Genomic DNA, 112,590 nt, shown 5'->3' with positions numbered 1-112,590 from the left:
TGTTCTGGCAGCTATTCATCTGCTCCTGCCGCTTGATGCAACGCTCGCCTTGAGTGTGGTTGTGCTGCTCGGCATCTGTGTTTTTTCACTTCAGTTCGGACATGATCGTTCTGGTCTGAAAGGATCGCCAGCCTCATCGCCTAACCCGCAATTAACCACTCGGCAGTAAGAGCGACACATGGCCATGACTGTATCTGCCGATCTCCCTGCATCAGGCGCGCGGACGCCTATCGATTCCGATGTGATCGAGCGTCTTTTGTGTGACGATCTTTTTCATGCCGATCAGGTGATGCTCCACATGGGGCCAATCTTGCGCCATCTTTTGCAGAATGATGATCGCTCGATTTTCAGTGACGAGATCATCGCCCGCGTGCGAGGGATGCTCGCCGATCTTGCTCGCCAACTCGTGCAGGCGCTGGGCGAGGCGGCGGGCCACGCCGATGCTGCGGCGTGGGCGCGTGATGCTGGACCCGGCCTTGCCGAAATGCTCGCGGCCAGCCAACCGCTGCTTTATCACCTGCATATGCTGGCGGTGGAATGGCAACTTTCAGAAAAGCTTCAGGGCAGACTTGGCATCGATCCTGTGCTTACCCCGATGCTGCAAGATATTATCTCCTCACCCGGTCCTGATCTGGCGGCGCGGGGCATGAACTTACTGGCGGCACAAGCCCGGTTCGGTCAGGCTGTCCGGCGCATGCAGATTCCCCTCACAGAATTGCCCTTGGATTTGCACGATGCAACTCTTGCCGTCATGCAGCGCTATGTCGTGGATGATCCGACGGGAGAGGCGGCTGCGGCCCAGGCTGAAGTGACATTGCGGCAACGCCGCACGGTAACTGCATCAAGGATCGACCTGCTCGATCACGTGATGACCGTTCTCGGATCCGAACGTGTCGCGGCTCTACAACTCGAGCATGCGGGCGTGGCCCTATTTCTAAGTGCATTGCGCATGGTTGCCGGCATTTCGCGCGAAACTGCAATCATGTGCACCACGGAAAGCCAAATGCCCCGCCTTGCACTATCGCTGGTTGCAGCCAACGCTGGCCGCGAGGGTGTGGTGGCGACATTCGCTGCACTCCATCCTGATATCGCCGTCCCCGCCGGCATCGAACATCTTGATCCCGCACGTGCTATCGCCCTGCTGGGTAGCAATTTCGCCGGAGCGCGTTCCTGAAATGACCGCCGCCGGGCCCATCCGCGCCCTAACCGACGAGGCCGACCGCCTTGTCGAGGCGGACGAGATACTTGCTGCGCTGCAGGTCCGGTTGGGCGGTGCCTTTCCCGGCACCATTGCCGTGCCAGGTTTGCTGGCGCTGGTCCGCAAGGCCCGCCGGGCCAGCACTGCGCTACATGCGGTGCTTTGCGCCGAAGACGGCCTTCAGCCTTTATCCTTTTACGCTGCAGTCTTTCCAAAAGAAGGCGGCGCGTCAATCGAGATTACCGAATGGCGCCTATCCCAATCGGCGTGGTTCGCCGAAAACGGCGGTGCCGATAAGCTGGCGTTGCAGTGGCAACTCGCTCAGGCGCACCTTGTGCTCGATACCGAGCAGCGGATCATCTCAGGCTGCGTCGATGCCCCGGATCTGAAGACGTTTGAGGCCGCTTTGCAGCAGGCTTTTGGCCGCTACTGGACCGATATCGTATCCGTCGAAGGCAGTAACCATCACCAGCCGCTCCATTGGCGTTTGCTTGATGATGCGACCGTCACCATCGAGGGTTCGGACCGGCGCTGGAAGACCCGCTTCCTGCCTCTGCGCAACGGCGGCTTCGAACTCTTTATGATAGCTGAAACCGTTCTGGCCAAACCTTCTGCAGACTTGGAAGTACCGCTACACGCTGCAGTGCTGGCATCGAATAGTGTTGATTCTCAACGTCCTGAATTAAACGGCCTGTTAGGCAATACGCTCGCACCGGCGCTGCGAGTGCCGGTTAACCGTATCGTCGCCAATGCCGAAACCATTCGAACCCGGCTCGCTGGCCCGATAGCCGATTCTTATGTCGGTTACGCAGGCGACATTGCTGAAGCTGGGCGACATCTGCTTTCGCTGGTAGAGGATCTGGCCGATCTGGAAACAGTGGAAGATGCCAGCTTTGCGCCAACGCCGGATCATGTCGATCTGGCAGACTGCGCTCGGCGCGCGGCGGGCATTCTGGGCGTTCGGGCAAAGGAGCGCGCCATCACACTCGAACTGCCCCACGCAGATGTTACGGCTCCTGCAATTGGCGAATTCAGGCGCGTTTTGCAGATCATGCTGAACCTGATCGGCAATGCCATCCGCTACACCCGGGCGGAAACGTCCGTCCGCGTCGAAAGCGGAGTGTCCGGTGCGCTGGCGTGGATCACTGTTGAAGATGACGGCGAAGGTATCGGCTCTGAACAGGCCGAACGCGTTTTCGAGAAATTCGAGCGTCTGGGGCGCAGCGGCGATGGTGGCAGTGGCCTTGGCCTGTATATCTCGCGCAAGCTGGCCCGTGCCATGGGCGGTGATTTGGCGGTAGAGCAAGGAACAAACGGGGGCGCACGCTTCGTCCTGACGTTGCAGGCCGATGGGCAGGCTGATCGCGCAGAAGCGACCAGCGCTTACGGCTAACGCCGCTTGCTCGCGCGCCACAACGCAAAGGCGCCCAATAGCATCAGTCCAATACCGATATAGGCCCATTGGGCCTTTGCCAACATGAAGCTCGATGCGGGCCAGATGATGAGGCCCAAGCCCTGTCCGGCCCAAAAAACGCCAACAACCAATGCGGCAATGCCAACAATTTTCTGAATTGCCGTCATCGCCGCACTCTTGGTTTGATCAGCGCTCGCCTACAGGCAAGTACAGTTTGATCAGCGTTCACTCACCGGCACGTAATCGCGCTGCGCCGGGCCGGTGTAGAGCTGGCGCGGACGCCCGATCTTCTGGCCTGGATCGCTGATCATTTCGTTCCACTGCGCCACCCAGCCCACGGTGCGCGCCAGCGCGAACAGCGCGGTGAACATCGTGGTCGGGAAGCCGATCGCCGAAAGGATGATGCCCGAATAGAAGTCCACGTTCGGGAAAAGCTTCTTCTCCGCAAAATACGGATCGCTCAGTGCGATTTCCTCAAGCCGAAGCGCGGTTTCAAACAGCGGGTCCTGCACGTTGAGCGCCGCGAACACTTCCCGCACGGTCTTCTGCATCACCGTCGCGCGCGGATCGTAGTTCTTGTACACGCGGTGGCCAAAGCCCATCAGGCGGAACGGATCGTTCTTGTCCTTGGCCCGGTCGATGTAGTGCTGAATCCGATCGGGCGTGCCGATTTCCTTCAGCATGTTGAGTGCGGCTTCATTCGCGCCGCCATGCGCCGGGCCCCACAGGCAGGCAATGCCAGCGGCGATGCAGGCAAACGGATTCGCGCCCGAAGATCCTGCCAGGCGCACGGTCGATGTCGAAGCGTTCTGTTCGTGATCGGCATGGAGGATGAAGATGCGGTCCATCGCGCGTTCCACCGCCGGGATCACTTCATATTCCTCGGCCGGCACGGCAAAGGTCATCTTCAGGAAGTTGCCGGTATAGGACAGCTTGTTGTCAGGATAGACGAAGGGCTGGCCGACCGAATACTTGTAAGCCATAGCCGCAATCGTCGGCATCTTGGCAATCAGGCGATGCGAACTGATCGTGCGGTGCGTCGGGTCGGCAATGTCGGTGCTGTCATGATAGAAAGCCGACAGGGCACCCACCACGCCGCACATGATCGCCATCGGATGCGCATCGCGGCGGAAGCCGCGATAGAACGTGGCCAGCTGTTCATGCAGCATCGTGTGCCGCGTGATCGTGCGGGTGAAATCAGCCAGCTCCTGCCCGTTCGGCAGTTCGCCGTTGAGCAGCAGATAGCTGACTTCCATGAAGCTGGAATGTTCGGCCAGCTGGCCAATCGGATAACCACGGTGCAACAGAACGCCTTCGTCGCCATCGATATAAGTTATCGCGCTGTCGCAGCTTGCGGTCGAGGTAAAGCCCGGGTCGTAAGTGAACATCCCCGTCTGGGCATAGAGCTTGCGGATATCGACCACGTCCGGGCCAATCGTGCCGCTGTTGATCGGCATATCGATGGTCTTGCCATCTGCCATCAAAGAAGCCTGGTTATCGCTCACGCCTTAACCCTCCTATTTATCTTTGCTTTGCAACCAATTGCGAGATTCAAGCCACTGCATCACGAATTCGCGAAAGCGACTCGTTCTTACCGAGCAGTGCCAATACGTCGAAAATTCCCGGCGAGGTAGTCTGTCCCGTCAAGCTTGCGCGCAACGGTTGGGCAATCTTGCCCAAACCTATCCCTAGCTCCTCGGCCATTTGTTTTACCGTGGCTTCGAGGCTGTCCATTGTCCAGTCGTTTTCAGCTTCGAACCGTTTGGCCACCTGACCAAGAATGGTCCGCGCATCATCAGTCAGGAGCGCTGAGGCCTTTTCCGTCATAGGCAAGGGACGCTGGGCAAACAGGAACACCGCGCCTGCCGCCAATTCGTTCAAATCCGCCGCGCGCACTTTCAGCACCGGCATCGCGCGGGTCAGCAAATCGGTGCCAGGACCAGCGTCAAAGCCCGGTTCCAACGCGGCCAGTTTCGGGGCCACCAGCGCCGCCAATCGCGCATCGTCAGCTTCGCGAATATAGTGCCCGTTAAGGTTCAGCAGCTTTTTCAGGTCGAACCGCGATGCGCCCTTGTTCACATCGCCGATATCAAACCATTCCACCGCCTGATCGCGGCTGATGATTTCCTCGTCACCATGGCCCCAGCCAAGCCGGAGCAGGTAATTGAACACCGCCTCGGGCAGCAGGCCCAGTTCGTCGCGATATGCATCAACACCCAACGCGCCATGGCGTTTCGATAGTTTCGCTCCGTCGGCACCATGAATCAGCGGAATATGGCCGTAGACCGGATCGGGCCAATTGCCCTCGATCGCCTGCATCGCGCGGATCACCACCAGTTGGCGGAACGCATTGTTGATGTGGTCGTCGCCCCGAATCACGTGGGTGACGCCCATGTCATGATCGTCCACCACCACGGCCAGCATATAGGTCGGTGTGCCGTCAGACCGCAGGATCACGAAGTCATCCAGTTCGCTGTTCTGAACGGTAATCGCGCCCTGAACCTTGTCCTCGATGGTCGTCTCACCCTCACGCGGGGACTTCATCCGCACGACATAAGGCTTGCCTTCGGGCCACTGATCGGCGGTGGCATCGCGCCATTCACTGTCGATGCGGAAGGGGCGGCGTTCAGCCTGCGCCTGCTCGCGCCGCGCTGCCAGTTCTTCCTGTGTCAGATAGCAGCGATAGGCATGGCCTGCGTCCAGCATCTGCCGCGCCACTTGGGCGTGGCGTTCAGACCGGGCAAACTGGAACACCGGCTCGGCATCGCCACCCAGACCCAGCCAGTTCAGCCCGTCAAAAATCGCCTCAATCGCCGGTTCGGTCGACCGTGCGCGGTCGGTATCCTCGATCCGCAGAAGGTACGTTCCGCCGTGATGGCGCGCGTAAAGCCAGTTGAACAGCGCGGTGCGCGCGCCGCCAATATGCAGAAAACCCGTGGGCGAGGGCGCAAATCGTGTGACCACGCGGCCTTTTTCGGGCGATCCTGCAGAAACGGTGTCAGTGGCGCTTGCCATTGGCCGCGCTTTCCTTTGCTTTGAATGTCATGGCGTCCCCGGCAGCAGATGGACCTGCGGCGGATTATCCCGCCGCCGATCCGGGCACCGCCCCGGCCGGACAGGCGCGGCCTTGGGACATCCGCGCGCGATTGTCCAGCATGCTTGCCAAGATGCTGGACAAGATGCTGGCGCATGCCGATCACTTCCTCGAAGCGCACCCCTTTGATCGCGGGTTGTGGCTGGTCGTAGCCTTTGCCGCTGGCATCGTGGCATGGGTGTCTTTGCCCGGCTTGGCAGACTGGATTGCGCTGCTGCTTGCCAGCCTTGCCATAGCGCTCTTCGCACTGATTCTTTTCGATGAAAGCCGCTTTCCCTACGTGCGTCTCGCGCTATTCGGCTGCGCTGCCATGCTTGCCGCCGGTATGGCCACGATCTGGACAAAATCCGAACTGGTCGGACAGCCCGGGATTACACGGCCTGCGGTCCTGACCTTGCAGGGCAAGGTGCTGGAGCGCCGGGAAGAGCCTGCCAAAGCGCGGGTTCGGCTCTTGCTGCTTGCCCGTATTCCCGATTTCGCCGATCCCGTGCGCGTCCGCGTCAATCTGCCGATTGCCAAGGACGTTGCCGCCATTACCGAGGGCGCAGAGATCGGCCTGCGCGCACGGTTGATGCCTCCGGCCGCGCCGATGTTGCCCGGGGCCTATGATTTCGCCCGCACGGCGTGGTTCAATGGGCTGGCCGCTACGGGCAGCGCGCTTGGCGATCCCATCGTGATCCGCGCTTCGGATCAAGGTGCCACGCTGCGCGCGGTGCAGCGGTCGCTGGCCGATCATGTCCGCTCTCAACTGGGCGGATCAACCGGTTCGATTGCCGCCGCGCTGGCTAGCGGAGATCGCGGAGCCATTGCACCCGCCGATGACGATGCAATGCGCGATGCAGGGCTAACGCATCTGCTCTCGATCAGTGGCCTGCATGTCAGCGCATTGGTTGGCGCGGTCTATTTTCTCGTGGCACGCCTGCTTGCCGCCATCCCGTGGATCGCCCTGCGCATTCGTGTGCCAATTGCGGCCGCCCTGATGGGGGCGCTGGCAGGTATCGCCTACACCCTGCTGACCGGCGCTGAAGTGCCGACGATCCGCTCCTGCATCGGCGCGCTGCTGGTGCTGATCGCTTTGGCACTGGGGCGTGATCCGTTGTCCTTGCGCATGGTGGCGGTGGGCGCACTGGTGGTTATGCTGTTCTGGCCTGAAGCCGTGCTTGGCCCCAGCTTCCAGATGAGCTTTTCCGCTGTCATCGCCATTATCGCCTTCCACTCAGCCGCCCCGGTGAAGGGGTTTCTGACAGCTGAGCACCACGGGGCGCTGGTGCGGATGGCGCGCAATCTGATCCTGCTGCTGGTCACTGGTGTGGTTATCGAACTGGCGCTGATGCCCATCGGCCTGTTCCACTTCCATCGTGCAGGCGTCTATGGCGCGCTGGCCAATGTGATCGCCATCCCGCTCACCACTTTCGTCACGATGCCGCTGATCGGCCTTGCCTTGCTGCTGGACAGTGTGGGGTTCGGCGCACCGGCATGGTGGCTGGCAGGCAAAAGCCTCGAGCTGCTGCTCGCGCTGGCCCATTTCGTGGCGGCAAGGCCCGGTGCGGTGACGATGCTCCCGGCCATCGCGCCTTGGACGTTCGCGCTGTTCATTGCCGGAATGTTGTGGCTCGCATTGTGGACAGGAAAAGTGCGGTTGTGGGGAGCGGTCCCCGCAGCGCTGGCGGTCCTAGCCATGGTGCTCACGCCGACCCCGGACATTCTCGTCACTGGCGATGGGCATCACGTCGGCCTGACCGGGGCGGGTGATGATCTGATCGTGCTGCGCATGGGCAGGGGGGAATACATGCGCGACAACTTGCTCGAACTGGCTGGTATGGAAGGCACACTGCGCCCGATTGACCGCTGGTCTGGTGCCCGCTGCAACGATGACTTCTGTGTCGCACGGTTGCAGCGTGGCGGTCGGCAGTTCATCTTGCTGGTGGCGCGGAGCCGCAACTACATCGATGACATGGCGCTCGCCGCAGCCTGCGAGCGCGCCGATATCGTGGTTGCGGATCGTCGCTTGCCCTATTCTTGCCGGGCAAAAATGCTCAAGGCCGACCGTGTCATGCTGGCAAATACGGGAGGCCTGTCGATCAATCTGACAACGGGCCGCGTGCGGACAGTGGCCGAAACGCAAGGCGAGCATGGATGGTATCGCAAACCACCGCCGCCAACATTCAGAAAGCCCGTCAAACCAGCCACCTCGGCTTCCGACAGCGCGTCTGGAGCTTTACTGTCTGCCAAATAATTCGTAGGTTCCAAGTGGCCGGGCACCGGCATCGATTGATGTGCAAGTGCCCGACCGGATAGTTACGGCAGCACCCAGCGGATCGAGCCGCTGTAGCTCCCGCTCATCGGCAGGCCATCGCCACCCATCGCGGGGATGAAGCGGGCGCGGCTGCTGACTTTCGCGCAGGTAGCGGCATCAAGATCGGCCGATCCGCTCGAACCGGTAACCTCGCACCCGGTCACCCGGCCGTCAGTGCCGATGGTCAGGCGGAACCGGGTCAACCCCTCGCGCTCTTCGCGGATCGCGGCGCTCGGATAGTCGCGGTCCGAGACCCACGATCCCGGCGAACCTTTGGGAGAGGCACCACGCGCGGCGAAGCTGGCAGAAGGCGAGGGCTTCACTTCGGGCGGGACGAATGGCCCCACTTCAACCGGCACGATCGGAATGATCTCGACCGGTTTCAACCCGATGCCCGGATCGACGGGGCCGAGTATGATGTCAGGCTTGGGAGCGACCAGCGGGGTATCTTGCGGTTTCTGTGCCGGTTTGATGTCCGGCGGTGGGGCGATGGGAGTGATCTTTACCTCATCGTCCTTCCACTGTTGCGCAATAAAGGGGTCCTTCACGATCTTGACGATCCCGCTGGCAAAGCCAGACGTGATGGCCCAGATCGCCACGCCGTGAAGCAACGCTACGGCGATGAAGGTTTGCGTTTGTCGCTGCCGGGAATTTTCTGCTGAATAAGCCATTGGCAACACCTCTTCCGTTGCCGACGCCCCAGGTTCTGGCGGGCCGTCCCGGAAGGGGGCGCCCCGTGTGGGGCATTCGGTAACGATAGAAACTATATCAAAGCCGAACGCCTTGCTAGAAGAATCTCAACCAAATAGATTGATATTTAGCATAACGAATCCCGGATAAACACAAATGCCGCCCGCCGATTGTCTCGGCGAACGGCATCTGAAGATTTATAACCAGCAGGCAACAGCGCTTTGTCGCCGCCAAACCCCTTAGTGGTAGCGCCGCAGCAGGCCCGCCAGTTTGCCCTGCACGGCCACTTCATCGGGCCGGTAGAACTGCGGATCATAGGCCGCGTTGGCCGGATCGAGGCGGATCATGCCCTTTTCGCGGTGGAGGTACTTGAGTGTGGCTTCTTCACCACGCACCAGCGCAACCACGATTTCGCCATCGCGGGCAACATCGGTCTTGCGGACAAGGGCATAGTCGCCATCAAAAATTCCGGCCTCAACCATCGAATCCCCGGACACTTCAAGCGCGTAATGCTCTCCAGCGCCGAGCAGGGCCGCGGGCACCGGCAGCGTTGCCGCGGTTTCGAACGCTTCGATTGGCATACCGGCGGCGATCTTCCCGTGCAGCGGCAATTCGATCACATCGTTGGCGGGAGCGGGAGCGGCCTTGGGTGCGGTGCGCAGCGGGGTGAGCGTGGTGTTGGCATTTGCGGCAGTACGCACTGGCGCTGTGCTACTCGGCTTGGTCACCGAGCTATCAGGCTGGCGCAGGACTTCGAGCGCGCGCGCGCGGTTGGGCAGGCGGCGGATGAAGCCGCGTTCTTCCAGTGCGGAGATCAGGCGATGGACACCGGACTTCGATTTGAGATCGAGCGCTTCCTTCATTTCTTCGAACGAAGGGGAAATGCCCGATTCCTCCAACCGGATTTGGATGAAGGTGAGCAGTTCATGCTGCTTGCGCGTCAACATTGGCGGTTCCTCCGCGGGTGAACGAATACGGAACGGATAAGCAACCTATTTCACGACGTCAAGCAATTCCGCCATTTTCGAGCAGGTAAACCGGAACATCCGTTCCTGCCGCTTTGGCTTCGGCCCAGGCTTCGCGCACAACCAGCGCATTGGCGCGGGCAAGCGGTGACAGTGCGCCTGAATCCTGCAGCGGATCGAGCGCCACGTTGGCCCCATCCCAGACGGCGCGAAGGAATTCCATGCGACTGCCACCTTTGCCCAACGGTGCGGCCAATCGCGCCGGAATTGTCCATGGCAGCGGGGCCGCTGCACCGGCGCTGGCGCGCAGCAGGGGTAGCAGGAAAAGGAACGCGGTGACAAAGGCCGAGGCGGGATTGCCCGGCAGTCCAAGGATCACTTGCGCTCCACGGCGCGCCACGAGCAACGGCTTGCCCGGCTTGATCCCGACGCGCCAGAAATCCAGCTTGGCCCCAACGGCTTCAAGCGCGGGCCGGACGAGATCGTGATCGCCGACCGAAGCGCCACCGCTGGTCACGATGATGTCGGCATCGCTGGCGCTGTCGAAAGCTGTCGCCAGCGCCTGCAGTTGATCAGGGATCGGGCCAAGTGCTCGAATTTCAACCGGCAAGGCTGCGGCCATCGCGCACAGCATGGGGCCATTGCTGGCGGGCAACTGGTGGAGCCCAGCGTCTTGTCCAGGCGGCACCAGTTCATCCCCGCTGTCGATCACGGCGAGCTTGAGCCGCCGCCGCACCGGCAGATGGCTATGCCCGCCCGCAATGGCCAGTGCAATCTGCGCCGGGCTTATGCGCGTGCCTGCCGGGATCAATTCAGCAGCGGCAGCGAAATCCATGCCGGCCGGACGGATATGGCGCTCCAGCGGCTCAGGCAGTGTGCCGGTGAAGCGCAGAGTTGCGCCATCGCGCGCCGTATCTTCTTGGATCAGGACCATGTCAGCGCCGTTCGGGACAATAGCGCCGGTGCTGATGCGCACCGCTTCGCCTGTGCCGACCACGCCCTCAAACGGATGGCCAGCTGCACTTTCGCCGGTCACCTGCCACGGGCCGGGCAGATCGGCGCTGCGCAGGGCATAGCCATCCATCGCAGATAGCGGCGCTGCGGGCTGCGTGCGGCGGGCGGCAAGCGGCTGCACGAGGTAGTGGCCGAGGCATTCAGCCACCGCACGTTGCTCTACCGGCAAGGTCGGGGCGAGTGCGAGCAAACGCGCTTGGGCTTCGGCAAGGGGAAGGGGAGGCGTCTTCACGCGTCGTCAGCGCGCCAGATGCCGGATTTGCCGCCGCGCTTTTCGATCAGGCGCACGCCTTCGATGACCATGCCCTTGTCCAGCGCCTTGGCCATGTCATAGACCGTCAGCAGCGCGACCGAGACAGCGGTCAGGGCTTCCATCTCCACACCGGTGCGGCCCGTCAGCGTGGCCGTGGCGGTGCATTCGACGCCAGCTTCAACGAAGGTGAAATCAACATTTACCGCATCGAGCGCGAGCGGGTGGCACAGCGGGATTAATTCGGCGGTCTTCTTTGCGGCCATGATCCCGGCAAGCCGCGCGGTGCCTAGCACGTCACCTTTGGGAGCATCGCCTGCGCGGATGGCCTCAAGTGTGGCTGCGGACATGCGAATCAGGCCGCGCGCAATGGCCACGCGCTGGGTTTCAGCCTTGCCTCCAACGTCGACCATGCGGGCGGTTCCCGCCGAATCGATATGGGTCAATTCGTTCATTCAGCAGAGCCTTTCCCTGAACAGGTTTACACAGTTTACACAGTCCATGGAGAAAACTGTCCGGTCTCCATCGGTGTCTATTTAGTGCGCGCAAATGGCCGGAACTGCGGCGGTTTTCAAGCAAGCGAGAGCGGGGTCGGACATCGTGCGATGCTGGCACCGTCGTGCGATGTAGGACAGCCCTATTTGCCGCTTTCGGTAGCCTGTTTGAGCGCATTTGCCACTTTCGCCTGCGTGGCCGCAACGATCCGGTTCACGCCCGCGGCATTGGGGTGGACATTGTCGTCCAGCATCAGCGTGCGGTTGCCCAGAACGGGTTCGAGGAAGAACGGCACCAGCCCGGCCTTGTGCTTCTTGGCCATGTCTGGCCAGATCGGGTTGAAGCGGTTTGTGTAATCCGCCCCTAGATTGGGTGCGGCGAGCATGCCGGTAAGGACGACCGGAATCTGGCGATTGTCGAACTCGGTCAGGATCGCGTCGAGGTTGGCGCGGGTTTCCTCGGGCGGCAGGCCGCGCAGCATATCGTTGCCGCCAAGGCCGACCAGCGCCAGCGTGGGCTTTACCGGCTGATTGTCGAGCGTGAACTTTAAGCGTTGCAGCGCGGCGGCGGTGGTATCCCCCGAAACGCCAGCGTTGATCACGCGCGCCGGGGTGCCGCCAGCGTTAAGTGCTGCTTCTAGACGCGGCGGATAGCCTTCGCCCGGTTGCAGGTTGTATCCTGCATAGAGGCTGTCCCCAAATGCGAGAATGACAGGTGCGTCAGCGGGAATGGGAGCTGCGGCAATGCTTGCTTCGGCAGAGCCGCTTGCTTTTGATTCGGGTGCATTTTCTGCAGAGCATGCGGCCAAAAATAGCGTGGCGAGGAGCAGGGGTGTTCTCATGCATGCGGTGATAACCGTTAGGTTTGCGCTTGTCGAAGGGTGCTTGTGGTCTGTGCTGGCTGTTGTGCTTCGACAAGCTCAGCACGAGCGGGGTTTGGGTTTGGTCTTGAGTAACCACGCCTCATGCTGAGCCTGTCGAAGCATCATCAAGAGCCGGTCAAAGCCTGCTCAGGCTGGCCCGTCAAAGGCTGTTTCAACCCAAACGCGCCAACCAACGCATTGAAACTTCGCTGCAGCGCACCCAAGTGCCGGTTGCACATTGCAATCAATCCATGCCAATCGAGGCCCGTGATTAGGCCGTAAACTCATAGACCACACCGCCGAGGTTTGAGGCAAAACGGCCAGGTGCAAGGAAAGAGGGCGCAGGAATATGTTGATACTTCAAGCCCGATTGACGCAGCAGATGGCCGTTTTGGTCAAATCCGCAGGACGTCGAAATGACTTCCATCTCGAACCAAGCCGCCCTTGGAAGGGCAACCAGCCCTCCCAGCGAGCGCCTTGGCCCGATATGTTCGTCATTTCGACGCCTCGGCGGCGTGGTCTATGAGTTTACGGCCTAACACCCCCACCCCGGTTATCGCCGCTTCCGCCCTGACCTTGTCGCTCGGTTCCGGGGAGGCGCGGGTGGAGATCCTGCGGGGCATCGACCTGACGATTCTGCCGGGGGAGAAGGTAGCTCTGCTGGGGCCTTCAGGATCGGGAAAATCATCGCTGCTGGCGATTCTTTCCGGTTTGGAGCAGGCAAGCGGCGGCGCGCTGAACGTGGCAGGTGCGGATTTTACCACGCTGGATGAAGATGGGCTGGCCGCCGCACGGCGCGGGCGGATTGGGATTGTGTTGCAGGCATTCCATCTGCTGCCAACGATGACCGCGCTGGAAAACGTGGCGACGCCGCTGGAACTGGCAGGCATGGCCGATGCGATGGCGCGGGCCGAGGCGGAACTGGTCGCGGTTGGCCTTGGCCACCGGTTGCACCACTACCCGGCGCAGCTTTCGGGTGGGGAACAACAGCGCGTGGCGATTGCCCGTGCGCTGGCGCCCAAACCGGCGATCCTGTTTGCAGATGAGCCGACCGGCAATCTTGATCATGCCAATGGCGATGCCGTGGCCGACCTGCTGTTTGCCCGCGCGGGCGAGGTGGGCGCGACATTCATCATGGTGACGCACGACGAGGCGCTGGCCGCGCGGTGCGGACGGATCGTGCGTCTGGCGGATGGGCGCATCGTGTCAGACAGCGGTTTGGGCGGCGTTGCGGGCGAAGCAGCATGAATCTTTCTTGGAGCGCTGCGTGGGCTATGGCGCGGCGCGGGCTGGACTGGCGGTTCAAGGGCCTGCGGCTGTTGCTGGTGTGCCTTGTGCTGGGCACGGCGGCGCTTTCGGCGATTGGCACGCTGACCGGCGCGATCGAGCGGGAACTGGCCTCGCGCGGTCGCGATATGCTGGGTGCGGATCTGGAGTTCACGCTGGCGGCGCGCGCTCCGGCGGCGGAGGAGCGGGCGGCAATTGCGTCATTGGGCGAGCTTTCCGAAGGCGCGCGGATGCAGGCGATGGCAAGCGTGCCCGGCGCCCAAACACGCACGACGCCTGTTGAATTGAAAGCAGTCGACGCGAAGTGGCCACTTTATGGCACGTTTACGCTGGCTGATGGCAAGACAGCGCGCGCTCCTGAAGGCATGACGGCGTGGATTGCGCCGGGGGTGGCGGACCGGCTTGGCGTGAAGGTGGGCGATACGCTGAAAGTCGGCGAAGCCTCGCTGACGGTGGGCGGGGTGATTGGCACGGAGCCGGACCGACTGGCGGAAGGGTTCTCGCTCGGGCCGACAGTGATTATCGGTCAAGCCGCGCTGGAAGTGTCGAAGCTGGTGCAGCCGGGATCGATGGTTCGGTCAAAGCTGCGGGTGAAATTGCCGTCTGCTGCTGATCCGGTGACCTTGGGCGAGAGCATCAAAGAGCGCTTTCCGCTGGCCGGATATGAAGTGCGCACGCGCGAAAAGGCCTCGCCCAGTCTGGACCGGTTCGTTTCGCGCATGGGGCAGTTTCTGGTACTGGTGGCGTTGGCGGCCTTGGCTATTGCCGGGATCGGCATTGGTAACGGGGTCAATTCCTATCTGGAAGCGCGGCGCAGCAGCATTGCGACGCTCAAGATTTTGGGAGCATCGAGCGGCGATATTGCGCGGATTTTCCTGCTACAATTGGCGGCGGCGTCATCGCTGGCGATTGTTGCCGGACTGATAATTGGGGTGAGCGTGACGCCGCTGCTGGGGCAGGCCCTGCAAGGCCTGCTGCCGATCAAGGCCGGTTTCGTGATCGATTACGGCGCGCTGGCGATTGCAGCGGCTTATGGGGCGCTGATCGCGCTGACGTTTGCCGCGCCGCCACTGGTGCGGGCGCGCAGTTTTCCGGCAATGGCGCTGATGCGCGCGCGGGTCAGCCCCTTGGCGGGGGGATGGCGCGGGGCGGTGCTGCCGGTGGCGTTGGGGCTGAGCGGGATCGTGGCGCTGGCTGTGTTGACTGCGCCGCAAAAGCTCTTGGCGGCAGGGTTTCTGGGTGGAGCGGCGGCACTGTTCGTGCTGCTTTCGGCGCTGGGTTGGGGCATTCAGCGCTTGGCGGCGCGGGTGCCAAAGCCCAAGGGCGCAATTGCGCGCATGGCATTGGCCAATCTGCACCGGCCCGGCGCGCAGACATCGGCATTGGTGGTCGCGCTGGGCTTCGGACTTTCCGCATTTGTGCTGCTGGCGGGCGTGCAGACCAGCCTTGATGGGAACATTGCATCACGAGTGCCGAACCAGGCGCCCGATTACTTCGTGCTCGATCTGCCGCTGACCAAAGTGGGCGATTTCGATGCTATTGTGAAGGCGGCGGCTCCGGGGGCCGACATCCGCAAAGTGCCCGCGTTGCGTGGCAGCATCGTGGCTTATGGCCCGGACGGGGCGATGACGCGGGTGGCAGACCTCAAGGAATTGCCTGATAACGCATGGCCTTTGCGCGGGGACCGGGGGCTGACTTATGCTGACGAACTGCCGCAAGGCAATGTCCTGACGCAAGGCCAATGGTGGGCGACGGATTATGCAGGCGAGCCGCTGGTGTCGGTCGACGATGATCTGGGCAAGGCGCTGAACCTAAAGCTGGGGGACAGGATTGCCGTTTCGATCCTGGGGGTTGAGCGCAACGCGAAGATCGCCTCATTCCGGCAGATCGACTGGGAGAACATGGGCTTCAACTATGTGTTGGTGTTTAGCCCCAACGCGATTGCCGATGCGCCGCACAATCTGGCCGCAACCGTCAGCCTGCCCGCGCAGGAAAAGACTGACGCGGTGCGCCGTGCTATTTTGGGCGGGCTGGTGAAGGCGTTGCCATCGAGTTCGGTGATCGAGATTGGGCCGGTGCTGGGGCAAGCGCGCGAAATTCTGGGCCAGATGGGCACAGCGATTTTGGCGGCGGCGAGTGTGGCGCTGCTTTCGGGCATGGCGGTGCTGGCGGGCGCGATAGCAGCGGCGCGCGAACGCAAAACTTATGACAATGTGATCCTGCGCGTGCTGGGGGCGAGCCGGAGGCAACTGTTGGTGCTGCTTATGGCCGAGTATGTGCTGCTAGGTGCACTTCTGTGCGCCTTGGCCTTGGCGCTGGGGAGCGGGGTGGCCTGGGCCGTGGTCGTGCTGCTGTTCGAGTTTGACTGGCTGCCCGATTGGCCGCGCATTCTGGGCGTGTTGGGCGCGGGCGTGGGACTGGTGATGGTAGTGGCGGTGGGTGGTTCGCTGGGCTTGCTGCGCAGCCGCCCGGCGCAAGTGCTGCGGGAGCTTTAGTAAATTGGGATTTTTCTAATAACTGACAGATTTACTGTTTAAATATTGTCTTTTTTTGAAATCTTTAATTATCTATTTTCAAGAAATTCAATTTTATTAGTATTGAAATTTTTGTTCAATATTCCGACGATTACATAATATTCTGGCGTCAATAACCGAGACAAAATTCTTATCTTGACAGCTACTAATCTTTGTCCTGAGAAAGCAAAGATATCCCTAAGATGTAAAGAGAAAAAATTATCCTCTGGACGGACTGGCTCACTTGGCACATCACTACCTATAAAATGTGTGATTTTTTTTGATTTTCCTAAAATTATATCTAATAAAAAAGGTTTAAATGAGCCTTGCCCAAGTGTTGCAACGGAAAAGCCGTGAGCTATCTTTGCAAGAAGGCGCCCAAAGGACTGTTCATTCATTGGAATTTTAATAGCCGCTGACTTCCCTTTCCCTAATCGAACAATATTTTCAGCTTCAGAAACCGGAAGAAAGCCCACTAATCCTAAGCTCGTGCAAGCCTCCCAAAGCGGTCGGCCCGTTAGTATGCCTGGTACGCCGTAGACCGGTAACGCCCATCCAACAGATAACGGAAATTTATCAAATGGAAAAGACTCTAATGCTCTCCAATCATGGTGATTGTTTTTATCCTCTCCGATTTCATAAATATCAAAGCTATTTTTTTCCGATCTATTTTTACGCTTACGAGATTGAAACCCATTTTCTTTTCTTAAATGCAACAACATTCCTCTCAATACATCTCGTTCAAACTTAGAAGTAATTTTAGCACATTTTTGGCAGCTCGCTTTCGGTAGAAGAATGTTGCCATTCAATCCGTACGGAACGACATGCTCATCTGATAAAAAATCCGTGCAGTTTCCGCAATAAATGCAGATTCCAACTGCCGGAAAGACGCGTGTGGTGGACATATCTCGCTAGACTAGACCAGCCAACAAATCCCGGGTGGCTACTTCAACATCGGGCTGACGCATGAGCGCTTCGCCGACGAGGAACGTGCGTGCGCCGGACTGTTCCAGGCGGAGTAGGTCGGCGTGGGTGTTGATGCCGCTTTCGGCCACCAATAGGGTGCCTTCGGGCGCGAGGGCGGCAAGGCGTTCGGTTGTGCCAAGGTCGGTGACGAAGCGCTTGAGATCACGGTTGTTCACGCCGATCAGGCGGGACTTCAGACGCGCGGCACGTTCCATTTCGGCTTCGTCATGGACTTCGACCAGCGCGTCCATGCCCTGTTCGAGCGCGGCGGCTTCGATTTCGGCCATTTGCGCGTCTGACAGGCAGGCGGCGATGATCAGGATGGCGTCTGCGCCCATCGCGCGGGCTTCGGCGCACTGCCAGGGATCGACCATGAAATCCTTGCGGATGACCGGCAGCGTGCAGGCGGCGCGGGCTGCGATCAGGTAATCTTCATGGCCTTGAAAATAGGGTTCGTCGGTGAGGACCGAGAGGCAGGTGGCACCGCCAGCCTGATAGGCGCGTGCGTGGTCTGCGGGGCTAAAATCGGCGCGGATCAGGCCCTTGGATGGGCTGGCTTTCTTGATTTCGGCGATCAGCGCGTAGCCGGTAGCGGCTTTGGCGCGCAGGGCAGCTTCGAAGCCGCGCGGGGCGGTTTGTTCGCTGGCGCGGGCGGCGAGGTCGGCCAGAGAGAACCGGGCCTTGCGGGCGGCGACTTCGCTGCGCGTTGTGTCGCAGATTTCGGTGAGCATATCGGTCATTGTGCGAGTGCCTTAGCGAGGTTGCACGCGGTGGGGCAAGAGTGTCCTTTGATCCTTCGACAAGCTCAGGATGAGCGGGGACGGGTGTGGAGCAACATACAACGACCGCTCATCCTGAGCCTGTCGAAGGATGTCGAGGCACGACCTAATTCAAAGCCGCGATCCAGCAGTTGAGCAAGGCGTTGGCGAGTCCTTTGTCGATGGCTTCGGCTGCTTCCTCAACGCCCTCGTTCCAATCGCGCGCCTCGCCTGCGACGATCAGTGCGGCGGCGGCGTTGAGGAGGACGGCATTGCGGTAGGGGCCTTCTTCGCCCTGCAGCAGCGCGCGCAAGGCCGCGGCGTTGTAGGTTGCGTCGCCGCCGCGCAGGGCTTCGACTGGAGCTGTGGGCAGGCCAGCATCTTGTGGCGTGAGGCGGCGCATCAGCACTTCAATGCCGCGCACTTGCGCCAGTTCATTGCCACCGGCGAGGCTCAACTCGTCAAGGCCCTCGTCGCCCGAGATGACCATGCTGTGGTCCGTGCCGAGGCGGCTCAGGGCGTCGGCATAGATTGGCACATAGGCGGGGCGGGCGATGCCGACGAGCTGGCGGCGGACGCCTGCGGGATTGGCGAGGGGACCCATCAGGTTGAAGATGGTGCGGCGGCCAAGTGCCTTGCGGATGGGCATGATCCGGCCCATTGATGGGTGGTGCTTGGCCGCGAAGAGGAAGCAGATGCCGAGGTCGGCCAGCGTTTCCTCGGCGGTTTCGGCCGCGCGATCAAGGTTTAGGCCGAGCGCTTCCAAAGTATCGGCCGCGCCTGCCTTGGAACTGGCAGCGCGGTTGCCATGCTTAGCCACGGGCACGCCGCAGGCCGCGACGACGAGGCTGACAGCAGTCGAGACGTTGAGCGTGTGGTGACCATCGCCGCCAGTGCCGCAGACGTCGATGGCGTTGGCGGGGGCTTTCACCGGGATCATGCGGGCGCGCATGGCGCGTGCGGCCCCGGCGATTTCAGATGCGGTTTCGCCCCGGTCCGACAGCGCGACGAGGAACTGCGCGATGGCTTCATCCGGTACGGTGCCGTCGAGTATTGCGGCAAATGCCGCTTCGGCTTCGGCTTCCTCCAGCGGATGGGTTACGTCGGGCAGGCTCATGCGGGCAGCGGGTTGGTCTTGATGCCGCAGAGCTTGAGGAAATTCGCGACCATCGCGTGGCCGTGCTCGGTGGCGATGCTTTCCGGGTGGAACTGCACGCCGTGGATCGGCAGCGACGTGTGGCGGAAGCCCATGACATGCGTGTCATCGGACCGCGCGTTGACTTCCAGGCAATCGGGAATGTCAGTCACGATCAGCGAGTGATAGCGTGTGGCGATGAACGGTGAGGGCAGACCTTCGAACACGCCGGTGCCGTCATGCGTGACCGGCGAAGTCTTCCCATGCATCAACCCGCCGCGCACGACCTTGCCGCCGAAATACTGCCCGATGGACTGGTGGCCGAGGCATACGCCGAGCAGCGGCAGCTTGGCATCCGCCGCCGCGCCGACAAGATCGAGGCTCACGCCTGCCTCATTGGGTGTGCAGGGGCCGGGCGAGAGCAGGAAGCCTTGTGCGCCGGTCTTTATGGCCTGTTCGGCGGTGAGCGCATCGTTGCGCACGACTTCAACTTCTGCGCCCATTTCCATCAGGTAATGCACGAGGTTCCAGGTGAAACTGTCGTAGTTGTCGATGACGAGGATCATTGGCCAAACTTCGGTTCTGTGGCGACGCGGACGGCTTCACGGGCGGCGGCGAAGAGCGCGCCACTTTTCAATTCGCATTCGCGCTGTTCGTATTCGGGATTGCTGTCGGCGACGATGCCTGCGCCTGCTTGGGCGTGGAGGACGCCGTCTTTAACGACGCCGGTGCGCAGGACGATGCAGCTGTCGACCGAGCCGTCGGGGGCGAAATAGCCGACGCCGCCGGCATAGGCGCCGCGCGTCTCGGGTTCGAGTTCGGCGATGATTTCGCAGGCGCGCACTTTGGGCGCGCCGCTGACGGTGCCTGCGGGGAAGCCGGCGAAGAGGGCGTCTACGCTGTCGGCCCGAGTGGTGTCGAGCTGGCCGACTACGTTCGAGACGATGTGCATGACGTGGCTGTAGCGTTCGACCGTGTAGCTTTCGGTGACTTTCACCGTGCCCGCCTTGGCCACGCGGCCGACATCGTTGCGGCCGAGATCGAGCAGCATCAGGTGTTCGGCGCGTTCCTTGGGATCGTCGAGCAGGCTGAGTTCGTTGGCGCGGTCTTCCTCGGGCGTTTTTCCGCGTGGGCGGGTTCCGGCGATGGGGCGGATGGTGACTTCGCCATCGCGGATGCGGACGAGGATTTCCGGGCTTGAGCCGGTGAGCGCGAAGCCCGGCATGTCGAGGAAATAGAGGAAGGGCGAGGGGTTGATGCGGCGCAAGGACCGGTAGAGTGCGATGGGCGGCAGCGGGAAGGGCGCGGTGAAGCGCTGGGCGAGGACGACCTGGAAGATGTCGCCAGCGTCGATGTAGTCCTTGGCCCGCATGACCATGTTTGCATAATTGGCCGCTGGCATGACCGGCTGCGGGGTTACGTCGACGCTTTGCGCAAGGCGCGTATCGGCAGGGACAGGATCGGCAAGCTTGCGCAGAGCGCTGTCGATGCGTTCTGCTGCGGCTTCGAGCAGGTATTCCGGTGCGCCGCCTTCGGCCCAGACCGGAGCGATGGCGAACAATTCATCGGACAGCCGATCAAAGACCAGCACCACAGTGGGGCGGGTGAACAGCATGTCGGGCAGCACGAGATCGCTTTGCGCGGCGCGCGGCAGCTTTTCGACGAGGCCGATGGTTTCATAGCCGAAATAGCCCACGAGGCAGGCGAGTGCCGGGGGCAGGGCCGCGGGTACATCGATCCGGCAGGCCGCAACGAGCGCGCGCAGTTCGGCCAGCGAATTGCCGGGGAGCGGGGCGAAGGCGGCCTTGTCATGCCGCCAGATGCGGTTGATTTCAGCGCTGGTGCCAGTGGCGCGGAAGACGAGGTCAGGATCAATGCCGAGCAGGCTGTAACGCCCGCGCACTTCGCCGCCTTGCACCGATTCGAGCAGGAAATCGCCGCGTCCGCTCTCCATCAGCTTCAATGCTGCGCCGACCGGCGTTTCGGTATCGACGATCAGCTTGCGCCACACCAGCGCGGGCTTTCCGGCGGAAAGCTGCGCAAGCGCGGGGCCGTGGTTTTCAAGGTTCGCGGTGACAGGTGCGGCGGTGAGCGTCGTCATGGCTTGTGCTTATCGGCTCACTGGGCGCTGGCGCCGGTCAACTGGTCGCGGACAGCCTTGATCCCGGCTTCGTTGCGCTCAACGCCGACTTCCTTGCGGATGGCAAGGCGCAGCTGCTGTGCATATTCGTCACCGGCATCGGCCGAGAACGAACGGGCCGCTTGCGTGAAGACCTGATCGCCGCGCTTAACATCGCCCAGCACGATGTCTTTTACCGAAACGACGAACCAGCCTGCCTTGTTCGGGCCTTCGAGGCGCTTGTGCGTGCCCTTGGCCATGGCGAAGAGCAGCGCGAGCGGTGCAGGAACTTGGCCCTGCATCTGGTTGAGGGCGGCGCGTGGCAGATCGATCGCCTGCGGCGCAGGAAGTGGCGCTCCGGCGGCCTTCATGGCTTCGGCCATCGGCGTGCCCTTGTTCAGCGCGGCGAGGATATTGTCTGCTGCAGCCTTGGCTTTGGCAGAGCCCTGTTCGACAGCCCAATCACGCGAGACAAGCGGTTTGATCTGGTCGAGCGGCGCAGCGGTGGCGGCAGTAAGCTGGCCGACATCGAAGATCGCGAACTTTAGGCCTGCGGTCAATTCTGCGAGCTGGGCTTCGCCTTCGCGTTCCATCGCAAACGCGGCCTGCACCAGCGGGGCAAGGTCTGGCGAAACCTTTTCACCTTGCGTGCCGAAAACACTGCCATCGGCGGTAAGCGGAGCGGTGGTGCTGACGGTCATGTTCAGCTTTTTGGCGATATCGGCAAGGCCGGTGCCGCCATCAATTTCCTGCTCTGCCTGAGCGGCAAGATCGGTCAGCGCAGCGCGGCGCTTTTGCAGGGTCAGAGCCTTGATAATGTCGGGGCGGGCCTGATCGAGCGTCTTGCCGGGGTTGCGATTGATCGCATCGACCTTCACCACGTGCCAGCCAATGCTGGACTTTGCCGGGGCGGCGATGGCGCCTTGGGCAGCTGCAAACGCCGTATCGGCCACGGACTTTGCGGTCTGGTTGCCGAGCGTGTCGCGGGTTTGGTTTTCGAGCTTGCTGGGCACGAGGCCCTTAGCCCGGGCCGCGCTTTCAAGCGCGCCGCTGCTGGCAACTTCTGCGGCCAGAGCCTTTGCTGCCGCCTCGGTGGGCACGATGACCTGCGTGATCGAGCGCTGTTCTGACGGCGCGTAGATTGCCGTGTTCGATTTGTAATTGTTGGCAATTTCGACTTCGGTCGGCGCGGGTACGTTTTTCAGAGCGGTTTCATCGACCACAAGGTAGCGGATCGTGCGCCGCTCAGGCTGCATGTAGCGCGCCTTGTTGGTGTTATAGAAGGCCAACAGCGTATTGGCATCGGGTGGCGATTGGGGTGCGAAGGCCAACGAGGGGATCTGGAGAACCGTGCCGGTGCGCTTTTCCGTTAGGAGAGCGGCGTAACGCTGGACCGCTTCATCGGCCATTTGCGCGCCAAACGCGGCGGGCAGCAGCAACTGGCGGGCGATCAGGCCCTGGCCAAAGTCTTTGCGCACTTCCTTGTCGGTCAGGCCACGCTGGGTCAGTAGTTGCTCATAGGTGGTCTGGCTGAACTTGCCATCGACGCCCTGAAAGGCCTGCACCTTGACGATTTCGCTGTCGATCAAACGGTTGCTGGGGGTGAGGCCATGGCGCTGGCCCCATTCGGCAATGGCGAGACGATCGGTCAGGCCATTCAGCACCGTTTCCATGCCGCCGGCGGCGAGGAACTGTTCCATCGTAAGGCCAGGCTGGCGCTGCCGTTCCTGTTCGAACGCGGCGGTCAGAGCCTTGCCGAGTTCGGCAGTGCCGAGGCGGCTTGACCCGACCTTTGCGGCGCGATCACCTCCGGCAATCCCGCCAAAACCGCTGCCGGTTACATCGGCGCTGGCAAAGGCAAGCGCGATGAGGCCAAGGAACACGAGCGCAATGGCAACGCCAACGCGAGACTTTAGGAACGAGCGGAAGAAGCCGAGCATTGGCGGTTTTTCGTCTCTTGAACTGAGGTGCCAGCAAGCACCTGTTGATAATTTGCCGAACCCTTAGGAGCCAAACGCAAATCCCGCAATGGGGCGCGCAAGGCCGACGGTAGTGGCGGAAATGTGACAAGGCTCTGCCAAGTTGGCAATTTTATGCGATCATGCGTTTTGCAGAATCATTCGAGGTTTGATAGCCGCCCGCCGACTTGAACGGAAACGCGCCCGATCTGGATGCGTTTTTGCAGGGAACAACAGGGAACCAACCGATCATGCCGCATCGTCCGTACATTGTTGGCAACTGGAAGATGAACGGCAGCCGCGCCATGCTGGCCGAAGCGCGCGCGATTGATCGGGCAGCTGCCCGCTATCCAGATGTGCAAGTAGCTCTGGCTCCGCCGTTTACCCTCATCGGCGCGCTGCGCGAGGCAGTGACTGCGATGGGTGTGGGCGGGCAGGATTGCCACGTAATGGCCAAGGGTGCGCATACCGGCGATGTTTCGGCGGCGATGCTGGTGGATACCGGCGCAGACTTTGTAATCACGGGCCATAGCGAACGGCGCAAGGATCACGCAGAAAATGATGCGATGATCAAAGCCAAGGCAGAAGGGGCGCTGGCTGCCGGGCTGGGCATTATTGTTTGCGTGGGCGAGACTCTTGAGGAGCGGGATGCTGGGTCGGCCGAGGCGGTGGTAGCGGCGCAGATTGACGGATCCATGCCTGCTGCCGATGTGGCGGCCGACCCTCTGGCCATGGGCAAGATTGCGGTGGCCTATGAGCCGGTCTGGGCCATCGGCACGGGCCGGGTTGCCGCCGTTTCGGATGTTGTCACGATGCATGGCGGCATCCGCGAACGGCTGTTGGCGCTTTATGGTGAGGCTGGCGCGAAGGTACGCATCCTTTATGGTGGGTCGGTAAATGCTGGCAATGCGCAGGAATTGCTTACGGCAGAGGGCGTTGACGGCGCCCTTGTGGGCGGGGCAAGTCTGACGGCCGAAGCCTTTCTGCCGATCGTGGCGGCTGCAGGTTCTGTCGAGGCCTGAGCGGACACATAAACCCACCGCTTGCGCCCAGACGTTCGCGCGCCTACATGGCCGGAAATTCCTGCGCTTTGATGCGCGAAGGGTAAGAGATTCATGTCGCTGTTCATTTTCCTCACCGTCGTCCAGGCAATCGTTGCCGCTCTGCTTGTGATCGTGATCCTGATGCAGAAGTCCGAAGGCGGCGGTTTGGGCGTGGGTGGCAGCCCGGCGGGCTTCATGTCGGCCCGCGGTGCGGCTGATTTCATGACCCGTATGACAACGGTTCTGGCTGTGGCTTTTGTCGTTCTCAGCATCACGCTGGCGACACTCGCGGTCGGCACCACATCAAGCCGCAAGATCGACACTTCGCTGGAACGCGTGGCACCGGTTGAGAATGCGCCTGCAGCCGATCCGCTTGCTCCGGCACAGGGCGGAGCGCCTGCGGCAGCACAGCCTTCAGGCGCTGCACCGGCCGCCGATCCACTGGGTGGTGCAGCCGCACAATAAAGGTTTTTGCGACCGCAAGGCAGCCGACCCGGTTCTTCATGATACCGGGGGCGGCAGTCTTTTTGCGTTCGCCCGAAGCTCGTTTAACCAAGCTTGTGGATTGCGGCAAAGATTACAGCCGTAACCGCTTGCGCAATTGCAACCTCTGACGTTAAGGCCCAATTCCCATGGCGCGGTACATTTTCATCACCGGCGGCGTGGTCTCCTCGCTCGGCAAAGGTCTTATGGCAGCAAGTCTTGCGGCATTGCTGCAGGCTCGCGGGTTTCGCGTCCGAATCCGCAAGTTCGACCCCTATTTGAACGTCGACCCGGGTACGATGAGCCCCTATCAACACGGCGAAGTCTATGTGACCGACGACGGGGCCGAAACAGACCTCGATCTTGGGCATTACGAGCGGTTTACCGGCGTTTCGGCGCGGCAGGCTGACAACATCACTTCCGGCCGCATTTACCGCGACGTGATCGCCAAAGAACGGCGCGGGGATTACCTTGGCGCGACCGTGCAGGTAATCCCGCACGTTACCGATGCGATCAAGGACTTTGCGCAGGCTGAAACCGAGGATCTCGATTTCGTGCTGTGCGAAATCGGTGGAACCGTGGGTGACATCGAAGGTCTGCCTTTCATCGAAGCGCTGCGCCAATTGCACAACGAGCGGCGCGATGAGACTTGTTTCGTGCACGTTACGCTGGTGCCCTATATCGCCGCCGCCGGTGAGCTGAAGACCAAGCCGACGCAGCATTCGGTGCGCGAATTGACCGGTCTTGGCATTCAGCCGGATATTCTGCTGTGCCGCTGCGAAAAGCCGCTGCCGGATGGCGAGCGCGCCAAGATTGCGCAGTTCTGCAACGTGCGTAAATCGGCTGTTATCCCGGCGCTTGACGCATCAAGCATCTATTCCGTGCCGTTGCAGTATCACGCCGAAGGGCTGGACAGCGAAGTGTTGCGCCATTTCGGCCTTACCGCGCCTGAGCCCGATCTTTCGCGCTGGGACGATATTGTTGACCGGTATCACAACCCCGAAGGCGAAGTGACCATCGGCGTGGTCGGCAAGTATGTTGGCCTGCAAGACGCTTACAAATCCTTGAACGAAGCCCTGGTCCATGGTGGCATGGCCAATCGCGTTAAAGTGCACATCCAGTGGCTTGATGCCGAATTGTTCGAAAAGGACGATGACGAAATCGCCGCGGTTCTGGAGCCGATGCACGGTATTCTGGTGCCGGGCGGATTTGGTGAGCGCGGGACCGAGGGCAAGATCGCGTCAGTCCGCTTTGCGCGTGAACGCAAGGTTCCGTTCTTCGGCATTTGCCTGGGCATGCAGATGGCCTGCATCGAAGCCGCGCGCAACACGGCGGGAATTGTCGGTGCTTCTTCAACCGAGTTCGGCCCGACCGACGAGCCGGTGGTGGGTATCATCACCGAATGGATGACCGCCGAAGGACTTGAGAAGCGCTCTGAAGGTGGTGATCTGGGCGGAACAATGCGCCTTGGGGCCTATGTCGCGAAGCTGGCCGGCAACAGCCATGTCGCCAACCTTTATGACGCGACGGAAATCAGCGAACGCCATCGCCATCGCTATGAAGTGAACGTAGCCTACAAGGAGCGGCTTGAGGACGGTGGGCTGGTCTTTTCCGGCATGTCACCTGATGGACTGCTGCCCGAGATTGTCGAACGGCCCGATCATCCGTGGTTTATCGGTGTGCAATTCCATCCTGAACTGAAGAGCCGTCCGTTTGAACCGCATCCGCTGTTTGCCGGTTTCATCGCTGCTGCTGTCAAACAGGCGCGTTTGGTCTGATCAAGCGCGGCCCGTTGCACTTAAGGTGCGCAAAATCACTGGTCATTGACGGCGTTCCCTGATTACTTGCGGCAGCAGACAATCAGGGGATGTCGTTATGGATGCTGCACGGTTGGCCGAGGCACTGACGGCGCAAAGTCTCTTTGCCGATTGCGAAGAGGCCGAACTTTCCGACATCATTGCGCGTGGGCAGGTTCGCGCGTTCAAACCCGGGCAAGTGCTGATGAGCCAGGGCGATCTGGGTTCCACACTGTTCATCGTGCTGAAGGGCTTGGCCCGTGTCAGCATGGTGGCCGCCAACGGGCGCGAGATCATCCTCGATTACGCCGAACCGGGCCACGTTCTGGGCGAAATCGCGTTTCTTGACGGGGGCGAGCGCACGGCGACCGTCGAAGTGATTGATCCAGTCGAAGCGCTGGTGCTGACGCGCGGTGCTTTTTCCGACATCATCGAAAAGCACAAGGGGCTGGCGCTGCGCCTGCTTAAAGCCATGGCGCGGCGCCTGCGTCAGAACAACGCGGTGATCGAAGCTGACCGAGCCTATACCTCGGGGCCAAGACTGGCACGCTTCCTTCTGCGGCTGATGATGGCAGAGGGGGTTGGGCACGACAATCAACTCAAGATCGCGCTGAGCCAAGGTGAATTGGGCAACTTTGCCGGCATGTCACGTGAACAGATCAACCGTCAGCTTTCAGCCTGGGCTGACAACGGCATGGTCGCGCTGAAGGGTGGACGAGTGACGATCCTTGATCGTGATGCACTAATTGATGTTGCCGAAGCTTGGTGACGCCAGAGGCCGTGCTAAACCGGCCATGAGAGCAGAGCGGACCTTATGGCCCGCCCTGCTTTTATCCTGCCACCCCGTCAGGCAGCAGCAGTTGCATCGCCATCGATGACCTTAAGCGCATGTTGCGCTCCGATCAGCACCTTCTTCGGCTTCATGGCCTCGGGCACTTCGCGCACGAGGTCGATCGTCAGCAGGCCATCGGCAAGGTCAGCCGCTTCGACGCGGACGAAATCGGCCAACTCGAAGCGCCGTTCGAACCCGCGATTGGCGATGCCCACGTGCAGGTATTCGCGATCGCTTGGTTCGGGCCGCTGGCCCTTGATCACCAGCAGGTTCTGCTGCGCCGTGATATCGATATCCTCAGCCTTGAACCCGGCAACGGCCAGCGTGATGCGATAGGCATCTTCGCTGCTACGCTCGATGTTGAAGGGGGGATAGTTGTCACCAGCATTGGCACGAGCCTGCCGCTCGAGCAAGTCGAACAGGCGGTCAAAACCCACCGTGGTGCGGCGATAGGGGGTAAAATCAAAACGGTTCATGGCAATATCCTCAAGCTTGAGCAATCTGCACTTTGCCAAAGTAGGCCCGGAACCCGGCACCTGCCTTGGCGGTTTTGTGACCATGCCCGACTTGCGGCGCATGACACGTGGACACATGTGTGTTAGCCAAAACCGCTTTTCAAGACCCCATTCCGAGGTGCCCATGTCGAATACACCCAAGGTTGAAATCTATACCAAGTGGGGTTGCCCATACTGCTCGCGCGCCAAGCAACTGTTGGATGGTAAGGGCGTGACCTATGAAGAATTCGACGTAACCATGGGCGGGCCGAAAAGGGCCGAGATGCTTGAACGGGCACCCAACCACCTGACCGTTCCTTCAATCTTCATCGATGGGATTCACGTGGGCGGGTCCGATCAGCTGGCAGCGCTCAACGCGCAGGGCAAACTGGACATGATGCTCGGCAAGTGAGCGAGAGCCTGTTTCAGGACGCTGTGAAAATTGCGTTGTTCCAGATGACCAGCGGGATTGACCCGCAAGCCAATGCAGCCGCGATTGTCGATGCGGCAGCGGCGTCAGCTGCCGAAGGCGCAGTGATGCTGTTCACGCCCGAAATGTGCGGGCTGCTTGATCGGGACCGTGCGCGGGCGACGCCAAACATCGTGGCCGAGGCAGATAATCCGGTGCTGAGCGCCGCGCTGTGGGCGGCGCGCGAACATGGTTTGTGGATCGATCTTGGCTCGCTTGCCGTGCTGCGCGAGGATGGCAGGTGGGCAAACCGGGGATTTGTTATCAACGCGCACGGGCAGATTGCCGCGCGCTATGACAAGATCCACATGTTTGATGTTGATCTGGCCTCGGGCGAAACGTGGCGGGAATCGGCGGCCTATACACCCGGCGAGCAAGTTGTGACGGTGGATGCGCCCGTCGGCAGGCTTGGCCTTGCCATCTGTTATGACGTGCGTTTTCCGGCCTTGTTCGAAGAACTTGGGCGGCGAAAATGCGATGCAATCCGTATTCCTGCCGCATTCACGGTGCCAACCGGCAAAGCGCACTGGCATTTGATGCAGCGTGCCCGCGCGGTTGAGGCGAGTGCATGGGTGATTTCAGCCGCGCAAGGCGGGCAGCATGCTGATGGACGTGCAACTTATGGCCATTCGCTGGTGATCGATCCTTGGGGCGAGGTTGTCTACGACGGGGGCGAGGGGACCTCGTTGGGCTTTGCCGTGATCGACCCTGTCCGAACGGGCGAGGTGCGCGGGCAGTTGCCGAGCCTTGTCAACAAGCGCGAAATCCCTAGATCAGATCCATGATTGTCTTTGATCTGCAATGTGAGCCCCAAGGGCATCGCTTCGAGGGGTGGTTCGGCTCCTCCGCCGATTTTGAGGACCAGCATGGGCGCGGTCTCGTATCATGCCCTGCCTGCGGATCAGCCAGCGTCGGGAAGGCCGTGATGGCGCCCAATGTGGGGCGAAAGGGTAATCAGATGACAGTGCCGACTGTTCGGACCGAAACAGCCCCCAAAAGCGTCGCCAATTTGCCATTGCCACCTGAAGCAATCGCCATGTTCAAGGCGGTGGCGGCGATGCAGGCCGAGGCGATCAAGTCGTCCACATGGGTAGGCGAAACCTTCGCTGACGACGCGCGGGCCATGCATTATGGCGAGAAGGATGTGGCTGCCATTCACGGACGCGCCACCATCAAGGAAGCGCACGAACTGATCGAAGAGGGGATTGCCATCACCCCGCTGCTCGTGCCCGTAGTGCCGCCCGAGGAAGCGAACTGAAGCGTTGCCAGCATCGAGATGCCTGCTTAAAGACTGCGACGGGCGCCCGTAGCTCAGCAGGATAGAGCACCAGATTCCTAATCTGGGGGCCATGGGTTCGAATCCCGTCGGGCGCACCATTTCCGAACAAAAGAGGGAACTCCGTCAGCTGAGTCGTCGGATGCGGCGCTAACCGTTCTCGCCAACACGGACTTTGAGCCGCAAATCTGATTTTGGCTGTCGTTCACGACAACTTCCTCCAGCAAGAGCCTTGCATAAGCTTGGCGTAGCTCGGGCTCCCCTCTGTGCAATTGCTTGCTCAACAACAGGCCAAGCTTTCTGACCTTGTCTGGAGTGATAGTCGGGTCGGCGCTCGAAAGGCGCTGTGACAGCGTGGTGATCTCTGCCGCCAATTCATCGCGGCAGAAGCGAAGCGCGATCATGCGCTCCCTAAGAGCCGGATCACTAACGTCCATCAAGCCCCGCTCTACCAGGTCCATCAAACGGGTTAGGCCCGCCTCGGCATCGCTATGGGCGCTTCACAAAGATTTCAGCTGGTCCCGCTGCTTGTCGTCGCGTGATTGAGCCGTCTTCAGGGATTCGTGCAGCAGTGCCTCAAGACGCTCAGGCTCCAATATTGGCATTCATCTCGATCTGCTGCGCAATCAGATGCACGATGTTTTGTTGACCTCCATTAGCCGTGACCCAGACGGCTTATCTCATTTCGAAGAGTTCACGGTGGAACCGGTTTTCGGGCAGGCCGTTCGCGATCATGGCTTGATGCAGGCTGTCGCCGAACTTTGCCGGACCGCAAAACCAGACGTCTGTAGCGCGCCAATCCGGGATCCATTGGGCCAGCTTTGCCAGATCCACAAATCCATCTCTGCCAGTGTCAACAATGTGAAGGCGTACTCCGGCAGCATCGGCAGCGCTACGAACCTCGTCAATAAAGCCGTCATCATACGCGCTGGTCGAGTAGATCAGGTCCACATTGTGCCGCTGGCCGTCAAGGACAAGCGCTTCCATCCGGGCGATAAAAGGGGTGATACCAACCCCTCCGGCAATCCAGAGCTGCGCACCTCCTGACGATCGAAAGTTGAAGCGGCCATATGGGCCCTCGACCGTAACTGTCTCGCCGACCTTGATTATGGACGGCAGATGCCGGGTATAATCCCCGAGCCCCTTGATGCTGAATCCAAGTCGGCCCGTATTGGCCCAGCCTGAAGAGATGGTGAAAGGATGTGCATGTTCTGCGTCTGCGAAGCTTAGAAAAGCAAACTGTCCGGCGGCATGACCGGGCCAAGCCGTTGTCATCTCCACCCCGACATCAAGAACAGAGTTACCCTTGTGGAAATGGAAGTCAGTTACTGCACCGGTGAAGCGGTGCGATTTAAGGATCATGCCCTCTAGCAGAACGCGCTGGGCGTTGAGCGCATGAAAAACGGCATTCAGGATCGTATGGGTAAGCTTCGCGCAATGATCGATGCTGTGCGCGCCTGCCATCAACAGTTCGGGTTCGATGACCGGTACAAGCCCGGCTTCCTGACAAAGTGCTGCATAGCGCGCCAACGCGTGTGCATTTGCTGCGACACATGCGGCGCTGGGCATGTAGCCCCATGCTCCGAACACTGCGCGCCATTTGGCAAAGTGTGCGCCCATGCCAGCATAATCCTTCAACCGCTGACGCAAGCCATCTAGCCCCTCGGTGATGCTCTCGCCCGCAAATCCGGCCAGCGGTTTGGCGCCGATATCGACTTTGATCCCGACAAGGATGCCTGCTTCGGTCAGCACTTGGGCGAATGGCACGCCGCCATCTGTCGCCTGATGGATCGTCTCGTCGTAGAAGATCATCCCGCTGATCGCCTCACCGATGTTCGGCGTGGTCACAATGAGTTGGCGCCAGCGGCGGCGGCTCTCTTCGGTCTGTTCGATGCCCAAAGCGGCAAACCGGCGGTTGCAGGTGCCATTGCTTTCGTCGATCGCCAGCACACCCTTGTCGTCCGCCACAAGCCGCGCAGCAATCCCGGCCAAGGCCGAGGCCGAGGCATTCACGAAGGAGCGCCCCACGTCCAATCGCGGATTTCTGGCATGTCCTGACCATGCTCGTCGATATAGACCTTATGCGCCACAAGCTTATCGCGCATCGCCTGCTTGAGATAAGCGCCCTTGCTCGCAGTTTGGGGAAGCTGGTCCACGACGTCGATGACAAGGTTGAACCGGTCAATCTTGTTCTGCACCCGGATATCGAAGGCCGTCGTGATCGTGCCCTCTTCCTGATATCCGCGCACATGCATCTGCCGATTGCTGCGACGATAGGTCAGCCGGTGGACCAGACCGGGATAGCCATGGAAGGCAAAGACAATCGGTTTGTCGGAGGTGAAGAGCGAGTCATAGTCGGTATCGCTCATCGGGTGTGACGTTGCGGACAAGCGCGCCGGGCGCTTCGCCTGCAAAAGTCATAATCGTTTCAACCTCCGAATTCTCAGGAAAGGCTTTGGTTGCTGGCAGATGGAACGTGCTGCGCGCCAGGTCGAGCTTGTACGCGCCCTGATTTGCGCGCTTCAGAATCGCTTCGACGCCTGCGGCATCGCGCATGAACAGCGCGCTGGCATCGACTACGACCCTGCCGCCGGAAGTGGATTCCACCGGCAGGCTGGCCAGCACCGAGGTTGGAAAGGAATCGGCAACGCCATTGGCGGTCTGGGCGGTGCCGGTGGTCGCCCGATATCCGGTGTTGATCTTTACCACGAGCACGCGTGGACCAGCGCGCTGAAAGCGGATGACCGAGGTGTCCATGATTCCGCGGTCAAGCGGCAGTTCCACCGATCCGCCACCGCTGGCGGCAGAAACGTAATACAAAATGTCCGTGTCGAATGCGGGCACTTCGATCAGCACGCGGGCTTTGGCCGAATCCCAAAGGATGGGCACGAAACCGTCCATTCGCATGGGGGCAGTGGCTGCGGCTGCCGTTTTCTGCGTTTGTGCGTGAGCCGGTGCAGCCGCAATGGCGCACAGGGCGAGTGCGGTCATGCAGTGCAGCCATGCAAGGCGGCGGGTGTAGAGGGTGTGGGGTGCTCTCATGGCGCGTTCTGCTCCGCTGGTGTCATCGCGTGCGCCGGGATTTTCCGGCTCGGCTGCGTTCAAAGATGACGGGAATGTTCGATCGGTGGGCAACTTCCCTGAGGACGAAGCTGCTGCGGATCTTGGCGACGTGGGGAAGGTTGGACAGTTCCTTGCGATAGATCGTGTCGTACTCGTCAAGTGAACTCACGTGGACGATCAGCATGAAGTCCGTGTCGCCTGAGATGAAACCGCAAAAGGACATCGAAGGGCACTTGATCACTTCGCGTTCGAATTCGTTCAAGTGATGCTCCGCTTGCGAGCGCAGTTCGATCATCACCAGCACGACGCCGGAGAAGCCGAGCGCGTCCATCGAGAGTTGCGCGCGGTAGCCGGTGATAACTCCCGCATCCTCCATGATTCGCCGCCGCCGTGCCACCGCCGTACTCGAAAGCCCCAGTTGCTCACCAAGCGCGACATCGGTGCTACGCCCGTCTGCCACCAGCAGCTCGAGGATTCTGAAATCCAAATCATCTGTCTCAAAGTTTGGAGAATTCATCGCGAAATCCCAATAGAAGTTGAAAATCCATCTATTCCTGATCTGCTTTCTCAGATTCCATTCAAAAACAAATATCACGATACAAAATATCATCGTCCTTCAATATGTGATGAGGCCAGCAGTGTAGGCCCTCTGTCAATGCCTGAATCCACCTTTGTTGAAAAAGGGTTTTGCTAAGTGCTCTATTTCAAAATAGTCCATTTCAAACGGGTGAACGGTGCAAACTTCAGCGATGATGGAATACTATCCACAGCTGAAACTGAAGAGGAAGAGCTTTTATTGTGAATTGGGGGCAAGAATGCAGGATTTACTGATCAGCGTCAAAAGCCATAAATTATCATACTTGAACATGCTTTTGAGCAGCGCCTCGCTTGCTTGTATTGCCCTGCCATCGCTTGCGCTGGCACAGTCGGTAGATACCGCACCACAAGCGGCAGACGAGCAGGCCATCGACGGTGAACCCGCAGCCCAGATCACTGTAACCGGATCGCGCATCGTGCGCGATGGATACGATGCGCCAACCCCTGTTAGTGTCATCAGCACCAAAGAGCTGAAATCCGAAGCCCCGGCCAATATTTCCGACTTTGTCAACACTCTACCTGCTGTGCGCGGTTCCACCACGGCAGCAAGCACAAATGGTTCGCTTTCCAACGGTGCTGCGGGCGTGAACAGCGTAAATCTGCGCGCCCTTGGGCCTGCGCGCACGCTGGTGCTGCTGGATGGCCAGCGCTCAGTCGCCTCGACCACAACCGGCACGGTCGACGTCAACACGTTTCCCCAGGCATTGATTCAGCGGGTGGAGGTCGTGACTGGCGGCGCATCGTCGGCCTATGGTTCGGACGCAGTTTCGGGCGTGGTCAACTTCATCCTCAACAAGGAATTCACCGGGTTTGCCGGTGAATACGAATATGGCGTCACGACATATGGTGATGGTCCGAACCACAAGTTTTCCGGCACTGTGGGCAAGGAGTTTGCCGAAGGGCGCGGTCATGTCATCGCCTCGGTCGAACACTTCACGCAGACCGGCATCCAGACTATCGACCGTGACTGGAACGATTCCGGGTACTTTCTTGCCAACAATCCGGCCTACAGTGCCGCTGCCTGTCGCGATACGCTAACCTCGACGCCGTGCGCCAATGAATTCCTGATCGGGTCGAACATCGGCACTGGCCAGTTCACGCCCGGTGGATTGATCAGCACCGGCCCATTGCGTGGCACCTATTTTGGTGAAATCAACCCTGCGACCGGTAAGGCGACTGTCAACCAACTGACATTCGGCACGACCAGCGGCCAATGGATGGTCGGTGGCGATCTGGGCATCACCACCGCAGGACATCGCGGCAGTGCCACGCTGCTGCCCTCTGAAAAGCGCACGTCAGCATTCGGACGCCTCAGCTATGAATTTTCACCGGCGTTCGAATTGTACGGCCAGTTCGCCTACAGCAGGTATAGTGGGCAGAGCTTTTATCAGCAGACGCCCACCACCGGGGTCACCATCCAGCGCGACAACGCCTTCCTGCCAGATTCGGTGCGCCAGGCGATGGTCACCAACAATCTGAATTCCATCCAGATTGGCACGAGCAATATCGTCTTGCCACCTCAGGGCAGCGACAACACTCGTGAAGTCTACCGCTATGTCGCCGGAGCAAACGGTGAGTTCGACGGGTTTGGCAGGGACTGGAAATGGGACGCCTATTACCAGTTGGGCAAGACCAAGACCAACGAGTTGTTGACAAACGCCTGGAACAACGCGCGCCTGAATGCGGCGTCCGACGCGGTGGTGGCGCAAGCTGGCAACGTTGGTGGTTATGCTGCAGGCACCATTGTTTGCCGGATCAACGTCGATGCCAGTTTGACCAACAACGATAGCGCTTGCGTCCCGCTCAATCGCATCGGAACCAATGGTGCATCGCAGGCAGCGATCGATTATGTCCTGTACAATGGCCTGCAGCCCCTGCGGAGACAGGAAATCAAGCAGGAAGTTGCCGCATTTACTCTCTCGACCAACAACCTGTTCAGCACCTGGGCAGGGCCGGTCTCTATCGCGTTGGGTGGTGAATATCGCAAGGAATCGGTCACTGGCTCGGTTGATGACCTGTTCCGCCCGATCGTGGCCAATGGGGTTACCACCGGCACCTGGATTTATGGGAATTACCTGCCCACGGTAGGCGCCTTTGATGTGAAGGAAGCCTTTGTCGAGACCATCATTCCGATCATGTCGGGCATGGATTTCAACGGTGCAGTGCGTGTGACCGACTATTCCACATCTGGCACGGTTACCACCTGGAAAGCCGGGCTGACCTGGCAAGCCAGTGACGATATCAAGTTCCGTGGCACGCTCTCACGCGATATTCGCGCTCCCAACCTTTCGGAGCTGTTTGCGCCCGGAACAGGTCGCACAAACACCGTCAACGTCCCTCAGCCTAACGGCACTATTGCCGCAAACCAGTTCAATGAATCTACCGTAGGCAATCCGGCACTTAAGCCGGAAGTTGCCGAAACGCTCGGCCTTGGCGTTGTGCTGACGCCGCAGTTCATACCGGGCTTTGCCATGTCGGTCGACTACTACAACATCGACCTGTCGGGTTCCATCGACTCGCTTACTGCGCAAACGCTGACCGACCAATGCTACCTTCAGCAGATTGCCGCAGCCTGTAGCGCAATTTCGACCACAGGCGGGCGCGGGGTAACAACGCCCGGGCTTGCAGTCACCAGCATCGAGATCAAGCCGACAAACTTTGTCAGCCTTGAAAGCAGCGGGGTCGATTTCGAAGCGAGTTATCGTCGCGAGATCGGTGCGGGCAATCTGACACTGCGCGCGCTGGCCAGCCATGCGATCGAATTGAACACCGACAATGGCGTGACGCTGCAAACCAATGCTGCCGGGCAAAACACTGGCGGCCTGCCAAGCTGGACCTATCGCTTTACTGCGGCATACGACTTCAATTCTGGCTTCAGCATCCAAGGCGTGGCGCGCGGGGTTTCCGGCGGGGTTTACAACAACAACTACATCGTCTGCAAAACCGATTGCCCTCTGTCCACGGCAGACAGGCGCACCGTCAACCTCAACTCGATCCCGGGTGCCTTCTACTTTGACATGAATGCCAGCTACAATTTCGAAGTGGCAGGTGTGAAGACGCAGGCGTTCCTGTCGGTCCGCAATTTGACCAACAAGGCCCCAGTGCTGGTTGGCAATGGTCCTACCGGCAACAACACACCGGCCTATCCGCAGACCAATCGCGCACTTTATGATGTGCTGGGCCGCGTGTTTCGCATGGGCGTGCGCATCAAGATGTGAGGCGCTCTAGTTTTCAGATTAGGCCCCGAAGTGTCATGCTTTGTGCTTCGCGGCGCTGAACAGTTCAACAATTCCAAGGAAGCGAATCCCCATGATGAACAAGGTGGCACTTTCCACACTGGCCCTTTTGCTTGCCAGCACTCCGCTGTCAGTTCAGGCAAAAGCCCCGACTGCACTCAAGACTGAAGCGTCGGCTTTGATTGATGGCAATGCCAAGCTGGTGCAGGAAATGGTGGATTCGGTCTTCAGTTTTCAGGAGCCGGGCTTTCAAGAGTTCCAGACCGCTGAATACCTGACGGGCATTCTTGAGAAGAATGGTTTCACCATCACCAAGGGTGTGGCGGGCATTCCCACGGCATGGACCGCAACCTGGAGCAACGGCGATGGCCCGGTCGTGGCGCTCGGTTCGGACGTTGATGGCTTGCTCGGTCTTTCGCAGGTTCCGGGTGTGCCGCAGATCAAGCCGCTCATTCCCGGTGCTCCGGGGCACGGTGAAGGTCATAACTCGGGCATGCCGCTGATCGTGGCGGCTGCGCTTGCCACCAAGGAAGTAATGGCCAAGCACGGCATCAAGGGCAAGCTGATGCTGTGGCCCGGCGTTGCCGAGGAATTGCTGGCGACCAAGGCCTATTATGTGCGGGCAGGGCTGTTCAAGGACGTCGATGTTTCGATTTTCACGCACGTTGCATCCAGCTTTGGCACCAGCTACGGCGATTCCGGCAACAATGGCATGGTCTCGGTCGAGTATACCTTCAAAGGTGTCACGAGCCATGCCGCAGGTGCGCCTTGGGCCGGACGCAGTGCGCTGGACGGCGTTGAACTGATGAACATCGCGTGGAACATGCGGCGCGAGCATTTGCCGCTGACGCAGCGTTCGCATTACGTGATCACCAACGGTGGCGGGCAGCCCAATATCGTGCCGGGTGAAGCGACCGTCTGGTACTATTTCCGCGAACAGACCTTTGATTCCATTCGCAAGCTTTATGAAACCGGGAACGGCATTGCAGAGGCTGCTGCCATGGCTACCGGCACCACGGTCAAGAAGCGGGTTCTGGGCTATGCCGCGCCCAACTATGGCAACAAGCCATTGGCCGAAGCTGCGTATGAAAACATCAAACTGGTGGGCATGCCCAAATGGTCGGCCGACGATCAGGCCTTCACCAAGGCCGTGCAGGAAGCGTTGAAGTTCAAGATTGCACCTTTGAAGACCACGATCGAACCGCTGTCCAGCCCGGATACGCGCACGCCATCGATGGGGGGTGGGTCGGATGACATCGGTGATATCATGTGGACCGTGCCGACGATCACGATCCGGTTCCCGTCCAATATCCCCAGCATGATCGGGCACAACGTGACATCAGCCATCGCAATGGCAACGCCCGTTGCGCACAAGGGCGCCATTGCCGGGGCCAAGGCGGTGGCACTGACGGTGCTTGATGTGATGACTACGCCCAAACTGGTCAGCGATGCCAAGACCTATTTCCAGACCGTGCAGTTGAAAGACCAGAAGTACGATCCGGTGCTGACGCCGGAAGATCAGCCGGCGATCCACCTGAACAAGGATCTGATGGACCGCATCCGTCCTGAGTTGAAGAAGTACAATTACGATCCTTCGAAGTACCCGACTTATCTGGAGCAACTTGGCATTAAGTATCCGCAAATCACGCCCGATACATAACGCAAAAGAGTGAAACGCGCGGGTTGGTATCAGTTTGCAGATGCGCCAATCCGCGCGTAGCCCTTGTCTCGGATAATGCTGTCTCGGATAATGCGCATACCAGTAAAGCTTTTGGATTTTTTCAGGCGTTGAGTACAGCCAGATCAAACAACTTCTGCGCGACCAGCACTGCCGCAGGAGCATTTGGAGCAGTGGAATCAGCGCCTACTTCGTGGACTAGCGCGGGGTTGTTCGTGAACATCGGGCCGCCCACCATTATTCCGATTGACGGGTTGCAGGACTGCTTACGGACGAGCGTGATCGTCTCTCTCAATGCCTCGAGAACATGTTCGGATCCCGCAGTCAGTCCTGCAACCGAAAACCACTCTTTTCGGGCTAGATTAGCAATCATTGCGGCATCGCCATCAAATTCAGACTGGACCGTCCAACCCGCTGCCAGCAGAAAACGCTCTACCATAGTCGCGCCGAAGTAATGCTGATCACCCGGTGTGACCGCCATCAAGACATTTCTGCGTTTGTCCAACCCGGGGAGCATGTGGGAATTGTTGAAGGTTGCCAGAAGTTTTTGCAATCTGGCAACGCCCAAAGTGACGTCGATGAAGTCACATTCGTCTTCATCCCACAAATGGCCAAGGTAGCGCGCCGTCGGCTCAAGCAGTTCCACGAACAGCGTATCCATCGACATGCCCTTGTCGCGCAGAACGATGATGTATGCCATCGCAGCCTCAAGATCGTTGCCGAGCACGATGTCGGCAAGGCCGCTAATATCAGAACTTGTGGGGGCAAGTGTTTCGATGACGGCTTCTATGGGCGGTGCATCAGGCACAACTTCGGTGTGCAGTCGCAGCAATTGCGGGATGATCTTGCTGGAAACAGCCCGCGCCAATCGGATCTGTCGTTCAGCCAGATCGTCCCGCCTGTAAACTTCATGCGATATGAAGTGTGTCTCAAGCCTTTCCAAGCCTTGACGGTCAACCACTGACCTTGCAACCCGCGCCGCCTGTCCCATGTCCATTCCCATCCCGAAGGGCCGATGTTTCCTCAGCGCAAACAAACCACCACATCAACGCCGACATGTCGAGGGCAGAGTGCCCGGATTTCACTAATGTGCATCAGGCCGGTCGCTGCTTTATCAGAAGATAATGTGCAACCCTGCCAGATGCGGTTTGCTGCTTTATTGCGGTTGCACGTTCAATCGTGTCGTTCGTTGCTGGCGATCACGTGTATCGCACCGGCTAGGGTAAGGTGATGCGAGTCAAAATATGCTGGCTTTCCTCCTACGAGAAGACTTGAATTTTCACCGTCCGTCAGGGCCTTGAGCGGGTCGATGATGGTGACACCCTGATCTGTCCAGCGTGCATATTGTGCTGTTATCCAATCCGTTTCACGACGGTAGTCGGCAAGGGAAGCGCCTCTGACTTGGTCCAGAGCATTTCGAGCAGCGGCATGGGCAAGACGGCGCGGCACCTCGAACGGCTGTGGGGGGACAGGGCCGACAAGCACAACTTTCTTTCCGGCTTCCTGAAGGCGTCGGATCGTGTCGTCGAGCAGCGGTAATGCACCAGGCTTGCGATAGGCAGGGCTGGCCCAGAAGGCTGCTAGATAGACGGTTTGAATCTGCGGCGATGCGATGACATGCTCGAACGTTCGCCGGTTGTGCTGCGAGCATTCCGCGTCGGTTGCCGTTGCATATCCCAACAGCGGCGGGCAACTGGCGCGGGTGCGCTGGGCAATTGAACGGTTCTGGGGTGCAAGGGTCTGGCCCAGAGCCCAAGCAAGCTCAACGCCGTGACTGTCACCCCACAGCAGCGATGAAGGAGCGATCGCAGCGCCAAGGATGCATGCCTGATCGTCTTGGCCATTCTGCGCCACGATGCACTTTCCACGTGCCGGGCTGACGTCATTTACCGCCTCTGCCATACGAGTCACGGCTTCAGGAAAGCGCGACGGCCAGCCCCCCAGCGGCAGAAGGCCGAGTGAAACCGCTCCAACAGCACTCATGCCGGCAGCTGACAGGATAAAGATTCGGCGTTGGTCGAAAGTGACCGAACTGCGGAACGGGCGCTCAATATAACGCCAGCTGGCCCAGGCGACAGCAAAGCTAGCCATCATTACGGCGACCTGTCTCCACCCGGCAAGCGGTGCATCAATGGCATATTCGGAAAAAACGATGAGTGGCCAGTGCCAAAGATATAGCGAATAGGAGATCAAGCCGACGAAAACGAGCGGCCGAGTAGAGAGCAATTTGCCAACAAGCGTCCGTGGTGCAAACCGGATGAGCAATGCCGAGCCAAGCACCGGAATTAAGGCGTTGGCTCCGGGGAAAACCGTCGTTCGATCAAATGTGACTATGGCCCATACGATGAGCGCAAGGCCTGCAAAGGCTGATGGCCCGGCAAGCCTAGAATTCTTTGCGCCCGGCACATTGGGCAACATGGCCAGCAACGATCCCGCCATCAGTTCCCAGGCCCGGGCAGGCAGCAGGTAAAAGGTAAAACCATCGGTATCGGCTTGCTTCCACACGGCAATCGCGAAGCTGGCTAAGGCGATAGCGCCAACCGCTGCCACGCGCTTGTTTGCCGGTGTTTTTGCCAAAAGCCAAAGCATGGCTGGAAATACGACGTAGAACTGTTCTTCGACTGCCAGCGACCAGCAGTGGAGAAGTGGCATCGTGTCCGCCGGGCCGCCAAAGTATCCCGTCTGCGTGAAGAACCAAACGTTGGCCATAAAGGCGAGCGTCATCAGGGCAGAGCGCGGCACGGGGGCAAAATCTGCAGGCAGATAAAGCCAGGCGGCAAAACCCAGAGACGCCGCCATCATCACGATCAAGGCTGGCAAAATCCGCCGTGCGCGCCGCTCGTAAAAGCGGCGAAGCGAAAATGTTTTGTCGTCAATCTCGCGTGTGATGATACCAGTGATCAGGAAGCCCGAGATGACAAAGAAGATATCGACGCCAACAAAGCCGCCGGAAAAGCCGGGTACGCCAGCATGGAACGCCAGCACCGGCAGAATGGCAAGTGCGCGAAGACCGTCAATGTCACGGCGGTAAAGGGCAGAACTTGTCATAACGGCGCACGTTATAGCCTATCAAAGTTAACTGTGCGTTTTGGAAGCGGCTCATGCGCAGGGGATAAGGGACTTTGCAGCTTGATCGACTTCGGTTTTTATGATTCAAAGATTTCATGAACATGCGTCGTGCCCCTATCCTGCCCAAAGACAGTTTGACCCAATCAGTCGCGCTTATTGCGCTGCTGCTGCTTGGCGCAGTCGGAATTGCCGGGCCGAGCGGAATTTTGGCATGGGGCGAGAATGCCCGCATGCTCGACCAACGCCAAAAGGAAATCGCTGAACTCACGGCCGAGCGAGATCGGGTCAAGAACCGTGTCGAACTGCTCGATCCGCGTCACGCCGATCCCGACCTCGTGGGTGAATTGCTTCACAGCAATCTGAATTTTGCCCATCCCGATGAAGTGGTCATCCCCGTCAAACCTTGAAGGTCGTGATCGAGAGGAAGGGCGGCGCGGGTCTGATTCCGTCCCGGAACCGAAATGCCGTTTTCGCTTTCAGAGAGCGTCGGCACGTTCTTTCAGGCAGCGTCGGCACGCAAGGTTCATTCCGATAAGAGAGGGTTCGTTCTGACCAGAAGCAGCCCTACGGCAGCCCATGACGGGCAGGCGAAGGTCGATCCTGCGGCGCCAGAGGTCGAGCAGCATTCCCGTTCAGTCTGGCGCTATGCGCGGGCAAGCCGGGCGCATGCCGTCATCGATGCTGCGGATTATTTCGAACTGATGCGCGAGGCTATGATGCATGCCCGCCAACGGATATTCCTGATTGGGTGGGATTTTGACACACGGATAATTGTCGGCGGAGGCAGGCGCTGGTGGAACTTGCCGCGCAAGCGGATCTCGCCAGCCCGCCTCGGGCCATTTATCATTTGGCTTGCCAACCGGCGCAAGCACCTCGACATTCGCGTGCTGAAATGGAATTTTGGCGCCCTCAAGGCGGTGTTCCGCGGGGTCATGATGCTTGATTTGCTGCGCTGGTGGCGCCACCCGCGCATCGTGTTCAAGCTCGACAGCGCGCACCCGCTGGGATGCAGCCATCACCAGAAAATTGCCGTGATCGACGATCGCTTCGCCGTGTGTGGTGGCATCGATATGGCCAGCGACCGTTGGGACACGCGCGAGCATCTGGACGATGACCCCCGTCGCAAGCGTCCGGGCAGTCAGAAAATTTATGGTCCGTGGCACGATTGCACGATGTTGCTAGAGGGCGAGGCTGCCAGAGTGCTTGGCGATTTTGGACGTCAGCGGTGGGAGCAAGCCGGTGGCAAGCCTTTTGACGCGTGCAAACCTCAGGAGACCTCGCCTTGGCCTGCCAAGGTCGAAGCAGAGTTCCGGGACGTGGAAATCGGCATTGCTCGAACCCGGTCCCAATTTCGCGATGAACATGAAGTGCGCGAGATCGAAGCCTTGTTCGAAGAACAAATCGCCCGAGCGCGGCATTTCATCTATTTTGAAAACCAGTATTTTTCATCGCGCCGGGTGGCAGAAGCGATTGCCGAACGGATGGCTGAGCCCGATCCGCCCGAAATTGTGCTGATCAACCCACAAAGTTCTGACGGGTGGTTGGAGCAAACCGCCATGGATGGTGCGCGTGTCCGCCTTGTGCGCGCCATCGAGCAAGTCGACCACAAGCGCAGGTTCAGCGTCTGGCATCCGCTGACGGCAAAGGGCCGTCCTATCTATGTCCATTCGAAACTGACGATCGTGGATGACGAAATACTTCGCATCGGCTCGGCCAATCTGAACAATCGGTCGATGGGGCTGGATAGCGAATGCGATGTCTTCATCGATTGCGCTCGGCCCGGCAACGAACATTGCCAAGAGGCTATCAAACGGCTGCGCATCTCGTTGCTGGCAGAGCATTGCGGTATTCGGGATGAACAGGTAGCGACGCTGCTGGAACAGCATGGTTCGATGGCGGCAATGATTGCAGCGGCTCCGCAAGGCGGCAAACGGCTTACCGCGTTTGTGCCGCATGAATTGACCGAAGCCGAGCAGGCGCTGGCCGATAACGAAGTGCTCGATCCAGAGCGGCCGGAAGAGATGTTGTCCTTCTACCGCAAGGGATTGTTCAGAAGCCGGTTTCTGCGAAGACCGGTGCATTGAGGGATTGAAGGATGACGATTTTGCCAGGCCCTGCCGATGATGATGATTTGGCGCGCGGCAAGCTTCCGGTGCCACAAGACGTGCAGGACGCAATTCGTACGCTGTTGCTGTGGGCCGGTGATGATCCTACCCGAGAAGGCTTGCTCGATACGCCCAAACGGGTGGCGCGGGCGTGGAAGGAATATTGCCAGGGCTATGATGAGGACCCGGCGGTGCATCTTGCCCGGCAGTTTGAAGAAGTGGGCGGTTACGATGAAATCGTGCTGCTGAAGGATATCCCGTTCCAAAGCCATTGCGAACACCACATGGCTCCGATCATCGGAAAGGCTGCGATAGCCTATCTTCCGCGTGACAAGGTCGTCGGCATCTCAAAGCTGGCACGCGTTCTGCACGGATTTGCCCGGCGGTTGCAGATTCAGGAACGGCTGACCGCAGAGGTTGCGCAGTGCATCTGGGACCATCTCAAACCGCATGGCGTGGCCGTAGTGATCGAGGCCAGCCACGCCTGCATGACCGCACGCGGGGTGCGCACGCCAGGTGTCGGCATGGTCACCAGCAGGCTTATCGGGACATTTCTGGAAGACGAGAGCAGCCGCAAGGAAGTGCTCAGCCTGATGGGATACTGAACAGAAAAGCAGACATAAAACATTACCGTTGCGTGACTTGGATGATGTTTGTCGCAAGCCTATCTTGGGAATGTCACCGGAAAAAACCGGGGCATAGCAGGAGACAGGAACATGAAAACAATCGCGCTCGCAGGAATTGCGGCGGGGCTGGCATTGTCCGCCCCGGTACATGCCATGGAGCACAAGACCGTAATCGAGCATCCAGTTGGGCCGATTGCCGCAGACTACACCGGTGCAACTCGTGTGGAAATGCAGCAGGTCGGATCGGTCGGCACGGCAGGTCGTCCATCTTCGCTGCGCTGCCAGTGGAGCGTTTCGCTTTCTGTGGATCGCAATGCTCAGGTTGGAACCAGCCTTCAGGCCAAGCGTTCGATGACCCGCGATGACGTGGTCAAAGGATCATCGCCGGGTTGGTGTTCAGAACGTGGCAACGGGATTGACAAGATCGTTGAAGCCCGCCGCGATGCGTTGCGCTCGGCAATGATGGCCATGGTCGCGCAGGATCGGGAAATGATCCTTGTTGAAGCAGACAGCGCTCATGCAAAGATGCGCGAGGGCTAAGGAGTTATGACTGCATGACCGGCATTCACCATCGTTCCGGGCTGATCTTCTTTGGCGCTGCTGCAATGCTCTTTGCACCGCCAGTCTCGGCCCAGGCGGTGGATGCCGGCGTGGAGGTGACAACCGACGAAGTCCGGCGTGGTCTAAGCTGGAGCGACGGGGAGATTTCCGCCTCTGCCGATGCCCGCGTTGGTTTTGGCGGATTTGATGCTGCGGTGCGTGTGGCCATGCTGCGCCAGTCCGATCGCCATGCCGATGCCGAAGTTGTTGCCGACCTTGCCTTGGGCAAGGATTGGGCAGCCGGGCCACTCACATTGCGGACCGAAGCCATTGGCCACGTCTTTGGCAATGCAAACAGCAACATGAACTATGGCGAATTGGGCCTTGGCGCACGCTATTCGATCGGTCCGCTGCAATTTGGCACCATGGCGTGGTATGCGCCGAAGCAGGCCAGCATCGGTGGCGACAACCTACACTTGCGCGCGACCGCGGATGCGGGATTGCCCGGCCTGCCTGTCTCGGTCTTTGCTGCGGTTGGTTATACCACAGGCGATACGCGCGATTCCCGTTCCGCGCGGCTGCGCCCGGCCGGGGACTATGCCGACTGGAAAATCGGTGCAGAATATACCCAGTTCCCGTTTACCTTCGGCGTAGACTACGTGGGCACCGATATCGATACGGCCAATACCGTCTCGGTCTCGCCCTTCGCCGATCTGATGCATGCCGGTGACAGGGTTCTGGCGCGGGCGCGCTTATCGTTTTGAGCGCAGAAACTGAAAAGCCCCCGCGGTCGCAGGGGCTTTCCTTGTCTTGATTGCGAAAGCTGCGGAGGCGTTTGCCTCAGAGCTTTTCGACCATGTAATCGGCTGCGCTGACCTTGAAGTCACCCGGCGCTTCCACGAACAAGTGCTCTACCACGCCATCGTTCACGACCATCGAGAAGCGCTGACCGCGCTTGCCAAGGCCAAAGCCGGTGCCATCCATGGTCAGACCAAGCGCTTCGGCCAGATCGCCATTGCCATCGGCCAGCATCGTCACGTCCGCTGAACCCGAAGCTTCGCCCCAGGCCTTCATCACGAAGGGATCGTTGACGGCGGTGCAGGCGATTTCATCGATACCCTTGGCCTTCAGATCGGCAGCCTTTTCCACATAGCCGGGCAGATGCTTGGCCGAGCAGGTGGGCGTGAAGGCGCCGGGCACGGAGAAGAGCGCGACCCGCTTGCCCTTGAAATAATCAGCCGACTGAACGGCTTCGGGGCCTTCGGCAGTGGCCTTGACGATCTTTACGTCAGGCAGCGTGTCTCCAACAGCGATGGTCATCCCCAATTTCCTTTCCTTCTGGCGGAGCGGTGGCGCTCCGATATCCTTGTGCCCTGCAAATATAGGCGGCGCGTTACAGTCTGCAACCAGCGGGTTGGTATCTGTGCTTCCAAGGCGATATAAAGAAATCTTTATATTAAGTTTGCGCGCATCGGTATCGCGCGCTATGGGCACATCAGACGCGCGCTGTGCCGCGCATGAAATTTTTATCAGGAGACTGCTTCGTGGCCAGCGTACTTGACGCCAAGAACGATTATGTGATCGCCGACATCGGCCTTGCCGACTTTGGCCGCGCCGAAATCAAAATCGCTGAAACCGAAATGCCGGGCCTGATGGCTCTGCGCGAAGAATTCGGCGCATCGCAGCCGCTCAAGGGCGCGCGCATCACCGGTTCGCTGCACATGACGATCCAGACCGCCGTGCTGATCGAAACGCTGACCGCGCTGGGCGCCGAAGTGCGTTGGGCCACTTGCAACATCTATTCGACGCAGGACCACGCCGCTGCCGCTATCGCCGCTGCTGGCATCCCCGTGTTCGCGATCAAGGGCGAAACGCTGGCCGAGTATTGGGACTATGTCGGTTCGATCTTTGATTGGGGTGACGATATCACCACCAACCTGATCCTCGACGACGGCGGCGATGCCACCATGTTCGCGCTGTGGGGCGCGCGCGTCGAAGCCGGCGAAAAGCTGTTCGAACCTTCGAACGCCGAAGAAATCGAATTCGTCCGCGCTCTCAATGCCTTCCTGAAGCGCAAGCCCGGCTACCTCACGCAGTCGGTGCGCAACATCAAGGGCGTTTCGGAAGAAACTACCACGGGTGTCCACCGCCTGTATCAGATCGCCAAGGACGGCAAGCTGCCTTTCCCGGCAATCAACGTGAACGATTCGGTCACCAAGTCGAAGTTCGACAACCTCTATGGCTGCAAGGAATCGCTGGTTGACGCGATCCGCCGCGCTACCGACGTCATGCTCGCCGGCAAGGTTGCCTGCGTTGCCGGCTTTGGCGACGTTGGCAAGGGTTCGGCGGCATCGCTCCGCCAGGGCGGCGCGCGCGTCATGGTCACCGAAGTCGATCCGATCTGCGCATTGCAGGCGGCGATGGAAGGCTATGAAGTCGTCACCATGGAAGAAGCGGTCAAGCGCTGCGACATCTTCGTAACCGCAACCGGCAACGAAGATGTGATCACCGCTGAACACATGATGGCGATGAAGCCCATGAGCATCGTGTGCAACATCGGCCACTTTGACAGCGAGATCCAGATTTCGGCGCTCGACAACTACAGCTGGACCGAAGTGAAGCCGGGCACTGACCTTGTGCAGTTCCCCGATGGCAAGCAGATCATCATCCTCGCCAAGGGCCGCCTGGTGAACTTGGGCTGCGCCACCGGCCACCCCAGCTTCGTGATGAGCGCAAGCTTCACTAACCAGACGCTGGCGCAGATCGAGCTTTGGACCAAAGCCGAGAACTACAAGAACGACGTGTACGTTCTGCCCAAACACCTCGACGAAAAGGTAGCTGCGTTGCATCTGGAAAAGCTGGGTGTGCAGTTGACCAAGCTGAGCAAGAAGCAGGCGGATTACATCGGCGTGCCCGAAGTTGGCCCGTTCAAGCCGGATCACTATCGCTACTAAAAGCAGCGTTTGTGATCCGAGTCCCCGCGAAGGCGGGGACCTCAGTCGGTTTACGCTGACCGAGCCGGAATACGCAAAAGCCCTCGCTATCATGCGGGGGCTTTTGTGCGTCTGAGGGGTTCCTTTATACGCCTGAAGCCCCCGCCTTCGCGGGAGCGCGTTCCTGAAGAGGGTAGGGCAAGTAACGCACAGTTGATCCTGCCAAAACAATTCACCGCATTGTAATTGTGCAGCGCACGCCGTAGCGATTGGGCCATGCCGTTGCTTTCCCAGACTGCGCTGGTCCTTATCGGGTTACTGCTGGCCGCGTGGACGGCGGGGGCGGGCTGGTTCGTGCTCGATGCCCGCCGCCGCGCGCGTAAAGGCGAAGCGGTGCAGCGTCAGGTCCGCAAGCTGGCACGGATGATCGATGAATCGCCCGCTTTGCCGCTGCTGGTCCGTGCCGATGGCCGGATCGAAGGTCCGGCAAGGCTGGCCGGGTGGTTCGGCTTCGATGCCATGCCGGGCTTCCTGTCCGAACTCGATGCGGAAGCTCGCGGCTTTGATGAAGTGCAGCTTTCGCGGCTCAGCGATGCGGTGCGCAAGGCGCAGAAGACCGGCGCACCGTTTCGCATGGCACTGACGCCCAAAACAGGCTCGCGCAGCCTTGCTGCACATGGCCACCTCGCTGATCCCCAAGTTTCGCCGGGGGGATCGGCTCTGGTGTGGTTTTTCGATTTTTCGGAAAGTCAGGAAGAACTGGTGCGCCTGCGCGAAGAAACGCAGAGCGCGAAGGCCGATTTTGCCGGACTTTCGGGTCTGATCGAGGCGGCACCTTTGCCGATGTGGTTCCGCAGCCCTGATCTGAAGCTGCGTCTGGTAAACAGCGCTTATGTGAAGGCGGTGGGTGCAACCAGTGCGGAAGCGGTGATTGCGCAGGGGATCGAACTGGTCGAGCCAATCGATGGGTTGAGCGCCCCCCAGGTTGCGCGCCAGGCGCAGGCGCGGCGTGTGCCGGTTGAGCGGTCCGTGCTAGCCACGGTGAAGGGCCAGCGCCGCGCCGTGCGCGTGATCGACCTGCCACTGGGCGATGAAGGCATTGCCGGATATGCCGTGGATATCGAGGAAATGGAGGAGTTGATCCGCCAGTTCCGCCGCTTCCGCGAAGCGCAGCGCGAAATGCTCGATACGCTCTCAGCCGGTATCGCACAGTTCGATGAAAAGCGGAACCTTGCCTTCGCCAATCAGCCGTTCCTGCGCATCTTCGGTGTGCCGCAAGCATGGGTGGTCGATACCCCGCCGTTTGACCGGGTGCTTGACCGGATGCGCGATGCCGGACGCCTGCCCGAAGTGCGTGATTTCCCCGAATGGCGGCGGGAGCGGCAAACGTGGTTCCTGTCACGCGTGCCGGTGGAGGAATCGTGGCACCTTTCAGGCGGCACGCACTTGCGCGTGGTGGGCCAGCCCATGCCCGATGGCGGGCTGCTGATGATCTTTGAAGATCGCACCGAACAGCTCCAGCTTTCGGCCACACGCGATACGCTGCTGCGCACCCGCACGGCCACGTTCGACAACCTGTTCGAATCGCTCGCCGTATTTGCTCCCGATGGCAAATTGCAGCTGTGGAACCGGCGCTTTGCCGCGGACTGGGGTCTGGAGGAGGAGTTTCTCACCACCCACCCGCGCGCCGATGTGCTGCTGAACCGGCTTGCGCCTCTGCTAAAGCGGCCTGCGCAGATCGGAACCATCGCGCAAGTCATTCAGGCCGCCACATTGGAGCGCAAGCAGCGCACGGGTCGGCTGACGCTGGCCGATGGGCGGCACCTTGCGCTGGCCGGTGTGCCCTTGCCCGATGGCAATGGCATGCTGACGGTGCTCGACATTACCGACAGCCAGAAGGCCGAAGCGGCACTGCGCGAACGCAATGCCGCGCTGGTTGAGGCTGATGCAGTCAAGACCCGCTTCATCGCCAACATGAGCTATGAATTCCGCACGCCGCTCACCTCCATCGGCGGCTTCGCCGAACTGCTGCAAAGCGGGATTGCGGGCGAATTGACCGAGCAGCAGAATGATTATGTCGCTGCGATCCTCTCGTCGGTGGAGCGCCTTGGCGAGCAGATCGAAAACGTGCTCGACCTCTCGCAAAGCGAGGCAGGCACTTTGCCGCTTGCGCAGGAGTCAGTCGAACTGTTCCCGCTGCTGACCGATGTGGTGAATGAGCGGGCCGAGCGCTTGACGGCGGCCGGGCTGACGCTGGACTTGCGCGGTGACAAGTCTGCTGGGAAGGTGACTGGCGATGCACGGCGTCTGCGCCGTGCCTTTGGCCAGTTGGTGGACAATGCCATCGCCGCCACGCCCGAGGGCGGACGCATTCTGGTCGAGGCTGCGCGCAAGAAGGGCGGCGGGGTTCAGATCGTGGTTTCGGACAATGGACGGGGGATGGAGCCTGCCATTCTGGCCCGCGCGCTGGAAGGCCTGAAAGTCAGCGCCGATGGCAAGACGGTCGAAAGGCGCCAGGGTCTTGGCCTGCCGCTGGTGCGGCAACTGGTTGAGGCGCATGGCGGCACGCTGGAACTGATGTCCGAACCCGGCCTTGGCACCAGCGCGATCGTGGTTCTGCCATGATTATCGATCTACCTGATCTTGCAGCCTCGGAAGCATTTGCCAGACGCATCGCAGAGGCCTTGCGCGCAGGCGATGTAGTGGCGCTGTCGGGCGGACTTGGCGCGGGCAAAACGACGCTGGCGCGCGGCATCATTGCTGCGCTTGGCCATGATGGCGAAGTGCCCAGTCCAAGCTTTGCGATCATCGAACTCTACGATCCGCCTGCCGTTCGTCTGCCACTGGTCCACGCCGACTTTTATCGCTTGGAAGACCCGGCGGAGGCCGAAGAGATTGGCCTTGATGATTATCGGCAGGGCGCAGCACTGTTGGCAGAATGGCCCGAACACGCTGGCGGCTTTGCGCATGAAGCGGCGTGCCTCTCGATCCTGCTGGAATCCACGGAAAACGGCAGGCAGGCCATTGTAACGGCGGGGTCCGATTGGCTAGAGCGCATTCTATGGACCTGACCATTCCCACAGGCGCCGAAGCTTTCCTGACGCAGGCAGGCTGGGGCGGCGCCGCCATCGAACCCCTGCCGGGGGACGCTTCGTTCCGCCGCTATTTCCGCATCCGCCGGTCAAACGGCAACGCCATGCTGATGCATGCGCCGCCGCCAAAGGAAGACCCCCAGCCGTTCCTGCGCGCAGCCAAATGGCTGGATGCCAATGGATTGCGCGCACCCCATATTCTGGGTGAGGACGCCGAGGCTGGCTTTGTCCTGCTTGAGGATTTTGGCGAAGTGCGCATGCGCGAGTATCTCGACGCATGGCCGCAGGATGAAGATGAGGTCTACCGCAACGCCATTGATGCGCTAGTGCAGTTGCGAAAGCTGCCACCGGGGCCGTTCACCGGTTACACCTTGAACGAATACCAGCGCGAGGCAAAGCTGTTCGTTGACTGGTATGTTCCGGCGCGTGGGCTTTATGTAGATGGACGCAGTTGGGCCAATGCATGGGAGGATGTTCTCAGCCAATTGCTGCCCCGCCAGCGCCCTGGCGTGACCGTTCTCCGCGATTATCATGCCGAAAACGTAATGTTGCTTGGAGGTTTGGAAAAGCAGGGATTGCTCGACTTTCAAGACGCACTGGTGGGCCATTCGGCCTATGATCTGGTATCCTTGCTGCAAGATGCCCGGCGCGATGTATCCCCTGAACTCGAAGCGCGCATGCTCGATTATTACTTGCAGAGAACTGGTGAAGGTGAAGAGTTTCTAGCGGACTACGCGCGGCTTGGTGCACAGCGCAATGCCAAAATTGTCGGCATTTTCGTGCGACTGTGGAAGCGCGATGGCAAGCCACGTTACCTTGATTACATTCCCCGCGTCTGGGCGCTGATGGAGCGCGATTTGGCGCATCCCGCGCTGGCTCCGTTAGCGGCATGGTTCGATGCGCATATCCCGGCAGAGCTTCGGGCTGCAGGCGGGGGCCGGTTCGAACCATGAGCAAACTGCTGGCCAGCGATACCGCGATGGTCCTGTCTGCGGGCCTAGGCAAACGCATGCGCCCGTTGACGGCTTCGCGCCCCAAACCGCTGGTGCAAGTGGCGGGCAAGCCGCTGATCGATCACGCGCTGGACAAGCTGCAGGAAGCCGGTGTCACGCGCGCCGTGGTCAATGTGCATTATCTGGCCGACGCGATGGAAGCCTATCTTGCGCAGCGCAAGGTGCCTGCGATCACCATTTCTAACGAGCGCTCGCAGTTGCTGGAAACCGGCGGCGGCATGGCCAAGGCATTGCCGCTGATCGGTTCCGATCCGTTCTTTTGCCTGAACTCCGACAACATCTGGCTCGATGGTCCGCGCAACGTGTTTGCGCATCTGTCCGACCATTGGGACCCGGAGACGATGGACGCGCTGCTGCTGCTGGTTCCACACGCTCGCGCCTTCAACTATCGCGGCAAGGGCGATTTCCACATGGATGCGCTGGGCCGCATTTCGCGCCGCCGCACCGGGCGGATCGCGCCGTTCATCTTCAGCGGCATCCAAATCGTATCGCACCGGTTGCTGCGCGATGCCCCCGATGGCGCATTCGGAACGATGACACTGTGGGAGCGCGCGATTGCCGAAGGCCGGCTCTATGGCGTCTCGCATCAGGGTCTGTGGTACGAAGTGGGCGAGCCGCAAATGATTGCGCCGACCGAGGCAGCGCTCAAGCGCGACTGACATGGCAAGTGTCCCCTCCCGCCCGCGTGTATGGTCGATCGCGGCGCACCGGGGCTTTGCCGATGCGCTGGTCGCAGGCCTGATCCCGCGCTACCGCGAAGATCGCTTCGGCCTTGCGCGGTTGACGCTTTTGCTGCCCAGCCAGCGCGCTGTGCGCACCGTGACCGAAGCCTTCATCCGTGCGAGCGGGGCAGGGCTGCTGCTACCGCACATGGCGGTGGTGGGTGATCTCGATCTGGACGAAACGCTGGGGCCATTGCTTGATCCCATCGGTGCAGGGGCGGACATTCCCGCCGCTGTCGATCCTACCTTCCGCCTGCTGCGCCTTGCCGCACTGCTACGTGGTGAACTGGGCGATGAAGCACCCGGCGAAGCAGCGCTGATCCGGCAGGCCAAAGGAATTGCCCAAGGCATCGACCGGCTGCTGGTCGAAGGCGTGCGCGTCGAGGATATGCTGGACGAGGTCGTTGTCGGCATCGCCACAGAGCTTTCTGAACACTGGCAGAATGCCACCCGCCTGTTCGCAACCGTCTTTGCCAAATGGCAGTTTGAACTGGGGGAGTTGAACAAGGTCGATGCACCCGAGCGCCGCAACCGCTTGCTGGAATACGCGGCGCAAAGCTGGAAGGCCCGCCCGCCTGCGCATCCGGTTATCGCCGCTGGCGTAACCTCTGCCTCTCCCGCTGTGGCAAAATTGCTGCGCGTGGTGGCGGACATGCCCGATGGCGGTGTGATCCTGCCCGATCTCGATCTCGCGCTTGATCCCGAAGTCTGGGAAGCGCTCGGCTCTGCCGGTGGCCCAGACGGCGCAGTATTCGAACGCGGCGATGTCGTCACTCATCCGCAGTATCACCTGAAGCTGCTGCTTAACCGCATGGGCATTGCGTGGGGCGAGGTTGAACCATGGCACCGCTCCGGCCTGTCGCCCGCGCCGCCAGAGCGCAGCCGCGCGATTTCCAACTTGTTCCTTCCGCCCGAAGCAAGCGCCGCCTGGGTCTCGCTCGAAGCCAAGGACCGCCGCCTGTCCGGCGTGCGGGTCATGGAAAGCGCAAACCCGGAAGAGGAAGCACAGGCCATCGCCGTGCTGGTGCGCGAGGCTTTGGCGCAGCCCGAACGCCGCGTGGCGGTAATCACACCGGACCGCAGCCTTGCCGCGCGGATCGTTGCCCATCTGGCGCGGTGGAACATCGTGGCAGATGATACTGCGGGCCGTCCCTTGCCACAGACCGCAGCAGGGCGCGTTCTGCTGCAACTGGCCGAACTGGTGGCAGAGCGTGCCGCGCCTGTGCCTTTGCTTGCCCTGCTCGGCCATCCGCTCGTGCAACCGGGCGACGGGCGCGTGGCGTGGCTGGAGCGCGTTCGCCAACTCGACCTCACGCTGCGCGGTCCGCGTCCCGGACCGGGGCTTCCTGCCATCCGCCAATCGGTGGAAAAAGCGGAGAAACGCTACCCGGGCCTGACCGAGTGGTGGTCCGGCGTTGAGGACCTGCTGTTCCCCATCGTTGCGCTCGAAGGGGAAATCGCGCTCGACTTTGCGCTTAATGCTCTGTCCGAAGCTGGCGAGGCTTTGTGCGGAACGTTCCTGTGGGCGCAGGCCGATGGCCGCTGCCTTGCCCAGTTTGTCGAACGCTGGCGCGATGCGGCCACGGCTGCACCCACGCTGCTGGCGGTTGAGGAACTGCCCGCAATGCTGCGCGATGCGATGGAGGACGTCTCAGTCCGCCCGCCATACGGAGGTCATCCGCGCCTTGCCATCTACGGCCTGCTCGAAGCGCGGATGAGCCGCGCCGATCTGGTGATCTGTGGCGGGCTGACCGAAGGCACCTGGCCCGGAAAGCCAGCGCCCGATCCGCTGCTGGCCCCGCCTGTGCTGCGCGCGCTGGGCATTCCTGGGGCGGATTTCCGCATAGGCCTGTCGGCGCATGATCTTGCCGCAGCCTTGGGCGCGCCCGAAGTGGTGCTGAGCCACGCGATGCGCGATGCCAGCGGTCCGGTCATCCCCTCACGCTTCCTGCTGCGTATTCAGGCCATGTGCGGCAAGCAGTTGCAGCACGAAACCCGCGCCATAGCGCTGGCAAAGCGGCTCGCCGATCCCGCACCCGTCCCGCCCCATCCGCGCCCGCACCCGATGCCAAGCGCGCAGCAGCGCAAGGTCGCCATTGCGGTCACCGCGCTGGATCGGCTGCGCGGCGATCCCTACCAATTCTACGCTTCGGCCATTCTTGGCCTACGCAGTCTCGATCCGGTCGATGCCGATCCCACGCCCGCGTGGAAGGGTACGGCGGTCCACAAGATCCTGCAGGATTGGCACGATGCAGGCGGCGTTCCAGGGCAGCTTATCCCGATTGCCGAACGCAAGTTCGACGAGATGAGCGCGCACCCCTTCATGCGCGCCATGTGGAAACCGCGCCTGATCGATGCGCTGCACTGGATCGAGGAAGAGACTGATCGCCTTGCCGGTGAAGGGCGCGAAGTGCTCGTCGTCGAACAGAAGGGCAAGATCGAAGTCGATGGCATCACGATCCACGGGCAGGCCGACCGGATCGACAAGCTGGCCGATGGCACGCTTGCCGTCGTCGATTACAAAACCGGAATGCCGCCATCAGGCCGCATGGTGCAGGAAGGCTACGCGCTGCAGCTTGGCCTGATCGGCATGATCGCAAGCAAGGGCGGCATGGAAGACGTGGCGGGCGAACCTTCGCGCTTTGAATACTGGTCGCTCGCCCGCAACAAGCAGCGCACCTTCGGTTACATGGACACGCCCGTTCTGGAAGGCCGCAAGAAATCAGGCATCCCGCTCGACGATTTTCTGCCTGAAACCGAACGCTACTTGTGTGAAGCCATTGCCCGCTGGCTGCTGGGCCATGAACCTTTCACCGCACGGCTCAATCCCGATTTGCCGAGTTACACCGATTACGACCAGTTGATGCGCCTCGACGAATGGCAAGGCCGCGAAGGGGAAGGGGCGCAGTGAGCAAGGTCTATCCCCTCAAGGACAATCAGGCCCACGCCGTCCACCCGCAACGCACCGTGTGGCTTTCAGCCTCGGCAGGCACCGGCAAGACGCAGGTCTTGTCCGCCCGCGTGTTGCGTCTGTTGTTGCAGGACGGGGAAGAGCCAGAACAGATCCTGTGCCTCACCTTCACCAAAGCAGGCGCGGCGGAAATGGCCACGCGCGTCAACGAAGTGCTGGCAGGCTGGGTGCGGATGCCCGCCATCGACCTTGCGGCGCAATTGAAGGCCATCGGCGCCCCGTTCGGCCCTGAAACCGTGGCGCGTGCCCGCAGCCGCTTTGCCGCTGTGCTCGATTGCCCCGGCGGCGGCCTCAGGATCGAGACGATCCACGCCTTCTGCCAATGGCTGCTTGCCTCCTTTCCGGTCGAAGCGGGCCTTCGCCCCGGCACCCGCGCGATGGAAGACCGTGACCGCGCATTGCTGATGCGGCAGGTACTGGCCGAATTGCTGGTCAATGCCCAGGTGCAGGGCGATGAAAGCCTGATTGACAACCTTGCCGCGCTGTCGCGCCGGATGAGCGAGGATCAGGTCGAATGCTTCCTGCTGCGCTGCGCCAGCGTGCTCGATCTGTGGCAGGGCACTGGCGCATGGCAACCGCCGCTGCGCCCACGCATCAACCGGGTGATTGGGGTTGGCGAGGATGATGGCCCCGAAAGTCTGGCTGCGATGTGCGCGGATGATGCTTTCGATCACCGCGCTTTGCGTTCGTGTCTCGAAGTGCTGCTCGACTGGAACACCGCCAACGGTGCGAAGATGGCCGGGCCAATTGCGGCATGGTTGGCTGCCGACCCTGAAGCGCGCGCCAGCGACATTGAAGGACTGGCCAAGGCCCTGTGCAATGCCGAGGGCGAGCCGAAATGGCTCAAGAACCTGCTCAAGGTCGATGGCTCCTATGCCGAAGCAGCGGGTCGGGTGATCACCTGCATCGAAGCTGTAAAGGCGCGCAAGGCCCAAATCGATCTTGCCGAACTGCTCGAAACGGCGCTCACCGTCGGCCGCCGCTTCGCCCTTGCATGGGATGCGGCCAAGGCGCGCGAAGGTTTCATCGATTTCGACGATCAGATCCGCACCGCTGCAGACCTTTTGACCAACCGCACCAGCGCCGAATGGATCCGATTCAAGCTTGACCGCCGGTTTGACCATATTCTGGTAGACGAGGCGCAGGATACCAACGCCTCGCAGTGGGACATCGTACTCGAAGGGCTTGTTTCCGACTTCTTCACTGGCGAAGGGCAGCGCGGCCCAGCGGTGCGCACGCTGTTCGTGGTGGGCGATTACAAGCAGGCAATCTTTGGCTTTCAGGGCACGAGCCCGGAAAACTTCGCCCGCGCGAGCCATCGTGTGCGCGAGCAATTGGCCGCCGTGGCCGAAGTGCTGCGCGATCCTGACAGGGAACTGCTGGAACTTGGCCTTGGCCAATCGTTCCGTACCGCACGACCAATCCTCGATTTCGTCGATGCGGCCATTGACCACATTGGATGGGATCGGCTCGGCCTTGAGAAAAAGCCCGAACGCCATGTCGGGCTGGATATTCCCGGCACCGTGGGCATGTGGCGTGTGGTCGGCGATGATGTGCCAGAAGACGACGACGCAGGTGAAGGTGCGGGCGATGAAGGCGCGGAAAGCTGGCTCTCGCGCCCGGATCGCAAACTGGCCGATCAGATTGCCTTGCAGGTCAAAGGCTGGATAACCAGCGGCTTCCCGCTGACCAAAGGTGGCGCCCGAAATGCAGGACCCGGCGATGTGATGATCCTTGTGCGCAAGCGCAAGGAACTGGCCGGGCTGATCGTGGCGCGGCTGCATGCGCGCGGCGTGCCGGTGGCCGGGGTGGACCGGCTGCGTCTTGGTGCACCGCTGGCAGTCAAGGATTTGGTGGCGGCGCTGCGCTTTGCCGCGCAACCGCTGGATGACCTGAACCTTGCATCCTTGCTGGTCTCGCCGCTGATTGGATGGTCGCAGGAAGAGTTGCTTGAACATGGCTATCGCAAAAGCGGGATGCGCCTGTGGGACAAGTTGCGCCATGATCGGCATCCTGTGGCGGCGCAAACCACCGAAAAGCTGCTCAGCCTGCTGAACCGCGCCGATTACGATCCGCCGCAAGTGCTGCTGCACTGGCTGCTGGTCGGTCCGTGGGATGGCCGCGCGCGCCTTGTTGCGCGGCTTGGGCGCGAGGCGAACGATCCCATCGACGAACTGCTGAACGCCGCCATGGCCTATGCCAGCGCCAATGTCCCCAGCATCATCGGCTTCCTGCAGTGGTTCGATGCCGGCGAGGGCGAGCTGAAGCGCGAGGCGGGCAAGGCCGAAGGGCTGGTGCGGGTGATGACCGTCCACGGTTCGAAAGGCTTGCAGGCGCCCATCGTGATCTTGGCCGATGCGGCAGACGATCCCGATGCGTCGCCGCCGCGCGGTCTGGAACTGATCGAGGACGTTCTCGGCACACGCCGCAAAGTGCCGCTTCCACCTTTGCGCAAGGAAGAAAAAGCCCCTGCCGTGCTTGCGGCCGAAGCCGAAGCCGCGCGGGCGGAGCGCGAGGAGCATTGGCGCTTGCTCTATGTCGCCATGACCCGCGCCGAAGAAGCCCTGTTCATCGCCGGAGCCAAGGGCAAGAAGCGGCGCAGGGATGGTGGCGAACTGCCCAAGGATAGCTGGTATGCGCAGCTTGAGCCGCTTTTCGACGAAGACTGGCGAGAGGATGCGCTGTGGGGTGGCATCCGGCAAATCGGGGGCCCTCCGGCGTTTGCAGCGGCCAAGGCTGCTGTGGCCGAAGCGCCCCGCTTGGTCCTGCCCGATGTGCTGCTGACTCCCATCGGTGCCGAACCGCGTCCGCCAAGGCCGCTTGCGCCATCGTCGCTGGGCGAAGATGACGCGCCTGATCCACCCGCTTCGCCGGGACCGCTGGCGATGGTGGCTGCGCGGCGCGGGACGTTGATGCACCGCCTGATCGAACGCCTGCCTGAACTCGCTGTGGAGGATCGCCGCGCCGCTGGTCTGGCGTGGCTGGCACGTGCCGACGATACGTTCGATATGGCCGAGCAGGTCGCCATGGTGGATTCGGCACTGGCCGTACTGTCCCACCCCGGTTGGGCCGATGTGTTCGGGCCGGATTCGCTGGCCGAGGTGCCGCTTGCCGCCGTGGTTGGCGGGCGCGTGGTCAATGGCACGGTGGACAGGCTGGTGATCAACAAGGCGCGCATCCGTATTGTCGATTTCAAGACTGCACGCCGTCCTCCCGCTTCGCTTGCCGATATTCCAACGGCCTACATCCGGCAAATGGCAGCCTATGTCGCCGCATTGGAAGCGATCCATCCAGGCCTGCCGGTAGAGGCTGCGCTGCTCTATACCCACACGCCGGAGCTGTTCGTGTTGCCCACCGATCTGATCACGGCGCAAAAGCTGCGCCTTGCCGGTATGCAGGAATCCTTTGCGGGCTGATCGGTTGCACCGCGCGCCCGAGTGCCTAGATTGCCCTTAACCATTCAGGAGTTCACCACCATGTCGACCAAGGCCGTAACCGACGCAACTTTTGCCACCGAAGTGCTGGGCAACAGCAAGCCCGTGCTCGTGGATTTCTGGGCAGACTGGTGCGGTCCATGCAAAATGATCGCCCCTGCGCTCGAAGAAATCTCCGAAGAGCTTTCCGAACAGGTCGATATCGTGAAGCTCGACATCATGGAAAACACCGACATCGCCAGCCAGTTCGGCGTCCAGTCGATCCCGCTGCTGATCCTGTTCAAGGACGGCCAGCCAGTAGCGCAAAAGCTTGGCGCAGCGCCGAAGAGCCAACTCAAGGGCTGGCTGGAAGGCGTGCTTTAAGCCGAGCCTGAAAACCCAAAACTGTGCGTCCCCGCGAAGGCGGGGACCTCGTGCCGTTTACGCAAGCTCAGCGTAAAACGCCTGAGGCCCCCGCTTTCGCGGGGGTGCAATCTTTTGAGCGCTTGGATCAGCCCAACTTCGCCAACCGCTCCGCCATCTCATCAAACAACTGCGGACTAGCCGCACCGATCAGCCCCGGCTCCAGATGCCGGTCCACGCGATAGGCCGAACCATCCGGCCGCGCAGCCTTGCCACCGGCTTCGTTCAGAAACAGCACGCCCGCCGCGTGATCCCACGCCAGCGTCTTTTCAAACAGCGACACATCGTTCTGCCCCAGCGCGATGCGCGGATACTGCTCCGCGGCACAGCGCGGGATGTCGACCAGCGTGTAATGCGGAGCGATGTGTTCCATCATCGCAGCGCGCTTTGATTTGTTGACGAAAATCAGCGAAATAGCAGCAATAGGCTTGTCGGCTTCGCTTGGCCGTGCAGTCCAACGCTCGCCATTGATCCAAGCGCCTTCCCCGCGATGGGCAGTGCACAGGCGACCTGACAAAGGATCATAGATCCACCCGGCTATCGTCTCGCCTTTTTCAGCCAATGCCAGCAGGATACCGAACGGCGGCTTGCCCACCGCATAGTTGTTCGTGCCGTCAAGCGGATCGATAATCCAGCACAACCGGTCTGACAGCCGCTCGAAAATTGCCGGGTCTGCGTGGGCGGCCTCTTCGCCAACGATTGCCGCTTCGGGCAGGATCTTGGCCAACCCCTCGGCCAGCATGATCTCGCTTTCGGTATCGGCAATGGTGACGACATCGTCAGCCGCCTTGTTCGTCACTTCGTCCGAGCCAAGCCGCTGATAATGCTTGAGCAGCGTCTTTTCCGCCGTATCGCGCATCAGCGCGGCCACGGCGGCGTCGAGCGCGCGGGTCACGACCGGTAGTCCGCGTTGATCGAAATGTAGCCGTGGGTCAGGTCGCAGGTCCAGACGGTGGCCATGCCTTGCCCCATGCCTAGATCAACCTCTATGGAAATATCTTGGCCCTTCAGATGCTTGGCAACCGGCGCTTCATCATAATCCGGCACAGGTTGCCCGTTCAAGGCAGCCCATGTCCCGCCAAAGCCGATGGAAAGCCGGTCCCGGTCTGCCGGTTCACCTGCTTTGCCCACCGCCATGACAACGCGGCCCCAGTTGGCATCCTCACCCGCGATGGCGGTCTTCACCAACGGTGAATTGGCGATGGAAAGGCCCACTTTGCGGGCGCTTTCATCTGATACCGCGCCCGAGACGGTCGCTGCGATAAACTTCTGCGCGCCTTCGCCGTCACGCACAACGAGGTGCGCAAGCTGGCGGCAAATGTCCTCCAGCGCGGCAGCGAAGGCATCGGCGCCGGGGCTGTCGAACCCGGTCAGCACCTCGTTACCAGCCTTGCCGGTGGCGAAGGCCAGAACGGTATCGCTGGTGGAGGTATCACTGTCCACGGTGATGCACGAGAAAGTACGGCGGTTGGCCGCGGACAGACATTCCTGAAGGAATTCAGCGCTTACTGCCGCATCGGTGAAGATGTAGCCGAGCATCGTGGCCATATCGGGCGCGATCATGCCGCTGCCTTTGATAATGGCTCCTAAAGTGCACCTGGATGCACCTAACTGCACCGAGGCGTGGGCTCCCTTGGCAAAAGTGTCGGTTGTGCCGATGGTTCGCGCCGCTGTCTGCCAGTCGCACGGATCGGCTTGAATCGCCGCTTCGATCCCGGCCCGCGCCTTGTCTTTGGGCAAGGGAACGCCGATCACCCCGGTTGAGGAGACGAACACTTCTTCCGGCGCGCAGCCGAGGTGGTCGGCCACCTGCGCCATGATCTGCTCCACCGCCTCGCGCCCGCGATAGCCGGTGAAGGCGTTGGAATTGCCCGCGTTGACCACCAACGCCCGCGCTGACCCGCGCGCCACGTTCTGGCGGCCGAGTTCGACTTCGGAGGAGCAACACACATTGCGCGTGAAGACGCCTGCAACCGCAGTGCCTTGCGCCAGTTCAGCATACGTCAGATCGCAGCGGCCCCAGTCCTTGTAACCGGCGCGGGCGACGCGCAGGGTTACGCCAGCAATGGCCGGTATGGCGGGGAAGGGGGTGGCGAGCGGGGATGTGGCCTCGGACATGGTGCTGCGACTAGCCTGTGCCGGGGCGCGGTTCAACTGGCGTGCGCGCCTGCACAGTGCGTTTTCGTGATGGACGAATGCGGTGTTAATCCCTATTTGGCCAAGTAATGCGCATTTTCCTCGCTTTGCTGGCCATGATTACAGGCCTCTCCTTCCCGCAAGTGGCCGTGGCCATTTCGCGCGCGGAAGTGGCTGAGGCTGGCATGTCGGCACAAGCGGCGGCGATGGCGGCAAAGCCGCAGCAGCGCTGCATTTGCCGTGGTGGCGAGGTCCCGCAAAAGCGCACGAATGCCCGCCGCAAGACGGTGTGGCTTCCCGCGCCGGCGCTGGTCCGGCCTGGCACCATTCATTTGAGCGACCGCGCGCGCGAATAGCGCCGTGCATTCGCATAGTCTTTGCTGGCACGGCTCGCGCCTGCCGGGGCGCAAGTTACGCGCCCATTCCCCCCGCACACCCTATTCGACAGGACAGACCCGCCCATGTTCGGCTCCATCGCCAAGGCCCTTTTCGGCTCATCCAACGACCGTTACGTCAAATCGCTCGACAAGATCGTGCGCCAGATCGCCGCTTTCGAGCCGCAGTTGCAAGCCATGTCGGACGAGGAGCTGGCCGCACAAACGCCCAAGTTCCGCCAGATGCTGGATGATGGCGCGACGCTCGACGATCTGCTTCCCGAAGCTTTTGCCACGGTGCGTGAAGCATCGGTACGCACGTTGGGTCTGCGCCATTTTGATGTGCAGATGATCGGCGGCATCGTGCTGCATCGCGGCGAAATTGCCGAAATGCGCACAGGCGAGGGCAAGACGCTGGTCGCCACGTTGGCGGTCTATTTGAACGCGCTGGAGCGCAAGGGCGTTCACGTGGTGACCGTCAACGATTACCTCGCACGGCGCGATGCCGAGACGATGGGTGTGCTCTACAAGTTCCTTGGCCTGACGGTGGGTGTGATCGTGCCCAATCTGGGTGAGGAGCAGCGTCGCGAGGCCTATAACTCCGACATCACTTATGCGACCAACAACGAGTTGGGCTTCGACTACCTGCGCGACAACATGAAGCACACGCGCGAGAACATGGTGCATCGCCCTTTCAATTTCGCGATCGTGGACGAAGTCGACTCAATCCTGATTGACGAGGCGCGCACGCCGTTGATCATCTCCGGCCCGACCGATGACAAGAGCGACCTGTATGTCTCGGTCGACGCCATCGTGAAGACAATCGACCCTTCGCTCTATGAAGCGGACGAGAAGACCAAGAATATTACGCTGACCGAAGATGGCGTCGAATGGGTGGAACGCGCGCTGGAAACGGCAGGGCTGCTCGAAGGGTCCAACCTTTACGATGTCGAAAACACGATGGTCGTCCACCATCTGGATCAGGCGCTGAAGGCCAATGTCATGTTCAAGCGTGACATCGACTACATCGTCAAGGACGACAAAGTCGTCATCATCGACGAGTTCACCGGCCGCATGATGGACGGGCGGCGCTGGTCAAACGGCTTGCATCAGGCGGTGGAAGCCAAGGAAGGCGTGCAGATCGAGCCTGAAAACCAGACGATGGCCTCGATCACGTTCCAGAACTACTTCCGCATGTATCCAAAGATTTCGGGCATGACCGGCACGGCCGCCACCGAAGCGCCCGAGTTCTTCGACATCTACAAGATGAACGTCGTGTCGATTCCGACCAACGTGCCGGTGCTGCGCGTGGACGAGGAAGACGAGTTCTACAAGAACACGATGGACAAGTTTGGCGCCATCGCCAAGCTGATCCGCGAGAAGTACGAAAACGGGCAGCCGGTGCTGGTGGGTACGGTTTCCATTGAGAAATCGGAGTTGCTTTCAGACTTCCTGCAAAAGGAAGGGGTGAAGCACAACGTGCTGAACGCCCGTTTCCACGAGATGGAAGCGCATATCGTGGCGCAGGCGGGCCGTCTGGGCGCGGTAACCATTGCCACCAACATGGCCGGGCGCGGCACCGACATCCAGCTTGGCGGAAACGTGGAATTCCGCATGGAAGCCGAGTTGCGCGATCTGCCCGATGGGCCCGAGCGCGAGGCCGGAGTTGCCCGGATCAAGGCCGAAGTAGCTGAAGAAAAGGCCAAAGTTCTGGCCGCGGGCGGTCTGTGCGTGATCGGCACCGAACGGCACGAAAGCCGCCGTATCGACAACCAGCTGCGCGGTCGCTCGGGCCGTCAGGGTGACCCGGGCATGAGCAAGTTCTACTTGTGCCTTGAAGATGACCTGCTGCGTATCTTTGGGCCGGATACGCTGTTCTCGCGCATGATGAACAACAATCTGGCTGATGGCGAAGCTATTGGTTCGAAGTGGCTGTCGAAAGCTATTGAGACGGCGCAAAAGAAGGTTGAAGCGCGAAATTACGATATCCGCAAGCAGGTTGTCGAATATGATGACGTGATGAACGACCAGCGCAAGGTCATCTACGAACAGCGCGCCGATATCATGGATGCCGAAGCGGTGGGCGATGTGGTGACCGATATGCGCCACGATACCGTCAACGGCATTGTTGGCGATGTGTGCCCTCCCGGATCCTATCCTGAACAGTGGGACGTGGCAGGCCTTAAGGCCCGCGTTGCCGATGTTCTTGGCATGGAAGTGCCGCTGGACGACTGGATGCAGGAAGAGGCCATCGAGCCGGATACGATTGAAGAGCGTATCCAAACGCTGGCTGACGAGAAGATGGACGCAAAGGTTGCCGAGGTTGACACCAACGCTTGGCGCAGCCTTGAAAAGTCGATCCTGCTTGAACGGCTTGACCATCACTGGAAGGAACATCTCGCCACGCTTGATGCGCTGCGGCAGGTCGTGTTCCTGCGCGCTTATGCCCAGAAGACGCCGATCAACGAATACAAGCAGGAAGCGTTCGGGCTGTTCGAAAAGATGCTCGAAGCGATCCGCGAGGATGTGACGCGCATCCTGATGACTAGCGAGATCCGCTTGCGTCCGATGGACGATTTCGAATTGCCTGAACTGCCGGATTTCCTGACCAGCCACATTGATCCGTTTACGGGTGAGAATGATGCTGCGCCGATGGTTTCGGGTCTGTTCGGCGCGGTAACCCCGCAGGCCGCAGGCGCCCTTAGTGTTGGGGAGCCTACAATTGGCGGGCAGGATCCTTATGCCAACCTGGGGATCAGCCGCAATGCGGCTTGTCCATGTGGGTCGGGCAAGAAGTACAAGCACTGCCATGGTGTGGCTGCCTGACAGGAGCACCAGCATTCAACGGGTACCGACAACCCTTTTTTGAGCTTAAAATTCGGTTATCCAAAGATAAACTTTGATCTTGTCCGGTTTTTTGTTGCGATGTGTGACCAGTCCTGATTGCAGAGCCAAGGATCAATGCTAAGCAGATAGAAAGCTGATAAAAGCAAGCGAAGGGTCGCGCCAGAACTTTGCCTTGAAGGGGCGCTTGCGCGATGCAAATGGGGTACGAACGAAAGTTGATGGCGGGGCCTGTTCAGGTTTGCACGGCTGCGCTTGTGCGTGGGCTGACGACCTTGGTCTTGTCCGCTTTTCCTTTGGCTTCATTTGCACAGGCCGTTGGCGTTCCCGGTGGCAGCACGCCTACGCGCGACGATATTCGGGGGGTCACTGGCCAACCATCAAGTTCCGCGCCGCAGCTTTCGATCAAGGGTGGTATTGAGCGATCAGCTTGTCCGCTGGAAGACCCCAAGTATGCCGATATCAAGGTCACTATCGGCAACGTCACCTTCGGTGGGCTGAAGGAAATCGCTCCGGCCGAACTTGACGATACGTGGAAGGCGTTGGTCGGCACACCGCAGCCCATTGGCATACTGTGCGAAATCCGCGATGCTGCAGGAACGATGCTGCGCAACAAGGGCTATCTGGCCGCCGTCCAGGTTCCGACGCAAAAGATCGAAAACGGCGAAGTGCGCATGGAAGTGATCTATGCGCGGATCACATCGGTGCGCGCACGGGGCGAGACGCGCGGCGCCGAACGCAAGCTGCAGCAATATTTGGGCGCGTTGACCGGCGATGAGGTGTTCAACCAGCGCAGGGCCGAACGGTACCTGCTGCTGGCGCGCGATCTGCCGGGATATAACGTTCAGTTGACGCTGAAGCCTGCTGGAACCGGTGCGGGCGAGCTTGCTGCCGAAGTGGCCGTCTTGCGCGAGCAGTATGCCGTAGACTTCACGGTGCAAAATCTGGGGGCCAAAGCGACTGGTCGCTTTGGAGGGCAAGTGCGCGCGCAGGTGTTCGGGCTGACGGGGCTGGGCGATGCTACGACGTTGTCTTACTATGCTACGGGCGAATTCAGCGAACAACAGGTTTTGCAGGTATCGCACGAATTCCGGCCGGGTGCCGAAGGTCTGATCATCGGCGGCCAATTTACCTATGTCTGGACTAAGCCGGATATTGCCGGGCTGCCAGCCAACGTCTCGCTTGAAGCGCGGACCCTATATGCCAGCGTGTTCGCCAAGTACCCGCTACAGCGTTCGCTGGCTCGCAATGTCTGGCTTGGTGGCGGGGTGGATTTGGTTAATCAGGACGTTGATTTCATTGGCCCACTGACGCGTGACCGCATTCGGGTGGCGTGGGGCCGGGTTGATCTGGACGCCATCGATACGCGCCATGTGCAGCCGCGCTGGCGGCTTTCTACTGGGTTGGAGGTGCGGCAGGGGTTGTCGATCCTTGACGCAACGCAAGGCTGCGCCGGTGCGGGATGCGGTGCGATTGTGCCGACAAGCCGTTTCGATGGGGCGGCCAGTGCTACGGTGGTTCGCTGGCAGGGTGAATATGAGCAGGCGTTTGGCAAGGTTTCGCTGTTGCTGGCCCCGCGCGGGCAATATGCGTTCAAACCGCTGTTCAGCTTTGAAGAGTTTTCCGCCGGCAACTTCACGCTGGGGCGTGGCTATGATCCGGGCGATCTGATTGGCGACAATGCGATTGGCAGCGCCGTGGAATTGCGCGGTCCGCGCTGGCCGGTAGACAGTGCGCGCACATGGCGTGTTCAGCCCTTTGCCTATTTCGACGCAGCTTGGGTTTGGAACAAGGGCGTGCCCGGATCGCAACGGCTGACATCCGCAGGTGGGGGATTGCGTTCGGATATCGGCTCACGCTTCCGCCTTGAGGCAACGCTGGCCGTGCCGCTGGAGCGGCTGCGCGGGCAACTAAGCCGCTCAGACCCGCGTTTTTTGGTGACTTTGACCACGCGGCTGCTGCCGTGGAGGAGCTTGTGATGCGTGCGCCATCCTCTGCAACCATGAAGCATTTGCTCTCGGCATCGGGTTTTGCGCTGGCGACGGCACTTGTCGCCGTGGGGCCAAGGCTGGCGGCGCAGGGCTTCAACGCGACAGGAACTGTCGTGGCGGGGGCGGCCACGATCAATTCAACGCCGACGACCAGCGCGATCACAGTGTCAACGCCTAGTGCCGTGATCAACTGGGTGCCGACTGACTCTCCTGCGGCAGGCGCGCCATATAACTTTCAGGACAGTTTCCAGACCACGACCTATCAGAATGACTTCAACACAACCGATTTTGCGGTGCTCAACCGCATCCTCCCGGCAGATACCTCGCGCCCGGTCCTTTTCAACGGCACTGTGATATCGCAATTGCAGGTGGTTTCCGGGCAGCCGACCCGCGGCGGCACGGTGTTCTTCTATAGCCCCGGCGGTATCCTGATCGGCGGCGGAAGTGTGTTCGATGTCGGCAATCTGGTGCTGACCACATCCGATCTGAATTATGACGCTGCCGGAAACTTCGACAGCAACGGGGCTTATGTGTTCCGGCCCGCCACAGTGCCCGGCGCACAGATTGTGGTCAATAATGGCGCACAGGTGAATGCTCCTGTTGAGGGATCCTACATCGCGCTGGTCGCGCCTTCGGTGGTCAACAACGGCACGATTGACGTCAATGGTTCAGCAGCGCTGGTTGCGGCCGATGCAGCGACGATCACGTTTTCGCCCAACGGTTTGTTCGATATCGAAGTGACATCAGGGACAAGCGCGACAGGCAGCGCGCTTACCAACAATGGGTCGGTTGGCGGGCCGGCTTCTGCCGGGCAGAACTTCTTCAACCGCGTCTATATGGTCGCCGTGCCAAAGAATGACGCTATCACGATGGCGATCGGCGCGGGCAGTTCGTTGGGCTTTGATATTGCCGGGGCGGCCAATGCGGTAGGCAACACAATCGTGCTGTCGGCCGGGCATGATGTTTTTGGCGGGGAAACCGGCGCTGCGCCGTCATCCGGGGGCGGCAGTGGCCGTGCATCGATCACAGGTGGGGATAGCGTGTTCTCGTCAGCCGTTGATGCGCGAGCGACGGGCACGATCAATCTTGAAGCGACCCAGACCGACGGCATGACTTTCGCCGGGCAGGCGACTCTGCGGGCGACCGGCGGCAATTCCAGCATCATCGCGCGCGCAGGCAGCTTCGTTGATTTTGAAAGCTTCCTGTCGTTCTCGGCCTCTACCACCGGCACGGCCGCCAATCTGGATGCGCAAGGTGGCGGGATTGCGTTGCGCGCGCTTGATGGCGGCACGATCACCGTTGCAGGCTCCACCGATCTTTTCGCAACCGGCACCGGCCTCGCATCGCAAATTGCGGGCACGAACAGCGGCAACGGTACTGGCGGTGCGATCCTGATAGAGGCGCTGAACGGCGGCAGGATTGCGTTCGATCTTGATCTTCAGGTTATGGCAGACGGGCTTGGAGGTGTTCCTGAAACCGGTACGACAGGCGTTGGCGGGGGCACTGGCACCGGGGGCACAGTTACGTTCCGGTCAGCAGGGACAGGTCTTTCCGACATTCAGATTGCTGATGGCCTGATCGTGACGGCCACAGGCATCGGCGGCACCGGGAATGGCTGCTCTGTCTGCCAGTTTGATGCAGGGCTGGCCAGTGGCGGGACCATCTCGTTTGAAGCGATTGGGATAGGAAAGACGCTTGGCATAGGGGCGCTGGCTGATCTTTCGGCGCTGGCCAACGGCGGCGCTGCAACGGTCGGGCTTGGCGGCGCTGCCACGGGTGGATCCATCACCATGGCGGCAACCAACGGCGGCAGGATCACGCTGCGGGCCATAAACGGGCTGACCAATGCGCAAGGCGGATCTAGTCAGAACACTGCGGGCGGCAGTGCGACTGGCGGGGCGATAAGCCTTGTGGCCAGCGGTACTAGCAATGGCAGCATCGGCATAACCGGCGACCTTTTCCTTGAAAGCAACGCCACGGGCGGCTTCGGAGAATCGCAGGCAAGCACAGGCGGCGAGGCAACGGGCGGCACGATCACGGTCAGCGCGCGCGATGAGAAGATCATCAACGTGGCAGGCAATCTTTTTGCAAACAGCGATGGCACAGGCGGCCTTGGCTTTGGTGGTCCGGGTGCGGGCAATGGCGGTTCGGTTCTTGCAGAGGCCGCCACCGCTGGCTTCTTTCGCGTGACTGGCTTTGCCGGGCTTTCGGCGCAGGGCACTGGCGGAGAATCGTTTGGCGCACAGAGTGGCGGGATCGGCACAGGCGGGATTGCCACTTTGCGTTCTGCCGGGGGGCAGGTCAGGATCGACAGCGATCTGTCGGTTAACGCGCAGGGGCGCGGTGGGGCGCAGTTGATCAACGGGACCGGCGGGGCAGGGCAGGGAGGCACCGCACGGATCGTCATCGGGACGAGCGGCCGGATCGATCTTTTCCAATCCGCGCAAGTCATCGCAGTAGGCGTTGGCGGCGCGGCGGGCAGTGGTCCCGATACTATCGGAGGCAATGGCACAGGCGGCAATGCGCGGTTCGATCTTGGCGGCGGAACGCTCGATATCACAGGCGATCTAAGGCTGGATTCCGCCGGATCGGGCGGCGGTGGCGGGGCACAGGGCGGCAATGGCACCGGCGGGGCGACGGCCATCACTCAGAGTGGAAACACTCTGATCGTTGGCGGAGGCAGCCTGATTGGCGCGACCGGCACGGGCGCTCCTGCATTCTTCGGATCGACGGGCGGAACCGGCACGGGTGGTTCGATCACCATGCTGGCAACGGGAAGCACCGCCGATTTAGCGACCGTCGGCAACGCGACATTTGATGCGACCGGCTTTGGCGCCATTGGCACGACCGCTGGCTCGGCGACGGGCGGAAGCATTCAGATGACGGCGACCGGATCAACCATCACCGCCGGTGATGAGTTGCAGGTCTTTGCCGAAGGGCAAGGTGGCGACGGTGGCTTTAGCGGTGGGAACGGTGCGACCGGAACTGGCGGCCAGATTGGCCTGACGGCAACCGGCAGTTCCCTTGGCACCAGCAGAATTGAAGCACCCATCCTGAACATCAGCGCAAGTGGTCGTGGTGGCGATGGCACCAGCGCGGCCAGTGCCGGTTTAGACCAGGCAGGCAGTGGCGGTGCGGGATTGGGTGGAACAATCGCCCTAGTTTCAGCACCTGATGGCGGGACGATTGAGGCACCACAACTAACCGTCAGGGCTACAGGCTTTGGCGGTCTTGCTGCCAACGGCGCTTCCTCATCAGGCCCGGGCGAGCATGCTGGCTCCGGCGGATCGGCCACTGGTGGCCAGATCAACTTTACATCGGTGCGTGGCACCGGAACCACCGTGGGCGGGTTCGTCCTTGACTCGGGCCTTATTGATGCCGGGGCAACGGGTGCCAATGGCGGCACAGGCGGAGCAGGCATTCCTCCGGGTCGCGGGGGCAGCGGCGGGAATGCAACCGGAGGAACCATCACCATCCTGCTTGATGCCGGTGGCAGCAGGCTTTCTGCAACCGGCGTGCTGGAAGTGCTGGCCAATGCAACCGGCGGCAATACCGGCCCCTGCTTTACCGCATGCACGGTGGCGGCGGGCACGGGCACCGGTGGCACGATCACACTGGGATCGGACGGACTGACCACGGGCAATTCGATCACCACCCAATCCCTGCAGCTTTCCGCCTTCGGCACGGGCGGTAGCAGCAGCGTGACAAGTGGCGCTTTCGGCACCGGTGGTGATGTTTTGCTGAAGCTGGGCGCTGGCACGACGCTGACTGCGGGGAGCATATCGCTCAACGCCTTTGCCACAGGTGGCAATGCCACAACCGACGAAGTGGCAAACCTGACAGGCGGCGCGGGCCTTGGTGGGACAGCCCGCTTTACCGCTTCGGGCAACAGCAGTGCCGTGATTTCAGAACAGTTTGCGATCATTGCCAATGGCAACGGCGGCTTGAGCATCGGTCCTGGTGGCATTGGCGGGAACGGAACCGGCGGAACCGCACAGATTTCCAGCAACGGCGGAGCCATTGCGATCGAATCAGGCGTCATATTGCAGGCTAACGGCATTGGCGGGAACGGACAGCTTGATGGACTGTCTGGCGCTGGCGGCAGTGGGCTTGGCGGCAGCGCTTTGTTGACGGCCGGGACGCAGACCCAGCTTGGCAACGGTGGCAGAGTAACGGTTCTTGGCTTTGTCAACGCAAGCGCCGATGCCGGTGGAGGCGCAGGCTTTACCGCCGGGGTTGCGACCGGAGGGCTGACTGCGATAACTGCAAGACAGGGGGCGCTTGAGCTTAGCGATGTACTTGCCACCGCAAATGCCTTTGGCGGAGGCGGGGTTGTCGGTGGGGCAGGCGCCGCTGCGACAGGCGGTACGATCAGGGTCGTTGCATACAGTGCGGTTGAAGGCCCAGCGTTAGTGCAAAGCACAAGTCTGTTGGCACAAGCCAACGCGCGTGGTGGGGATGGGGCAGAAATCTTCGATCCCAATGCTGTGGGAGCGGTTGGTGGCATTGCTCAAGGCGGGAATGTCTCGATTCTCGGCAGCGCAGGCAATGGCAGTCTTGATATTGGCATGGTCGATGTTTCTGCCGATGCGATCGGGGGAACTGGCGGCACAGCGGTGTTCGAAGTTGGCGGCTCGGGTGGTCTTGCAACCGGCGGTGCAGTGGAGCTTGGGCTGGCCAGCGGGATCGCCACGGGTGCAGTCAACAGTGGATCGTCCCGGTTTGGCACAGTAGACGCAACGGCCTCGGCCGATGGAGGCACCGGTGGTACCGCAGAATTTGCCGGAGGCAACGGCGGCAATGCCACTGGCGGCAGCGTCACGCTCCTCGCGCAGGGTGCGCAAGTTGCGATAGCAGCGGCCTCTACCTTCGAAGCCAATGCCACCGGCGGCACCGGCGGTGCTTCGATTGCGGTTGGCAATGGCGGGAATGCAACGATTGGCAGCCTGTCCAATCCCGCAACTGCAGCGGGGATCAAGGTTCAGGTTACCGAGCGGCTCAACCAGCTGGCGCAGCGTGGCAGCTTGACCGCAACGAACTTGACGATGACGGCTTCGGCTGTCGGCGGAACCGGCACCGTGAACGGCGCGTCCACGATGGTGAACAGCGTCCTTGGCTTTGTCGTCAGCAATGGCGACGTTTCGGCCAACACTCTTTCGCTGGCCGCAACCGCAAACACTGTTTCCCCCACAGCTCTTGCGGATACGTTCTCCGTTACCAATGGTTCAGCGATATTCACATCAGGCCTGACGGTTTCCACGCCGAGTGGCTTTTCGCTCACGCTCGATAACGCAACAGTGACTGCCGATAACGTAAGCATGGCAGCGAGAAACTGGCTGCTTGCTGGCCCCGCACCTGCGCTTCTTGGCACGCTTACGGGAAGATCGGGCTTGCAACTCCTGTCAGGGCTAGACCTTGTCGCCCATGCCAATCTGGCGTCCGACACGCCGATCAACCTTGCCGCGGCGGGACGTATTGCGTTTGGTGCCGTGCGCTCGCCGGGATTCATCACGGCAGATGCCGGAACATCGCTGACATTGGGCGATGTCACGTCGCAGCAGGATGTCACGCTGACAGCGAACACCAATATCGCAGTAGGGACTGTATCGGCGCTTGGGCCTGTCTTGATTGACGCGGGCGGAAACGTCACGACCGGTGCAGTCTCCGCAGGCACCGGCCTGCCGTCAGCCACAGGCCTTGATCAGTTGGTGATCAGTGCCGGTGGCAGGATCAGCACGGCCAACCTTTCGTCGTCGTCCGATGTCTTGCTTTATGCGCAGGGCGACATCGGAACCGGGCGCATTTCAGCCTACGATTCGCTGATCCTGGGCAGTGGTAACACTGCATTGGGCGGGTTTGATCTTGCGAACCGGGTGTTGATTGCGAACCGGGCGATGGCGTTTCCCGCTTCCGGCGGCACGCCGACGAAGGAGCAGATCCTCAGCGCCAATCCGATCGCAACCACAGGTTCGGTCGGCATTGAAGGCCCTGCTACTTTGGCCGCCTTACGCATCGCTGCAGGGACAACGGCAACGACCAGCGATGTTCTGGCCAGCGGCAACATCGGCGTGACCAGCGCCAGCAATGGCACCTTTGGCGCGTTGCGCAGCACCGGCGGCAATATCGAACTGCTTTCGCAAACGGGCAGTCTGGCAGCGGCGGGGATCGATGCGCGGTTTGATGTGCTGGCACGCTCTGCAACCGGCCTGAACTTGCAGACGGTGTCCGGGCGGGACATTGCGCTGCTTTCGGCAGGCAATGTGCAGGTTGGCAGCGCAAGAGCCGGGGTTGTGATCAATCCGGCCAGTGGAGCCGTGACCGGGGCTACGGGGCGGTTGCTGATCGCCAACGCTTCAATGCTGTCAGCAGGGGTACTGCCCGGTTCAATTGATTATGCTGCGCTATTCGCTGCCACGCCTGCTTCCACAGCGGGGTCGGCCAACCTCGGGCGCACAATTGCCGGGCGTATTACTGGCGCAACTGCGGGTATTCTGCGCGGTGATGAGTGGACAGCGTTCGAGCGGATCGACGCCACATCGGGCACGCAAGTGACCGTGGCGCAACGCTGGACAGCGCCGCTTGTGCGGATCAGCGCTGGCAATATCGCCGTAATCAATAACAGCTCGGGTGGCGGTGCCGCAGGGCAGCCTTTGCTTTCGGGCATTCGCACAACGGCAGACGGAAGTGTGGATATCATATCGACGTCAGGCGGCACCGTGCTGATCGGCGATGGCCTGACCGCGCAAGATGCGTTTTCTCTCAGCAACGAGGAAATCGGCCTGATTTCCACCAATCGTCTGACGGTTGCTGCAGCGGATTCTGCTGCCAATCAGATCGACATGCAAATCGGGGACTTGAACCTGTCTGCAGGCGGAGCCATCGGGGCAAGCACCCTTGCCGGACCATCCGGCCGGATCATCTTTGCCACCGGCAACGCCGCAACGCAGGCCTTGAGCGGCACGATCCGCGTGACCGGCGCGATCAACGGCACAGGGTTCGGATCGGGCAACATCCTCGAATTTAGCACAGGCAGGTTTGAACTGGATGCCGCAACCGGATTGATCAGCCTTGTCTCAACCGGTACAACGCTGGGCGGCATCGCTGAATTCAACGCCGCCAACGTTCATGTGGCTTCAGCCGATATCCTGTCCAATCTGGCCGCCGATCCGCTTTACAGTGGACGCATCGCCGATCTGAACGCTCCGGCCACCGTCCAGCGTCCTGAAGGCGTGCTGCGCGCGCTCGGGCTCGACATCAATACCACCGGCACGCTCTATATCCAGAATACCGGCACGGTGCTGAACCCTGCCGGCTTCCTGTCCGATATCGCCTTTACCAGCGTGACTGTCCCGGCCAATGCCCTGCCTGGGACCGTTTCCGTTATCGTGAACGGAGCATTCCAAACGCCCACGGGCATCGTGAGCGGATTTGATGCGCAGGCGCTGGCGATAGCAGGCGTGACCGATCCTGCCAGCTTCTCGGACAACAGCCAGATCAACGGTTGCCTGCTTTCAGCGGCGCGCTGCGTGATCTTGCCCGGTGGTGATGGCGAACCTGACATATTCGGCGGCATCTCCGGCCAGATTGCCTTCAATGCCGGAAATCCGCTAGGCAGTACGCCGCAGTTTCCTCTGTTCGATGATGACGAAGAGGCGGCCGATGTGCAGCTTCCGCCGGACGACAATGGCCCTGCGAGCCCAATCGCTCCGCCAGCCAGCATTATCAATGACGCGCCGCTGAATGCAGCCACCCCGATTGAAGAGCCGGTGACAGGCGGCGGCAATCCCGCGCTCTACGGATCTGGCACCGGCAGTACCGGAAACCTGCAGGGAGATGTTCAGTGATCGCGCGCCGTCATAGCCATCGCGCTTCGTTGCGGTCCGGCGTCTGTCTGGGCCTCGCACTCATGGCCAGCCCATCCCCAGCACTGGCCGCAAATGAAGCGCAATTGCCGCTCTCGATCCGCAACTCCTTCCGTATCGGTACTTCGGGCGTAACCTGCACAGCGCAGAACGCACCAACTGACGCGCGCCTTGGCGGCATATTCGACCGTGGCTACCGCCTGAGCTGCCGCGATGCCGCCGGTGCCGTTGGCACGCTGATTGCTGTTCGTCGTGCCATCCCGTTGCAGGACGAGCCGACGGGACTTTCTGGCGTTACACTGTCTTGTGGGATTGCAGGATCGGTGCAGATCGCCGGGGTGGGTCGGGTTGGCGCCGTAAACTGCCGTGATCAGCGCGCCCGGGTGGATTACAAGCGCTATGCCGTCAGCCGCAATGGCATAAACTATCTGGTCGAAGGACTGGCGGGCTATGATCCGGCCCTGCGCCTTGCCCTTGCCAGCGTGATGGCCGACGCTCACGTGCCGGGCGAAATCAAGGTTGCCACTACCGAAGTCAGCGATCCGGCAGCCTTCGCACGGGTGCAGGCAGGGCAACTCGACAGGTTGGGCGCGCGCGATGAAGGATATCTTCGCAACAATAGCGGGCGCTTTGCCGAATCGTCCGAATTTTTCGAGGCATTGGTAAGCCGGGATCGGGCCACCGGTGGCGCAGGGTTTGCCGAAGCCTTGGCCAACCAAGGTCTGCAGCAATCGAACCTCGGCAATTTCGAGGCATCGAGCGGGCTTTTTGCGCGTGCATCCTCAGCCCTTGCTCGCGCTGATGGCGTCACGCAGCGCCTGTTGCGCAATTACCGAGCTATTGACCAGCTAAACCAGCGCAAGCCTGCCAAAGCGCTTGTCGAACTTGCCAGGCCCGTCAACGCCATTGGCGACAGCTCCGATTTCGACAGTCTCGCAGCAGGGCTGATCACGCGCCCCTTGTCCGAACAGATCAATCGCGAAAGCTCAGGTCTGAAGCGCTTGGGGGCGGTTGATGCGGGGCTGACAGATCTTGAACGAGCCGAAATCCTTGATGCGCAAGCCGTGGCCCTGCGCGCAACGGCAGCCCGCATGCAAGGCAAGCTCGCCGAAGCATTTGACGGGCTGCAAAGTGCAAGTGCCAGACTGACCAAAGTGCGTGATGGCAGAGTAATTTCCACCGCATGGTTGCGCTCTGAAATTGCACTGGAGCTTGCTACCGTGGCTGAGGCGCAAGGGCGCAAGGCTGAAGCAGGCACTGCCTATGATCGTGCGTTGCAGTTGCTTGAAAGCGACTTTCCACAGACGCCTGCGCTTCTTTCTGCGCAGGCACGCAAGGCCGCGTGGCTCAGCAGATCTGGCGATGAGGCAGGTTCAATTGCGCTGTTTGGCAAGGTCATCGCAGCAACGCGCACCGTTCCTGAAGCCGGGGTCAATTTGCGCACGCTGGTGCAGCCATACTTTGGCCTCTTGGCAAAGCAGGATGACGCCGATGCCGCCAAGGCGGTTTTTGCTGCATCGCAGGTTCTGCAGCGGCCCGGTGTGGCGCAGACGCAAGCGGTGCTGGCGCGGCAGATGTCCGAAGGCAATGATGCTGCCTCTGCGCTGTTCCGGCTATCCCTTGCGCGTAGCCGCGACATTGCCCGCACCGAGGCGACGGTGGCGCAATTGTCGCTGATTGCAGCGCCGACAGATGGGCAATTGGCCGCTCTGAAGACGGCGCAGGGCGATCTTGCCTATTTGCAGCAGGAACAGACCGAACTTGTCAGCAAACTGGCCGCTTTTCCCCGCTACAGCGTGCTTGCGCCCAAAAACGTCGAGCTGGCCGAATTGCAAGGCGCACTGAAGCCGGGCGAGGGCTATTTCAAGCTCATGGTTGTGGGTGATCACACATACGGGCTCTATGTCACGCGACAGTCGGCACGAGTCGTGCCGGTTTCGGCCACGCCCACCCAGTTGTCGGCTGAGGTTCAGGCTTTGCGCGATACGATTGTGAAGATCGAGAACGGTCGCCAGGTCAACTATCCGTTCGACGTAAATCGCGCCCACAACCTGTACAAAACAGTGTTCGGATCGGTCGAAGATCTGCTGTCCGCCACGCGCCATCTGATTTTCGAACCTGATGGCGCAATGCTGCAACTGCCGCCTACGGTGCTGGTCACCGATGCCAAAGGCATCGCGGCTTATAACGGGCGAATGGAAAGCCCGGATGGCGATCCGTTTGACTTCACCGGTATTGCCTGGCTGGGGCGTGGCCGTGAGGTTTCCATCGCGGTGAGCCCGCGCGGGTTTCTGGATATCCGCAAGCTGGGCGCTTCGGTCGCTCCGCGCAATTATCTGGGCCTCGGACACAATGCCAAACCGGCCCCGCGCCCGGTCGCAGCCGTTGCCGACGAGTGCGATTGGCCGCTGGCAACGTGGATGAACCCAATCTCGGCGGACGAATTGCTCTACGCGCAGAAAAAGCTCGATAGCGGTGGCAGCAAGGTGCAGATCGACACCGCCTTCAGCGACAGCGCATTGCTCGCCGATCAAGACCTCGACAAATACCGGGTGCTGCATTTCGCCACCCACGGCCTCGTTACTGCGCCGCGCGCCGGATGCCCGGCCCGGCCCGCGCTTGTCACCAGCTTCGGCGGTTCAGGTTCCGACGGCTTGCTGAGCTTTCGCGAAATCTTCGACCTGAAGCTTGATGCCGACCTCGTCATTCTCTCGGCTTGCGATACAGCGGGAATGGCGTCAGTCGTGGCCAGTAGAGAGGCCGGAGTCACCAGCAGTGGCAACTATGCTCTCGACGGCCTAGTTCGCGCCTTCGTCGGAGCAGGCGCTCGGTCTGTGATCGCCAGTCACTGGCCTGTGCCCGACGATTTCGATGCCACGAAGCGGCTGATCAGCGGCGTGATCGAGGCTGGCGCAGGACAACCGTTGGGTGAAGGGCTGGAGAGCGCCCAGGAAAAACTTATGGACGATCCCAACACGTCTCACCCGTTCTATTGGGCCGCGTTCGTGATCGTTGGCGATGGCGCCAAGCCATTGCTGGCGAAAGATGGGAAGGCGATGTGAGCCACCAACGCGTTCGTCCGTCACGCGCCAAGGATTTGACGCAGCGTCTCACACTTCAGAGTAAACGCTCTGGCGAGCGCCGCTAAATTTTTTGATGAGAAAGGTCTTCCAATCACCTGATCCAGCCACTTTAAAGGGCTTAGGTTGGAAAGAAATGGCTCCCTGAGTAGGATTTTGAAGGATTGCGTAAGCATATGCTTTCCTTTGAGAACTTGAATTTCGTTTAGATTTGAGGCCCCCGTGAGGCCCCCGATTTTGCGTGTGAGGCCCCGGTCGGAGGGGGCCTCGATTGCGTTATGGGGCGAGCTGCAGGGCCTTGCGTTTCCAGGTCTCGATGTCCTGGCGCGTCCAGGCGACGCGGCCGGGGGTGATGCGCTTGGCTTTGGGGAAGCGGTCCTCGCGGATCATGCGGTGGATGCTGCTGGCATTGAGCGACAGCTCTTCACAAAGATCCTGCATCGAGACGAGCGGGCCGGGGGCGTGCGCCTTCCACGCCTCGATTGCGGCTTCGGACCACACGACGCAGCCCTCGGAAATGTGCTTGCCCTTGGGGAATTGCCCGTCGCGCACCAGCCTTCTGATGGTGACGGGATGCAGCGACAGGTACTTTGCCAGAGCATCCATGCGGAACAGCCTGCCCGGTGCGGCGGGCGGGCTGGCGGGCTGTTGCAGTGTTGCCGATTTGGTCATGCCGCTTCCGCTTCCTTCATCTGGCAGAAGGCAGAATTGCAGGCGGCGGCCTTGGTTCTTGAGACGAGCTGTTCGCACTGATTGCACCAACCCTTGCCGGTCGTGCCAAAGACAGGACCATCAACATTCTGCGTGCCGGATTGCGGGTGGCCGATGGTGCGTGGTGGCAATGGTGCGGGTGTGCGAGGCTGCAACGGCTTGCTTGGCAATCCGGCAGATTTAACGGCGATTGCTTCGGCTTGTGGCTTCTGTTGATCCAACGGGCTGGCCGCACGGATCATCGCGCGGGCGATGGCATGGGTGGCCGAAATGTTTGGGTGACGTTCCTGCAACGCCACGCCGCGCACCGGCCATGCATCAGGCGCGAAGGCCGCGATCGCTTTGACAAGGCCAGCGACGCCAACTTTGGCATCTTCGAGCATGTCCATCACATCGAACAAGGCCTTGAGCAATGTGGACGACTGCCTGACGGGCGTGTCGGGGTAAGCTGCCCGAAGCGTGTTCAGGGCAAAGTCGACGACGTTCGCGCCCTTGTTCTTGAGGGCCTTCACCAGCATCGGCGCGCATTGCAGATCGCCGGGCCTCCAGTTGTCGGTGCCGCTCGATCGGACGACGCGCCAGCCCGCCTTGTCGAGCATGGCCTGAACGGCCTTTGCATCCTCGTCTCCCGCCGCGAGCATGCCGTGGAAGATCTCTGCCTGATTGAGCTTCTGCCGTTCGGTGTTCAGTTTTACGAACGTGCGGGCTTCGCCCTCGCGATCCAGCGACGACAGAATGACGCAAGGCAGGAACGCGATGTCGCCGCGTTCGACCGCGCCTGCGTGGCGATGCTGGCCATCGAGTATCCACAGCGAACCATCGGGACGCCGCGCAACCACCAGCGGCTGGCATAGCGACCAGTCCCACTGCTTGATCATGCGCACGATGATAGCGCGAGATCCCGGGCTGTCGGTTGCGCGCTGATAGGAATCGTCGACCTGCAGGCGATCGACCGGAACCTGCTCGAGGCTGGGTGGGACACCAACTTGCGGGCCTTTGCTGACACGCTGAAACGGAAGGGGAGAAGCGGCGGCAGTTTTGGTCATGGCGCAATGCTCCTTTCGGTAAGGGTTTCGCAGCCTGTTTGTTTCTGCGCGAAATCGGGGAGAGGGTGGGGGACGAGCGTGAAGGTGAAGGCGATGACGGCAGGGTTTGCGCGCCATTCGAGGCGGCGGAAGGCTGTCAGCCCGCCGTTGGATGTGGTTTTGGCCAGCGAGAGGTTGGCGTTCCATGCGGCGGCGAACTGCTCTGCGCTTTCGAAGCCTTCTGCGGCGATTTCCTCGGCCGAGATCTGCTGCAGGCGTTCGAGCGCGACGTGCGTGACGACCAGATGCGCGCGGTGCCAGGCTTTGGGCATTTCTCGGGCGAAGCGGCGTCGGCCGAGATCAGCGGTGGCATAGTCGGGCAGATCGGCGTGATCGGCTCCGAAGACGGGTGTGGCACCGCGTTCGAGCGCCTGCAGTGGCGAGACGTGTTCGAACGTTTGAGCGAGGAAGAATTGTTCGCGCAGCCACAGGCGATCGCCGGGCTTAATGGTGGACATGCGACCCTGCGGGCGGCGCAGGCGGGTGACCTTGCCTGCGTGCAGCTGGGCGATGGTGGGGGAGAGGACGGTGATGGGCTGGTCAGTCATGCCTGCTTCCTGACCGGCTGGGGGTTTGCCCTTGGGGGGAGATCGCGGGCGCGGATCAGCTGGGCGGCGATGTGCGGGGGGACGTTTCCTTCGATCAGGGCGCGTCCTTCGACAGGCTCAGGATGAGCGGGTTCAGAGGGGGCGGGGGAGGGTTCGGCGAAGTAGCCGGGGGCCATCGGCAGGACATCGATGTTCCGGCGCGTGACGGTGAAAGTATAGGCGGCGATGCGCGGGTTATCGTCCCAGCGGGTGCCGGGTTTGGTGTTCAGCTGATCCCACAGATCGGCGTAGGCTTCGCGCGGGCTGGTGCACCACGGAAGGTAGTCTGCCGCCCGATAGGACGTGCGGATAACATTGCGGCCGTGCGAATCCGTGTCGTCGTCGAAGTCTGCCTCGAGCCCTTCGGCGACACAATCATCCTCATTGATGAAGAGCAGCTGCTGCACGCGGACATCGGTGATCGTCAGGTACATGCGCGAGGTCCAGCGGGGGGCGATGCGCGATGTGCGCCAGCGCTGGGGCAGGTTGTTCCAATCCACGGGGATTTTGCCGAAGGCCTTGAGCACGGCGAAATAGTCTGGCGCGAAGCAGAAGTGGAAGCCGCCGGCGGCGTATTCGATCCAGCCCGGGCAGGGTTCGGCTTCGTGCGGCCAGCCCTCGCAAGCATCGGGGGCGATGCGGAAGGTTTCGCGGACGTAGACGCGGTCTCCAAAATTCAGGCGGGGTGTGCGACCTTCGGGCAGGAGGCGGCGCGTCTGGGTTTTGCGGCCGGCCTGCAGGGCCTTCACCATGGGTGTGCTGAAGATCATGCTTTGGATGCGGTTGCGGAGGCCGGAGGCCGTAGCAGAGCCAACATCAGACTCGGGGGCAGGCCCTTCGACCCCTTCGACAGGCTCAGGGTGAGCGGTTTCAGGGTGAGCGGGGGAAGAAAAGCTGGACCCCGGATCAAGTCCGGGGTGACGAAAACTACAGGCTGGTGTGGGATCAGACATTGTACGTCCTTTCCTTGAAGGCTTCGTCGCGGGCGCGGTTGATGGCTGTGGCGGCTTCGGTGGTGCCGCCGGCGTCCGGGTGGGCGATGCGGATCTTGTCGCGGTAGGCGGCCTCGATCTCGTCGCGGCTGGCGCTGCGTTTGACGCCGAGGACCGTCCACCAGTTGTCCGCCGCGGTTGCATCGGGGGCGGGAAGCGCGGTGAAGCCTTTGAAGGTCTGCCGGACGACGTGAAGCCCGCCGTGGCGCATTTCGGTCCGGCGGGCTTCGAGAATGTGGTGGATCGCCTGCAGGTTGCATTCGACCTTGTCGTATCGGTCCACAGCGATGCAGCGCTGTTCGCCGTCCCACGTGAACCATACCGCTACGCCGGGATCGGGCGGGCGGGTAACGCCGAGGGTGACGTTGCTGGAGATCACGACATCGCTGAGCGACTTCGTGCTGTCTGATCCGAACAGCTTGAGCGACGTCTGCACGTTCTTCAGCGCGCCGGGGAGCTGGGTCTTGAACGCGCCGGCGGTGCGGCGCTGGTGGCGGGGCAGGCCATCGGGCCAGGCGAGGGGGAAGGTGGCGGTCATGCGCATTTGTCCTGGGCATGGGAGCGGCGCTTCGCGCGCGACTTTGCTGGATGGGGAAAGGGCGGGAAGAGAAGGGCGAGCTGGCGACCATCGGCCGGGTGATTGGCATCGAGGCCTCGGCATTCGCTGCAGCGGCAATAGGTGTGGAGCGGCTTCATGCGGCTGGCTCTCTAGAAGCTGGACCCCGGATCAAGTCGGGGGTGGGGGGTAGCGGAGCGGGTTGGCGTTTGGGCTGGCGTTCCCAGGGGAACACTTCGGGGTAGGCGTCGTGCAGCTTGCCATCGAGGAGGCGACCGGCGGGCTTTCGGCCTAGGCGCAAGGATTGGGTGTGGGGATCTAACTTCTTGTCCTTCAGCAGCAATCGCTGATCGTTGGTCAGATGATCACGGCCGATCCATTCGCCCCACTGTTTGAACAGGAACGGTGTGCCAGCGGTGGCACACTGATCGCGCAGCGAGGTGAAGGCATCGGGATGGACCGGGCGCGCGCCGGTGCCACTTTCGCCGCCTGCGACGATCCAGTCGACAACGGCCTCTGGCGTGTCGTTGCCATTGCAGCCGCAAATGCAGGTGCCGGGCCAGTCATTGCATGTGGACTCGTGCAGCCACTCTTCAATCTCGATCGGCTGGAGCAGCGGCTCGCATGACAGCCAGCGCAGGGCGGCGGGGGTGGCGAGGAGATCGGGGATGCGTTCGTTGGCGCGCTTCTGGTCTTCGACGCTGACGCCGAGCCAGACATTGGGGAGGGGCCATTGCCATTTGTGGCTATCGGGCAGGAAGCCGAAGTGGCGGCACCAGCCGAGAACGCGCTCTGGCAGGTGGTTGTTCTGGAAGTACCGGCGCATGCGTTCGCTGCGTTTGGTCAGCAGCAGGTGGCGGTGGTGCGGGGTGAGGGCGGCGATGGCCAGTTCGCGATCGACCCATTCGAACGGCACAGCCGGGTGGAACGGATCGCCGTGGGCGTTCCAGAAGATGCGGCGCGGCTTTGCCCATTTGAGGGGCTTCTTCAGCCATTCTTCGTTCAGGCGCACTGCGCCGGTCCAGACGTGCTGGCCGTTTGCAGCTGCTTGCGTGAGGCCGCGCGACGGGTGGTGCGGGCGGTTGGTGCGGCCGGCGCGCATCGCATAGCAGAGCTTGCAGCCGGGGCTGACCACGCTGCAGCCGCTGATCGCGTTGATGGTGGCGTGGCACCATTCGATCTTGGTGGCGTCACCCATGGCACGAGCCTGCGGCTTGGCCATTCGATCCTTCGACAGGCTCAGGATGAGCGGTGAAGGGGAGGGGATCGGGCATGCGTTCACCGCGCGCGCCGCCTTTGGGCCAATCGGTGCCGAGGCGGCGTTCGCCGATGCGGGCCCAGCTGGCGAGCAGGCTTGCGCCCTTGTCGCTGGTGCAGGTGCCGGTCACGCCGCAGCAGCGGAACACGTTCGTGCCATTGGTGAAGCGCACCGATGCGCCATGGTGGCGCACCAGCGTATCGACCTGATCGGCGACCGGCAGGCCTTCGCGCTGCATGCTTTCCAGCCGATCGAGCGCTTCGGCGAGTTCGAGGCGGGCGATGGTGGCGCGGCTGGTGGCGCGTTCATCTGCCGACGAGGACGCCCTGGCGCGGATCAGGTCGGGGGTGATGCCCTTCGACAGGCTCAGGGTGAGCGGGTCTGAGGGGAAGGTCACTGCTCGGGCTCCGCTTCCGGCAAGGGAGCATCTGGTTCAGGGGCATCTGGCCAATCGTTGTGATCGACAGGTTCATTGAAGCCGAGGAAGGCGGGGGGCTGAAATGCCAGTTCGGGATCTTCGGGGATCTGCGCGCAGATGCTGGGGGGCAGTTCGTGGCGGTACTTGGCGCGCATGCCCCAGGCGGTGGTGGGGCTGCAGGGGGTGAAGCGGTAGAGCGATGTGCCGCCGAGCAGGACCGGGGGCAGCATCCAGTCTTTGAACAGCGGTTCGATCTGCAGGAACTGCGCGCCGAATTTTTCGACCTGTTCGACGCGGCCAACGAGGGTGGCGTGGCCGAGCTGTTCGACGATGGCGTAAGTGCCAGCCGGAAGCGCGTCTTCGGCAATGGCGAGGGGAGCGGCTGGTACAAGCGAGAACGCTGCACCAGAAATGCGTTCAGATGTCATACGTGCCTCAGGAACTGGAGGAGACCGGTGAGGGCGCCAAGGATGGTCCACAGGACCGCGATGAAGGCTGCGCCGACTGCTGCGCCGAAGACGATAGCCAAGAGCGCTTCGACGGTGCGGCGCAGGATTTCGAGACGGGGCATCATGGCGCAGTGGCCTTCACCACTTCGGCCACGATCATCAGCACGGCGATCCAGACGATCAGCGCGGCTGGCACGGTGATGATGCAGGCGATGGCGTCCTTTGCCAGCGGCGTGAGGCGCGAAAGGAAGGAAGCCTTGGCCCGGATCAAGCCCGGGCTGACGATGATGGGATTTGAAGGATTGCGCATCAGGCGTTCTCCCTTTGGGGGATCGGCTGGCGGTTGAGGCGCTGGCGGAAGTCCTGCAGGAAGATGCTGTCGGCAGCTTCGGCCTTGTCGGCAACCGGCTGGAGCTTGCGGAAGCAGGCGGCTTCCCAGCGGCCGTGGATGCCGCGAAAGGTGAGGAAGATGGCTTCGCCGTGCCGCGGGTGCGGCAGGATCTGCACGGCGATGACGATGAACACATCGCCCGGTACGGGGCCGGGGGCAGGAACCATCAGGTGCGGATAGCTTCCGCTTTGCGACGTGAAGGGCAGGCCCCAGCCCTTTTCGTTGATGCACTCGGCGCGGTCGCCGGGTTGCCATGATTTGTCGTCTCTGGCGGGCGGGTGTGGGGCAGGGGGGGCCGCCGAAACGGTCTTTCCCTGCTTGCGGCTGAAGATGCGCAGGACGCGCTGGGTGAGGCCGGGCATCAGTCGATCCCCAGAGCGTGCATGTAGGTTTCGAGGATGGCCTGCATTTCGCGGCGATCGTCTGGCTTCATTTTGCGCAAGCGCACGATCTCGCGCATGATCTTGGTATCGTAGCCATAGGCTTTGGCTTCGGAGTAGACGTCCTTGACGTCGTCCCCGATGCCCTTCTTTTCCCCCTCAAGGCGCTCGATCCGTTCGATCAGCAGGCGCAAGCGGTCATCAGCAGACTCAGCCATGTGCTGCCTCCCCCATGATCAGGATGGCAACAATCATCGCCGAGCCGACCAGCCCGACTAGGCCTGCCAGCAGGCGCAGGCGCGCATGGGCGCGGTCCGCAGACCATGATGGGTCAGACCTGCAAGGGTGGGCTTCTGCCTGCAGAGTTTCGGCGGGTGGCAGCGCCGCCCGATCGGGATCAAGTAAGGCGCGTTCCAGTGTGGAGCGTTCATGGTCTGACATGGCGAATTCGCCTTTTCGGTTGGCTCTGCTTCGCTCCACGCCGCAACCGCAGGCAGGCAGCAGAAAACCGCCACCGGAAGCGCAACTGGCGACCGGAGCGGTGTGGTTTCGTCCTTCGACAAGCTCAGGATGAGCGGGTTGGTTTACTTGAGTTGGGGCGGCGGGGCGGTGCTGCGATGCGCGGCTTCACCGGAATCGGGGAAAGGCGCAGGCAGGCCGAGCATCATGCGGGCGCGGGTGAGGACCCCGATGGCTTCTTCGACCTCGCGCAGCGCTTCGCGGCGCTGGGCGGCGCTGGCGCCGGGTTGCGCGGACAGGACGACGGCAGAGCCAGCCTGCCCGCATTCGAGGATGACTTCGGCGGCATAGCGGCCGAGGGCCACTTCATCGGCAAACCATGTGCCGCCTTCGATCTGCAGCTGGTGCGCCACCATTTCGAAAATGGGCGCGCCTTCGCCACCGGCGGCGCGATAAGCGAGATCAAGCATGATCGCATCTTCGACCGGGATCTTCTCGCGCCGATCGGGATCGCCCCAGGCGCGGACCATACCGGTGGAACGGCCCGTGACATAGGCCATGTCTTCCCAGCCGCGTTCAAGCTGCCCGGCAATTCGTGCCAAGGCGGCATCGATGGAAAGGGGAGGGCGGCGCTTGGTCATGCCACACCTGTATTCAGGGGGGACGCCGGACCAATGATGCTGCCGCCCTCCAAGGAGCCAGCCGCTTTCCCGGGTGTTGGGAGGTCGTATGGGCTGGGGGACGCTTGAAAACGCCGTGCTTTCTCAAGCACATCGGCGGCGATAGTTCCATTATGGAGAGAAGCCATGATCTTCATGCGGCTTCTCCCGATGAACGCAGGTCCCCGGCAGCGGGGCATGCGCTGCCTGCTGCCGGGGTGGCGGCGGATGGAGGCACCATTGCCACCGCCGGGCCGACTTCCCGGCCATCTGTTGAAGCGATTTCGATCGGGTAGATGTCTGGACGCAGATCATGCCGGGAAATGCCGGTGGCCGCTTCCACTTTTAGTACGTGTTCGGCGGGAATTCGGCGCTGCCGGTTTAGCCAGCGCCAGACAGAGGGCTGACGAACGCCGCAAAGGCGGGCCATCCGGCCCTGAGAACCCATCAGGTCTACTGCAGCCTTTAATGCCGAGTCGGGTGCGAGTGTCTGCGTCATGAAGGTATCAATACCCCCAAGTATAGCAGAGTCAATACCCATAAGGTTCCAGCGTTCAATACGCTTGGGTATTACATACCAGCAATGATTATCGGGACTCGCATAGCTGATCTGATGCGCGACAAGGGCTTGAGCCAAGCTGAACTTGCGCGCCGGGTTGGTGTGAAACAGCCCACGATCTTCAAAATGCTGTATGAAAACAAGACCGGTTCGGCGTACCTGCACAAGGTTGCGCGCGAGCTCGGCACGACTCCGGCCTATCTGTCCGGCGAAACCGACGATCCTGATTCGGCCTCGCCAGATGAGCCCGAGCTTTCGGCCGAAGAGCGCGAAGTGCTTGGCTGCTTGCGTCAGATCGCAGCCAAGGACAGGGCGGCGCTGATTCAGCTAGCACGATCACTGGCAATCGTGGCCGAGGAACCCGCGGTATTTGCGTCGCCGGTCGAGCCAGTCGAACCGCAAGTGCAGGGCCAAACACTTCACTCACCGAGGCTGGAATTCAGGGGGCAATAGATGAAGCTTGCAAAGAAGACTCAGGACCGGCTCGTTGCTGGTCTGAAGCGGTATCAACCGATTGTCCGCAAGCTTGCCGAACGCGACATCTCCGAGGCCGACACGGTTACGGTCATCAAGGACATGCTCACCGATATCTTCGGCTATGACAAATATGCCGAGCTTACGAGCGAACAGCAGATCAGGGGCACGTTCTGCGATCTTGCCATACGGGTTGAAGGGAAGGTGCATTACCTGGCCGAAGTGAAGTCTGCCGGGACCACGCTGAACGACAACCATCTTCGCCAGGCCGTGAACTATGGTGCGCACCACGGGATCGAGTGGATCATCCTGACCAATGCGATCATCTGGAAAATCTACCGGATCAAGTTTGGACAACCAATCGACTGGGAAGAGGTCTATTGCTTTGACATGGGTGCGATCTCGTCTCGCTCGGTCGAAGATCTGGCGAAGCTCGGGATGCTTTGCCGCGAAAGCATTTCAACCGATGCGCTGCAGGCCTACCACAAGCAGGCACAGATCCTGAACCGGTTCGTTTTGGCCGAACTGCTGCAGAGCGATGCTGTGGTTGGCGCGCTGCGCAAGGAATTGCGCCGCCTGTTCGACGGGCTGAAAACGTCCGACGAAGAATTGCGAGTGCTGCTCACCAATGACGTGATCAAACGTGATGCGTTGGATGGTGATGCGCCAAAGGCAGCAAAGGCGACGGTCAAGAAGGCCGTTGGCGCGATTGCCAAACGAGCGGCCAAAGCTGCTGCTGAGGCGGCTGCGGAATGATTGCTGTCGCGTTTCTGGCAGCGATTGCATGGCAGTACAACGATGCTGTCGACCCCATGACAGACTTCGTGCGCCCGATCGCTGTGGTCGATGCAGCGGATGGTGCATTTCTGGCGTTGAAATGCGACAAGCCCGGCAAGGGACAGACCTATGCACAAGTGCACTCACCCGAATTTCTTGGTGGCGCTGGTGCGCGCGCGGGTTTGCGCCAGATTACCATAAGATATGACGATGCCCCCGCCGTCGAAGATTACTGGCTCTATAACGATCACTATGCCGTGGCCGACGGCCAGATCAGACGGCAACGCGATGAGTTCATCCGCCGGATATCATTGGCTTCGACAGTGACCTTCAAGCTGGTGCGGTATGACGGCAAAGTCGTTTATCACCGTTTCGAGCTGGCAGGCACGCGCGATGCGATCAGCCGCACGTTCATGGGATGCCAAGATGGCGATCCATTACGCGATGGGGCAGCGCGGTGACCAACTGGTTTGCGATCATCGGCGTGACGGGTTCGTTGCTGGTGCTGCTTCTCGTCGTGCTTTCCATGAAGCACGTGGATGCGCCGTCTGATGGCAGCCGGGCAATCGCAGAAGCTGAAGGTGTGGTGCTTGAGCTTGGCGAGAGCGACGCGATTGCCCAACCCGGGCCGCGGCCGATTGTCGAAAGTTCGCTTCTTCCGCTGGGCTGGATTTTTGTGGTGCTCGGCATAGCCGTGGCTGCCTGGGCGTGGCTGTATATGGATATTACCCCCGTTAACTACAGCGATACTGTGAACATAGACGCCGTGAGCCAGCGCAGCATGCTGAACACGTTCGGCTTGGTGATGGCAGCGATCGGCGCGGTGATGGCCTGCGCCGGGCATGTGGTGAATGAAATGAGGCGGGGGCTTAAGTAAGACTGATCACAATGGAGAAGCCATCATGCGCTGGATCGAATTGAACAAATACAATTCTGAGGACACTATCTTCGTAAACGTCGAGCTGGCCAGTTCCATCGAGCGCGCAAAGAACGATAAATTTACAATGATCTGGTTTGCAGCAGGGCATCTAGACGGGCAGGTTCAAGTTCAAGAACGTCCTACCGAGATCCTGGACATGATTTACGATCGGCCGCCCTGTTGAGAACTGGCAAAACAGCGCCTTCCCACGAGGCCGAAAAGTTACCTGACGAGGTTAATAAATCCTTGTCGGAGTTTTCCTACTCAGGTATATCCTTCACAGGATCGGATGGGCCGGTCCGTGAAGGGACAGGACATGGAACACGACCGCACAAGCACAGGGAGGCGTAGCGGGGGCGGAAAGCTGACACCTTTTGGCGAAACGGCACGCCGCATTCGAGCCGAAAAAGGTCTGCTTCTTTTGGATATGGCACGAGCCGCCGACGTCACTCCCGGGTTTCTGAGCCTTGTTGAGTCCGGCAAAAAGCTGATCCCCGACGATCTTGTAGCGAAGATCGCCGCAGGGCTGGATTTGACTGCAAGACAGACGGAGCAGCTCAAGCAGGACGCCGCACTTTCGGCGCGTGAGTACCGCATAGAAATGGGGCCAGACGCAGACATTGTCGATCGTCGTGTTGCGCATGCGTTGCAGACAGGCTTTGCCAAAATGAGCCCTAAGCAGAAGCAAAGGATCCTCAAACTTCTGACCGAGAAGGAATGAGGCGATGCAGGATGATCCCAGAACAGTCAGCATCATGAGCATTGACCACCTTGAGCTGGCGGCAAGTCATTTCCGCGAGTTCTTCGATCTCCCACCAGTCAAAGGCATCAGGATGGTAAGTCTGCTCGAGCAGGTTTTGCCGGAAGTGCTACCTGACTACACATTTCATGTGCTTCCTGACGAGGACATACCGGGTGTGGATGGGCTTACAGAGTCCAATGGTGAGTTCACGATCTACCTATCGGAAAGCACCTATGTGAAGCTTTGCGACGGGGATCCGCATGCGCAGATGGTTGCTGCGCACGAACTTGGACACCTGTTCCTTCATTCTGCACAAACACCCCAGCTTGCGAAAAAGCACCGGTACGATGAGCGCGTCGATCCTGAATGGCAGGCCGATCGCTTTGCCGAAATGTGGCTGATGCCTGCAGACGGTGTGAGACGCTGCCGTAGCGCCAAGCACGTGGCCGCAAAATACAACGTGCCAGCTGACGTGGCCGAAAGACGTTATATCGACGTCAAGTTTGGTGAACCAATTCAAGGGGAGCTGTTCTGAGAACAAGCCCCCCCTGAACCCTGAACAGAACCGCAGCCCCTGTGCAGGTGCGCGATCCGACTCTGTGGTGCAACCTGTGGATAACACAGGCACGTGTTGGACGCAAAGACCATCGGGCTGCCGACCAACGAGGTCTGTATGGCCAAGATCGTGCCGCCGGATGGCAAGCGCGTGATCTGGCGTCCTTACACGACGATCAATGGAAAGCGCGTCTGGGCCCGCCAGTACGGCAAGCGCGCTTTCCCGATCCTTGTAGACGCCTGATTACGTCCCCGGGTTCAGTCTCACGACGAACCCGGGGGCATCCCCGGTCGATTGGTTGCCAGACCACCAACTTTGGAAGGAATGGTACAATGGCAAAGAAAACACCTACGCAAGTTTCCCATCGCAGTTCGCGCTCGGGTCAGTTCGTGACCGAGCAATATGCCAACAGGCACCCGTCAACCACGGAGCGCGAGCGGATCAAGCATCCAGAACGTAAGTGATTTGCTTGCCCCACCCGTCCACGGGTGGGGCATTTCTTTTGGATTTCCGCGCATTCCTGCTATGTTTCGTTCATGCAGGGCGGGAGTAATCTGAACGATATCAGCCCGCCTGATCTGCGGCTGACGCCAAGCATGGCCAGCCTGCGCCTTTTGGTCCTGCGCTTTGTGCGGGACTACCTGAGCACCTGGGGTGCTTCGCCCAGCTATGGCGAGATTGCGGCCGGGCTGAACACCAATCGTACGCGGGTGCGCAAGGCGGTGCGCAGTTTGGCCAATGATGGGTTGCTATTGCGCAGTTCCGGGCCGCGTGGGCTTGCCTTGCCCGACGAGCTGCAGGGTGCGGTCAAGTTGCTGGTGGCGCATGGCTTCGTGGTGCGGCCCGTCACAGATAAGCCCCTGCAGACAGAGCCATTGCTCGATTATGATCCCGGTGGTTTGACGGGAGCGGCGGGTGGCAAGACGGAAGCAGGTGAGCGCGGTTGAGGCTGAAGCCGCGCGCGCTTTGAGCGAGCAGCGTAGTGCCTGGGCGCGGCGGCATCCGAAACGGGCGGCTGAGGAGCGGGCGCTGCGGCTTGCCCGGCGCGATCTGATCGAGCAGTGCCCAGCAACTTGTGCCGCGACGCCGGAAACGCGGGCCCATGCGCGGGCCAAGCGGCAGGGTGCCCTGGCGCGGCTTTATGCATCGGGTGCGATCAGCATCGAGCAGCTGGGCGCGGCGCTGGAGATCGCCGCGGTGGTGGAGCGGATCGGCAGCGATGTGACGGTGCGGACGGTTAGCCTCGAGACGCGGGTGGATCAGTCCATGCGTGGTGATGGCGGGTTCTTTGAGGCGCTGGGACAGGTGCGGCGCGAGGTGGCCTATGGGCATTGGCGGGCGGGATTGCCGGTGCTGTTGCAGGGTGCGCCGGTGACGGCCGTGCTGGAGCTGATCGTGGAGGATGTGGGCGTTACGATCGTGGCGCGGCGGTACCGCATGCATGTGCGGCGGGTGCGCAAGATTCTGGGCGATGCTCTGGATGCGTGGGCTAGCCATCTGTGGGCGGCGGTGAAGGAAGTGGATGAGGCGACGTTGCTGGCGGCGCAGGCGGGGTTGCTGTAAGCGCTCCCGCTTCCAGTGAGGCGGGGTTGCTGTAAGTGTTCCGCAACGAGTTTATCGGTCCCAACGCGCGGCGACTGCATCATCCCACATCGCCCAGGCCATGCCGTTCAGGTAGTAGAAGCGGTTCCAGCCCTTGCACCCGGGCGTGAGGCGGCAACGGCAACGCCGATTCCACAAGCTGTAGGTGCCGCCGACCTTTGCGCGCAATGCTTCAAGATCGAGATCGCGATACTCCTGGCAGTCTGTACACATGGTGCGCGCGGCAATGCCAGCGGCCATCATCGCATCGAGTGAACTGACCCAAGTCGGGCGGGTTGGCGCTGTCTTTCCCATACCGGAACGGAAGCGGAACATTGGCGATTCTGCAACGGCGGTTTCCCCAGTTCCGGCCCCGTCACAAAAAGGACCCTGCCGTAGTGGCCACGTTTCGGCCAAAAGCGACCCCGCGATAATTGCGTCCAGAGCCCGCTGCCTGTCTAGGTGAGCGGGCTTTTTTGCGTTTGGAGGTCATGTTGCTGTGACCAATGTGGCCATGAAGCGGCGGGTGCCAGATGACATCGAGGCACAGCTGCGCGCGGCATCGGACGAACTGGACGAAGTGATGGCGGCGCTGAGCCTTGGCCTGCGAAGCCCGGCCCAGTTCGATGCGCTGGAACAGCGCGGGCAGCGGGTTGCTGCGAACATCCGCAAGGCTTTTCGGGGTGGTGCTTGATGGCCCTCGATCTCGATCAAGCGCGGCTTATAGCCTTTCAGGGCGATGGTGCAGACGAAGTGCGCGTGACGCGGCGGTGGTTGCGGCAAGCAGTAACCGAGATTGAAGCCGGGCGTTTGGCGCGGGATGGTGCGTTGCTCGATCTATCGGGAACGCCTGAGACCTTGGGAATGACCAAGTGAAAGGGCTGGCACCTGATACTTTCCTGCGCCGGTGGCTGATCAGGTTGGCGGGTGAAGGCTCCGAAATCTGGCAGCACACAGTTTCGCCCTGGCAATCGATCACGTTCAGCGGTGAGCGGCATGCGATCTGCCTGATCCTGGGTTCGCGTGATCAGGTAGAGTGGTTTACGTCAGCTGCGCTCGAGGACATTCCGGTGCCTGGTGCACTGGTGGTGGAAGCAGGCGTTACCGGCCTGGTGTGTGGCGATCATTACTGCTGGCTCTACCTCGAGCTGCTGACGCTCGCGAGGAGTGCAGACGATGCCTGTGCAACCGCCCGTGTTCGGCCGAGCATCAAGCACCAAGCGCAAGCCGTGGTCGCGTGATCCTGCTTACAAGGATCCTCGCAAGCGTGGACGCGCTGGGATGCGTGAGCGGGCGTTGGTGCTGGATGAGGAGCCTTACTGTCGGGTCTGCCTGACGCTCGGGCGTGAGGTGGCTAGCGAGATCGTCGACCATATCAGGCCGCTGGCTTGGGGTGGCACTGACGAGAGGGCGAACAAGCAAGGGCTTTGCGTGCCGTGCCACGATGAGAAGTCGAAGGCGGAGCGGGCTGAGGCTGGGCGCGGGCGAATCGGCTGATCAGCAGCCGTTCAGAAAAATGCCCTTGAACATGAACGCCCCGGGGGGAGGGGTAAAAACTCTCGACCCTCGGCCGGGGGACACCGACGCCCCCCACGATTTTTGCTGGGGCGAATTCAAAAGGGTTTTTGTCGCAGCTCGGCCCGGTGGCGGTGATAGCGGTTTTGGGGGCTTTGGGCAACGATGGCTAAGGGTGGGCCTCGGCCGGGGGCGGGGCGGCGACCTAAGGCTCCGGAGCTGAAGAAGCTGGCGGGGACCGTTCGGAAGGATCGGGAAAAGGCGCTTCCGGTTTCGAGCGGCGGGGCGATGATTGCGCCGTTGCATCTGAGCGATCTGGCGCAGTTGCATTTCGCCTCGATCGCCAAGGTGCTTGAGGATGAAGGGCGGGGCAATCCGCACTATGCCGAACACGTGGCGCTGCTGGCGCTGCGGCTTGAACAGATCCAGCGGTTTCAGGCTGTGCTCGAGACCGAGGGCGACACCTACAAGACGGAATCGGCCAAGAAGGTTGGCGATGAAACGGTCATCACCCGCCTGATCCGCGCGCGGCCGGAAGTGGCGATGCTGAGCGATGCGATGCGCCAGGCGCAATCGCTGCTGGGCGAGCTGATGCTGAATCCTGCGGCCGCGCTGCGGATCGCCAGCGGGCACAAGGAGGAAGAGGACGCCTTTGCCGGCTTCTAGGTCCCCGACACTGCGGAGATCCTGATGTGTCGGACCGTGATTACGCTGCGATCGCGCGGCAGTATGCCGGCGACGTTGTGCGCGGGAAGATACCAGCGTGCAAATCGATCCGGCTGCAGTGCCAGCGGTTTCTGGATGAGCTGAAGGTACAGCGGAAGCGGGGCTTCCCGTTCCGCTTTGACGAAGAGAAAGCAGCGCGGGTTTGCCGGTTCGTGGAGCTGATGCCCCACACCAAGGGCAAGTGGGCGGCCAAGCGTGAGCGGCTGATCCTGCAGGCGTGGCAAATCTGGATACTGTGCTGCACGTTCGGTTGGCTGCAGAAGAAAGACGGCCTGAGGCGGTTTCGGGTTCTTTTCCCGATTGTGCCGCGCAAGAATGGCAAGTCAGCATTTGTAGCGCCGGTCGGTCTGTACATGCTGTGTGCCGATGGCGAGTTTGGGGCAGAGGTTTATGCCGGCGCGGTAACCGAGAAGCAGGCACACGAGGTTTTTCGGCCCGCGATGCAGATGGCCAAGCGCACACCGGCGCTGGTCAAGAAGTTCGGCATCGGATTTTCAAAGCAGGCGATCATGAAGATCGCCGACGAATCGCAGTTCACGACGATCATCGGAGATCCCGGAGACGGGCAGAGCCCGAGCTGTTCGATCCACGACGAGTACCACGAGCATCCTGACGATCGTCAGATCGACACGATGCAGACTGGCATGGGTGCGCGCGAGCAGCCCTTGCAGATCATGATTACCACTGCCGGGTTTAACCTTGGCGGACCCTGCTACGCCCGCATCCAGGAAGAGCGGCAGCGGCTTGAGGGCATCGGGCAATCAGAAGCGGTACAGGCTGAGCGCGCTGCATTGGGCCTTGGCCCTGGGCCGTCGTTCGAAGACAAGACTTTCTTTGTCGAATACACGATCGACGAAGGGGACGACTGGCGATCGCCGGATGTCCTTAGGAAGGCCAATCCGAATTACGGCGTTTCGGTCATGGAGGACTTCCTCCGGGGCGCACAACGGGAGGCGATCAACAGCCCGAGAAAGTCGGGAAAATTTCGGACCAAGCATCTGAATATCTGGGTTGCCGCCAAGGCAGCCTACTTCGACATCGAAAAGTGGCGGGCGTGCCGCGATCCGAACCTGCCGGCTAATGCGGCCGAGCTGCTGCAGCTGCCGCAGTTGCAGGGACGGCGCGTGATCGGCGCGCTCGATCTGGCTTCGAAGACGGACATTGCCGCGCTGGAGCTGCTATTCCCGCCGCTGGGCGAGAAGGCGACGAAGGACGATCCCTATATCCGGACGGGGTTCTACTTCCTGCCCGAAGACACGATTGCCGAAAACGAGAACTACGCCGGGTGGCATGCGCAAGGGCTGCTGACCAGCACGAGCGGGAACATCATCGATTACGATGAAATCCTGACCGTGCTGCGCGACGTGCGGACGCGGTTCCAGCTGGAGCATGTGCCATACGATCCGCACCAGGCCACGTATCTGGCCACGACGGCGGTGAAAGACGGCTTCCCGATGCTGGAATACCGGCAGGTGGTGCTGAACTTCAGCGAGCCGATGAAGGAACTGGATGCCGTGACCAAGGCCGGAACGATCGCCCACGGCGGTTGCCCGGTCATGGAATGGCAGATGAGCAACGTTGTTGCCCAGGAAGACGCCAAGGAAAACGTCTACCCGCGCAAACCACGTGCGGAAGCGAAGATCGACAACCCGGTGGCGCTGATTGCGGCGCTGGGGACTGCGATGGCGAAGGAGGAAGAAGACGTGCCGACTTCGCCCTGGGATGATCCCGAATTCAGCATGACGGACGCCTGATGTCGCCGGACGATTACCGCCAGCGCGCGCTGGAAAAGCGGGCCGGAAACCCGCTGGAAAACCCGCTCTACAGCCTGAGCGCCAACAGCGAGGAGCTGCTGCGCGTGCTGGGCGTGATGGACCAGCGCAACCAGTTGCCGCCGGTCTCGATCGAGGCGGCGCTGGAAGTGCCTGCGGTGCTGTGTGCGGTGCATTTCCTTTCGCGCACGTTGGCCAGTTTGCCGTTGCACGGGTACAGTTCAGTCAAGCGGGTGGATGGCGATCTGGCCATGCTGCTGAACGAAGCGCCCAACCCGGAATGGACCAGCTTCGGTTGGCGCCAGTACTTCTGGCAGCAAGTTTTCACCGGCGGGCGTGGCCTTTCGTTCATCGAGCGCGAAGGCCCCAAACCGGTGGCGATCTGGCCGATGGACCCGAACGAAACGACAGTCGGCCGCAGGAACGGCAGGCGGTACTATCGCTTTGGCGGGCAAGAGTACCCGGCTGCGGACGTGATCGATCTGCCGTTTATGCTGCGGCCCAACCAGCTGGACGTGTACAGCCCGATCTACAAGGGCCGGAAGGCGATTGCGCTGGCGATCGCCATGAACGATTTCGCCGGCGGGTTCTTTGCCAGCGGCGGGACACCGCCGTTGGCGCTGGAAGGCCCGTTGCCGCAGGGTGCCGATGCGTTCAAGCGCGCGCAGGCCGACATAAACCGCGCGATCCAGATGGCGCTGCAGGCCGGGACGCCGTTCTTCGGCATGCCGCCGGGACATTCGCTGAAGCCGATCGGGATCGATCCGGCCAAAGGGCAGATGACCGAGGCGCGCCTGTTCCAGATTCAGGAGATCGGGCGCATTTATGGTTTGCCGCCGGTGTTTCTGGGCGATCTGAGCAAAGGGACGTTTGCCAATACCGAGCAGCAGGATCTGCAGCTGGTGAAGCATCTTATCCTGCACTGGGCAAAGGCGCTGGAAGACGAGCTGAACCTGAAGCTGTTTGGCCAGCGCCGCCGCACGCGCCGCACCAAACACAACCTGGACGCGATCCAGCGCGCGGACTTCAAGACCCGCATCGAAGCCATGTCGCGGGCGATTCTGACCGGTCAGATGACGCCTGATGAAGCCCGCGAGCTGGAAGACCGCATGCCATACGCGGACGGCGTTGGGGCAAAGCCATACGTCCAGCAGGCGACCGTGCCGCTGGGAACTATGCCGAACATGACGGGCCACAACGGTGGGCCTGCAGTAGACGACAACGACGCGACCGATGCGGACGCAGACAAAGCAAAGGATGCCGCCGATGACGGTGAAGACGCCGACGCCTGAGGCGCGCGAAATCCGCGCGCTGACCACGACGCTGGAACTGCGCGCGGCCGGAGAGGGTGAAAGCGGCAAGACGGCGACCGGCTATGCCGCGCTGTTCAATGTCGAAACCAGCATCGGCGGGTATTGGACCGAAACCATCGCACCCGGGGCGTTTGCACAATCGCTGCAGGAGCGAGACGTGCTCGCTGTGCACAGCCATGACACGGGCCGCGTTGTCGGCCGGTTGAAGGCCGGAACGCTGTCTCTTCGAGAGGACACCAAGGGGCTGATGTTCGAAAATGCCCTGCCCGATACCAGTGACGGCCGCGACTTGGTGGTGCAGATCGGGCGTGGTGACATTGCCGGCATGTCGTTTGGTTTCCGATCGATGAAGGAAGAATGGGACGAAACCCGCACGCCGCCACGCCGCACAATCCTTGAGGCGCAGCTGTTCGAGATCACCTACACGCCGATGCCCGCCTATCCTGACACCGAAGTGGGCCTGCGATCGCTGGAACATGCGCGCAACGAAAAACGGCAGCACAACCGCGATGGGGCGATGAGCCGGATCGCTGCGCGCCGTGCACGGCAGGACCAGATCGAACGCGGCATTTGACCTTTACCCGGCGCTGAAGCCGGAGGCGGCGGGCTGTTCCCGTCTTCTCAGCCCGCTTTTGGCGGGCTTTTTCATGCCCAGGAGCAAGACATGTTGACCCAACTGCAGGAGAAGCGCGGCGAACTGGTTACCCAGGCACGTGCAGCGCTGGACGAAATCAACAAGAACACGGACGAGACGCGTACCGCCGAGCTTGAGCAGCGCCATGACAAGATCATGGCCGAATTCGATGCGCTCGAGCTGCAGATCGCCCGCGAAGAACGGCAGGCCAAGATCGAAAAGATCAGCCAGGAACACCGTGAATCGCGCCGCCCGCACGGTGCAGACATCGAAACGCGCGGATCGGGCGACCATGACGGCAACGATAAGCGCAAGCTCGAAGAAGTGCAGGCCGAATATCGCGATGCGTTCTTCGCGTTCCTGCGCGCCGGTGCTGATACCACCGAGCTTTCGACCGAACAGCGCGCGCTGCTGCGCCGCGGCTTCGATCCGGAATTGCGTGTTCAGGTGGCTGGCACCGCCGCAGCCGGTGGCTTCACCGTGCCGATCGAGCTGGCCAACGAAATCGTCAAGGTCATGAGGGACTGGGGCCCGATGTACGATGCCAACATCGTGCGCGAGATCGTGACCAGTTCGGGCAACGAGTTCGACATTCCGACCAACGACGACACGGCAAACTCGGCCTCGGCCCTGACCGAAGGCGCTCAGCTGACGGACGACAACAGCGGCGACGTGGTGTTTGGCCAGCGCCGCCTGGATGCGTTCGTCGATGCAACGCCCTGGATCAAGCTGTCGTTCGAACTGATGCAGGATTCGGCTTTCGACCTGCTGCAGTTCCTGGCCGACGCCATTGGCGAACGCCTTGGCCGCCGTGCCAACGCCCGCCTGACGGTTGGCACCGGCAGCGGCATGGCCAACGGTATAGTTACCGCCTCGACGCTGGGCGTGACCGCCGTCAGCGCCACGGCGATCACGGCCGACGAAGTGATGGGCCTGCAGCATTCGGTCAACGCGGCCTATCGCCGCAGCCCGAAGTGCCGCTGGCAGTTTGCCGATACCACCCTGCTGGCGCTGCGCCGCCTGAAGGACGGGCAGGGCAACTACCTGTGGCAGATGGGCGATGTGCGCATCGGTGCGCCTTCGCTGCTGCTCGATCACCCGTACTCGATCAACGACGACATCCCGGCGATTGCCACGGCGGCGCGTGCGATCCTGTTCGGCGATCACAGCCGGTACTGGGTACGCAAGGTTGGATCGCCACTGATCGGCACGGTGCGCGAGCGCTTCTGGCCGCAGATCGGCATGGCCGGCCTGATCCGTTACGACGGTGAACTGGTCGATACCAATGCGGTCAAGCACCTGCGTCTGGCGTAAGCCAGCATGAGATACCGGGCGGGGGAAACTCCGCCCGGCCTTCTCCTGACCGGCGCGCTGGCGCTGGTCCGGTGAGAGATGGGGTCTGGTGAGAGATGCCACCCCGGCGCTGAAGAGGAATTGACCATGCAGATGAAGATGAACGTGCCCATGTCTGGGCCGACCGTGAATGTTTCGGTTGGCGGCGTACACGTGTGCGATGCCGCTGAGGCCGTGCGCCTGTTCCGCGCGGGCTATGGCGTGCCGACGGACGATTCCAAGGAAGACTTCGCGGTGGCACTGGCCGAGCAGGAGCAGATCGACATTGCCGAGGCCGAAGCCGCGCTGGCCGACATCGATGCTGGCGGGCAAGATGTTGGCGGGCAGGATGTTGGCGGGGAAGGGAACGGTAGCGATCCTGCCGCCGAGCCTGACAAGCCCGTAACCGAGACGGCGACGCCAGCAGCAGCTGCGCCGGTTGCGGCAAAGCCTGCAGCGAAGAAGAAGGCCTGATCCATGTGGCTGCCGCCGGTTACCACCATTGCCCCGGCAACGGGCGCGGTTACGCTGGCGGCAGCCAAGGAATTCGTGCGTATCGCAGCAGACGACACATCGTTTGATGTGGAGCTGCAGGCGACGCTGGACGGCGTGATCGCCGATGTTGAGCGGATCACGGCCACGCGCCTGATTACGCAGACGGTGCTGATCGGCGCTTCCAGCTTTGCAGATCTGGAAGCCTTGCCGATCGGGCCGGTGAGCAGCGTCATCTCGGTCAAGTATCTTGACCTGGACGGTGTGGAGCAAACGCTGGCGCCGGAAGACTGGCGACTTTCGGGCGCGGGCCTGCGCTGGCGCATCTTTGCCGCAATCGGCAGGGACTGGCCGAGCGTGGCCGATGCCGCCGATGCGGTGAGGGTTTCGCTGATCGCTGGTTACGGGGCCGCACCGTCCAATGTGCCGCCACACATCCGCACGGCGATCCTGCGGGCAACCCGGGCGCAGTATGACGATAAGCCGTTCGATATCGAACCTCTGCTGGTGAACGACAGGATCTGGCTCTGATGGCCCGAATTCCAACGGCCCGCTACACGTCGAGCGTTGTCTTCGAAGTCAACACCGCAGCGCGCACGGCGCTGGGCGGCAGAGCGTTGCCGGCGTGGGAATACGTGGCGACGCGGCGGGCTGCGGTTACTTGGGGAAGCTCGGCCGAGCGGCGCAGTGCGGGTATCGAGCAGGCGGTGCAAGCTGCAACGTTCCGGGTTCGGGCAGATGCAGTGGCGCTCACGATCAACGCGCGAGATCATCGAATCGTTCTGGATGGCCAGGCTTTCGACATCACCGGCATCGTGCCGATCGGCGCGCCTCGTGCCAACGAGCTGGAGATCTCCGGCATGGCTTCGAAGGGCTGAGGGCGGGACCATGGCGAGATTGGCAAACCTCGAGTTTTCGGGGGGCAAAGAGCTTGAGCGCGCGCTGCTGGAACTGTCGACGCAGTCTGCGCAGCGGGTCGGCCGGTTTGCGCTACGTCGGGCTGCAAAGCCCGTGGCGGACAAGGCCAAAGCCATCGTGCGGAAGAAAGAAGGGCGGCTTGCCAAGGCCATCAAGATCCGGGTGGACCGGCTCCGTAACCAGAAGTCTGCGCTGTCCGCTCTGATCTACATCAGCGACAGAGGCTTCGTTTATCGTCCGCGCACAACGCAGCGGAAAAGCAAGATCAACGGCAAACTGAAACCGCGGCGGTATGATTACCAGCAGGGTTCGCTGCCAAGCGTTTACGGCCGCTTCCTTGAATATGGACGTCACAAGCAGGGAATCCCTGCCTATCCGTTCATGCGCCCGGCATGGGACAGCGAGGGCGGCAACGTGGCGCTGGGAAGGATTGCCGAAGAGCTGCGTATCGGCCTCGAGCGAGAAGCCGCGCGCCTGGCAAGAAAGCGGTGATCATGGGCATGGCAGTTGATCTGGTTGAACGGCTTAAAGCCGATCCCGGAATTGCGGCCTTTGTAGGCGACGCGGTCACCTGGTTCGACCCGGATCGGGTTCATGCCTATCCGGCCGTGGTTCTGCAGAAGATTTCAGCAGGCCGCGAATACACGCATGACGGTGCTGACGGCCTCGACGGGCCGCGCGTCCAGTTCGACTGCATCGGCCGGACCGATGCCGAAGCCGAAGACATCAAGCTGGCGGTGATTGCCTGCATGGAGCAGCCCGGCACCACTGGCGACACACGGTTCCACAACGGATTTCTGGAAGGCGAAAGCTGGCTCGCCCTGGGCGAACAGGACGGCGGGCAGTCGCTTTTCCAGATCTCGATCGACTTCATCTTTTTTCATGAGGAGGCTTGAATGGCCGGAGACGCGAAGCAGAGCTTTGGCTCGATTGTTAAGCTGGGGACCGCCAGCGGTACTCTGACGGCGCTGGGCAAGCGATTCACCGTGGGCGTGCCCAAGCGTACCCGCGAAGCCATCGAAACCACCGATCACGGCAGCCCCGATGGCTATTCGGAATTCATTGCCGATGGCGTGACCGATGGCGGCACCCTGACGCTCAACATGAACTACATCGCAGGCGATGCCGACGATGATTTGTGCAACGAGATGTTCGATGCCGGCAACATCTTCGTATCGTGGACGGTCAATGCCGCCAGTGGCACCGAAACCTTCGGTCCGGTTGCTGGTGTGGTGACCGAGTACGGTCCGGACAGCCTGGAAACCAAGGGCAAGCAGTCTGCCACAATGATCATCAAGATCAGTGGTAAGGCAGCGCAGGCGGCAACGACCTGATATGGCGCTGAAGCTGAAAGGCGAGGCCAGTTTTTCCCATGAAGGGGAAGAACTGAAGATCGCGATCGACATCAATGCCATTCTGGCGGTTGAGGAAGAGACCGGCATTCCGCTGCTGGCGGCGCATCATGGGGTGCTGTCGTTGCGCTATTGCGCCTCGCTGTTGCGCCATGGCCTGGCCAAGGGCTGCGGCAAGGAATTCAGCCGCGAGGAAGCGGCGGAGATTCTGGTATCGGCTCCCAATGCGCACGACGCGGTGATTGACGCACTGGAAGGCTTTTTGCCCAGTCCTGCCGCAGTGGCAAAGGACGGTGCACCAAACCCTCCGAAGGCGGCGGGGAAGAAACCTGCGACTGGGAAGAACTCCTGATCCAGTGGTGTGAAGCGGGTGGCAGGCCAGATGATTTCTGGCACCAGACGCTTCGCACGGTCCGCGCCGCCACCCGGGGATACAACCGGCGCAGGGGCTGGGCTGCGTGGCATGATGCTGCGCTTTCCCGCTATCCCAACGAAGCTCTTGAACGTCTGGGCCTGCATGGCCTGACTGGCGAGGAACCGCCCGAACTGTCTGAAGAAGAACAGGCCGAGATCGAACTGCAGAAGCTGCGCGCCTTCAAAAGCCAGATGAAGTCGATGGGATACACAGATCCCGCACCCCAGCGTGAGGAACGGCCATGAGCGAAATGATCGGTCGGCTTCGCGTTGCGCTGGGGCTGGACACTGCTGCTTTTGAACGCGGCGCGCGCCGCAGCGCTGCTGAAGTGGATGCGCTTGGCACGCGCGCCGAAAAGGCCGGCTACAAGATCGGATCGACGGCCAAGGCGATCTATGCCGCCGGTGCGACGTTGGCCGGGTCGGCCTTTGTGGTGCAGCTCAAGAGCATGGTCGAGGAGGGGCTCCGCTTTGCCGGAACGCTCGATACCTTGGCCAAGAGTTCGAATGCCAGCATCGAAGAGTTTCAGAAATACGCACTGGCCGCCAAGTCTGTCGGCATCGAGAACGAAAAGCTCGGCGACATCTTCAAAGACGTGAACGACAAGGTTGGTGAATTCCTTCAGACCGGCGGCGGCGAGATGAAGGACTTCTTCGAACAGATCGCGCCGAAAGTGGGCGTGACGGCTGAGCAATTCCGCAACCTGTCAGGACCGCAGGCGCTTCAACTTTACATCGACAGCCTGCAAAAGGCTGGTTTGAATCAGCAGGAGATGACCTTCTACATGGAGGCCGTGGCCGACGAGGCCAGCAAGCTGATTCCGTTGATGAAAGACAACGGCGCCGCGGTCCGCGCTTATGCCGATGAGGCGCAGAAAGCCGGGATCATCATCAGCCAGGAACTGGCCGACAAATCGATCGCAGCAGGCAAGAAGGTCGATTTTCTGCGTACCAAGCTGGAAATGCGCTGGAACGTGGCGGTGGCCGAGAACGCCGACAAGATCGAAAACATCGTCAACAAGATCGATCTCATGGTCACACGCTTCTTCAAGCTGATCGAGTTGATGGAGCGGTTTGGCAACACGCGGATGGGCAAGATCCTGACTGGCGTGGGCGATGTTGCATATCTTGCCAATCCGCTGACGGCCACCGGCGTTCTTGCGGACAAGGTCCTGACGGCAACTGAAGGCAAGGGCAGCAAAGGCGCTGCGCCCACGATGGCGCGGCCGACATCGAACAGCTGGGACAAGACTTCCGGCGCGCCCATGCTGCAGGGCGGGTCTGCCTATCGCGGACCGCTTGCCAACTTCGCTGGCGGGTCCACGCTTTCGCCCAGCGCATCGGGCACCTTTGCTGGCATGCAGCCGGGGCAGGGGCAAAGCATTGTCGATCGCGCGTGGGAGAATGCCGACCGGCTCGAAGCGGTTCAGGGCATTCTGGGTCAGACGATTGTGGAGACGGCCGAGAAGGTCGAGATCGGCAACGTGCAGATCGCGCGGTCGTTCGGAGAGATGGCGCAGGATTCGATTTCGGCGCTAGATAGGCTGGCCAGTGCAGTGCAGGGCGGGGGGGCGCTGAATATCATTTCGGCCATTCTGGGCGTGGGCCTGCAGCTGGGCGGCATGGGGGCGTTCGGGAAGAAGATCCAGACCAGCATCAACGCGCCGCGCATTCCGGCCTATGCCGGGGGCACGAACTTCCACCCGGGTGGGCTGGCGCTGGTGGGTGAACGCGGGCCGGAAATCGTTTCGATGCCGCGCGGATCTTCGGTCTATCCCAACGGGACAGGGCCGGGTGGTGTGACCAATTACTTTTCCGGCAACCTGATGACGCCGGAGTTCTGGTCGCAAATCAATACGGGGCACGCCGTGGCGGCGCAGGCCGGGGGTGAGCTGGGGTATCGCAAGGTGGTGACCAAGGGGCGGAGGCGGTTGGCGTGATCACCCTGCCTGCTGAATTCGTGCCGCGCGAGGCGGCTCCGCAGTTGATGGACTTCGGCATGATCCTGCGGCCGGCATCGGGCGCGGGGGCGTTGCGCGTAAACCGCACGGGTAGCCGGTTCATGCTGCAGGTTTCGTTTCCGCCGATGACCATGGAGAAGGCGCGGCGCTTTATCGCGTCGCTGCAGCAGGCCAAGCGCGAAGGGTTGCGCATGGCATGGCCGCTGATGGCAGAGCCGCAAGGATCGCCCGGCGCGGCCAAGGTCAACGGATCGGGCGCGGCGGGCACCAGTCTGCCGCTGAAGGATATGACGCCGGGTTACATGATCCGGCAGGGCTATTGGCTGCACGTGCAGGATGCCGCCGGGGTGCGGTGCATCCATTGCGTGGCCGATGCGGTGCGGGTTGCCGGTGATGGCACCGCCACGGTGACGATCGAGCCGCCTTTGCGCGTGGCGCTGGTGAACAACGATGCGGTCGAACTGGCCAGGCCGACAATCGAAGGGCTGATCACCAGCGATGTGAGCTGGACGCTGCCGGTGAACCGCATCGTGGAAGGTCTTGGTTTCACGCTCGAGGAATCCGATTGATGCAATTTCTGTCGCTGGTCGGGCTGCTCAAGATCGAGTTGCCCGAGGCGACCGTGCGTCTGTGTGATGGCGGGATCATCAAGTGGGGCAGTGAGAACTTCACCGCGAAGGATCCGCTGTTTGGCACCATCGGAGCTTTGAGCGAAGTGAACGAAGGCATTGGCGAGGAAGTGCCGGCCTTTGACATCACGTTTTTGCCGCCCGATGGCGTGGACCCCGATGATCTGGCCGCGCCGGGGTATCAGACCGCGCGCGTGACGGTGTGGGTGGCCGAATATAACCGGGCGACCGGGGCCGTGATCGGCACGCCTGACCTGATGTTTCTGGGCCAGCTGGACCAGATCGAGCTGGGGATCGAGAAGGACCGGCGCGATCTGGCCTGTTCTGTCGTCAGCCTCGCCGAGCGGCTGTTCAACCGGAACGAAGGCAACACGCTTTCGCCATCGTTCCACAAGTCTGTCTGGCCGGGGGAAACCGGGCACGATGGTGGCAATGGCCTGACCATTCCGGTGGCCTGGGGCGTGGAGACGACAAGCCCGAGCAGCGGCAGTGGTGGCGGGTTGTTTGGCGGGGGCTTTGTGCGCGCGCCGGGCGAATATGCGCAAGTCAATTGAAACGGTGAGTTGATGGTACCGGACCTTATCAGGCGGCAGCAGGCCACGCAGGCCACGCTGGCGAAGTATCGCGCGCGGCCATTCGATTGGAAAAAGGCCGTTACCTGCGTGCACATGGCGCGGTTTCATCTGCGCAAGATGGGGCACCGCGTGCCGGAGCTGCCACGCATCCGGGGGCTGATCGGCGCGCGCCGCGCGATGGACCGCAACGGGTGGGCCGATGTGGCGGCGATGCTGGATGCACAAGATTCGCTGGAACGCATCGCGCCCGCGTTCATGCGCGTGGGTGATCTGGCGGTGCTGCCGGGTGAAGGCATGGACGGCATCGTGATCTGCGCAGGGCAGCACGCGCTGCTGGGTTGGCATCAGGATTGGGCGGGGGGCATGATCGAAATGGAAGCGCCGCTCGACAATCTGCTGGGCGCGTGGAGGGCTTAACCTGTGAAGAAGGGAAGCCTTGGCCCGGGTCAAGCCCGGGCTGACGAATTGATTTTGAGAACGGGGATTTAGGGCGTGGCCAAGGTTTTGCGCGTTGTGGCCGTGGTGGCGGGCGCGGTGGCTTTGTTTGTGCCCGGGTTGCAGGCGCTGGGGGCGCTTTCGATATCGGCCGGGACGGCGGCGACTGTGGCGACGATTGCCAGCATCGTGGCCACGGTGGCCAGCATCGGTTCACAAATCCTGACCAAGCCGCCACCGGCGCGCGGATCGGTGAGCCAGGTGGTGATCGCGGCGGAACCGCCATCGCCCTATGTTATGGGCGAAGGCTATTGCGGCGGCGTGCTGCGTTATGACCGGGCCTATGGTTTTGAAGACGATGTGCCCAATCCCTTCAGATGGCAGGTGTTCGTCCATTCGCACGGCGGGCCGATCCATTCGATAGCGCCGCGGTTCGATTATGATGTGATCAGCAGCTGGTACACCGGCTATCTGCACGTTTACACGCAATTGGGGGCGTGCCCGGAAAGCACTGCCCTGATGCCGGCAGCATGGCCGGGCGCGCCAGACTGGTCGACCAGTTCGAAGCTTTCAGGGCAGGCGGCGGTCGGGTGGAACATGCACTTCGACAAGAAGGGCAAGCGCTTTGGATCGGGGGTGCCGTTGCAGGGGGCCTATGGCAAATGGGTGCTGGCCTATGACCCAAGGCTGGACAGCACGCGGCCGGGCGGATCGGGCAGCCACCGCCTGGGCATGGAATCAACCTATGGCTGGACGGAAAACCCGGCGCTGCACGCGGGCACTTATGCCTATGGCCGGTATCAGAACGGCAAGAAGGTGATGGGCATCGGTCAGCCCGATGAAGGGATTGACTGGACCGCCATTGCCGCCTGGGCCAACGATTGCGATGCGAACGACTGGACCATCTTTGGCCGCGTGTTTGAACCCGGTGACAGGTGGGCCAACCTGAAAGACATCTGCGCCGCAGGCGGCGGCAAGCCGATCTTCAGCGGCGGATTGATCAGCTTTGATTGGCAGCGCCCGCGCGTGGCGCTGGCCACGATCACCGAAAAGGATCTGGGCGAAGGCCGCTATTCCAAGATCGCGGCGCGCGGCTATGCCGAACGGTACAACACGCTGGTGCCCAAATACACCGATCCCGCCAGCAACTGGGAACAGGTGAGCGCGGGCGAAGTATCGGTTGCGGCCTATGTGGCGCAGGATGGCGAACCGCGCCGGCAGGAATGGCCGCTCAATCTGGTCAAGGATGTGGACCAGGCCGCGAAGCTGACCCGCTATGTGATCGAAGACAGCCGCGAGCAGGACCCGATCACGCTGCCGTTGCAGCCGCAATGGCGCGCGATGCGCCCGGGGCAAGCCTATGAACTGGACCTGCCTTCGCTGGGCTATTCCGAGCAGCTGGTAGTGCTGCAATCCAAGCAGGTGAACCCGCAGACCTTTGAAGTGACCGCCACATTCCGCACCGAAACCGATGCCAAGCACGCCGCCGCGCTGGCCGAAGTGGGCGTGCCGCCGCCTGCGGTGGGCACCGTGCAGACACCGCAGGAACGCGATGAAGCGCGCGCCAATGCCATGGTGGTTTCTGAACTGGTGACGGCGCTGATCAGCACCAGCTATGTCACCGATGCCGATCCGGCGGACGGCCTGCTTCAGGCCACCGGCACGGCGATCACGGTGGAAAGCCACACGCGGACCTATACCGATCGCACGGTATCGATCACGGGCGGCACGCTGACGACCGAGGCCGATGGCACCACGGCGATTGCCGCCAGCACGCTGTACCACGTCTATTACGATGATGGCGGGCGGCTTGGCGGGGCTGTGAGCCTGAAGGCCACGCGGGTTTCCAAAGCAGCCGCGACCAGCGCCGACAATCCGGCCCGGCACTATGTGGGATCGATCACGACAGACGTGGCCACCGGGGGCACCGGGACCAGCGCCGGGGGCACGCGCCCACCGGGCTGGGGCAATGGCTGGAACAGCTCGATCTGATCAGACCTTTTTGAACATCGGAGAATGCAATGCCGAATACCACATTCGACACCTGGCTGCAGACGCTGCAGGCAGGTGGCAAGGGGGGCGCGTCTGTTTCGCTCAAGCTGGCCACGCGGGGGCTTGCCTGGGCTGATGTGATCGAGCTTTCGGGAGACTGGTCGGACGCCACGATCACCGGATCGATCAGCGCCGCACCAGATGCCGCCAGCCCTCTCGCCGAAGTGACGGTTTCTGCCGGCTTCTATGACGCCACCGATGATGTGACCACGTTTGACGTGAGCCTGGCGGGCGGCACCGGCGATGACACCACCGGAAGCCTGCCCAGCGACAGCGACGGCGATGGCGTGGAATACCTGCCGATCGCCTTTTACATGACGCTGGCCCCGGCCTCGGCCGAGCTGCTGTTCGGCGCAGCGTTCCCCCTGACTGGAAAGGTCTGAAGCATGGTTGCGCTGACGTTCGGCAATTCGCCGATCACGCTGAATCTGGGCGAGAATACGGGTGCGGCACGGCGGGCAGCGGTGGCAGCGGCGGCGGCCCGCGCTGAAGCAGAAGGCTCTGCGCAGGATGCTGCGTTTGCAGTGCCGTTCGCGCTTCGCAGCGCGCTGATCGCGGCCACGGGTGCAGACAATGGCATGGCTGCCACCGTGCTGGCGGATGATGCCGGCACGCATACGGCGGTATCGGGAGAAGTGGTGCTGGGCGGCGCTGCGGCGACGGTGGGCGCATCCATCCCCAACGCGGGCCGATACACCCGCACGGGCGGCGCGTGGCTGCGCACGGGCGATCTGGACAGCCAGAGGGCGGCAGCGCAACTCCCACTGGTTGAAGCTGCTGCAGCCGACGCGATCGCGGATATCAATGGCGTAGCCAGTGACATCGCCACTACGTATGGCACTGATCTGGCGGCGGTAACCGGGCGAGAGACGCAGCGGCAGAATGACCTGGCTGACGTTGGCTATACCGCGCGCCAGTTCAAGTTTGCAGATACGCCTGCGGGATCACCTGGCACCGGTGGCGAAATTGCCGATGCGATCGACGTGGGCAACGATATCGCGGCGGGCGTCGTGGTTGATGCCGTGCTGGCCGAGATCAGCGAGGGCGCAACGGCTGCGAAGATCAGGGTGCGGCTTTATGAAGTCGCCACAACGGACAGCCAGGTCAACACCGCGCCGCCTGCTGGGGCGGATGTCCTGATCAGCGATGTCACTTTCACCAATCTTGCGGCCATCGAGGCGTTCGATGGTGGCGCTGCTGGCATCACGGCCAACACGGCAGGTCGCGAGTTCGTGTTTCCGTGCGTACCCTTTCGCACCAAGGCCGGAACCACGATCAAGCGGCGCATCACTGTGCTGGATGCTTCCGATGCGCCGGTGGCACTCAACATCGGCTATCGGGCCGCCAACAACACCGGTCGGCAGCGGCGCTCGGGGTGGTCGAGGCTCACGACTGGCGCGGCATCGTGGACCAATTACACGACCGCGCGCGAGCGGGCGATTGGCTTTGCATCGCGCAAGACCAACAGCACGAGCGCGATGAAGACGGCGACCGCAGCCAGCGAGGCCGCGCTTTCCGCAGCAAGCCAGACCCGCCTAGCTGCGCTGAATGATGCCAACGACAGCGCGCTTTCGGCGATCTCTGCGCTGATGCCTATCGACCTGTTTTCGCGCGGCGTGGTGTTCCTTGGCGACAGCCTGATGGCCAACACCAACGCCTCTGCCGGAAACCGGATGAGCGACCATGCGCGGACGTTCTTTGCTGGCAACCACGAAGCATCGTTCAGCGGCTTCATTGCGGGAACGACCCTGACGGTCACTGCCGTAACCAGCGGTACGCTCAAGGTCGGCCAGCTGCTATCCAATGCGGGTGCCAACGTCGCGGCAGGAACGCGGATCACGGCGCTTGGCTCGGGAACGGGCGGAGTCGGGACGTACACGGTCGACGTGTCTCAAACAGTGGCCAACGTTGGTAGTCCGATTGCAATGCAGGCGGGGGCGTTTGCCAATTGGGGCGTCAACGGCACGCGGCTTGATCAGATCGTGTCGCGATACGAAGGAATGCCGGCGTTTGCGCGCGCAGCCATAGTGGTGCTGAACGGCGGAACCAACGACATCAATCAGGCGGCATCTGGTGTGGTTTCGGCCACGATCACTAATGCCGGATCGGGGATGACACCCGGCGCCTATGATGTTTCTACCACGGGCGGCACAGCGGCCAGCGGTGGCAGCGCAACGCAGGCCACCTTTGTGGCAACCATCGGCGCAGGCGGCACGCTGACCTCGCTGGTGCCGAAGACCAATGCTTCGGGTGGCAAGCTGATCGGCGGTGGCTGGTCCACCGCAGCATCGCCGCCTACGTTCAACTTCGCTGCTGTTCCGGCGCTGGCCAGTGGTGGTATCGTGGCGACGGCCAATCTCGATGTCGTGACATCGATGTGCAACTGGATCGAGCGTTTTACGCTTGGTGCGGCGGCGAGCGGGGCATCATTCGTCATCTGGGCACCGTGGGTCGCCAACGCGAACAATTCGCTACAGTGGGCACGTGCCCGCGCATTGGCGAGCTGGACGCGCACCAATTATCCCTCGCGCGCTTTCGATCCTCTGCGCATGTGGGCTGGGCGGCACTTTGGCAGTGAGCCTAGCTTGGCGCTGTTGCGCACCGGCGCGCTCGGTGATACTTTCGACGGCCTGCATCTGGACGACAGGCTGACCGCCATCGGCGGGCGCGAAATGGCCTGGCAAATCCGCGCGCTGGCCGGTGGCACGCCCTACATTTTCGAGGATGCGCTGTTCGTGCGCGAGGGCGATGCGTTGGGCGCAGCAGTGCACACCCTGCGCACGATTGGCACTTTGACTGGCTTCCGGGTGGTTGATGGCCTGTCGGTAGACTCCGTGCGGGTCAACTCTTCAACAGGTGCGATCACGCGCGGCGGGGTCAGTGCGATCCCGGCAATCACCGAACTCGTTGTGGAAGCCGACAGCCTGCGTTTGGGCAAGCCGCGCCGGGTGAGGCTGCCCGTGTTCCGCCAACGCAGAGGCACGAGGGCGAGTGGCGGTGTGCGGATGGTGGGCAACGGGGCCTCGATCATGTCCACGCCTGCGCTGGTTGGCGCGGTGCCATCGCGCAAGCTGACAATGGTGTTGCGGGCGCGTTGGAACGCCATCGCCGCCGCTCCTCGGGGCATCGTGACGCTGACCGCTGCCGGAGACAATCCTATCTTGAGCAAGCAGGGGCGCACAGCCACCTCGACCTTGCGCAACTTGGCCAATACGCTGATCGCGACGGTATCTGCGCCCATTCCCGAAAATCCGCTCGATTATAACTGGTATTGGTTCTGCTTCGACACCACCAGCGGCGTTCAGATCGGCAGGGCGGCGACCAATGAAAGCGCAGTGGCTAATGCAGGATCGGTCCTTGCTGATGGCCTCATCCCGCTAGACCTGCTGCGCTATCTGTTCGGCTCTGCCGGGGCACCGTTGGCGGGTGATGACATAGCCTTCCTGTGGCTCGCCCAAGACTATCTGGATTTGGGCACACTGTCCGTGCGCGATCAGTTCCGCGACAGTGTGACCAAGGAAGCGCTTGACCTTGGCAGTTCAGGCACCGTGGGCGGGGTCACGCCGCTGATCTACATGCCAGCGCTGGGGGCTGGATCGATGCAGGCGGGCCGCAATCTGGGCACCGGGGGCGACTTCTACGTCGCACCTTACATCAACGCCGACAGTGCGGGCTTCAGGGACGCGGCGTGACAATATCACGCCCATAAATGCAGTTCAAAGGAGGATGCCATGAGCATCAGGGAACTCTGCCGGGATCTGCTTGAGCATATCCCGGAGGGAAGCAAGCACGTGCTCGACGCGCTTTCCATTGCCACTTTGCTGGGGAGCCTGATCAGCATGCTGCCTTCGATTGCCACGCTTCTGACCGTAATCTGGACCGGACTGCGGCTGTACCAGAGCTTTCTGGAGCTGGGCGACCGGAAGCGCCGCCTGGCGCGCGAAGCGGCAGAGGATGCGGCGAGAGCACAAGGGCGCAACGATGGCACCTGCTGAATACCGCAAGCCCGTGTTCGACGCGATCCGCAGCCTTCGCGGGCGGGGGTTCCGCAAGGCGGAGGTCGAGCAAGTGGATGCGCTGCTTGATCGGCTTGGCGTTCCTCGGCCAAATGGGGTGCCCCCATCTGCCGCCAACGGCGCAAGCACTGGCCGGCGCATCAACGCCGAGGGCCTTGCCATCGTGAAGCGGTTCGAGGGGCGAAGGCTGACCGCCTATCTCTGCCCAGCGAACATCTGGACAGTCGGGTATGGCCACACAGGGCCCGACGTGCATCGCGGACTGGTGATCAGCGAAGCGAAAGCCGAGCAGCTGCTGCATGAAGATCTGGAGAGGTTCGAAGCGGCAGTGGCCAAGCTGTGCCCGGTGGCCAGCGACAACGAGTTTTCTGCGCTGGTGAGCTTTGCTTTCAATCTGGGCGAAGAATCGCTGCGCACATCAACGCTGCGGCGCATGCACAACGAAGGCAATGAAGCCGGCGCTGCGCTGCAGTTCGCCCGGTGGAACAAGGCGCGGGTCAAAGGCAGGTTCAAGGTTCTGGCCGGGCTTACCGCGCGGCGCGCGGCCGAGGCGGCGCTTTACCTGAAAGGCTGAACAGATGTCGAACCTGCCCAACTGGCCGCCACGCGATTGGCGGGCCGCGCTGGCGCTTGCGCTGTCGGCCGGGGGTGCGGTGGCGCTGACGGTACTGCTGTGGCTGATGACCGGCATGCTGCTGCCCGAGAAGGGCTGGAGCGCGGACAGCGAGGGCGAGCGGGTGACGACGATCCGCTGGGCGCTGTGGATCTGTGCGCTGTGCATCCTGCTGGTGCTGACGGGCCTTGGCTTTTCGGCCTCGCGCCGGGGGCTGCGCCTGGAGCGCGGCGACAACAAGCTGGAATGGGAGGGCGGCGAGGATTTTGCCGACCGCAAACAGGAGAATGACGATGATCAAGCGGTTGCTGGGGAAGATCCTGAAGGACGTGGTGCTGCCGATGGCCAAGCAAGCCGCGCGCGAGGCGGCTGAGGAAGCTGTCATTGGCGTGATCGAGAAGCGCATCGGTCGTGACGAAGGGAAGGTCCTTATGCAGGTGCTGAACGGGCTTGAGAGGAAGTAACGGACGATGAGCGACTTTTCCGAAGTTCTGCGCAATGCGATCGCAGACGTCTACGAAGCGACCATTGGCGCTGGGCCAACATTGCGTATTCGCACCGGAGACAAGCCTGCCACAGCGGATGCTTCACGGACGGGCACCATTCTGGCGAGCGGCGTGTTGCCTGCCGACTGGCTGAGCGCGGCCAGCGCGGGCGTGAAATCGAAAGTCGGCACGTGGACTTTGACAAGTGCAGCTTCTGGAGACCCGGGCCACTTTGAAATCGTCTCCAGCGGTGGGCAGGTGCATTGGCAGAAGATCTGCACCGCGCCCTGGCAGGCAAGCCGAAACTACACGTTGGGCGCGCATGTGACCAATGACAGCGGCAAAGTCTATCGCTGCACCACGCCGGGCGTGGCCGCCAGTTCGGGCGGCCCAACCGGCACCGGGGCGACGATCACCGATGGCGCGGCGGTGTGGACCTATGTGGGGGCCAGCGTTGCCGCGCTGGGCGCGCTGGCGCTGGTGGCCCCGGTCAGCGCGGGTGTGACCGTGACGGTCGATACCTTCACCCTGACCGCACCGAACGCTTAACCCATGAGCCTGTATAACCGCGTAAAGGTGGCAACGGCCACCACGGGCACCGGGACGATCACGCTGGGCGCAGCGGCGG

The 112,590-nt window shown here is 61.4% G+C and carries 112 protein-coding genes and 1 tRNA gene (1 of these 113 only partly in view); 72 read left to right on the top strand and 41 right to left on the bottom strand.

Going from position 1 to position 112,590, the window contains the following annotated elements; all coding sequences use genetic code 11:
* Positions 1–169, top strand: partial view of a glycosyltransferase family protein gene (locus AC2A1F_RS18460; protein ID WP_484210248.1) — the final stretch only. It extends 1,106 nt beyond the left edge of the window; the window shows 169 of its 1,275 coding nt (coding positions 1,107–1,275); its start codon lies off the left edge, out of view; its stop codon occupies positions 167–169.
* A gap of 42 nt (positions 170–211) precedes the next feature.
* Here AC2A1F_RS18460 and AC2A1F_RS18455 read toward each other — a convergent pair whose 3' ends face one another.
* Positions 212–502, bottom strand: a complete 291-nt coding sequence (locus tag AC2A1F_RS18455) for a hypothetical protein (RefSeq protein WP_484210247.1) — start codon at positions 500–502, stop codon at positions 212–214.
* Between AC2A1F_RS18455 and AC2A1F_RS18450 the strand changes: the two genes are divergently transcribed.
* Together AC2A1F_RS18450 and AC2A1F_RS18445 are read left to right on the top strand one after the other, a co-directional pair.
* On the top strand, positions 485–1,174 hold the full coding sequence (locus AC2A1F_RS18450) for a hypothetical protein (protein ID WP_484210246.1): 690 nt from the start codon (positions 485–487) through the stop codon (positions 1,172–1,174). The genes AC2A1F_RS18455 and AC2A1F_RS18450 overlap by 18 nt on opposite strands.
* 1 nt (position 1,175) lies before the next feature.
* Entirely contained in the window at positions 1,176–2,591 is a 1,416-nt protein-coding gene (locus tag AC2A1F_RS18445) for a sensor histidine kinase (RefSeq protein WP_484210245.1), read from the top strand.
* A gap of 239 nt (positions 2,592–2,830) precedes the next feature.
* On the opposite strand, the gene AC2A1F_RS18440 is transcribed toward AC2A1F_RS18445, so the two are convergent.
* Both AC2A1F_RS18440 and gltX read right to left on the bottom strand, forming a co-directional pair.
* A complete protein-coding gene (locus tag AC2A1F_RS18440) occupies positions 2,831–4,117 on the bottom strand; it encodes a citrate synthase (protein ID WP_484210244.1) in 1,287 nt (428 codons plus the stop codon).
* A gap of 46 nt (positions 4,118–4,163) precedes the next feature.
* On the bottom strand, positions 4,164–5,627 hold the full coding sequence (gltX, locus tag AC2A1F_RS18435; protein ID WP_484210243.1) for a glutamate--tRNA ligase: 1,464 nt from the start codon (positions 5,625–5,627) through the stop codon (positions 4,164–4,166).
* Positions 5,628–5,656: 29 nt separating this feature from the next.
* Here gltX and AC2A1F_RS18430 point away from each other — a divergent pair, with 29 nt between their 5' ends.
* Entirely contained in the window at positions 5,657–7,942 is a 2,286-nt protein-coding gene (locus AC2A1F_RS18430; protein WP_484210242.1) for a ComEC/Rec2 family competence protein, read from the top strand.
* Between the two features lie 62 nt (positions 7,943–8,004).
* Here the strand turns inward: AC2A1F_RS18430 and AC2A1F_RS18425 are convergent, their stop codons facing one another.
* The 6 genes from AC2A1F_RS18425 to AC2A1F_RS18400 form a co-directional block, all read right to left on the bottom strand.
* Positions 8,005–8,673, bottom strand: coding sequence for an energy transducer TonB (locus AC2A1F_RS18425; RefSeq protein WP_484210241.1), 669 nt, complete (start codon positions 8,671–8,673; stop codon positions 8,005–8,007).
* 258 nt (positions 8,674–8,931) lie between these two features.
* Positions 8,932–9,639: a transcriptional repressor LexA gene (gene lexA / locus AC2A1F_RS18420; protein ID WP_484210240.1), complete on the bottom strand. Its 708-nt coding sequence runs from the start codon at positions 9,637–9,639 to the stop codon at positions 8,932–8,934.
* Between the two features lie 58 nt (positions 9,640–9,697).
* A complete protein-coding gene (locus AC2A1F_RS18415; protein WP_484210239.1) occupies positions 9,698–10,903 on the bottom strand; it encodes a molybdopterin molybdotransferase MoeA in 1,206 nt (401 codons plus the stop codon).
* Complete coding sequence (gene moaC / locus AC2A1F_RS18410) at positions 10,900–11,376, bottom strand: cyclic pyranopterin monophosphate synthase MoaC (RefSeq protein WP_484210238.1); 477 nt, start codon at positions 11,374–11,376, stop codon at positions 10,900–10,902. The genes AC2A1F_RS18415 and moaC overlap by 4 nt, the downstream gene beginning before the upstream one ends.
* Positions 11,377–11,558: 182 nt before the next feature.
* Positions 11,559–12,257, bottom strand: coding sequence for an arylesterase (locus AC2A1F_RS18405; protein ID WP_484210237.1), 699 nt, complete (start codon positions 12,255–12,257; stop codon positions 11,559–11,561).
* Positions 12,258–12,549: 292 nt separating this feature from the next.
* A complete protein-coding gene (locus tag AC2A1F_RS18400) occupies positions 12,550–12,705 on the bottom strand; it encodes a hypothetical protein (RefSeq protein ID WP_484210236.1) in 156 nt (51 codons plus the stop codon).
* Between the two features lie 95 nt (positions 12,706–12,800).
* Between AC2A1F_RS18400 and AC2A1F_RS18395 the strand changes: the two genes are divergently transcribed.
* Positions 12,801–13,526, top strand: a complete 726-nt coding sequence (locus AC2A1F_RS18395) for an ABC transporter ATP-binding protein (RefSeq protein WP_484210235.1) — start codon at positions 12,801–12,803, stop codon at positions 13,524–13,526.
* Positions 13,523–16,060: an ABC transporter permease gene (locus AC2A1F_RS18390; RefSeq protein ID WP_484210234.1), complete on the top strand. Its 2,538-nt coding sequence runs from the start codon at positions 13,523–13,525 to the stop codon at positions 16,058–16,060. The genes AC2A1F_RS18395 and AC2A1F_RS18390 overlap by 4 nt, the downstream gene beginning before the upstream one ends.
* Positions 16,061–16,128: 68 nt before the next feature.
* On the opposite strand, the gene AC2A1F_RS18385 is transcribed toward AC2A1F_RS18390, so the two are convergent.
* The 6 genes from AC2A1F_RS18385 to AC2A1F_RS18360 form a co-directional block, all read right to left on the bottom strand.
* Entirely contained in the window at positions 16,129–16,983 is an 855-nt protein-coding gene (locus AC2A1F_RS18385) for a hypothetical protein (protein ID WP_484210233.1), read from the bottom strand.
* A 6-nt stretch (positions 16,984–16,989) separates the two neighbouring features.
* Positions 16,990–17,784: an indole-3-glycerol phosphate synthase TrpC gene (gene trpC, locus AC2A1F_RS18380; protein WP_484210232.1), complete on the bottom strand. Its 795-nt coding sequence runs from the start codon at positions 17,782–17,784 to the stop codon at positions 16,990–16,992.
* Between the two features lie 145 nt (positions 17,785–17,929).
* On the bottom strand, positions 17,930–18,919 hold the full coding sequence (gene trpD, locus AC2A1F_RS18375) for an anthranilate phosphoribosyltransferase (protein ID WP_484210231.1): 990 nt from the start codon (positions 18,917–18,919) through the stop codon (positions 17,930–17,932).
* Positions 18,916–19,503, bottom strand: coding sequence for an anthranilate synthase component II (locus tag AC2A1F_RS18370; protein WP_484210230.1), 588 nt, complete (start codon positions 19,501–19,503; stop codon positions 18,916–18,918). Before AC2A1F_RS18370 ends, trpD begins: the two co-directional genes overlap by 4 nt.
* The gene (locus AC2A1F_RS18365; RefSeq protein WP_484210229.1) at positions 19,500–21,038 is read right to left on the bottom strand and encodes an anthranilate synthase component I family protein; all 1,539 of its coding nucleotides are present in this window, start codon (positions 21,036–21,038) and stop codon (positions 19,500–19,502) included. Before AC2A1F_RS18365 ends, AC2A1F_RS18370 begins: the two co-directional genes overlap by 4 nt.
* Positions 21,039–21,055: 17 nt before the next feature.
* Positions 21,056–22,996, bottom strand: coding sequence for a peptidylprolyl isomerase (locus AC2A1F_RS18360; protein ID WP_484210228.1), 1,941 nt, complete (start codon positions 22,994–22,996; stop codon positions 21,056–21,058).
* Between the two features lie 269 nt (positions 22,997–23,265).
* Between AC2A1F_RS18360 and tpiA the strand changes: the two genes are divergently transcribed.
* The 4 genes from tpiA to AC2A1F_RS18340 all read left to right on the top strand — a co-directional run bounded on the left by tpiA (position 23,266) and on the right by AC2A1F_RS18340 (position 27,105).
* Entirely contained in the window at positions 23,266–24,036 is a 771-nt protein-coding gene (gene tpiA / locus AC2A1F_RS18355; protein ID WP_484210227.1) for a triose-phosphate isomerase, read from the top strand.
* Between the two features lie 99 nt (positions 24,037–24,135).
* Positions 24,136–24,522: a preprotein translocase subunit SecG gene (secG, locus tag AC2A1F_RS18350; protein ID WP_484210265.1), complete on the top strand. Its 387-nt coding sequence runs from the start codon at positions 24,136–24,138 to the stop codon at positions 24,520–24,522.
* A gap of 167 nt (positions 24,523–24,689) precedes the next feature.
* Positions 24,690–26,318, top strand: a complete 1,629-nt coding sequence (locus AC2A1F_RS18345) for a CTP synthase (RefSeq protein WP_484210226.1) — start codon at positions 24,690–24,692, stop codon at positions 26,316–26,318.
* A 97-nt stretch (positions 26,319–26,415) separates the two neighbouring features.
* On the top strand, positions 26,416–27,105 hold the full coding sequence (locus AC2A1F_RS18340; RefSeq protein ID WP_484210225.1) for a Crp/Fnr family transcriptional regulator: 690 nt from the start codon (positions 26,416–26,418) through the stop codon (positions 27,103–27,105).
* A gap of 77 nt (positions 27,106–27,182) precedes the next feature.
* On the opposite strand, the gene AC2A1F_RS18335 is transcribed toward AC2A1F_RS18340, so the two are convergent.
* The gene (locus tag AC2A1F_RS18335; RefSeq protein WP_484210224.1) at positions 27,183–27,644 is read right to left on the bottom strand and encodes an Hsp20 family protein; all 462 of its coding nucleotides are present in this window, start codon (positions 27,642–27,644) and stop codon (positions 27,183–27,185) included.
* A gap of 163 nt (positions 27,645–27,807) precedes the next feature.
* On the opposite strand from AC2A1F_RS18335, the gene grxC reads away from it, so the two are divergent.
* From grxC to AC2A1F_RS18315, 4 genes are all read left to right on the top strand, one after another.
* Positions 27,808–28,074, top strand: a complete 267-nt coding sequence (grxC, locus tag AC2A1F_RS18330) for a glutaredoxin 3 (protein WP_484210223.1) — start codon at positions 27,808–27,810, stop codon at positions 28,072–28,074.
* Between the two features lie 44 nt (positions 28,075–28,118).
* Complete coding sequence (locus AC2A1F_RS18325) at positions 28,119–28,916, top strand: carbon-nitrogen hydrolase family protein (RefSeq protein ID WP_484210264.1); 798 nt, start codon at positions 28,119–28,121, stop codon at positions 28,914–28,916.
* On the top strand, positions 28,913–29,389 hold the full coding sequence (locus AC2A1F_RS18320; protein WP_484210222.1) for a DUF1178 family protein: 477 nt from the start codon (positions 28,913–28,915) through the stop codon (positions 29,387–29,389). Before AC2A1F_RS18325 ends, AC2A1F_RS18320 begins: the two co-directional genes overlap by 4 nt.
* Before the next feature lie 42 nt (positions 29,390–29,431).
* Positions 29,432–29,508 (top strand) — tRNA-Arg (locus tag AC2A1F_RS18315).
* A 574-nt stretch (positions 29,509–30,082) separates the two neighbouring features.
* On the opposite strand, the gene AC2A1F_RS18310 is transcribed toward AC2A1F_RS18315, so the two are convergent.
* The 4 genes from AC2A1F_RS18310 to AC2A1F_RS18295 form a co-directional block, all read right to left on the bottom strand.
* Complete coding sequence (locus AC2A1F_RS18310) at positions 30,083–31,435, bottom strand: class I fructose-bisphosphate aldolase (protein ID WP_484210263.1); 1,353 nt, start codon at positions 31,433–31,435, stop codon at positions 30,083–30,085.
* Positions 31,417–31,776 carry a phosphoketolase family protein gene (locus AC2A1F_RS18305; RefSeq protein WP_484210221.1) on the bottom strand — a complete coding sequence of 120 codons (360 nt, stop codon included), beginning with the start codon at positions 31,774–31,776 and terminating at the stop codon, positions 31,417–31,419. Before AC2A1F_RS18305 ends, AC2A1F_RS18310 begins: the two co-directional genes overlap by 19 nt.
* Positions 31,757–32,398, bottom strand: a complete 642-nt coding sequence (locus AC2A1F_RS18300; RefSeq protein ID WP_484210220.1) for a DUF5117 domain-containing protein — start codon at positions 32,396–32,398, stop codon at positions 31,757–31,759. Before AC2A1F_RS18300 ends, AC2A1F_RS18305 begins: the two co-directional genes overlap by 20 nt.
* Before the next feature lie 73 nt (positions 32,399–32,471).
* Positions 32,472–33,065 (bottom strand): Lrp/AsnC family transcriptional regulator, encoded by a 594-nt coding sequence (locus AC2A1F_RS18295; protein WP_484210219.1) that lies wholly within the window; start codon positions 33,063–33,065, stop codon positions 32,472–32,474.
* Between the two features lie 271 nt (positions 33,066–33,336).
* Between AC2A1F_RS18295 and AC2A1F_RS18290 the strand changes: the two genes are divergently transcribed.
* Together AC2A1F_RS18290 and AC2A1F_RS18285 are read left to right on the top strand one after the other, a co-directional pair.
* On the top strand, positions 33,337–36,285 hold the full coding sequence (locus AC2A1F_RS18290) for a TonB-dependent receptor plug domain-containing protein (protein WP_484210218.1): 2,949 nt from the start codon (positions 33,337–33,339) through the stop codon (positions 36,283–36,285).
* A 94-nt stretch (positions 36,286–36,379) separates the two neighbouring features.
* Positions 36,380–37,963, top strand: coding sequence for an amidohydrolase (locus AC2A1F_RS18285; protein ID WP_484210262.1), 1,584 nt, complete (start codon positions 36,380–36,382; stop codon positions 37,961–37,963).
* 121 nt (positions 37,964–38,084) lie between these two features.
* Here the strand turns inward: AC2A1F_RS18285 and AC2A1F_RS18280 are convergent, their stop codons facing one another.
* Positions 38,085–38,972, bottom strand: coding sequence for a cobalamin B12-binding domain-containing protein (locus tag AC2A1F_RS18280; protein ID WP_484210217.1), 888 nt, complete (start codon positions 38,970–38,972; stop codon positions 38,085–38,087).
* 182 nt (positions 38,973–39,154) lie between these two features.
* Positions 39,155–41,029 carry an acyltransferase family protein gene (locus tag AC2A1F_RS18275; protein WP_484210216.1) on the bottom strand — a complete coding sequence of 625 codons (1,875 nt, stop codon included), beginning with the start codon at positions 41,027–41,029 and terminating at the stop codon, positions 39,155–39,157.
* A 116-nt stretch (positions 41,030–41,145) separates the two neighbouring features.
* Here AC2A1F_RS18275 and AC2A1F_RS18270 point away from each other — a divergent pair, with 116 nt between their 5' ends.
* From AC2A1F_RS18270 to AC2A1F_RS18250, 5 genes are all read left to right on the top strand, one after another.
* Complete coding sequence (locus tag AC2A1F_RS18270) at positions 41,146–41,457, top strand: FtsB family cell division protein (RefSeq protein WP_484210215.1); 312 nt, start codon at positions 41,146–41,148, stop codon at positions 41,455–41,457.
* A 54-nt stretch (positions 41,458–41,511) separates the two neighbouring features.
* Complete coding sequence (locus AC2A1F_RS18265; protein WP_484210214.1) at positions 41,512–43,134, top strand: phospholipase D-like domain-containing protein; 1,623 nt, start codon at positions 41,512–41,514, stop codon at positions 43,132–43,134.
* A gap of 11 nt (positions 43,135–43,145) precedes the next feature.
* Positions 43,146–43,760 (top strand): GTP cyclohydrolase I FolE, encoded by a 615-nt coding sequence (folE, locus tag AC2A1F_RS18260; RefSeq protein WP_484210213.1) that lies wholly within the window; start codon positions 43,146–43,148, stop codon positions 43,758–43,760.
* A 111-nt stretch (positions 43,761–43,871) separates the two neighbouring features.
* Positions 43,872–44,321: a hypothetical protein gene (locus AC2A1F_RS18255; protein WP_484210212.1), complete on the top strand. Its 450-nt coding sequence runs from the start codon at positions 43,872–43,874 to the stop codon at positions 44,319–44,321.
* Positions 44,322–44,335: 14 nt separating this feature from the next.
* On the top strand, positions 44,336–45,085 hold the full coding sequence (locus AC2A1F_RS18250; RefSeq protein WP_484210211.1) for a TorF family putative porin: 750 nt from the start codon (positions 44,336–44,338) through the stop codon (positions 45,083–45,085).
* 76 nt (positions 45,086–45,161) lie between these two features.
* Here the strand turns inward: AC2A1F_RS18250 and AC2A1F_RS18245 are convergent, their stop codons facing one another.
* Positions 45,162–45,641 (bottom strand): peroxiredoxin, encoded by a 480-nt coding sequence (locus AC2A1F_RS18245; protein WP_292628741.1) that lies wholly within the window; start codon positions 45,639–45,641, stop codon positions 45,162–45,164.
* A 224-nt stretch (positions 45,642–45,865) separates the two neighbouring features.
* On the opposite strand from AC2A1F_RS18245, the gene ahcY reads away from it, so the two are divergent.
* From ahcY to trxA, 8 genes are all read left to right on the top strand, one after another.
* Positions 45,866–47,275, top strand: coding sequence for an adenosylhomocysteinase (ahcY, locus tag AC2A1F_RS18240; RefSeq protein ID WP_484210210.1), 1,410 nt, complete (start codon positions 45,866–45,868; stop codon positions 47,273–47,275).
* A gap of 255 nt (positions 47,276–47,530) precedes the next feature.
* A complete protein-coding gene (locus AC2A1F_RS18235; RefSeq protein ID WP_484210209.1) occupies positions 47,531–49,879 on the top strand; it encodes a sensor histidine kinase in 2,349 nt (782 codons plus the stop codon).
* Positions 49,876–50,325: a tRNA (adenosine(37)-N6)-threonylcarbamoyltransferase complex ATPase subunit type 1 TsaE gene (gene tsaE, locus AC2A1F_RS18230; protein WP_484210208.1), complete on the top strand. Its 450-nt coding sequence runs from the start codon at positions 49,876–49,878 to the stop codon at positions 50,323–50,325. The genes AC2A1F_RS18235 and tsaE overlap by 4 nt, the downstream gene beginning before the upstream one ends.
* Positions 50,316–51,299, top strand: a complete 984-nt coding sequence (locus AC2A1F_RS18225) for an aminoglycoside phosphotransferase family protein (RefSeq protein ID WP_484210207.1) — start codon at positions 50,316–50,318, stop codon at positions 51,297–51,299. Before tsaE ends, AC2A1F_RS18225 begins: the two co-directional genes overlap by 10 nt.
* Positions 51,296–52,018 carry a nucleotidyltransferase family protein gene (locus tag AC2A1F_RS18220; RefSeq protein WP_484210206.1) on the top strand — a complete coding sequence of 241 codons (723 nt, stop codon included), beginning with the start codon at positions 51,296–51,298 and terminating at the stop codon, positions 52,016–52,018. Before AC2A1F_RS18225 ends, AC2A1F_RS18220 begins: the two co-directional genes overlap by 4 nt.
* Before the next feature lies 1 nt (position 52,019).
* Entirely contained in the window at positions 52,020–54,992 is a 2,973-nt protein-coding gene (locus AC2A1F_RS18215) for a PD-(D/E)XK nuclease family protein (protein WP_484210205.1), read from the top strand.
* Complete coding sequence (addA, locus tag AC2A1F_RS18210) at positions 54,959–58,468, top strand: double-strand break repair helicase AddA (protein ID WP_484210204.1); 3,510 nt, start codon at positions 54,959–54,961, stop codon at positions 58,466–58,468. Before AC2A1F_RS18215 ends, addA begins: the two co-directional genes overlap by 34 nt.
* Positions 58,469–58,528: 60 nt before the next feature.
* Positions 58,529–58,849: a thioredoxin gene (trxA, locus tag AC2A1F_RS18205; RefSeq protein ID WP_484210203.1), complete on the top strand. Its 321-nt coding sequence runs from the start codon at positions 58,529–58,531 to the stop codon at positions 58,847–58,849.
* 127 nt (positions 58,850–58,976) lie between these two features.
* On the opposite strand, the gene AC2A1F_RS18200 is transcribed toward trxA, so the two are convergent.
* Positions 58,977–59,747 (bottom strand): inositol monophosphatase family protein, encoded by a 771-nt coding sequence (locus tag AC2A1F_RS18200; RefSeq protein WP_484210261.1) that lies wholly within the window; start codon positions 59,745–59,747, stop codon positions 58,977–58,979.
* A 32-nt stretch (positions 59,748–59,779) separates the two neighbouring features.
* Positions 59,780–61,006: a bifunctional glutamate N-acetyltransferase/amino-acid acetyltransferase ArgJ gene (gene argJ / locus AC2A1F_RS18195; RefSeq protein WP_484210202.1), complete on the bottom strand. Its 1,227-nt coding sequence runs from the start codon at positions 61,004–61,006 to the stop codon at positions 59,780–59,782.
* Positions 61,007–61,113: 107 nt separating this feature from the next.
* Here argJ and AC2A1F_RS18190 point away from each other — a divergent pair, with 107 nt between their 5' ends.
* The 5 genes from AC2A1F_RS18190 to AC2A1F_RS18170 all read left to right on the top strand — a co-directional run bounded on the left by AC2A1F_RS18190 (position 61,114) and on the right by AC2A1F_RS18170 (position 77,157).
* Positions 61,114–61,380, top strand: coding sequence for a hypothetical protein (locus AC2A1F_RS18190; RefSeq protein ID WP_484210201.1), 267 nt, complete (start codon positions 61,114–61,116; stop codon positions 61,378–61,380).
* Positions 61,381–61,485: 105 nt separating this feature from the next.
* On the top strand, positions 61,486–64,224 hold the full coding sequence (gene secA, locus AC2A1F_RS18185; protein ID WP_484210200.1) for a preprotein translocase subunit SecA: 2,739 nt from the start codon (positions 61,486–61,488) through the stop codon (positions 64,222–64,224).
* Between the two features lie 314 nt (positions 64,225–64,538).
* On the top strand, positions 64,539–66,221 hold the full coding sequence (locus AC2A1F_RS18180; RefSeq protein ID WP_484210199.1) for a ShlB/FhaC/HecB family hemolysin secretion/activation protein: 1,683 nt from the start codon (positions 64,539–64,541) through the stop codon (positions 66,219–66,221).
* The gene (locus AC2A1F_RS18175) at positions 66,221–74,077 is read left to right on the top strand and encodes a hypothetical protein (protein WP_484210198.1); all 7,857 of its coding nucleotides are present in this window, start codon (positions 66,221–66,223) and stop codon (positions 74,075–74,077) included. The genes AC2A1F_RS18180 and AC2A1F_RS18175 overlap by 1 nt, the downstream gene beginning before the upstream one ends.
* Before the next feature lie 62 nt (positions 74,078–74,139).
* Entirely contained in the window at positions 74,140–77,157 is a 3,018-nt protein-coding gene (locus AC2A1F_RS18170; RefSeq protein ID WP_484210197.1) for a CHAT domain-containing protein, read from the top strand.
* Between the two features lie 294 nt (positions 77,158–77,451).
* Here the strand turns inward: AC2A1F_RS18170 and AC2A1F_RS18165 are convergent, their stop codons facing one another.
* The 15 genes from AC2A1F_RS18165 to AC2A1F_RS18095 all read right to left on the bottom strand — a co-directional run bounded on the left by AC2A1F_RS18165 (position 77,452) and on the right by AC2A1F_RS18095 (position 85,619).
* Positions 77,452–77,847, bottom strand: coding sequence for a helix-turn-helix transcriptional regulator (locus tag AC2A1F_RS18165; RefSeq protein ID WP_484210196.1), 396 nt, complete (start codon positions 77,845–77,847; stop codon positions 77,452–77,454).
* Complete coding sequence (locus tag AC2A1F_RS18160; RefSeq protein WP_484210195.1) at positions 77,844–78,932, bottom strand: hypothetical protein; 1,089 nt, start codon at positions 78,930–78,932, stop codon at positions 77,844–77,846. The genes AC2A1F_RS18165 and AC2A1F_RS18160 overlap by 4 nt, the downstream gene beginning before the upstream one ends.
* A complete protein-coding gene (locus tag AC2A1F_RS18155; RefSeq protein ID WP_484210194.1) occupies positions 78,929–79,519 on the bottom strand; it encodes a hypothetical protein in 591 nt (196 codons plus the stop codon). Before AC2A1F_RS18155 ends, AC2A1F_RS18160 begins: the two co-directional genes overlap by 4 nt.
* The gene (locus AC2A1F_RS18150; RefSeq protein WP_484210193.1) at positions 79,516–80,328 is read right to left on the bottom strand and encodes a hypothetical protein; all 813 of its coding nucleotides are present in this window, start codon (positions 80,326–80,328) and stop codon (positions 79,516–79,518) included. The genes AC2A1F_RS18155 and AC2A1F_RS18150 overlap by 4 nt, the downstream gene beginning before the upstream one ends.
* Before the next feature lie 175 nt (positions 80,329–80,503).
* Positions 80,504–81,088 (bottom strand): J domain-containing protein, encoded by a 585-nt coding sequence (locus AC2A1F_RS18145; protein WP_484210192.1) that lies wholly within the window; start codon positions 81,086–81,088, stop codon positions 80,504–80,506.
* 154 nt (positions 81,089–81,242) lie between these two features.
* Positions 81,243–82,304 (bottom strand): phage Gp37/Gp68 family protein, encoded by a 1,062-nt coding sequence (locus tag AC2A1F_RS18140; RefSeq protein WP_484210191.1) that lies wholly within the window; start codon positions 82,302–82,304, stop codon positions 81,243–81,245.
* Positions 82,297–82,761: a hypothetical protein gene (locus tag AC2A1F_RS18135; protein WP_484210190.1), complete on the bottom strand. Its 465-nt coding sequence runs from the start codon at positions 82,759–82,761 to the stop codon at positions 82,297–82,299. Before AC2A1F_RS18135 ends, AC2A1F_RS18140 begins: the two co-directional genes overlap by 8 nt.
* A complete protein-coding gene (locus AC2A1F_RS18130) occupies positions 82,758–83,210 on the bottom strand; it encodes a hypothetical protein (RefSeq protein ID WP_484210189.1) in 453 nt (150 codons plus the stop codon). Before AC2A1F_RS18130 ends, AC2A1F_RS18135 begins: the two co-directional genes overlap by 4 nt.
* Positions 83,207–83,356 carry a hypothetical protein gene (locus tag AC2A1F_RS18125; protein ID WP_484210188.1) on the bottom strand — a complete coding sequence of 50 codons (150 nt, stop codon included), beginning with the start codon at positions 83,354–83,356 and terminating at the stop codon, positions 83,207–83,209. Before AC2A1F_RS18125 ends, AC2A1F_RS18130 begins: the two co-directional genes overlap by 4 nt.
* Positions 83,353–83,541 (bottom strand): hypothetical protein, encoded by a 189-nt coding sequence (locus AC2A1F_RS18120; protein WP_484210187.1) that lies wholly within the window; start codon positions 83,539–83,541, stop codon positions 83,353–83,355. Before AC2A1F_RS18120 ends, AC2A1F_RS18125 begins: the two co-directional genes overlap by 4 nt.
* Positions 83,541–83,984 carry a hypothetical protein gene (locus tag AC2A1F_RS18115; RefSeq protein ID WP_484210186.1) on the bottom strand — a complete coding sequence of 148 codons (444 nt, stop codon included), beginning with the start codon at positions 83,982–83,984 and terminating at the stop codon, positions 83,541–83,543. The genes AC2A1F_RS18120 and AC2A1F_RS18115 overlap by 1 nt, the downstream gene beginning before the upstream one ends.
* Entirely contained in the window at positions 83,984–84,220 is a 237-nt protein-coding gene (locus tag AC2A1F_RS18110; protein ID WP_484210185.1) for a DUF2312 domain-containing protein, read from the bottom strand. Before AC2A1F_RS18110 ends, AC2A1F_RS18115 begins: the two co-directional genes overlap by 1 nt.
* Positions 84,213–84,443: a hypothetical protein gene (locus tag AC2A1F_RS18105; protein ID WP_484210184.1), complete on the bottom strand. Its 231-nt coding sequence runs from the start codon at positions 84,441–84,443 to the stop codon at positions 84,213–84,215. Before AC2A1F_RS18105 ends, AC2A1F_RS18110 begins: the two co-directional genes overlap by 8 nt.
* A gap of 143 nt (positions 84,444–84,586) precedes the next feature.
* Complete coding sequence (locus AC2A1F_RS18100) at positions 84,587–85,102, bottom strand: hypothetical protein (RefSeq protein ID WP_484210183.1); 516 nt, start codon at positions 85,100–85,102, stop codon at positions 84,587–84,589.
* Positions 85,103–85,274: 172 nt separating this feature from the next.
* The gene (locus AC2A1F_RS18095) at positions 85,275–85,619 is read right to left on the bottom strand and encodes a YdaS family helix-turn-helix protein (protein WP_484210182.1); all 345 of its coding nucleotides are present in this window, start codon (positions 85,617–85,619) and stop codon (positions 85,275–85,277) included.
* Positions 85,620–85,703: 84 nt separating this feature from the next.
* Between AC2A1F_RS18095 and AC2A1F_RS18090 the strand changes: the two genes are divergently transcribed.
* The 10 genes from AC2A1F_RS18090 (at position 85,704) to AC2A1F_RS18045 (ending at position 90,710) form a co-directional block, all read left to right on the top strand.
* On the top strand, positions 85,704–86,132 hold the full coding sequence (locus tag AC2A1F_RS18090) for a helix-turn-helix domain-containing protein (protein WP_484210181.1): 429 nt from the start codon (positions 85,704–85,706) through the stop codon (positions 86,130–86,132).
* Positions 86,133–86,909, top strand: a complete 777-nt coding sequence (locus tag AC2A1F_RS18085; RefSeq protein WP_484210180.1) for a hypothetical protein — start codon at positions 86,133–86,135, stop codon at positions 86,907–86,909.
* Positions 86,906–87,391, top strand: coding sequence for a hypothetical protein (locus AC2A1F_RS18080; RefSeq protein WP_484210179.1), 486 nt, complete (start codon positions 86,906–86,908; stop codon positions 87,389–87,391). Before AC2A1F_RS18085 ends, AC2A1F_RS18080 begins: the two co-directional genes overlap by 4 nt.
* A complete protein-coding gene (locus tag AC2A1F_RS18075; protein ID WP_484210178.1) occupies positions 87,388–87,807 on the top strand; it encodes a hypothetical protein in 420 nt (139 codons plus the stop codon). The genes AC2A1F_RS18080 and AC2A1F_RS18075 overlap by 4 nt, the downstream gene beginning before the upstream one ends.
* A 25-nt stretch (positions 87,808–87,832) precedes the next feature.
* On the top strand, positions 87,833–88,033 hold the full coding sequence (locus AC2A1F_RS18070; protein WP_484210177.1) for a hypothetical protein: 201 nt from the start codon (positions 87,833–87,835) through the stop codon (positions 88,031–88,033).
* 132 nt (positions 88,034–88,165) lie between these two features.
* Entirely contained in the window at positions 88,166–88,570 is a 405-nt protein-coding gene (locus AC2A1F_RS18065; RefSeq protein ID WP_484210176.1) for a helix-turn-helix domain-containing protein, read from the top strand.
* 4 nt (positions 88,571–88,574) lie between these two features.
* Positions 88,575–89,126 carry an ImmA/IrrE family metallo-endopeptidase gene (locus AC2A1F_RS18060; RefSeq protein WP_484210175.1) on the top strand — a complete coding sequence of 184 codons (552 nt, stop codon included), beginning with the start codon at positions 88,575–88,577 and terminating at the stop codon, positions 89,124–89,126.
* 93 nt (positions 89,127–89,219) lie between these two features.
* Complete coding sequence (locus AC2A1F_RS18055; protein ID WP_484210174.1) at positions 89,220–89,390, top strand: hypothetical protein; 171 nt, start codon at positions 89,220–89,222, stop codon at positions 89,388–89,390.
* 293 nt (positions 89,391–89,683) lie between these two features.
* Positions 89,684–90,094 (top strand): LexA family transcriptional regulator, encoded by a 411-nt coding sequence (locus AC2A1F_RS18050; RefSeq protein ID WP_484210173.1) that lies wholly within the window; start codon positions 89,684–89,686, stop codon positions 90,092–90,094.
* A complete protein-coding gene (locus tag AC2A1F_RS18045; RefSeq protein WP_484210172.1) occupies positions 90,063–90,710 on the top strand; it encodes a hypothetical protein in 648 nt (215 codons plus the stop codon). Before AC2A1F_RS18050 ends, AC2A1F_RS18045 begins: the two co-directional genes overlap by 32 nt.
* A 51-nt stretch (positions 90,711–90,761) precedes the next feature.
* Here AC2A1F_RS18045 and AC2A1F_RS18040 read toward each other — a convergent pair whose 3' ends face one another.
* Positions 90,762–91,043 (bottom strand): hypothetical protein, encoded by a 282-nt coding sequence (locus AC2A1F_RS18040; RefSeq protein WP_484210171.1) that lies wholly within the window; start codon positions 91,041–91,043, stop codon positions 90,762–90,764.
* Positions 91,044–91,227: 184 nt separating this feature from the next.
* Here AC2A1F_RS18040 and AC2A1F_RS18035 point away from each other — a divergent pair, with 184 nt between their 5' ends.
* The 28 genes from AC2A1F_RS18035 (at position 91,228) to AC2A1F_RS17900 (ending at position 112,511) form a co-directional block, all read left to right on the top strand.
* Positions 91,228–91,422, top strand: coding sequence for a hypothetical protein (locus tag AC2A1F_RS18035; protein WP_484210170.1), 195 nt, complete (start codon positions 91,228–91,230; stop codon positions 91,420–91,422).
* The gene (locus tag AC2A1F_RS18030) at positions 91,422–91,604 is read left to right on the top strand and encodes a hypothetical protein (RefSeq protein ID WP_484210169.1); all 183 of its coding nucleotides are present in this window, start codon (positions 91,422–91,424) and stop codon (positions 91,602–91,604) included. The genes AC2A1F_RS18035 and AC2A1F_RS18030 overlap by 1 nt, the downstream gene beginning before the upstream one ends.
* On the top strand, positions 91,601–91,969 hold the full coding sequence (locus AC2A1F_RS18025) for a hypothetical protein (RefSeq protein WP_484210168.1): 369 nt from the start codon (positions 91,601–91,603) through the stop codon (positions 91,967–91,969). Before AC2A1F_RS18030 ends, AC2A1F_RS18025 begins: the two co-directional genes overlap by 4 nt.
* A 40-nt stretch (positions 91,970–92,009) precedes the next feature.
* Positions 92,010–92,225, top strand: coding sequence for an HNH endonuclease (locus AC2A1F_RS18020; protein WP_484210167.1), 216 nt, complete (start codon positions 92,010–92,012; stop codon positions 92,223–92,225).
* A 306-nt stretch (positions 92,226–92,531) separates the two neighbouring features.
* On the top strand, positions 92,532–92,909 hold the full coding sequence (locus tag AC2A1F_RS18015; protein WP_484210166.1) for a P27 family phage terminase small subunit: 378 nt from the start codon (positions 92,532–92,534) through the stop codon (positions 92,907–92,909).
* Between the two features lie 26 nt (positions 92,910–92,935).
* Positions 92,936–94,723, top strand: coding sequence for a terminase large subunit (locus AC2A1F_RS18010; RefSeq protein ID WP_484210165.1), 1,788 nt, complete (start codon positions 92,936–92,938; stop codon positions 94,721–94,723).
* Positions 94,723–96,033: a phage portal protein gene (locus tag AC2A1F_RS18005; protein ID WP_484210164.1), complete on the top strand. Its 1,311-nt coding sequence runs from the start codon at positions 94,723–94,725 to the stop codon at positions 96,031–96,033. The genes AC2A1F_RS18010 and AC2A1F_RS18005 overlap by 1 nt, the downstream gene beginning before the upstream one ends.
* The gene (locus AC2A1F_RS18000) at positions 96,008–96,628 is read left to right on the top strand and encodes an HK97 family phage prohead protease (protein WP_484210163.1); all 621 of its coding nucleotides are present in this window, start codon (positions 96,008–96,010) and stop codon (positions 96,626–96,628) included. The genes AC2A1F_RS18005 and AC2A1F_RS18000 overlap by 26 nt, the downstream gene beginning before the upstream one ends.
* 90 nt (positions 96,629–96,718) lie before the next feature.
* Entirely contained in the window at positions 96,719–98,002 is a 1,284-nt protein-coding gene (locus tag AC2A1F_RS17995) for a phage major capsid protein (RefSeq protein WP_484210162.1), read from the top strand.
* Positions 98,003–98,128: 126 nt separating this feature from the next.
* Complete coding sequence (locus AC2A1F_RS17990) at positions 98,129–98,494, top strand: hypothetical protein (protein WP_484210161.1); 366 nt, start codon at positions 98,129–98,131, stop codon at positions 98,492–98,494.
* A 3-nt stretch (positions 98,495–98,497) separates the two neighbouring features.
* Positions 98,498–99,043 carry a head-tail connector protein gene (locus AC2A1F_RS17985; RefSeq protein WP_484210160.1) on the top strand — a complete coding sequence of 182 codons (546 nt, stop codon included), beginning with the start codon at positions 98,498–98,500 and terminating at the stop codon, positions 99,041–99,043.
* The gene (locus AC2A1F_RS17980; RefSeq protein WP_484210159.1) at positions 99,043–99,390 is read left to right on the top strand and encodes a phage head completion protein; all 348 of its coding nucleotides are present in this window, start codon (positions 99,043–99,045) and stop codon (positions 99,388–99,390) included. Before AC2A1F_RS17985 ends, AC2A1F_RS17980 begins: the two co-directional genes overlap by 1 nt.
* Complete coding sequence (locus AC2A1F_RS17975) at positions 99,299–99,922, top strand: HK97 gp10 family phage protein (RefSeq protein WP_484210158.1); 624 nt, start codon at positions 99,299–99,301, stop codon at positions 99,920–99,922. The genes AC2A1F_RS17980 and AC2A1F_RS17975 overlap by 92 nt, the downstream gene beginning before the upstream one ends.
* Positions 99,923–99,930: 8 nt before the next feature.
* The gene (gene gp17, locus AC2A1F_RS17970; RefSeq protein ID WP_484210157.1) at positions 99,931–100,326 is read left to right on the top strand and encodes a tail completion protein gp17; all 396 of its coding nucleotides are present in this window, start codon (positions 99,931–99,933) and stop codon (positions 100,324–100,326) included.
* Positions 100,327–100,764 carry a phage tail protein gene (locus AC2A1F_RS17965; protein ID WP_484210156.1) on the top strand — a complete coding sequence of 146 codons (438 nt, stop codon included), beginning with the start codon at positions 100,327–100,329 and terminating at the stop codon, positions 100,762–100,764. It abuts the gene before it with no gap.
* Between the two features lies 1 nt (position 100,765).
* On the top strand, positions 100,766–101,134 hold the full coding sequence (locus tag AC2A1F_RS17960) for a hypothetical protein (protein WP_484210155.1): 369 nt from the start codon (positions 100,766–100,768) through the stop codon (positions 101,132–101,134).
* 304 nt (positions 101,135–101,438) lie between these two features.
* Positions 101,439–103,136: a hypothetical protein gene (locus tag AC2A1F_RS17955; protein WP_484210154.1), complete on the top strand. Its 1,698-nt coding sequence runs from the start codon at positions 101,439–101,441 to the stop codon at positions 103,134–103,136.
* Positions 103,133–103,726 carry a hypothetical protein gene (locus tag AC2A1F_RS17950; protein ID WP_484210153.1) on the top strand — a complete coding sequence of 198 codons (594 nt, stop codon included), beginning with the start codon at positions 103,133–103,135 and terminating at the stop codon, positions 103,724–103,726. The genes AC2A1F_RS17955 and AC2A1F_RS17950 overlap by 4 nt, the downstream gene beginning before the upstream one ends.
* Complete coding sequence (locus AC2A1F_RS17945) at positions 103,726–104,340, top strand: hypothetical protein (protein ID WP_484210152.1); 615 nt, start codon at positions 103,726–103,728, stop codon at positions 104,338–104,340. The genes AC2A1F_RS17950 and AC2A1F_RS17945 overlap by 1 nt, the downstream gene beginning before the upstream one ends.
* Before the next feature lie 12 nt (positions 104,341–104,352).
* Positions 104,353–104,778 (top strand): DUF6950 family protein, encoded by a 426-nt coding sequence (locus tag AC2A1F_RS17940; protein ID WP_484210151.1) that lies wholly within the window; start codon positions 104,353–104,355, stop codon positions 104,776–104,778.
* Positions 104,779–104,853: 75 nt separating this feature from the next.
* Positions 104,854–106,788, top strand: a complete 1,935-nt coding sequence (locus tag AC2A1F_RS17935; RefSeq protein ID WP_484210150.1) for a phage tail protein — start codon at positions 104,854–104,856, stop codon at positions 106,786–106,788.
* Between the two features lie 29 nt (positions 106,789–106,817).
* Entirely contained in the window at positions 106,818–107,231 is a 414-nt protein-coding gene (locus AC2A1F_RS17930) for a hypothetical protein (protein ID WP_484210149.1), read from the top strand.
* 3 nt (positions 107,232–107,234) lie between these two features.
* On the top strand, positions 107,235–110,540 hold the full coding sequence (locus AC2A1F_RS17925) for a hypothetical protein (protein WP_484210148.1): 3,306 nt from the start codon (positions 107,235–107,237) through the stop codon (positions 110,538–110,540).
* Between the two features lie 39 nt (positions 110,541–110,579).
* Complete coding sequence (locus AC2A1F_RS17920) at positions 110,580–110,843, top strand: hypothetical protein (protein WP_484210147.1); 264 nt, start codon at positions 110,580–110,582, stop codon at positions 110,841–110,843.
* Positions 110,830–111,438 (top strand): lysozyme, encoded by a 609-nt coding sequence (locus AC2A1F_RS17915; RefSeq protein WP_484210146.1) that lies wholly within the window; start codon positions 110,830–110,832, stop codon positions 111,436–111,438. Before AC2A1F_RS17920 ends, AC2A1F_RS17915 begins: the two co-directional genes overlap by 14 nt.
* Positions 111,439–111,442: 4 nt before the next feature.
* On the top strand, positions 111,443–111,850 hold the full coding sequence (locus AC2A1F_RS17910; protein WP_484210145.1) for a hypothetical protein: 408 nt from the start codon (positions 111,443–111,445) through the stop codon (positions 111,848–111,850).
* Positions 111,819–111,941, top strand: coding sequence for a hypothetical protein (locus AC2A1F_RS17905; protein WP_484210144.1), 123 nt, complete (start codon positions 111,819–111,821; stop codon positions 111,939–111,941). Before AC2A1F_RS17910 ends, AC2A1F_RS17905 begins: the two co-directional genes overlap by 32 nt.
* A gap of 6 nt (positions 111,942–111,947) precedes the next feature.
* A complete protein-coding gene (locus tag AC2A1F_RS17900; RefSeq protein ID WP_484210143.1) occupies positions 111,948–112,511 on the top strand; it encodes a hypothetical protein in 564 nt (187 codons plus the stop codon).
* The last annotated feature ends 79 nt before the right edge of the window (positions 112,512–112,590 follow it).

This window comes from Novosphingobium sp. HNCC26BN242, from assembly GCF_057180525.1.
The sequence above is the reverse complement of the archived record's forward strand: the minus strand, read 5'-3'. Positions and strand labels throughout refer to the sequence as shown.

Excerpts from the sequence above, each read along its gene's own strand:
- AC2A1F_RS18450 (WP_484210246.1), top strand. The coding sequence starts at position 485 with ATGCTCGCGGCCAGCCAACCGCTGCTTTATCACCTGCATATGCTGGCG.
- AC2A1F_RS18445 (WP_484210245.1), top strand. The coding sequence starts at position 1,176 with ATGACCGCCGCCGGGCCCATCCGCGCCCTAACCGACGAGGCCGACCGC.
- gltX (WP_484210243.1), bottom strand. The coding sequence starts at position 5,627 with ATGGCAAGCGCCACTGACACCGTTTCTGCAGGATCGCCCGAAAAAGGC.
- AC2A1F_RS18430 (WP_484210242.1), top strand. The coding sequence starts at position 5,657 with ATGGCGTCCCCGGCAGCAGATGGACCTGCGGCGGATTATCCCGCCGCC.
- AC2A1F_RS18425 (WP_484210241.1), bottom strand. The coding sequence starts at position 8,673 with ATGGCTTATTCAGCAGAAAATTCCCGGCAGCGACAAACGCAAACCTTC.
- lexA (WP_484210240.1), bottom strand. The coding sequence starts at position 9,639 with ATGTTGACGCGCAAGCAGCATGAACTGCTCACCTTCATCCAAATCCGG.
- moaC (WP_484210238.1), bottom strand. The coding sequence starts at position 11,376 with ATGAACGAATTGACCCATATCGATTCGGCGGGAACCGCCCGCATGGTC.
- AC2A1F_RS18405 (WP_484210237.1), bottom strand. The coding sequence starts at position 12,257 with ATGAGAACACCCCTGCTCCTCGCCACGCTATTTTTGGCCGCATGCTCT.
- AC2A1F_RS18400 (WP_484210236.1), bottom strand. The coding sequence starts at position 12,705 with ATGGAAGTCATTTCGACGTCCTGCGGATTTGACCAAAACGGCCATCTG.
- AC2A1F_RS18395 (WP_484210235.1), top strand. The coding sequence starts at position 12,801 with ATGAGTTTACGGCCTAACACCCCCACCCCGGTTATCGCCGCTTCCGCC.
- AC2A1F_RS18390 (WP_484210234.1), top strand. The coding sequence starts at position 13,523 with ATGAATCTTTCTTGGAGCGCTGCGTGGGCTATGGCGCGGCGCGGGCTG.
- AC2A1F_RS18385 (WP_484210233.1), bottom strand. The coding sequence starts at position 16,983 with ATGTCCACCACACGCGTCTTTCCGGCAGTTGGAATCTGCATTTATTGC.
- trpC (WP_484210232.1), bottom strand. The coding sequence starts at position 17,784 with ATGACCGATATGCTCACCGAAATCTGCGACACAACGCGCAGCGAAGTC.
- trpD (WP_484210231.1), bottom strand. The coding sequence starts at position 18,919 with ATGAGCCTGCCCGACGTAACCCATCCGCTGGAGGAAGCCGAAGCCGAA.
- AC2A1F_RS18370 (WP_484210230.1), bottom strand. The coding sequence starts at position 19,503 with ATGATCCTCGTCATCGACAACTACGACAGTTTCACCTGGAACCTCGTG.
- AC2A1F_RS18365 (WP_484210229.1), bottom strand. The coding sequence starts at position 21,038 with ATGACGACGCTCACCGCCGCACCTGTCACCGCGAACCTTGAAAACCAC.
- AC2A1F_RS18360 (WP_484210228.1), bottom strand. The coding sequence starts at position 22,996 with ATGCTCGGCTTCTTCCGCTCGTTCCTAAAGTCTCGCGTTGGCGTTGCC.
- tpiA (WP_484210227.1), top strand. The coding sequence starts at position 23,266 with ATGCCGCATCGTCCGTACATTGTTGGCAACTGGAAGATGAACGGCAGC.
- AC2A1F_RS18345 (WP_484210226.1), top strand. The coding sequence starts at position 24,690 with ATGGCGCGGTACATTTTCATCACCGGCGGCGTGGTCTCCTCGCTCGGC.
- AC2A1F_RS18340 (WP_484210225.1), top strand. The coding sequence starts at position 26,416 with ATGGATGCTGCACGGTTGGCCGAGGCACTGACGGCGCAAAGTCTCTTT.
- AC2A1F_RS18335 (WP_484210224.1), bottom strand. The coding sequence starts at position 27,644 with ATGAACCGTTTTGATTTTACCCCCTATCGCCGCACCACGGTGGGTTTT.
- grxC (WP_484210223.1), top strand. The coding sequence starts at position 27,808 with ATGTCGAATACACCCAAGGTTGAAATCTATACCAAGTGGGGTTGCCCA.
- AC2A1F_RS18325 (WP_484210264.1), top strand. The coding sequence starts at position 28,119 with ATGACCAGCGGGATTGACCCGCAAGCCAATGCAGCCGCGATTGTCGAT.
- AC2A1F_RS18320 (WP_484210222.1), top strand. The coding sequence starts at position 28,913 with ATGATTGTCTTTGATCTGCAATGTGAGCCCCAAGGGCATCGCTTCGAG.
- AC2A1F_RS18305 (WP_484210221.1), bottom strand. The coding sequence starts at position 31,776 with ATGAGCGATACCGACTATGACTCGCTCTTCACCTCCGACAAACCGATT.
- AC2A1F_RS18300 (WP_484210220.1), bottom strand. The coding sequence starts at position 32,398 with ATGACCGCACTCGCCCTGTGCGCCATTGCGGCTGCACCGGCTCACGCA.
- AC2A1F_RS18290 (WP_484210218.1), top strand. The coding sequence starts at position 33,337 with ATGCTTTTGAGCAGCGCCTCGCTTGCTTGTATTGCCCTGCCATCGCTT.
- AC2A1F_RS18285 (WP_484210262.1), top strand. The coding sequence starts at position 36,380 with ATGAACAAGGTGGCACTTTCCACACTGGCCCTTTTGCTTGCCAGCACT.
- AC2A1F_RS18280 (WP_484210217.1), bottom strand. The coding sequence starts at position 38,972 with ATGGGACAGGCGGCGCGGGTTGCAAGGTCAGTGGTTGACCGTCAAGGC.
- AC2A1F_RS18275 (WP_484210216.1), bottom strand. The coding sequence starts at position 41,029 with ATGACAAGTTCTGCCCTTTACCGCCGTGACATTGACGGTCTTCGCGCA.
- AC2A1F_RS18270 (WP_484210215.1), top strand. The coding sequence starts at position 41,146 with ATGAACATGCGTCGTGCCCCTATCCTGCCCAAAGACAGTTTGACCCAA.
- AC2A1F_RS18265 (WP_484210214.1), top strand. The coding sequence starts at position 41,512 with ATGCCGTTTTCGCTTTCAGAGAGCGTCGGCACGTTCTTTCAGGCAGCG.
- folE (WP_484210213.1), top strand. The coding sequence starts at position 43,146 with ATGACGATTTTGCCAGGCCCTGCCGATGATGATGATTTGGCGCGCGGC.
- AC2A1F_RS18255 (WP_484210212.1), top strand. The coding sequence starts at position 43,872 with ATGAAAACAATCGCGCTCGCAGGAATTGCGGCGGGGCTGGCATTGTCC.
- AC2A1F_RS18250 (WP_484210211.1), top strand. The coding sequence starts at position 44,336 with ATGACCGGCATTCACCATCGTTCCGGGCTGATCTTCTTTGGCGCTGCT.
- AC2A1F_RS18245 (WP_292628741.1), bottom strand. The coding sequence starts at position 45,641 with ATGACCATCGCTGTTGGAGACACGCTGCCTGACGTAAAGATCGTCAAG.
- AC2A1F_RS18235 (WP_484210209.1), top strand. The coding sequence starts at position 47,531 with ATGCCGTTGCTTTCCCAGACTGCGCTGGTCCTTATCGGGTTACTGCTG.
- tsaE (WP_484210208.1), top strand. The coding sequence starts at position 49,876 with ATGATTATCGATCTACCTGATCTTGCAGCCTCGGAAGCATTTGCCAGA.
- AC2A1F_RS18225 (WP_484210207.1), top strand. The coding sequence starts at position 50,316 with ATGGACCTGACCATTCCCACAGGCGCCGAAGCTTTCCTGACGCAGGCA.
- AC2A1F_RS18220 (WP_484210206.1), top strand. The coding sequence starts at position 51,296 with ATGAGCAAACTGCTGGCCAGCGATACCGCGATGGTCCTGTCTGCGGGC.
- AC2A1F_RS18215 (WP_484210205.1), top strand. The coding sequence starts at position 52,020 with ATGGCAAGTGTCCCCTCCCGCCCGCGTGTATGGTCGATCGCGGCGCAC.
- addA (WP_484210204.1), top strand. The coding sequence starts at position 54,959 with ATGGCAAGGCCGCGAAGGGGAAGGGGCGCAGTGAGCAAGGTCTATCCC.
- trxA (WP_484210203.1), top strand. The coding sequence starts at position 58,529 with ATGTCGACCAAGGCCGTAACCGACGCAACTTTTGCCACCGAAGTGCTG.
- AC2A1F_RS18200 (WP_484210261.1), bottom strand. The coding sequence starts at position 59,747 with ATGCGCGATACGGCGGAAAAGACGCTGCTCAAGCATTATCAGCGGCTT.
- argJ (WP_484210202.1), bottom strand. The coding sequence starts at position 61,006 with ATGTCCGAGGCCACATCCCCGCTCGCCACCCCCTTCCCCGCCATACCG.
- AC2A1F_RS18190 (WP_484210201.1), top strand. The coding sequence starts at position 61,114 with ATGCGCATTTTCCTCGCTTTGCTGGCCATGATTACAGGCCTCTCCTTC.
- secA (WP_484210200.1), top strand. The coding sequence starts at position 61,486 with ATGTTCGGCTCCATCGCCAAGGCCCTTTTCGGCTCATCCAACGACCGT.
- AC2A1F_RS18175 (WP_484210198.1), top strand. The coding sequence starts at position 66,221 with ATGCGTGCGCCATCCTCTGCAACCATGAAGCATTTGCTCTCGGCATCG.
- AC2A1F_RS18170 (WP_484210197.1), top strand. The coding sequence starts at position 74,140 with ATGGCCAGCCCATCCCCAGCACTGGCCGCAAATGAAGCGCAATTGCCG.
- AC2A1F_RS18165 (WP_484210196.1), bottom strand. The coding sequence starts at position 77,847 with ATGACCAAATCGGCAACACTGCAACAGCCCGCCAGCCCGCCCGCCGCA.
- AC2A1F_RS18160 (WP_484210195.1), bottom strand. The coding sequence starts at position 78,932 with ATGACCAAAACTGCCGCCGCTTCTCCCCTTCCGTTTCAGCGTGTCAGC.
- AC2A1F_RS18155 (WP_484210194.1), bottom strand. The coding sequence starts at position 79,519 with ATGACTGACCAGCCCATCACCGTCCTCTCCCCCACCATCGCCCAGCTG.
- AC2A1F_RS18150 (WP_484210193.1), bottom strand. The coding sequence starts at position 80,328 with ATGATCTTCAGCACACCCATGGTGAAGGCCCTGCAGGCCGGCCGCAAA.
- AC2A1F_RS18145 (WP_484210192.1), bottom strand. The coding sequence starts at position 81,088 with ATGACCGCCACCTTCCCCCTCGCCTGGCCCGATGGCCTGCCCCGCCAC.
- AC2A1F_RS18140 (WP_484210191.1), bottom strand. The coding sequence starts at position 82,304 with ATGGGTGACGCCACCAAGATCGAATGGTGCCACGCCACCATCAACGCG.
- AC2A1F_RS18130 (WP_484210189.1), bottom strand. The coding sequence starts at position 83,210 with ATGACATCTGAACGCATTTCTGGTGCAGCGTTCTCGCTTGTACCAGCC.
- AC2A1F_RS18125 (WP_484210188.1), bottom strand. The coding sequence starts at position 83,356 with ATGATGCCCCGTCTCGAAATCCTGCGCCGCACCGTCGAAGCGCTCTTG.
- AC2A1F_RS18120 (WP_484210187.1), bottom strand. The coding sequence starts at position 83,541 with ATGCGCAATCCTTCAAATCCCATCATCGTCAGCCCGGGCTTGATCCGG.
- AC2A1F_RS18115 (WP_484210186.1), bottom strand. The coding sequence starts at position 83,984 with ATGCCCGGCCTCACCCAGCGCGTCCTGCGCATCTTCAGCCGCAAGCAG.
- AC2A1F_RS18110 (WP_484210185.1), bottom strand. The coding sequence starts at position 84,220 with ATGGCTGAGTCTGCTGATGACCGCTTGCGCCTGCTGATCGAACGGATC.
- AC2A1F_RS18105 (WP_484210184.1), bottom strand. The coding sequence starts at position 84,443 with ATGTCAGACCATGAACGCTCCACACTGGAACGCGCCTTACTTGATCCC.
- AC2A1F_RS18100 (WP_484210183.1), bottom strand. The coding sequence starts at position 85,102 with ATGACCAAGCGCCGCCCTCCCCTTTCCATCGATGCCGCCTTGGCACGA.
- AC2A1F_RS18095 (WP_484210182.1), bottom strand. The coding sequence starts at position 85,619 with ATGACGCAGACACTCGCACCCGACTCGGCATTAAAGGCTGCAGTAGAC.
- AC2A1F_RS18090 (WP_484210181.1), top strand. The coding sequence starts at position 85,704 with ATGATTATCGGGACTCGCATAGCTGATCTGATGCGCGACAAGGGCTTG.
- AC2A1F_RS18085 (WP_484210180.1), top strand. The coding sequence starts at position 86,133 with ATGAAGCTTGCAAAGAAGACTCAGGACCGGCTCGTTGCTGGTCTGAAG.
- AC2A1F_RS18080 (WP_484210179.1), top strand. The coding sequence starts at position 86,906 with ATGATTGCTGTCGCGTTTCTGGCAGCGATTGCATGGCAGTACAACGAT.
- AC2A1F_RS18070 (WP_484210177.1), top strand. The coding sequence starts at position 87,833 with ATGCGCTGGATCGAATTGAACAAATACAATTCTGAGGACACTATCTTC.
- AC2A1F_RS18065 (WP_484210176.1), top strand. The coding sequence starts at position 88,166 with ATGGAACACGACCGCACAAGCACAGGGAGGCGTAGCGGGGGCGGAAAG.
- AC2A1F_RS18060 (WP_484210175.1), top strand. The coding sequence starts at position 88,575 with ATGCAGGATGATCCCAGAACAGTCAGCATCATGAGCATTGACCACCTT.
- AC2A1F_RS18050 (WP_484210173.1), top strand. The coding sequence starts at position 89,684 with ATGCAGGGCGGGAGTAATCTGAACGATATCAGCCCGCCTGATCTGCGG.
- AC2A1F_RS18040 (WP_484210171.1), bottom strand. The coding sequence starts at position 91,043 with ATGGGAAAGACAGCGCCAACCCGCCCGACTTGGGTCAGTTCACTCGAT.
- AC2A1F_RS18030 (WP_484210169.1), top strand. The coding sequence starts at position 91,422 with ATGGCCCTCGATCTCGATCAAGCGCGGCTTATAGCCTTTCAGGGCGAT.
- AC2A1F_RS18020 (WP_484210167.1), top strand. The coding sequence starts at position 92,010 with ATGCGTGAGCGGGCGTTGGTGCTGGATGAGGAGCCTTACTGTCGGGTC.
- AC2A1F_RS18015 (WP_484210166.1), top strand. The coding sequence starts at position 92,532 with ATGATTGCGCCGTTGCATCTGAGCGATCTGGCGCAGTTGCATTTCGCC.
- AC2A1F_RS18005 (WP_484210164.1), top strand. The coding sequence starts at position 94,723 with ATGTCGCCGGACGATTACCGCCAGCGCGCGCTGGAAAAGCGGGCCGGA.
- AC2A1F_RS18000 (WP_484210163.1), top strand. The coding sequence starts at position 96,008 with ATGACGGTGAAGACGCCGACGCCTGAGGCGCGCGAAATCCGCGCGCTG.
- AC2A1F_RS17995 (WP_484210162.1), top strand. The coding sequence starts at position 96,719 with ATGTTGACCCAACTGCAGGAGAAGCGCGGCGAACTGGTTACCCAGGCA.
- AC2A1F_RS17990 (WP_484210161.1), top strand. The coding sequence starts at position 98,129 with ATGCAGATGAAGATGAACGTGCCCATGTCTGGGCCGACCGTGAATGTT.
- AC2A1F_RS17985 (WP_484210160.1), top strand. The coding sequence starts at position 98,498 with ATGTGGCTGCCGCCGGTTACCACCATTGCCCCGGCAACGGGCGCGGTT.
- AC2A1F_RS17980 (WP_484210159.1), top strand. The coding sequence starts at position 99,043 with ATGGCCCGAATTCCAACGGCCCGCTACACGTCGAGCGTTGTCTTCGAA.
- AC2A1F_RS17975 (WP_484210158.1), top strand. The coding sequence starts at position 99,299 with ATGGCCAGGCTTTCGACATCACCGGCATCGTGCCGATCGGCGCGCCTC.
- gp17 (WP_484210157.1), top strand. The coding sequence starts at position 99,931 with ATGGCAGTTGATCTGGTTGAACGGCTTAAAGCCGATCCCGGAATTGCG.
- AC2A1F_RS17965 (WP_484210156.1), top strand. The coding sequence starts at position 100,327 with ATGGCCGGAGACGCGAAGCAGAGCTTTGGCTCGATTGTTAAGCTGGGG.
- AC2A1F_RS17960 (WP_484210155.1), top strand. The coding sequence starts at position 100,766 with ATGGCGCTGAAGCTGAAAGGCGAGGCCAGTTTTTCCCATGAAGGGGAA.
- AC2A1F_RS17955 (WP_484210154.1), top strand. The coding sequence starts at position 101,439 with ATGAGCGAAATGATCGGTCGGCTTCGCGTTGCGCTGGGGCTGGACACT.
- AC2A1F_RS17945 (WP_484210152.1), top strand. The coding sequence starts at position 103,726 with ATGCAATTTCTGTCGCTGGTCGGGCTGCTCAAGATCGAGTTGCCCGAG.
- AC2A1F_RS17940 (WP_484210151.1), top strand. The coding sequence starts at position 104,353 with ATGGTACCGGACCTTATCAGGCGGCAGCAGGCCACGCAGGCCACGCTG.
- AC2A1F_RS17930 (WP_484210149.1), top strand. The coding sequence starts at position 106,818 with ATGCCGAATACCACATTCGACACCTGGCTGCAGACGCTGCAGGCAGGT.
- AC2A1F_RS17925 (WP_484210148.1), top strand. The coding sequence starts at position 107,235 with ATGGTTGCGCTGACGTTCGGCAATTCGCCGATCACGCTGAATCTGGGC.
- AC2A1F_RS17920 (WP_484210147.1), top strand. The coding sequence starts at position 110,580 with ATGAGCATCAGGGAACTCTGCCGGGATCTGCTTGAGCATATCCCGGAG.
- AC2A1F_RS17915 (WP_484210146.1), top strand. The coding sequence starts at position 110,830 with ATGGCACCTGCTGAATACCGCAAGCCCGTGTTCGACGCGATCCGCAGC.
- AC2A1F_RS17910 (WP_484210145.1), top strand. The coding sequence starts at position 111,443 with ATGTCGAACCTGCCCAACTGGCCGCCACGCGATTGGCGGGCCGCGCTG.
- AC2A1F_RS17905 (WP_484210144.1), top strand. The coding sequence starts at position 111,819 with ATGGCCAAGCAAGCCGCGCGCGAGGCGGCTGAGGAAGCTGTCATTGGC.
- AC2A1F_RS17900 (WP_484210143.1), top strand. The coding sequence starts at position 111,948 with ATGAGCGACTTTTCCGAAGTTCTGCGCAATGCGATCGCAGACGTCTAC.